Raw genomic sequence first — 113,337 nt, forward strand, 5'->3', positions numbered from 1 at the left:
CCGACTCCGCCCGCCGCGGCCACCTGATCAAGAACCACCAGGTGTTCATGGCCGTCGGCCACGACGAGTACTGGTCCGAGGAGCAGCGCGCCAACGTGGAGGCGGCCCGGGACGCGGGCGTGCACATGGCGTTCCTCACCGGCAACGAGATCTTCTGGAAGCACCGGTGGGAGAAGAGCATCGACCCCTCCCGGACCGACTGGCGCACCATCGCCTGCTACAAGGAGACCAAGGGCACCCAGAACGACGGCCAGAGCGACTGGACCGGCACCTGGCGCGACCCGCGCTACCCCGACCAGGACGGCGGCAGGCCGGAGAACGCGCTGCTGGGCAACATCTTCACGGTCAACGGCCGGCGCGAGGACGCGCTCAAGGTGCCCGCCGCCTACGGCAAGATGAGGCTCTGGCGGCACACGTCGTTGAAGGACCTGGCCGTCAACACCACCTACACCTTCCAGCCGGGCACGCTCGGCTACGAGTGGAACTCGGTGGAGGACAACGGCTTCCAGCCGCCCGGCGTGGCGCAGCTGTCCCGCACCACGGTGACCATGCCCGACGGCCCGTACGTGCTGCAGAACCACGGCGACCTCTACACACCGGACACCAAGACCCACGCCATCACCTACTACAAGCACCCGAGCGGGTCGCTGGTGTTCGGCGCGGGCACGGTGCAGTGGGCGTGGGGCGTGGACGACGAGCACGCGTTCCTCACCAACACGCCGACCTCCGACGTGCGGATGAAGCAGGCCACGGTCAACTTCCTGGCCGACATGGGCGTGCAGGCGACCACGTTGCAGGCCGGTCTGACGCAGGCGACCAAGAGCACCGACACCCAGGCGCCGACGGTCGCGTTCACCAGCGTGCCGCCGCTGTCGAGCGTGGGCGCCCCGTACACGTTCTCCGGCACGGTGACCGACGTCGGCGGCCAGGTCGGCGGTGTCGAGGTGTCCACCGACGGCGGCACCCGCTGGCACCCGGCGGTGTGGCAGGCCGGTCAGGCGGCGTGGAGCTACACCTACGCCCCGGGCAAGTCCGGCCCGGCGAGCCTGCGCGTGCGCGCCGTGGACGACTCGGCGAACCTGTCGACCCCGGTCGTGGCCACCCCTGGGGTCAACCCCCGCACCTGCCCGTGCGGCCTGTGGACCAACGCCGACACCCCGGACGTGCCCGACAGCGGTGACGCCTCGCCGCTGGAGCTGGGCGTCAAGTGGCGCGCGAACGGTGACGGCTACGTGCGCGGCGTGAGGTTCTACAAGGGGCCCGGCAACACCGGCACGCACACCGGCACGTTGTGGGACAAGTCGGGCATCGCCATCGCCACCGGCACGTTCACCAACGAGACCGCGGGCGGCTGGCAGACGCTGACCTTCGCCCAGCCCGTGCAGGTGTCCGCCGGCACCACGTACGTCGTGTCGTACTTCGCGCCCAACGGGCACTACTCCTACGACCTGGAGTACTTCTTCCAGCAGCCCCGCTACCTCGAACCGCTCACCGGCCTGAAGAACGGCGAGGACGGCCCGAACGGCCTGTTCCGGTTCGGCGGGCCCGGCTTCCCGACCCAGTCCCACTGGGGCAGCAACTACTGGGTGGACGTGGTGTGGGCGCCGGACCCCGGACCGGACCAGCGCGCGCCGCTGCTCGTGTCCACCACGCCGGTCAACGGCGAGGGCACCGTCGCGCTCACCCCGGTCGTCTCCGCCACCTACGACGAGGCCGTCGCCCCCGGCTCCGCCCAGTTCACCCTGACCGGCCCGAACGGCGCGGTGTCCGGCTCGTCGGCGCTGTCGAACGAGAACAAGACCGTCACCTTCACCCCGAGCCAGGCGCTCACCCCGAACACCGGGTACACGGCGGCGCTGCGCGTGTCGGACGCGGCGGGCAACCAGACCCCGCAGTCGACGTGGTCGTTCACCACCGGCGCGACCCGGCCCGCCACCTGCCCGTGCACGGTCTGGGACGACTTCGCCCGGCCCGCGGTGTACGCGGCGAACGACGCCACGCCGATCGAGGTGGGCACCAAGGTCCGCTTCAACGGCAAGGGCGAGGTCCTGGGCGTCCGGTTCTTCAAGGGCACCGGGAACACCGGCACGCACACCGGCTCGCTGTGGTCGTCCACCGGCCTGCTCCTGGCCACCGGCACGTTCACCAACGAGACCTCCAGCGGCTGGCAGAAGCTGACGTTCGCCTCACCGGTGGTCGTGCAGGCGAACACCACCTACGTCGTGTCCTACTACGCCCCGAACGGGCGTTACCCGGTGACCGGCGGCTACTTCGCGGGCCAGGGCGCGAATTACGCGGGCCTGCGCGCGCTCGCCGACGGCGTCGACGGCTCGAACGGCGTGTACCGCTACGGCGCCGGCGGCGGCTTCCCGACCTCGTCCTACAACGCGACGAACTACTGGGTCGACGTCGTCTACCGCAACGGCCTCAACGGCGACACCACCCCGCCGACGCTGACCAACCGCGCACCGGCCGTCGACGCGACGAACGTCGTCGCCACCAGCCCGGTGACCGCGACGTTCAGCGAGGCGGTCGACCCGGCCAGCGCGCAGATCTGGCTGACCGACCCGCGCGGCACGCAGCTGACCGGTTCGGTGTCGCTGTCCGGCGACCAGCGGACCGTCACCTGGACGCCGTCGGGCAAGCTCGTGCCCGGCACCCGCTACACCGCGAGCGCGCTGATCGCCGACGTCAACGGCAACCCGATGCCGAACCCGGTGACGTGGTCGTTCACCACCAGCGCGGACGTGATCTGCCCGTGCTCGCTGTTCAGCGCGGCGACCGTGCCCACGGTCACCTCGGCCCCCGACAGCGGCGCCTACGAGCTGGGCGTCCGGTTCACCCCGACCGCGGGCGGCCGGATCACCGGCGTGAAGTTCTACAAGGGCGTGGGCAACACCGGCACGCACACCGGCACGCTGTGGTCGCCGAGCGGCCAGCAGTTGGCGACCGGCACGTTCACCGGCGAGACCTCGGCCAGCTGGCAGACGTTGACCTTCGCCGCACCGGTGTTCGTGTCCGCGGGCCAGACCTACACCGCGTCCTACACCACGACCACCGGCCACTACTCGGTCGACGCGGGGTACTTCAACGGCTACTCGGTGAGCAGCGGGCCGCTGACCGCGCCGTCGGGCCTGGACGGCGGCAACGGCGTCTACCGCGGTGGCGCGGGCTTCCCGACGAACTCCTACGCGGGCGGCAACTACTGGGTCGACGTCGTCTACCTGCCCAACGAGGACAACACCCCGCCGGTCGTCAACGGGCGGACGCCGCTCGACGGCGCCGGTGAGGTGGCCCGCACCTCGCCGCTGACCGCGTCGTTCGACGAGCCGGTCGACCTCGGCACGGCCCAGTTCGCGCTCGCCGACTCCGGCGGCGCGAAGATCGCGGGCACGTTGTCGCTGTCGGCCAACCAGCAGCAGGTCACGTGGACGCCGGCGGCGCCGCTGGGCGGTGGCATGACCTACACCGCGAGCCTGCGCATCGCCGACGTCTACGGCAACGCGATGACCGCGCCCACGACGTGGTCGTTCACCACGACCACCGACGGGGACTGCCCGTGCTCGCTGTTCAGCCCGGCGACCGCGCCCACGGTGACGTCGGCCGACGACACCGGCTCCTACGAGCTCGGCGTCCGGTTCGTGCCGTCGGTGAACGGCTCCGTCACCGGGGTGAGGTTCTACAAGGGCGCGGGCAACACCGGCACGCACACCGGCACGTTGTGGGACGCGGCGGGCAATCCGCTGGCCACCGGCACGTTCACCGGCGAGACCGCCACCGGCTGGCAGACGCTGACGTTCGCCTCGCCGGTGACCGTGAGCGCCGGGACGAGCTACGTGGCGTCCTACCACGCGCCCAACGGCCGGTACTCCGTGGACACCGGGTACTTCATGGGCAACGCCGTGACCAGCCCGCCGCTGAGCGCCCCGGCCACCGCCGACGGCAGCCGCAACGGCGTCTACCGGTCCGGTCCGGGGTTCCCGGAGTCGTCCTACGCGGGCAGCAACTACTGGGTCGACGTCGTGTTCACCACCGGATGAGCGCGGCCGCCGGGATGACCGGACCCAGGCCACTGCTGCTGGTGGGTGGGGGCGGACTGGCCCGCGAGGTCCTCGCGGCCGTCCGCCTCACCCCGGAGCTGTGGCGACCGGTGGGCGCGCTGGACGACGACCCCTCGCGGCACGGCGCGGACCTCGACGGCCTGCCCGTGCTGGGCGGGACGGAGCTGGTGCACTCGACGGACGCGGCGGTCGTGGTGTGCGTGGCGAACGCGCACCGGCCGCGCGGCCGGCTCGGCCTCGTGGCCAGGCTCGGCCTGCCGGAGGACCGGTGGGCGACGGTGGTGCACCCGGCGGCCTCGGTGGCCGTCGGCGCGGTGGTGGGGCCGGGCACGGTCCTGCTGGCCGGTGCGGTGGTGACGACGCCGTTGCGCCTGGGTGCGCACGTCGTGGCCATGCCGCACGTGCTGATCACCCACGACGACGAGGTCGGCGACGGTGTCACGTTCGCCGGCCGGGCGTCGCTGGGCGGGTCGGTGCGGGTGGGGGAGGGCGCGTACCTCGGGCAGGGCAGTGCGGTCCGGGAAGGCGTGTCGATCGGGGCGGGCGCGGTGGTGGGCATGGGTTCGGTGGTGCTCAACGACGTTCCCGCGGGTGAGGTCTGGGCGGGCAACCCCGCCCGGCGACTGCGAGAGGGGAACGGTTCGTGATCGACATCCCGCTGGTGGACCTGCGTGCCCAGCACGAGCAGGTGGCCGACGAGGTCGCCGACGGCTGGGCGGAGGTGCTCAAGAACACCGCCTTCGTCGGCGGGCGGCAGGTCGCCGAGTTCGAGGCGGAGTTCGCCGCGTACCAGGAGGTGCCGCACTGCGTCGCGGTCGGCAACGGCACCGACGCCATCGAGTTGGCGTTGCGCGCCCTGGACGTCGGGCCGGGCGACGAGTGCGTGCTGCCCGCCAACACCTTCATCGCCACGGCGGGCGCCGTGGCGCGGACCGGTGCGACGCCGGTGCTGGTGGACTGCGTGGCCGAGACCGGGCTGATCGACGTGTCGCGGGTCGCGGAGGTCGTCACGCCGCGCACCAAGGCGTTGCTGCCGGTGCACCTGTACGGGCAGGCCGCGCCGGTGGAGGAGCTGCGGTCGTTCGGCGTGCCGATCGTCGAGGACGCGGCGCAGGCCCAGGGCGCCCGACGGCACGGCGTGGCCGTCGGCGGGCTCGGCGACATCGCCGCGACCAGCTTCTACCCGGGCAAGAACCTCGGCGCGTACGGCGACGGCGGTGCGGTGCTCACCACGTCCGAGGAGTTGGCCTCGGCGGTGCGGTTGCTGCGCGAGCACGGCTCGCCGCGCAAGTACGAGCACTCGGTGATCGGCTTCAACAGCCGGCTGGACACGGTGCAGGCCGTGGTGCTGTCGGCGAAGCTGCGGCGGCTGGAGCGGTGGAACGAGCTGCGCCGGGCGGCGGCGGACCGCTACTCGTCGCTGCTGGCCGACGTGCCGGGGGTGACGCCGCCGGTGGTGCTGGAGGGCAACGTGCCGGTGTGGCACCTGTACGTCGTGCGGGTGGCGTCGCGTGACCGCGTGCTGGCGTCGTTGCACGAGGCGGGGATCGGCGCGGGCATCCACTACCCGACCCCGGTGCACCTGACGGGCGCGTACGCGCACCTCGGCCACGTCCCGGGCGACTTCCCGGTCAGCGAGGCGGTGGCGGGGGAGATCCTGTCGTTGCCGCTGTTCCCGGAGATCGCCGTCGTGCAGCAGGAACGCGTGGTGGCGGCGCTGGCGGAGGCCGTGCGATGAGCGTCTACGTACACCCGAGCGGGTTGTGCGAGAGCACCGACGTGGGCTCCGGCACGCGCGTGTGGGCGTTCGCGCACGTGCTGCCGGGCGCGCGGGTCGGCCGGGACTGCAACATCTGCGACGGCGCGTTCGTGGAGAGCCGGGCGGTGCTGGGCGACCGGGTGACGGTGAAGAACGGCACGCTCGTGTTCGACGGCGTGGTGTGCGAGGACGAGGTGTTCCTCGGGCCGAACGTGTTGTTCACCAACGACCTGCGCCCCCGTGCCGCGATCAAGCGCACCGGTGACGCCCTGCTGTCCACCCTCGTCCGCCGCGGCGCGACCCTGGGTGCGGGCACGGTCGTCGTCTGCGGTGTCGAGATCGGCGAACACGCCTTCGCCGCCGCCGGCTCGGTGATCACCAAGAACGTCCCGGCGCACGCGTTCGTCGCCGGAAACCCGGCCACCCACAAGGGCTGGGTCTGCACGTGCGGCCAACGCCTGGACGCGGGCCTCATCTGCCCCGACTGCCACACCGCCTACACCGAAACCGACAAGGGCCTAACCCCCACCCTCTAACCCCCAGCACCGCGCGTGTCCTACGCCCAGAACGCGCGTGTCCTACGTTCAGAACGCGTGAGTCGTACCTCCAGAACGCGCGTGTCCTACGTTCAGGACCCCCGAGTTCAACGCTCAGAACACGCGACCTGCGGTTTCACGCCTCCTGGGGCGCCGGTTCGGCCGCCACGCGCCGGCGCTCCTCCTTGGCCACCCGCAGCAACGCCCCCGACGCGCCGATCATGGTGAACACCAGCCCGGTCGCCACGCCGAACCCCAGCAGGTCGAACGTGACCGACGCGATCCCACCCGACACCACGGCCGCCACCAGCGCGCTCGCCAGGCTCCGCAACTGCTCGTCCTTGCTGATCACCCGCACCCGGATCGCCGCGAACGCCGCCGCCAGGAACATCCCGATCAACGCGAACAGCCCCAGGTAACCGTTCTCGATCAATGTCAGCAGGAACTGGTTGTCCAGGATCGTGTACTTCGTCGGCAGGTACGTGCCGAAACCCCGCCCCAGCAACGGGTTCAGGTCGATCTGCTCCCAAGCCGCCTCGTAGTCCGCCGTACGGGCCTTCACGCTCGGGTCGTCCTCGATGTTGGAGAACATCCCGCGCAACGTCCCGAACAGCCCCGGCACCACCACGCTCGCACCGAGGAACGACCCACCGCCCACCACCGCCGTGGCGATCTTGCGCGGCCGCGGCAACGTGATGATCATGATCACCGCGCCCACCGCCATGCACAGCAGCGCCGTCCGCGACAACGACAGCAACGCGCCCAGCCCGACCAGCGCCAGGCACACGAACCAGCGCACGTGCGGCGTGCCGTCGTCCCGGGCCTTGAACACGTAGTGCACGCCCAGCGGCACGGCCATCGCGCACACCAGGCCGAATTCGATCGGGTGGTTCGTGGTCCCCGTCGGCCGGCGGAAGATCGACCGGGCCTCCATCGCCGAGTACCCGTTGTCCTGCACGCGCAGCCCCGGCAGCGACACGTACGACGCCAGGTCGACACCCAGCCCGAACTGCACCAGCCCCACGAACGCGATCACCGCCGCACAGGCCAGCAGCAGCTTGAGCACCCGGTCCAGCCGCTCCTTCGTGCGCACGGCGTCGCACACGAACACCGCGACCGCGATCATCGACGTGATCCGGATGATGCTGCTGTCGGCCACGGTCAGCTCGTCGCTGGGCAGCCACCGCCGGGTCGCCACGCCGTAGGTCGCCAGCTGCGACGCCAGGTACAGCGCGACGGCCGTGCGCACGAGGTTGCGCCCCTTGCCCATGCCGACGTTGTCGACCATCTGCCCGGACACCCACAGCACGCCCAGCAGCAACGCCACCACCAGCGCGGGCGGCAGCGTCATCGGCACGAACGACAGCACCAGCCGGGCCGGGATGATCAGCAGCGCCAGCAGGAACAGGCTCACCAGCGTGGCGCCGTCCGCCCGCCGCCGCACGGGTTGCTCCGGCAGGAACCGCTCGGCCACGGTCAGGGTTTGTCTTCGCTGGTCGGCCACGCGGGCGTGCCCGGCTTGCCGACGTTGCGCGGACCCGGCGCGGCGATCTTCACCGTCTGCTCGCTGGCCGTCGGCTGCGGGCGGCGGGCCGGCGGGCCGGGAGGTCGGCGGGACGCGCCGTTGAGCGGCGGCACGGGCGGCTTCGCGCCAGGCGAGCCCGGAGGAACCGGGGCGGCAGGACCGGCAGGAGCGGTAGGACCGGCCGTGGCGGCCCGAGCGGCCGGCGGAGGCGTCCTGGAGGCGTCCTCGGGCTCGGCGTCCCCGTCCTTGCCCTCACGCGACTCACGGCGGCGGCGCAGGTGGTTCAGGACGCTGTCGCCGCCGAACGTGGCCGCCGTCGTCAACAACATCAACAGCACGAACGCCGCGCCCGCGTACCGGACCTTGCCGCCGATCTGGGCCTCCGCCGTGGTCGGGTTCACGATCACCTGCGAGGTGATGAACGTCGACTCGGGCGCCTTCAGCGCGACCTGCTGCTTGTCCAGCTCCTTGGCGGCGAACTCCATCACGGTGGTGACCAACCGCTCGGCCGATTCCGGCGAGCTGCCGTCGGCGGTGACGAACAGGAACGGTCCGCTCATGCCGCCACCGGCCGCGGTGAAGTTGTCCGTCGCGTCCTTGCCCAGGCCCAGCGAGTCCTTGCGGGTCTTCGGGTCGGCCAGGATCTGCGCCAGGATCTGCGCGGTGGTCGTCAGGCTGCCGTCGAACGCCAGCAGCGGGTTCACCCGCACCGCGTCCTCCGGCGACAGCTTCTCCGAGAACGTGCCGCCCGCCGCCGGCGACGTGAGCACCATGACACCGGAGGACTGGTAGCGCGTCGGGATGGACAGGAACACACCGGCGGCCACGGCGACAGCCGTGATCGCCGCGGGCAGGGCGATGTACCACCGCCTGCGCAGCGTTCGCACGGCGCCCCAGAAGTCCATCCGCTCCCCGATCCACGTTTACCCTGCGTGCGGGCGCGCAGGGTGTTGTTACTCTGAAATCGGCCGACTCGCGCCTAGTCGTTACAGGTGGTGATGGACTTGGGCTACCGGCGCGTGGTGTTCGCCGTCGCGGCCATCGTACTGGTCGTCGGCGGCGCGGTGGCGTATGTGACGTCGGTCGTGCGCGACGCCTCACCCGTGCCGGTGGCCTCGGTCGACGGCGACCTGATGTTCGTGGCCCTGGCCGACGGGCGCGGCCGGGTCGAGCAGGTGCGCCTGGCCGATCCCGCCGCCCGCGGCGCGACGCCGTTGACGTGCCGGCGGGTGTACCGGGCCGGTGGCACGACGGTGTGCCTGACGCTGGCCGGACCCGGCCCGACGTTCGCCGCCGAGGTGTCGCGGGACGGCGCCGTGACGCGGACCGTGCCGCTGCCGGGCGTGCCGAGCCGGGCGAAGGTGTCGGCCTCGGGGCAGGTGGTCACGTGGACGTCGTTCGTGACCGGCGACTCGTACGCGGTGCCCGGCGGGTTCTCCACCCGCACGGGGTTCCTGGACCTGCGCACCGGCGAGGTGGTGGAGTCCCTGGAGGGCTTCACGGCGGTGGTCGACGGTCAGCCGCACACCGCGCAGGACGTCAACTACTGGGGCCTGACCGTGGCCGCGGACGACCGCACGTTCTACGCGACCCTGGCCTCGGGCGGCTACACCTGGCTGGTCAAGGGCGACCTGGTGGACCGTCGCCTGGAGTCGTTGCGGCGTGACGCCGAGTGCCCGTCCCTGTCACCGGACGGCACGAAGGTCGCCTACAAGAAGCGCATCGGCCGGCTCGGCCCGTGGGAGCTGGCGGTGCTCGACCTGAAGACCGGTGTGGAGCGCAGGTTGCCCGGCACGGCGGGGGTGGACGACCAGGCCACCTGGCTGGACGACGACCGGCTCGCGTTCGCCGCCGTGCCGAAGGACGCCAAGCTCGCCTCGATCCACGTTGTGCCCGCCAACGGCTCGGCCGACGCGGTGCTCCTGATCTCCGACGCCTCCTCGCCGTCCCCCATCTGATCTTCGGTCGAGGCGCATGATCTTCGGCTAACGCCGCTCCGCGACACCACGATCTCCTTGTGTCACAACGAGAACGTGGTGCATCGGAGGCTGAAGTTGTTATTCCTGGCGAGAAGTGAATACCTCTCCGCAAGAATCGTATTACCCGACAAGGGATGCGGGCACGTCGACCCTTCGGGCGCGGCTCCGCTCCGATGACCAACGCGCCGACCCCGTCCTCACCGCCGACCTCGACCACGACCCCGCCACCCCCGGTCCGGCTGCCGTCCCTCACCGGCCTGCGCTTCCCGGCCGCGTTCGTGGTCTTCGGCTTCCACCTGCACGCGGGCGGGATGTTCGACGGCACCGGGGCGGAGGGCGTGCTGGAGGCGCTGTTCGGGCAGGGGGCGACCGGTGTCGGCTTCTTCTTCCTGCTGTCCGGGTTCGTGCTCACCTGGTCCGCGCGGGAAGGCGTCCCCGCGGGCGTCGCACGCAGGCGTCGGGCGGCCAGGATCCTCCCGAACCACGTGGTGGTCTGGGTCGTCGCCTTCGCCGGTCTGGCCCTGACCGGCGGTGTGTCCGTGGTCGCGGGCGTGGTGGGGCTGTTCCTGCTCCAGGCCTGGGTGCCGGTGCAGTCGATCTACTTCGGCGTGAACACGCCGTCGTGGTCGCTGTCGTGCGAGGCGGCCTTCTACGCGGCGTTCTCGTGGCTGCTGGCGCTGGTGGACCGGGTGCCGCGACGACATCTCCGGGCGGCCGCGGCCGTCCTCATGGCCGCGGTGGTCCTCGTCCCGGTGGTCGCCCTGCCGCTGCCGAGCGCGCTGGAGTACTGGTTCGTCTACGTCTTCCCGGTGACCCGTGCGCTGGAGTTCGTGCTGGGCATGGTGCTGGCGCGGATCGTGCGCGCGGGCCTGTGGGTGCGGCTGCGCCTGTGGCAGGCGGGGGTGTTGGCGGTGATCGGCTACGTCGCCTCCGGCTACCTGCCGGGCACGTTCGGCTACGTCGCCGGCACGGTGGTCCCGCTGGCGCTGCTCATCCCGGCCGTCGCGGTCGCCGACATCACCGGCACGCGGTCGCCGTGGCGCGGCCGCACGGCGGTGTTCCTCGGCGAGATCTCGTTCGCCTTCTACCTGGTGCACCAGGTGGTCATCCGGGTCGTGGAGGCCCGGCTGGGCCCGCACGAGGTGGACCTGGCCGGGGCGGTCGGGCTCTCGGTCGCCCTGCTCGGCGCCTCGGTGGGGCTGGCGTGGCTGCTGCACCGGCTCGTCGAACGGCCGGCGCAGCGACGCCTGCTGGGATCGCGGCCGGTCAGGCCGACAGCTCCCGCCTGAGCACCTTCTCCAGCTCGTGTCCGGCCGCGTCCCACGACCGGCCGGACACGCCGGCGGACGCCGCCCTGGCCACCGCGTCGAAGTCCGGCAGCGTGACCACGTCGGACAACGCGCGGGCCAGGTCGTGCGGTGTCGCCGGGGCGTACCGGACGTGGTCGTTGTCCAGCACGACCCGGTTGTGCACGGCGTCGTTGACGACCGGCACGCAACCGGCGGCCAACATCTCGTGCGGCACCAGCGAGACGTTCGTCATCGACAGCGTGAGGCCCGCGTAGCACCGGTTGTAGATGTCGTTGAGCCGGTCGGGGGTCACCAGGCCGTGGTCGACGTGCCGGGGGCCCAGCGAGCCGATCTTCTCCCCGTACGTGTGGATCGCGATGTCCGGATGCCGTTCGGCGAAGAGCTCCAACGCCAGCAACCCGATCTCGATCGCCCGCCGGGGCGCGAGCCTGCGCGCGTAGAACACCACGCCGTCCCGCCGCACGCCCTCGCGCAGGTGGTAGCGGTCGGTGTCGCAGCCGAAGTCGAAGGAGTCGGCCGCCATCCCCATCTCGGCCCGCACCTTCTCGGCCAGGAACCGGCCGGCGGTGAAGCCGTGCATCCCCATCCGGTAGGTGTTCTCCGCCAGCGCCGACAGCCCGCCGACCGGGAAGAACCACGGCTCGTAGTCCTGCACCAGGTAGAACCGCTTCCCCGCGCACGGGTCGTTGAACACCGGGTACGCCGTCATCCACGCGGTGGCGAACACCGCGTGCGCGTCGGCCATCCCATCCCGCACGTCGTGCACCGACCCGCGAAAGCCGGGGTACGCCGACCGGATCACCGGCTCGTGGTCCGCCGCACGGCTGCCGTACACGTCGTACAGGTACAGCCGGCACGTGTGGCCGAGCGACTCCAGGTGCTCGATCAGCCGGAACATCGTGGTGTGCCCGCCCGAGCCCGGTGCCGGCGGCGTGCTGACCCAGTTGACGGTGAGCCGCCCGTCGACGGGCACGGGCGGCACGACGACCGGCCGCGGCACGCCGATGTCCGCCGCCCGCACGTCCTCCAGGCGCACCGGGAACACCTCGGCGTCCGCACCGAACCGCCGTGCCGCCCGGCCGAGCGCACGGGCGCCGACCTGTCGCACACCCTGTTCGCGCACGATGCGCGTGACCTGGTGCGCCCGCCGCCGCAACTGCCGCACGACCCTCACGCGCCACTCCTCCGCAACAGTCCCAGCACCTCGTGGCGCAGGGGGAACACCACGGCCGCGTACGCCAGCGACGCCAACGCACCACCGACCAGCAGCCGCACCAAGGCGCCGTCGAGCCACCACTGCACGCCCGACGCCACCACGACCATCACCACACCGCCGAGCACGGGCCGTGCGACGGCCGCACCCAGCGCCCGCGCCCGCAGCCCGTAGGGCCGGAACGCGATCAGGTACGCGGGCACGATCACCACCAGCACCACCACGCTCTGCGCCAGCGCCACACCCCGGATGCCGTCCAGGTGCGCGCCCAGCGCCAGCAGCGGCACGAGCGCGGCCAGCCACACCAGGTGGATCACCAGGATGGCCCGCGACCGCCCGGCGCTGGCCAGGTAGTCGTACCCCAGCTCCAACGCCACCCGCAGCGCGCCCAGCAGCACCAGCAGCGCCAGCGCCTGCGCGGACGGAGCCCACCGCTCGCCGTAGACCGTGCGCACCAACGGGTCGGCCAACGCCGCCAGCAGCACGCACGCGGGCACGGTCACCAGCGCGAGCAGCCGCAACGCGCGCGCGAACGTTCGCGCGAACAGCTCCGGATCATCCCTGACCTGCGAGAACGCGGCCAGCGACACGCTGCGAACCGGCTGCGAGAACGCGCCGACCGGCCAGTTCGCCAGGTTGAACGCGAGCAGGTAGAAGCCCAGCGGCACCGTGCCCAGCACGCTGCCGACGATGATGTAGTCGACGTTGAGCACCCCGAACACCAGCAGGCTCGCGCCCGCCAGCGGCAGCCCGAACGCCAGCAGCCCCCGTGCCTCGGCCGCGTCGAACCCCGGCCGGTAGCGCTGCTTGGTGTAGGTGAACATCACCACGGCGGCGACCAGGTTGGTGGCGATCCGCGACCACGCCAGGCTCCACGCGCCGAAGCCCATCAGCGCCAGCACGACCACCACGGCGGTGCCGATGACGAACGCGGAGGTGTCCGCGACGAACTTGTGGTCCTGCCGGAACTCCCGTTGCAGCAACGCCCCCGGCACCGCCGACGCGCCCGCGATCACCAGCGAGAGCGACATCAGCTGGATCACGCCCGTCGCCTGCGGTGTGCCCATCGCCTCGGCGAACCACGGCGCGCCGAGCACGCACACCAGCGCCAACAGGGCGCCGGACGCGATCGACAGCGTGGTCACCGTGGGCGCGAGCTCCTCGACCGGCCGTTCGGTGCGCACCAGGGCGACGCTCACGCCCATCTCGCTGATGCTCATCACGATGTTGAGCACCACCAGCGCGACCGCGAACACGCCGAACTGCTCGGGCGCGATGAGCCGGGCGAGCAGGACGCCCACGCCGACCTGGCTGAACCGCTGCACCAGGCTGTTGATCGCGCTCCACCGGATCGCCGAGGTGACCTTGCGCCGCAGCTCCGGCCGCTCGGCCTCCGCCGGTGCGACCTGTGTCGCCCCGGTCCCCGGCGGCTCCACGTCGGCGGTCACTGGCCGCGCCACTTCCAGACCTGCTTGCCCACCAGGCCGGCGCCGCGCTTGACCAGGTGGCTGCCCACGAAAAGCTGCGTGCGGCTGCACACCCTCGGGCCCAACGCCCGCCGCCGCCGCAACGCCCGGTGCTCGGGCAGTCGCTCGGCGTCCGGGAACACCCGCCGGGCGAACGCCTCCAGCTCGTCCACCGGGATCTCGTCCAGCTTGTCCCGGTCGTAGGCGCGCACCGCCCGCCACAACGCGTCCTTGGCGATCGACCGGTTGGCCAGCGACCGCAGCCGCGCCGGCAGGTCGGGGTGTTCGGCGAAGAACCGCTCGAACACCGCCTGCCGCTGCTCCAGGTCGGCGAACAGCGAGGAGAACTGCGTGCGCATCATGCTCTGCTGGTGCACCCGGTAGTACGCCGCCGGCTTGCCGCGCACGTAGCCGATGTCGGACACCGCGGCGATGCGCATCCACATCTCCAGGTCGCCCGCGTGCGGCAGGTCCGGCCGGTAGCCACCGACCTGCTGCTGCACCGACGTGCGCACCACGGCCTCGGGCGAGGACAGCACGTTCTGCCCGGTGCGGCAGCGCGCCTCGATCCAGTCGACCCCGGACCACACCGTGCGGCCGGCCGGGGGAGTGATCACGGACGGCAGGTCGCCCTGGCCTGTCGTCTGGTCGCCGACCCCGTCGGCGGTGTAATAAACGACACGTCCGTACACCATGCCGACGTTCGGGTTCGCCTCGAACACCTCGGCGGCACGGGCCAGCGCACCCGGCGCCAGGAGGTCGTCGGCGGACAGCAGCACGGTGTAGTCGGCCTTGGCCCACTCCAGCAGGCCCTCGTTGTAGGTGGCGATGTGGCCCTGGTTGACCTCGTGCCGGCGGCCCTCGACCCGCGGGTCCCGCACGAGCTCGGCCATGACCTCGGGCGTCTCGTCGCTCGACGTGTCGTCGATGATCAGCACCCGCACGTCCACGCCGGGCTGGTCGAGCACGCTCTTCACGCATGCACGCAGGAACCGCGCGTAGTTGTAGCAGGGGATGACGACGTCGACCGTTGGTCGTGCCGGGGGCTCAGTCACGCTCTACTCATCGTGTTCGACTGCGGATCGTTAACGGCGCGGCCCCGATCCCGATGTACGGGACACGAGGGGAAGGGGTTCCATGGACCACGTCGTGCTGACGCGTTTCAACCTGCCGTCCGTCGGCGCGGAGAGCGTCGTGCGGGCGCGGGAGGGGTGGTTGACCGAACGCGTCGGGTTGTTCGAGCGGTACTGCCTGCCGTCGGTGGCGGCGCAGACCTCCTCGAACTTCCGGTGGCTCATCTACTTCGACCCGGAGAGCCCGCAGTGGCTCAAGGACCGCATCGAGGCCCACGGCGACGCCTACACCCCGCTCTTCCGCACGCAGGTCGGCCGTGAGGAGCTGGTCGAGGACATCTCCCAGCTCTTCCCGGTCAAGGGCGACGAGCTGATCACCACCAACCTCGACAACGACGACGGCCTGGCCGCCGACTTCGTGGCCCGGCTGCAAGCCGACCGCACCACCGGCCGCCGCACCGCCCTCTACCTGGCGAACGGGCTGGTCAAGAGCCCGGCGGGGTTGTTCTCCCACCACGACCGCGACAACGCGTTCGCCTCGATGCGGGAGAGCTGGGACGCGCCGGTGACCTGCTGGGCCGACTGGCACAACCGGCTGCACCGGCACGCCGAGGTGGTGTCGCTGGGCGGGGCGCCCGGCTGGTTGCAGGTGGTGCACGGCGGGAACGTGAGCAACCGCACTCGCGGCAGGCTGGTCGCGCCCGCGCCGTACCGGCGGCTGTTCGGCGCCGCGCTGGACGACGTGCCGGAGCCCGCCGGTGGCGTGCTGGTCCGCGACCGGTTCGTCGGTCGGCCCCTGCGGTCGGCCCGTGACGGCGCCCGGTACCTGGCCAAGACGACGGCGTTGCGCCTGCTCGGCCCGGGTGGCTTCGAGAAGGCGAAGCAGGTGCTGGCCGCGCGCGGGCGGGTTCGGGCGCCGAGGTGAACAGGACCGCGGTGGCGGTGGTGCTCGGCCTCGCCCTGACCGCGTGCACGGCCGGGGCGCCGCGGCCGGACCCGCCGGCCGTTCCCGCGGCCGCGCCCGCCGGTCCGTCCGTCGACTACTACAAGAGGTGGGCCAACGGACCGAACCCCACCGGCGACCCGAACGTGTTCCCGATCACGGTGTGGATGCAGGACCCGTCCGGCATCGAGAACGGCGAGAAGCTCGGCCGGGCGTTCCCGAAGATCGGCATCGACGTCGGCATCGGGCTGTGGGAGGACGAGTGGTGGTACCTGCGGCAGGAAGGCCTGCACGAGACCGACTGGCGGGTGTACGTGGACGGCACGCGCGTCGACGCCGTCCTGGCCGACACCGCGCACGCCCGCAACTACGTCGGCTACCTGATCGCGGACGAGCCGGACATGACCAAGGTCTACGGCGACGTGTTCCACCCGGACATGCAGCCGTCGGCGATCCTGGAGGCCGCCGACGCGGTGCGCGCGAAGGACCCGTCACGGCCGACGTACCTCAACTTCAGCCCGTGGATGGGCACGCCGACCGGCGAGGTCGGCTACGGCTACATCGAGAAGTCGTACGAAGAGGACATGCGCACGTACTGCTCGGCCGCGGACATCGCGTCGGCCGACTACTACGGCTGGACGCACCCCGACCGCAACCACACCGTCGGCGCGTACAGCTACGGCCAGGTGATCGACACCATGCGCAAGTGGTGCGGCCCGGACAAGCCGCTGTACGGCTTCGTGGAGACCGGGCACCCGCACGACCGCGGTGAGATCATCCAGCCCGACCAGCTCGAATCGGCGGTGTGGAACACCGTCCTGCACGGCGCGACCGGCATCAACTACTTCGCGCACAGCTTCTACACCGACGGCACCGGCGAGTACTCCAGCGTGCTGACCCGACCGGAGATCACCGCGCGGGTGGCCGCGGTCAACGCGCGGCTGAAGTCGCTGGCGCCGGTGCTCAACGCGCCCAACGCGCCGGGCGTCACGGCGCGCGCCGACAACGGCATCCCGGTGTCGGCGTTGTCCAAGGAGGTGGGTGGCGCGCGGTGGGTGCTGGCGCAGACCGACGGCACCAAGGAGCACCCGCGCAGCCGCGCCGCTCGTGTCACCGTGGACGTGCCGGTGTCGTCGGGCACCGCCACGGTGGTGGACGAGGACCGGACCGTGCCGATCGTGGACGGCCGGATCGTGGACGACTTCGGTCCGTACCAGGTCCACGTGTACCGGTTCTGATCGGCTAACGGGGCAGCCCCCGGCCGCGATTGGGGCAGTGCGGGACCCCAATCGACGGAGGCCGACAGTGCTGCTGCCCAGACAGATCCGCAAGGTGCCCGCCACGTGCGGCGCGATCGCTTTGGGAGCAGCCCTGCTGCTCGTGCCGCCGGGGACGGCGACCGCCCAGGGCCCGGTGCGCGTGCTCGGCTACGTCGCCAACAACGGCGGCGGGGTGTCGGTGCTGGACACCGCCACGAACGCGGTCACCACCACGCTCATCGACTCCACGGGCGACTCGCCCTACGGCGTCGGTGTCGCGTTCGACGGCACGCGCGGGTACGTGACGAACGTCCGCGACGACACGTTGACCGTCATCGACACGCCGACCAACACCGTGGACGCGGCGGTGCCGGTCGGCGACGGACCCGCCGGTGTCGTGGTCTCGCCGTCCGGTGGTCACGTGTACGTGTCGAACTACCTGGCCGGCACGGTGTCCGTGGTCGACGCGGCGACGTTGGCGACCACCGAGACCATCCCGGTCGGGCCGAACGCGGACGGCATCGCGATCACGCCGAACGGCAAGCGCCTGTACGTGGCGCACGACGTCGCGGGGCCGGGCACCGTGTCCGTGGTGGACACCGCGACGAACACCGAGATCGCCGAGATCCCGACCGGCTACACCCCGACCGCGCTGGCCGTGACGCCGAACGGCGCCAAGGTGGTCGTGGTCAACAAGCTCTCGAACAACGTGGCCGTGATCGACACCGCGACGGACGCCGTGCTCGGCACGATCCCGGTGAGCTTCATCCCGCACGGCGTGGCGATCTCGCCGGACGGCAAGCGCGCGTTCGTGACCAACAGCGAGGGCCACAGCCTGTCGGTCGTGGACATCGACGCGTTGGCGCCGGTGGCGCAGATCCCCGTGGGCAGCAGGCCGATCAGCGTGGCGTTGACCCCGGACGGCGCGAAGGCGTACGTGACGAACTTCAACAGCGGAACGGTGTCCGTCGTCGACACCGCCGGCCTGTCGGTCGTGGGCACGGTCCCGGTGGGCGTGAACCCGGTGGGCATCGCGGTCCACGCCGTCCCGCCGGCGTCGACCAAGCTCACGGCGGGGTACGCGCAGCTCCAGTTGCGCCTGCTCGGTTTCGCCGCGCGCGGGCTGGACGCCACGCTGGTCGAGTCGCACACGGGCAAGCCGGTGGCGGGCAAGCTGATCGCGTTCCGCACGATCAAGGGCCACCCGCTGTGCACGGCCACCACGGACTCGCTGGGCAAGGCGCGGTGCGACGCGAACGTTCCGCTGCTGGTGGGCCTCGCGACGTTGCTCCAGGGCTACACGGCCGCCTACGCGGGCGACCTGACCCACGGCCGTTCGGTCGCGCACGGTTCGACCGGTCTGCTCTAGGCGTGCTCTAGGAGGTCGGGCCGGCCCCTTCGCGGGGGCCGGCCCGCCTGCCGAGCCACCAGGCGACCACGACCGCGACCAGCAGCGAGCCGATCGCCGCCCACACGGCCGTGCCGAAGGCCGCGAACTGGAGCAGGAAGCCGAACGCCACCGACGACACCAGCCGGGTCAGCGCCTGTCCCGTCTGGACCACCGCCAGACCGGACGCCCGCAACGACTCCGGGACCAGGGCGCTCACCCGGGCGGACAGCACGCCGTCCGTGGCGGCGTAGAACAGGCCGTGCAGCAACAAGGCCGCGCCGACCCCGGAGTAACCGGTGCCGGGGGCGAGCAGCAGCGCGTACACCGCGAGCAGCAGCACGTGCCCGCCGAGGAACACCGGCCACCGGCCGATCCGGTCCGCGAGCCGTCCCAGGGGCGCGGCGGCCACGAGGAACACCAACGCCGTGCCCAACGGCAACAGCGGCAGCAGGTGCGGGGGCGCGTCCGTCGCCTTCTGCACCAGGATGAACACGAAGGCGTCCGACAACGTCGCCAGGCCCAGCACGGCCGACGCCAGCGCCAGCCGCCGGTACCCGGCCTCCCGCAGCAACGCCAACCCGGCCCGCACCGACGGGCGCGGTCCGGCGAGCGCCGGGCGCGGGTTCTCCCGCACGAACGCCACCAGCACGATCAGCCCCACCGCGGCGAAGCACGCGCTGACCACGAACACCGGACCCGCCACCGTGCCGATGGTGTACAGCAGCAGGAACGTCACCAGCGGCCCGAGCAACGCGCCCACCGTGTCCATGCTGCGGTGCAGCCCGAACGCCGCGCCCAACCGGTCCGGCGGCGTGGCCAACGAGATCAGCGCGTCGCGCGGCGCGGTGCGCAGGCCCTTGCCCGCGCGGTCCGCGGCCATGGTCGCGCCGATGCCGAACGCCGACGGGCCGACGAGCGGGAAGATGAGCTTCGTCACCGCCGACAGCCCGTAACCGACCGCGGCGACCGCCTTGTGCCGGTGCGTGCGGTCCGAGACGTGCCCGCCGACGAGCCGCAGCACGGCCGTCGCACCCGTGTAGAGACCGTCCAGCACGCCGAACTGCGCGTAGCTCATGTTGAGCGTGAACAGCAGGTACACCGGCATGAACGCGGTGACCATCTCGGCCGAGACGTCGGTCAGCAGGCTCACCGCGCCCAGTGCCACCACCGTGCCGGGAACCCTGCCCTTGACCCGCTCGCTGGGCCGGACGGACGCAACGTACATGCACCCGATATCGGTCACGTGCGGTGACCGTTACCGGCGTCGGGCCCGGTCGTAACGGGGACGATCCCGAACCCGATGACGCGGGTATGCCGGAGATCCCGCAGACCCGCGTCCGCGTGGGCGCCGTCGACGTGTGGTCCGTCCGCGAATCCGGCGTCGCCGACCACGTCGCCGGAGCGTGGCGACGGGCCGAGGGCGGCGCGATCGTCACGGCCAACGTGGACATCGTGCGCGCCGCGACCCGCCGTCCCGAACTGGCCGCGTTGATCGCCGAGTCCGAACTGGTCGTCGCCGACGGCATGCCGGTGGTCTGGGCGGGCAGGCTCGCGGGCGTCCCGGTGCCCGAACGCGTGACCGGGTCGTCACTGGTGTTCACCCTGGCCGAGGCCGCCGCCCGGGAGGGCCGCTCGATCTACCTGCTCGGCGGTGACCCGGGCGTGCCGGAGAAGGCCGCCGACGTGCTGTGCGCCAAGTACCCCGGGTTGCGCGTCGCGGGCACGGACTCGCCGCCGTTCGGGTTCGACACCTCCGCCGAGGCCACCGCGGCGGCCGCGGCCAAGGTCGTGCGGGCCGAGCCGGACCTGGTCCTGGTCGGCCTGGGCTTCCCCAAGCAGGAACACCTCATCCGGCTCCTGCGCGCGGAGCTGCCGCGGGCCTGGTTCCTGGGCTGCGGCGCGGGCATCCCGATGGCCGCGGGCGAGTTCCGGCGCGCCTCGGGCGTGGTGCAGAAGCTGGGCGCGGAGTGGCTGCACCGCCTTGCGCTCGAACCCCGCCGCCTGGCCAAGCGCTACCTGCGCGACGACCTGCCGTTCGCGTTCCGCCTGCTCGGGGGCGCGCTGCGCACCCGCTTCCGCCGCTCGACCGCCGGCGACGTCGGCAACCGGATCGGGGAGTAGAAGTGCCGCTTGCCGTCGTCGTCGTGACCTACCACAGCGCCGAGGTGGTGGCGGACTGCCTCAACTCGGTCGCCGTCGCGCTGAAGTCCATTCCGGACAGTCGAGTCGTGGTCGTGGACAACGCTTCCACCGACGACACCCTGGCGATCGTCGCACGGGTCGCGCCGCACGCCCAGGTCGTGGCGCGCGCCGCCAACGACGGTTTCGGGGCGGGCGTCAACGCCGGGTTCGCCGCCGCGCCCGACTGCGACGTGCTGGTGCTCAACCCGGACGTGCGGCTCCACCGGGACGCCGTCACGCTGCTGCGCGCCGCCTTGGCGTTGCCCGGCACCGGTATCGCGGTGCCCCGCTTGGCCGGCGCCGACGGCGCGCCGCAGCCGTCCCTGCGGCGCGCGCCGAACCCGTTGCGCGCGTTGGGCGAGGCGATCCTGGGCGGCCCGCGGGCGGGCCGGTCCGAAGCGCTCGGCGAGCTGGTGGTCGACCCCATCCGGTACGAGACGGCGGGCACCGCGGACTGGGCGACCGGCGCGGCGTGGCTGATCTCCCGCGAGGCGCGCGAGGCGACCGGCGTGCTGGAGGAGCGGTACTTCCTGTACTCGGAGGAGACCGAGTACATGTTGCGCGCGGGCAAGCGCGGTTACGCCGTCCGCTACGAGCCGCGGGCGCGTGCCGTGCACATCGGTGGCGAGCAGTCGACGTCACCGGTGCTGTGGTCGATGGCCACCACGAACCGGGTGCGGATGGTCCGCGAGCGCCACGGCCGCCTGGCCGCGTTCGCGATGTGGTGGCCCGTGCTGCTCAACGAGCTGCTCCGCGTGCCGCGCGGCGCCAAGCACCGCAAGGCCGTCGGCGACCTGCTGCGCTGGCGGCGGTGGCCGCAACGCCCCGGCGCGGGCGCCGAACCCGGCTGGGTGTGCTTCTCCGCGCAGGACTGGTGGTACCACAACCGGGCGCACTCGGACTTCCAGCTGATGCGGTCGATGTCGGCGCACCGCCGGGTGCTGGTGGTCAACAGCATCGGCATGCGGATGCCCACCCGCGGCAACAGCACGCACGTGTCCCGGCGCATCCTGCGCAAGCTGCGCAGCGTGGCCAAGTTCGTGCGCAGGCCGATGCCCGAGTTCTACGTGATGTCGCCGCTGCCGCTGCCGTTCTACGGCTCGCCGCTGCTGCGCAAGGTCAACGCGGTCCTGGTCCGCTCCCAGGTGCGCCTGGTGGCGCGGTTGCTGGGCCTGCGCGCGCCGGTGATCATGGTGACCATCCCCACCGCGTGGGACGTGGTGGCCCCGATGCGCCGGCGCGGCCTGGTGTTCAACCGCTCGGACCGGCACTCGGACTTCCCCGAGGCCGACCGCGCGTCCATCGAGGCGTTGGAGAACCAGCTCCTGGCCAACGCCGACCACGTGGTGTACGTGAGCCACGCGCTGATGGACGAGGAGCGGCCGCGGACCGGCGCCCGGGCCCACTTCCTCGACCACGGCGTGGACGTCGACCACTTCACCGCGCGGCCGGAGCACGAGTGGCCGGACGACGTGCGCGCGATCCCCGGCCCGCGCATCGGCTTCTTCGGGGCCTTGGACGACTTCGTGGTCGACTTCGACCTGCTGGAACGCGTCGCCGCCGAGCTGCCGCAGGCGTCGCTGGTGCTGATCGGCGACGCGACGCACCCCATGGAGCGGTTCGACAAGTACCCGAACGTGCACTGGCTGGGCTTCCGCCCGTACTCCACCATCCCGGCCTACGGTTCGGCGTTCGACGTGGCGATCATGCCGTGGCAGGACAACGACTGGATCAAGCGGTCGAACCCGATCAAGCTGAAGGAGTACCTGGCGCTGGGCCTCCCGGTGGTCAGCACGGACTTCGCCGAGCTGGCCTCCTACACCGACCGCGTCCGCGCCACCCGCACCCACGCGGCTTTCGTCGACGCCGTCCGCGCCACCCTCACCGCCGGCCCCCTGCTCCCACCGGCCGCCCTCCGCGCCTCCGTCCAACCCCACTCCTGGCACGCCCGCGCCCACACCCTCCGAACCCTCCTCACCCCCTAACCCCCGCGTGTCCCACCTCCACCCCGCGAGAGTCCTACCTCCACCCCGCGAGAGTCCTACGTTCAGAACGCCCGTGTCCTACGTTCAGAACGCCCGTGTCCTACGTTCAGAACGCGCGTGTCCTACGTTCAGGACCCCCGAATTCAACGCTCAGGACGCCGCGACCGGTCCTGAGGCACCCTCGACTGCGCGACCACGCCCGAGGTTGCGTCGTTGTGGCCTGCGCCGCGAACCTCGCCGTCTTGCCCAAGCGGGGTAGCCGGCGCATCTAGGGTGGGTGTCGTGCAGCCACTGCCCCCGAACGCCCCGCCGCGGATCGGCGACTACACGCTGCTCGCCGCCCTCGGTCGCGGCGCGATGGGGTCGGTCTACCTGGCCCGTTCACGCGGCGGGCGACCGATCGCGGTCAAGGTCTCGCGGGCCGAGCTGGCCGACAACCCGGAGTTCCGCGAACGCTTCCGCCGCGAGGTCGAGATGGCCCGCGCGGTCGGCGGCTTCTGGACCGCCACCGTGGTCGACGCCGACCCGGACGCCGAACGGCCGTGGATGGCCACCGAGTACATCCCCGGCCCCAGCCTCCAGCAGGCCGTCCAGGACCACGGACCACTGCCGGAACGCGCGGTGCGCCGCCTCGCCGGCGGCCTGGCCGAAGCGCTGGTCGCGATCCACGGCGCCGGCCTCGTGCACCGCGACCTCAAGCCGTCGAACGTGCTGCTGGCCGACGACGGCCCCCGCGTCATCGACTTCGGCATCGCCCGCGCCCTGGAGCACTCCGCGCTCACCGAAGCGGGCATCGTGTTCGGCACCCCCGGCTACCTGTCACCCGAGCAGGTGGTCGGCCAGAAGATCACCACCCAGAGTGACGTGTTCGCGCTCGGTTCCGTACTGGTCTACGCCGCCACCGGCGGTGGGCCGTTCGGCGAGGGCGCCACGTCCGCGCTGGTCTACCGCGTGGTCCACCAGGAACCGGACCTCACCCGCGTCCCGCCGAGCCTGGTGCCGCTGATCGTCCCGTGCCTGGTCCGCGAGCCCGCGAACCGCCCGACGCCCGCACGCCTGCTGGAGCTGATCGGCCCGCCGTCCGCCGAACCGTCCTGGCTGCCGGCCCGCGTCCGCACCATGGTCGAGCAACGGCACACCGAGCTGAGCAAGCTGCCCGCCAAGCCGCCGACCAGGGTGATGGTGGACGACCCACCGCCCAAACCGCCGACCCTCGTCGGCCCCCCGCCCACCAACTTCCCGCCGCCCACCAACGCCCCCACGCCCACGAACGTCCCGGCACCGATCAACAAGCCCGCGCCCGTCCGGATCGACCCCGAGCGCAAGGAGGTCCGCGCCACCGGCCTGCGGTTCAAGACCTCCCGCGCCGTCGGCCTGAGCTGGGCCGGCGCGAACGTGCTGGCCGCCATCGTGACCGGCTCGATCGCCGACCCGGCCGCGGGCGCGCCGGCGGCCGTGCGGCTGGCCGCCTTCATCGCGTTCCTGGCGTTCGCGGTGGCCGCGATCCGGCTCTTGGTCGGCGTCGCGCGCGCCCCGCTCACCCTCGACGTCGGCCCCGACGGCATCACGCTGTCCAACGGCGCCGAGTCGCGCCGCCTCCCGTGGTACGCGATTGCGCGCGTCAAGGTGGAGGCCCACCACGCCCGCCCGTGGCTGGTGGTCTGGCTGGTCGGCGCCGCCAAGACACCCGACACCCTGGGACGCGGCAGCTTCACCCAGCACAAGGGCGGTCTGCGCGTCTACCCGATCTCGCACGAGCGCTACCGCAAGCGCCGCGACCGGGACGTGGTGGAGCTGCGGTCCGCGCTGGCCTGGTACGGCTCCGCCGCCTACGACCCCCGGTAGGGCGGATCAGCGACCGCTGAACGTCGCCTTGCCCGGCCCGTCGGCCAGGAACGACCGCACCGCGCCGCGCAGGTCCTCGGTGTCGAACAGCTCGGCCGCGATCGCGGTGATGTGCTCGTCCGCCTCGGCCACGCCGCCGCTCTCGAAGTGCGCCAGCACCCGCTTGGTCGCCGCGTGCGCCAACGTGGGCCCGGTCGCCAACCCGTGCGTGAACTCCAGCGCCGCGTCGTCGAAGCCCTCGTCCGGCAGCACCCGGTTCACCACGCCCCACCGTTCCAGCGTGGCCGCGTCGTAGCGCTCCCCGGTCATCACGAACTCCTTGGCCCGCCCCACGCCCGCCCGGGCGGCCAACCGTTGCGTGCCGCCCATGGTCGGGGTCAGCCCGACGACCTTCTCCACCAAGCCGAACGTGGCCCGCCGCGCGGCCAGGACGATGTCGCACGCCATCGCGACCTCGAACGCCCAGGTCAGGCACAGCCCGTGCGCGGCGAAGACGGTCGGGAACGGCAGCGCGGCCACCCGTTCCGGCAGCTCCAGCATCTGGTCGAACAGGGCCTTGGCCTGCGCGGACGTCTTCTGCGCGGCGAACAGCCCCACGTCGACGCCGCCGCTGACGACCTTGCCCTCGAAGCGGATCAGCAACGCCCGCGCGGGCCGTTCCTCCAGGTCCTCGACCGCCGCCTCCAGCAGGTCCTGCAACTCGGCGGTGTACAGGTTCAACGGCGGCGCGTCGACGGTGAGCACGGCGAGCCCGAACGCGTCCCGCTCGAGGCGGAGGAGTTGCGCTGCCACGGGCGTGGACTTTACACGCGTCCGGAATGCCGAAAACCACGTGGCCAAATGGCCCAATGCGACCCGGCAGTCGGTTCTCCGCAGGCGGCCGTGACGGCGACGTGCGAGGATGTGTCGGGTTACGCGGAGGTGTCCGCGAAACGGCGGAACCGACGAGGAAGATCGTCATCGCGGCCCACGGGCGGGGACACGGCTCCGCGCTCGGGTGGGAACGGCCGCCGTCTCGATTGGCGCTGCGGCCATTCGCCTCGGCACCCGTACTGACCTGGCCGAAGTACGAGCGCCACGGGCCCGGGACGGCTACCGTGAAGGTGTCCGCGTTCACCGACGACCGCTGTGCGGACCACTGCTGCGAAAAGCGGCTATGAGGGTCATTGGGTTCCCATATCACCGTTGTGATGTGTCTCACTTGACACTGAATAAACGTCACAGTTGAGTATGTGGCGAAAGTCGGCCGCGGAATGAAATGGGGATCAGTCCAGTGGCTTTCGCCGTTGAGTTGACATTTCGTGATGCGCGCCAGGTGCGGAGATCCATTCATCTCGCACACCGGGAATATTGGCGTCCGCTCGCCGAGCAGGGTGTGCTCGTCGGAACCGGCCCCTGGGCCGACGGTTCCGGCGTGTTACTCATCGTGCAGGTGCCCGACGACGCCGCCGCCCGGGACCTGGTGCGCGGTGATCCGTACGTGCGATCGCAGTCGATCGCAGAGGTGCGCATACGCCAGTGGCACGTGCTGCTGGGTGTGCCGGAAGGTGAGCGCGTGCCGGGCATCGTCCGGCCACGCGATGGGCAGAGCGCCGAAGCGCGCTCGCGCGAGCCGTTGACGCCGCACGAGCACCGGATCGCGCTGATGATGTTGGAGGGCATGACGAACCGGCAGATCGCCGAGCACTTCTCGGTGTCGACCCGGGCCGTCGAACTCCACATCACCCGCATCTACCGCAAGCTCGACATCGGCCGGCGGGCCCAGCTCGCCGCGGCGATGCCGTGGGGTCAGCGGTCGTACCTCTAGGCCACACGTACCGGTCGGGCGTACTGCGAAGACCGGCGGAGCACTCCGCCGGTCCTCGTGGCGGTCACGGCCTCGGGTGGCACCCTTGGGCGCCAAGTGCCGAATCGTTCGGCGAGAACCCTCCGTGTGTCGTGATCGGGTTATAGGGCTGTTCAGGTGGCGAACGTGGCCGGGCGGGTACGGATCCGCGGGCCGAAAGTTCACCGACCGTGCGGTATGTCACATGATTAGGCAATACGGGTGACTTCTGTCAATACTCCTTACCGATCGGTAACGTGAGCGGTGGGAGTCCCCGTTGGTGCGCAACTTCGTCGTCGGATCCGCTGTGCTCGCACTGCTGGCCGCCGGGTGCGGCACCGAGGAGCAGGCGCCGATCAAGGCCGGTCCCGGCGTCACCGGCGACACCATCTCGCTGGGCGTGCTCACCGACATGACGGGGCCGTTCTCGGCCACGTCGCTCATCCGGATCAAGGGCTACGAGCTGTTCCTGAGCCAGCTCAACGAGCGCGGCGGGATCTGCGGGCGCAAGGTCGAGCTCAAGCAGGCCGACCACGGCTACGACGTCGACCGGGCGTTGCAGGCCTACTTCGAGCTGGAACCACAGGTGCTCGGGTTCATGGACGTCACCGGCACGCCGATGACCGAGGCCATCGAGCCGGACCTGATGCAGACCCGCGCCATCGCCGCGCCCGCGTCCTGGTCGGCGAGCCTGCTCGGCAACCCGCACATGATGATCGTCGGCACCACCTACGACCTCGACGTGATCAACGGGCTGGACCACCTGAAGCGGTCGGGCGCGATCCGTGAGGGCGACACCATCGGGCACGTCCACGTCGACAGCGACTACGGCCGCAACGCCCTCGAAGGCAGCACGTTCGCCGCCGAGAAGTGGGGCATGCGGCTCGTCGCCAAGGCCGTGTCGGAGACCGCCGACGTGACCGCGCAGGTGGGTGAGCTGCGTGCGGCGGGCGCGAAGGCGGTGTTCCTGAGCACGTCGCCGCAGCAGACCGCGACCGCCGTGGCCACCGCCGAGCGGCTCGGCTGGGACGTGCCGTTCCTGGTCAACGCGGCGGGTTACGACCCGTTGATCCTGGAGTCGCCCGCGGCGGCGGCCGTGGTGAAGCGGGTGCAGGTGGTGTCGCCGATCGCGCCGTTCGCCACGGACCTGCCGGGGCCGCGCGCGGTGGCCGAGGCGTTCACGCGCAAGTACCCGGACCTGGAGCCGACGGGTTCGGTCGACCACGGTTACGTGATCGGCGTGGCGTTCGCGGCGATCCTGGAGAAGGCGTGCGCCGAGCGTGACCTGACCCGTGACGGCGTGCTGCGGGCGTTCCAGGACACCAACATGGTCGACACGAACAGCCTCACCGGTCAGCTGCGGTTCTCGCTCGTAGGACGGCCGTCGGCGACGCAGTCCTACATCGCGAAGCCGGACCCGGGGACACCCGGCGGGTTGGCCGTGGTCGCCAACCTGTTCGAGTCCGAGCTGGTCAAGCTGAAGGGCACCCGGGCGAAGTAACCCTGGCGGGTTGTTTCCACCGGTCCGCCCGGGGAATCCGAGGCGCATGATCGAGGTGCGCTGGGCGGTGCCCACGTCGGTGGAGCGGGTGTTCGCGGTGCTGGCCGACGGCTGGTCCTACGCGGGCTGGGTGGTGGGCGCGGCGCACATCCGCGAGGTCGACGCGGGGTGGCCGGGTACCGGCACGCGGGTCCACCACAGCGTCGGCGCGTGGCCGTTGGCGGTGAAGGACGTGACCAAGGTGCTGGACGTCGACCCACCCCGGATGCTGGAACTCGAAGCGCGCATGTGGCCGCTGGGCGCCGCCAGGATCCGCTTCGAGCTGAAGCCCACGTCCGACGGCTGCGAGATCACCATGCTGGAACAGGCCGTCAAGGGTCCCCTCTCCCTGCTCCCCGAGCAGGCCCAGACCCTCTTCCTGACCCCTCGCAACCGCGAATCCCTCCGCCGCCTGGCCGACCAAGCCACCCGCAAACCCAACCCCTAACCCGCGAGAGTCCTACCTTCAACCCGCGAGAGTCCTACCTTCAAGCCGCGAGAGTCCTACGTTCAGGACCCCTGAATTCAACGCTCACGCCGCGCCTGCCGGTGCCGGGAGCGGGTGCCGCCCCTCCTGAGCGTTGAACTCGGGTGTCGTGAACGTAGGACTCTCGCGCCCTGAGCGTTGGACTCTCGCGGTTAGTAGAGGGTGCGGTGGAGGGTGCGGAGGAGGAGGTGGTAGGCGTCGCCGGTCAGGGCGTTGCGGGACAGGGCGGCGCGGGCGGCGTTGGCGCCGGCGGCGCCGTGCACGCCGCCACCAGGGTGGGCCGACGCCGAGGTCAGGTAGAGGCGGTCGATCGGGGTGTCGGCACGGCCCAGTCCGGGGGTGGGGCGGAAGACCAGCTGCTGGTGGATGGCGGCCGTGCCGGAGTTGATCGAACCGCCGACCAGGCTCGGGTTGCGGGCCTCCAGGTCGGCCGGGCCGTGGACCACGCGGGCACGGATCAGGTCGCGGAACCCCGGCGCGTGCTGCTCGACCAGCTGCTCGATCCGGTCGGCACGGCGGCGCAAGCGGTCGGGGGACCACCGCTCACCCCGCGGCACGTGCGTGTACGCCCAAGCGGTCTCCGTGCCCGCCGGTGACCGGGTCGGGTCGGTCGTCGTCATCTGCCCCATGATCACGAACGGCGTGCGCGGCACCCGGCCGCACGCGATCTCCGTGCTGGACATGGCCAACCCGTTGAAGTCCCCTCCCAAGTGGACGGTCCCCGCACCGCGCGCCGAAGCCGCCGTCCACGGCACGGCCCCGTTCAACGCCCAGTCCACCTTGATCGTCGCGTCGTCCCACTCGAACGACGCCAGGTCCGACACCAACCGCGCCGGCAGGTGCTCCTCCCCGACCAACCCGAGGTACAACGCCGGCGCGGGCACGTCCGCCAGCACCGCCTTCCGCGCCCGCACGTACCCACCGGCCGCGTCACGCACCCCCAACGCGCGCCCACCGGCCACCACCACCCCCGACACCGGCCGGCCGCACTCCACCACACCACCCAGCCGCCGCACCAACGCCTGCGTCAACGCACCGGCACCACCCTCCGGCACCGGGTAGCCCACGTCCTGCCCGAGCATCGACAGCAACCACCCGAACGCCGCCCCACCCGCCTGGTCCGGCCCCAGGTCGGTGTGCATCGCGTTGCCCGCCAACAACAACGGCGCGCCCTCACCCGAGAACCGCTCGTCCCCGAACGCCCGCACCGACTGCACGAACGACCGCGCGAACCGCAACACCTCGCCCGCCCCCAGCGCACCGAGCAACCCGGCACCGGCCCGCACCGGCGGGAACGGCCGCATCAACGCCTCGATCAACTCCGACCGGACCCGCTGCCACCGCGCGAACTCCGCCCGCCACGCGTCGCCGTCACCCGCGCCGAACGCCTCCACCGACGCGGCGGTCCGGTCCACGTCCTGCGACAGCACCGCGGCCCGGTCGTCCGGGAACACGTGCGCCAGCACCTCCGGCGCCCGCCGCCACCGCAACCCGTGCCGGGCCAGGTCCAACCCGGCGATCACCGGCGACGCCGCACCCAGCGGGTAGAACGCGCTGAACAGGTCGTGCCGGAACCCGGGCTCGGTCAACTCGGCCGTGCGCACCGCGCCGCCGGGCTCGTCGGCGGCCTCCAGCACCAGCACGTCCCACCCGGCGTCGGCCAGCAGGTTCGCCGCCACCAACCCGTTGGGCCCCGATCCGATGACCACCGCGTCCACGACATCGCTCAACGCACGTCTCCCTGGCTCTGATGCACCGGCCTACCCGAACCCAACCCGCGCCACCGCCCCGCACCACGCGGCGCGAGCGGACCCCACGTGCCGCGTCCTTCCGCGACAGCCGCCACGAACGCCGTCAACGCCTCCCGCGGCTCGTGCACCGGCGACCACCCCAACGCCCGCAGCCGCGTGCAGTCCACAAGGGACGCCTGATCGGCCAACCGCAACCAACCGGGGTGCACGGGCTGCAACCCGAGCCGCCACGTCGGCCAGGCCGCCGCGCGCACCACCGCCAACGGGACCGGCACGCGGAACCCGCCGAACACCGCCGCCAACTCGCGCGCGCTCAACGGCGGGTCCGCGGCGACGTTGAACGGACCGAGCGCACCCCGCGCCAAAATCAACTGGATCGCCCGTGCCACGTCGTGCGCGTGCACGACCTGCGCCCGCAGCCCGGGCCACAACGGCACCGGCAGCCACCGCCGACCCAGCACCGCGGGCGGGATCAACGGGCTGAGCACCCACCGTTCCAGCTCCGCGCCCGCGTCCGGCTGCACGATCGCGCAAGGCCGCACCACCGACACCCCGCGACGCCCGAGCAGCACGCGTTCCAGCTCGGCCTTCTGGGCGCTGTAGGCGCTGCCCGGCACCCCGCCGCACGGCCAGTCCTCGGTCACCGGCCGGGACGCCGGCGTGTACGCCGCGACCGACGACGCGACCACGACGTGCCGCACGCCCGCACGTTCCGCCGCACGCAGCACGTGCGCGCTACCGGTGATGTTGGTGCGCCGCATGTCGGGTTCACCCGGCGTGGGCTGTATCGCCCACGCCAGGTGCACCACCGCGTCCGCCCCGGCGAACGCCCTGCTCAACACCACTTCGGCGGCCGGCGCACCGAGGTCGCAACTCACCCACCCGGGTGAACCGACCGGTATCCGCCGCGCGACGCCGACCACCGAGTCGCCCGCGTCGGCGAGCACCCGGCGCAGGGCCGTCCCAACGTTGCCGCTGGCACCCGTGACGACGACCCTCATGGCCAGCCGGGTACCCCTATCGGCCGCCGCCAAGCCCCGCGCGCCGCAGCGCCTCGGCCATCGCGCCGTTCGCCGGCGGGCGCTCCTGCTGACGAGGCTTCCCGCCGCCACCACCGCCACCGCGCTGCCCGCCGCGTTGACCCCCACCGCGCCTGCCGTCGTCGCCCCGGCCGTCGCGCTGCTGCTCACGGGGCGGCTTGCGACCCGGCTCGTCCTCCAGCCGCAGCGTCAACCCGATCCGCTTGCGCGGGATGTCGACCTCCAGCACCTTCACCCGCACCACGTCACCGGACTTCACCACGTCCCGCGGGTCCTTGACGTAGGTGTTGGACAGCGCCGAGATGTGCACCAGGCCGTCCTGGTGCACGCCGATGTCCACGAACGCGCCGAACGCGGCCACGTTGGTCACCACGCCCTCCAGCACCATGCCGGGCTTGAGGTCGGCGATCTTCTCCACCCCGTCGGCGAACGTGGCGGTCTTGAACGCCGGTCGCGGGTCGCGGCCGGGCTTCTCCAGCTCGCGCAGGATGTCGGTCACGGTCGGCAGGCCGAAGGTGTCGTCCACGAAGTCCTGCGGCCGCAGCGACTTCAGCACCGCGGTGTTGCCGATCAGCTGCTCCGAGCCCGCGCGCTCCTGCATCCGGCGCACCACCGGGTAGGCCTCGGGGTGCACGGCCGAGCCGTCCAGCGGGTCGTCGCCGTTGGGGATGCGCAGGAAGCCCGCGCACTGCTCGAACGCCTTCGGGCCCAGCCGCGCCACGTCCTTCAACGCACGCCGCGAGCGGAACGGGCCGTTGCCGTCACGGTGCAGCACGATGTTCTCGGCCAGGCCCGCGGTGATGCCCGAGACCCGGGTCAGCAGCGGCACGGACGCGGTGTTCAGGTCGACGCCGACCGCGTTCACGCAGTCCTCGACCACCGCGTCCAACGACTTCGACAGCTTCGCCTCGGACAGGTCGTGCTGGTACTGGCCGACGCCGATCGACTTCGGGTCGATCTTCACCAGCTCGGCCAGCGGGTCCTGCAACCGGCGGGCGATGGACACCGCGCCGCGCAGCGACACGTCCATCCCGGGCAGCTCGGCCGAGGCGAACGCGGACGCCGAGTACACCGACGCGCCCGCCTCCGACACCACGGCCTTGGTCAGCTTCAGCTCGGGGTGCCGCTTGAGCAGGTCGACGGCCAGCTTGTCGGTCTCCCGCGACGCGGTGCCGTTGCCGATCGCGATCAGCTCGACGGAGTGCTTGGCCGCCAGCACGGCCAGCTTGGCGATCGACTCGTCCCACCGGTTCGCGGGCACGTGCGGGTAGATCACGTCGGTGTCGACGACCTTGCCGGTCGCGTCCACCACGGCCACCTTCACCCCGGTCCGGAACCCGGGGTCCAGGCCCATCGTGGCGCGCGTGCCCGCGGGCGCGGCCAGCAGCAGGTCGCGCAGGTTCGACGCGAACACCTTCACGGCCTCGTCCTCGGCGAACGCCCGCAGCCGCGACCGCAGGTCGATGCCCAGGTGCACCAGGATCCGGGTCCGCCACGCCCAGCGGACGGTGTCGCCCAGCCACCGGTCGGCCGGTCGGCCCTGGTCGTCCACGCCGAACCGGGACGCGATGCGCGCCTCGTAGCCGGTGGGCTCGTCCTCGTCGGCCGGGTCGAACTGGAGGTCGAGCACCTCTTCCTTCTCACCGCGCAGCAGCGCGAGGATGCGGTGCGAGGGCAGCTTGGTGAACGGCTCGGAGAAGTCGAAGTAGTCGGAGAACTTCGCCCCGTCCTCCTCCTTGCCCTCCCTGACCTTGGACGCGACCCGCCCCTGGGTCCACATGCGCTCGCGCAGCTCACCGATGAGGTCGCCGTCCTCGCCGAACCGCTCGACCAGGATCGCCCGCGCGCCCTGCAACGCGGCGGCGACGTCGGCGACCTCCTCGGTCACGAACGCCTTCGCCACCTCCTGCGGGTCCTGCGTCGGGTCGTCCAGCAGGCCGTCGGCGAGCGGTTCGAGGCCCTGCTCGCGCGCGATCTGCGCCTTGGTCCGCCGCTTCGGCTTGTAGGGCAGGTACAGGTCCTCCAGCCGGGCCTTGGAGTCGGCGGCCAGGATCGAGGCCTCCAGCGCCTCGTCCAGCTTGCCCTGCGACCGGATGGATTCGAGCACAGCCGCCCGGCGTTCCTCCAACTCGCGCAGGTAGCCCAGCCGCTCCTCCAGGGTGCGGAGCTGGGTGTCGTCGAGCGCGCCGGTCGCTTCCTTGCGGTAGCGGGCGATGAAGGGAACGGTGGAACCACCGTCGAGCAGGTCGACGGCGGCGCTGACCTGCCCGGCCCGCACCCCGAGCTCGTCGGCGATCCTCTGGTGAATGGCTGTGGTCACAGCGAGCCATTGTGCCCTGCCCGCCGAGCCACGTTCGGGCACCCCGACCCCGGCGAGCCCGGTCCGACGCCACGGGGGCGCGGCGGGCTCGCCGCCGTTCGCGGTCACGGCACCAGCGTGGTGAGCACCGCGACGTCCGACTCGTCGTGCGGCAGGTACTTGACCCGGACCACCATGCCGCGCTGCACCTGCGGGATCGCCGCCGGGGGCAGCTTCTTGTCCTGCGTCACGTCGAACGTGGTGCCGCCCGGGCGGGTCACGCGCAGGCTCAGGCGCAACGCCGACCGGCCGTCGGGGAGCTGTCCGACCGGGATCATGTCCAGCACGATGGCACTGGCGTCCACGCCCTGCTCGGCGATGCGCAGCTGGTGCGGGGTCATGAAACCCTTGGCCACCTGCACGCGATCGAGGGCGGCTTGCAGCTCGTGCGGCGGGGCGTCGGTGGCCAGCACCGCGCGGCCGTCCGGCAGGTAGCGGACCGGCAGGACCGCGCCCGGTTGCACGACGGACAGCTCGGTGATGTCCACGACCTGCCGCGCGGTGGCCGGGAACGTGCGGCCGTCCGCGGTGTCGACCTGCAGCCGGATGTCCAGTTGCGGCTGGTCGTTGACGCTCAGACCGGTCCGCGCGACACCGACGACCGTGCCCATGCCGATCGGGGCGCCCCGGAACGCCTTGGGCACGCCGCCGGTGAGCGCGGCCAGGCCACCGCCGAAGACCTTGTCCAGCGAGAACAGGGTCGGCACGACGAACAGCAGGAGGATCGGGCCGACCAGCCATCCGTTCAGCCAGTCGAGGGCGTCGTCGCCCGCCAGCCCGCCCGCGAGCCAGGCGGCGGTGAGGGCGAGTCCGGCGGTGAGGCCGAGCCAGGTGATCACCTTCATGGTGTTGTCCTTTCGAGGGGAGGGTTCGAGCGGGACGGTCAGCGGTGGGAACCGAAGAAGTCGGCCAGGCCGACGTCGAGGGGCACGACCCGGCCGTCACCGCGGGCCGCGGCGAGCAACTCGCCCGCCGCGACCGCCGTGACGCCGTCGGGCCCGACGAGGGCCCGTTCGACCCGGGAGTCGACCGCCAACGTGGCGGTGACCTGCCCTGTGGCCAGCGAGACCAGGCTCAACGCGACGCCGGGGTCGTTCACCGAGCGCTGGTGCTCGACCAGCACGTGCCCGGTGGCGGCGGCGACCGCGGTCACGCCGTCGACCACCAGCCGGGCGCCCTGGAACGCGGTCGTGCCCACCGGGATCTCCCGGCCGTCGGCCGTGACCCGGACCAGCACGCCGCCCGGCGCGCCACCCGGCGCCTGCCGCAGCACGACTCGCTCGGTCCCGGCGTTCAAGGTGGCCTCGACACCGGTCGCGCTGGTCGGGGCGCCGGGGCCGCGCTGGACCGAGAGCCGATCGGACCAGGTCGCGGCGGTCTGCCGGTCGACCGGCGTGGCCACCACCTCGTCCAGCCCGACCGCCAACACCCCTCCGGTGGCGGTCATGGCCATCACGCGGCGGTTGTCCGGGTCGTAGGCGTAGGCGGTCCGCACCGAGGCGAACGCGTTGCCGAGGCCCTGGACCCCCGCTCCCTCGGCGACCACGGCCCCGTCGGCCAGCGCGACCACGACGAGCCCCGAGTCGGTGGCCAGGTAGGCGTAGTGCTGACCGGCGGCCAGCACCGACGCCTCCCAGAGCAGCCCTTCGGCCAGGTGCGTGTCCCACAGCACCTCGCCGGTGGCCGGGTCGGTGGCCGCGAGCCGCACCTGGAACAGGTCCTGCGTCATCATCTGGAACATGCCGCGCACGCCGTGCCGCGAGTAGGGCGCCAGCACCACGTCCCGCCCGTCGATCTCGGCGAACGCGAACCCGGCCTGCACCTCGACCTCCGGCTCCGGCGAGACCGCGTAGGACCCGCCGAAGATCAGCAGGGCGATCAGGACCGGTGGGAAGAGCAACAGCGGCAGGAGGCGACGGCGAGGAGTCGGAGTCTCGTAGGGCGGCAACGGCGAGTACTGCGACGGTGTCTGGTACATCGGTTCCCCCGTTCGGTGGTGATGGGAGGAGCTTCGGCCGCAAACCTCGCCTACCGGTCCCAGGAACCGGGTGCGCGAGTCCGCCACCAGCGGTGATCCGGTTCGTCTAGGCTCGGGCCGGTGAGCACCGCCCGAGCCGCCGCGGCGACGCTTCCGCGCGGCTCGCTGGTCGCGCGGGCGTGGGCCGGGCTGGGTGACGCGGTCGCGCCGCTGAGCAACCCGGCGGGTCGCCCGCTGACCCGCACGGTGAAGCTGATCCTCGACCCGCTCGTCCTGCGACCCGTGCTCAACCCGGAGTTCGCCGCGGGCGCGGTCGCCGCCGAGCACGCCGACGCCCTGGTGTCCCGCATCGCCGACGCCGGTCCGGTGCTGGCCGCGACCGCGAGCTGGTTCGTGGTGCTGAAGAAGGAACGCCGGCGCCGGTGGATCACCGACGGCAACCCGCAGGACCTCTACTTCCAACGCTGCTTCGAGTTGGCGACGGCGCACGGCGAACCCGGCCCGGACGCCGCCGACGTCGCCGCGGCCGTGCTGGAGGAGGTCCACGAGCGGGAAGGGCCGACCGTCGCCGCGCTGCGCGACCACCTGACCGACCCGGTCAACGCGGGTGAGCTGACCGAGTTGCTGGAGGTGACGTGGGCCGCTGCCCGGCCGTTCGCACCCGCCTCGTCCGCTGCCGCCTCGTCCGCGCCGACGGCGACCGCCCGGTTCCTGGCCACCTGTGCCGTCACGCCCGACCGCGATCTGTTCCACGCGCTGGTCACGGGCCTGGCCGGCACCGCGGGCGCGACCGACCACGATCGGCCGGGCGTGGCGCTGGCCCAAGGGCTGACCGCGCGTGACGTGCCCGCACGACCTGAGCTCGGGCGTGCCGCGTCGAAGGCGAACCTGCCCAGGCCGTTCGACCGGTCGATCCTGGAACGCCTGTTCGCGCCCCTGACCAACGCGTTCCAGCGGGCCGGGCTGGCGGACGTGCCTACGTTGGTGCGCCGGGAGATCACCCGCTCGGCCGAGCCGTGGCAGCTCGCCGACGAGGAGAGCCGCTTGGTCCTGGTCATGGGCCGCGACGCGTCGGCCGACCTCGCCGGCGCGTCCGCGGGTCAGCCGGGTTCCGCCGCGGCCAGGTTGCGGTCGAGGTGGGAACGCGAGGCGTACGTGCACCGCGTGCTCAGGATGTCGACGGCCGTGCCGCCGGAGGTGCGCGCGGACGTGCGCGGCGTGCGCGAGGCGTACCTGAGGCGGCTGTGGGTCCGCCTGCACGGTCGCGAGCTGCGCCGCGAGACCGTGACGTTCGACCAGGTCTGGGACGTGCTGGACGGCGTGCTGCGGTCGGTGATCCTGGACCAGCGCGACCGGTTGCGCTCGGTGCTGGAGCGGGAGGCGGTGGCATGAGGGTGGCGCGCGGTACCGACATCGTCGTCGGCGACTGGCCCACGTCGCCCGAGGTGGCGGCCCTGCTTGAGTGCTCGGGTGCCCTGCTCGCGTGGGACGTCCTGGCCGACGACGCCCTGCCCGCCGCACGTGTGCACGACCCGGAACGTGCGTCCGAGTGGCTCTGGGAGGTGTACGGCGAGGCGGCGGACGGGATCCTCGGCGGTGCCGCGGAGGTGGAGGTGCCCGGTCCCGGTGATGGGCGGGTCCGCGACGCGTGCCGTCGGGCGGCACAGCTGAACTGGGCGGAGGCGTGGTGGCCCGCGTCGGTGACGGCGGGCGTGCCGCCACTGGACCCCGTTCTGCTGCACGCGGAACTCGTCGTCGCCTTGTCCACTGTGGAGCACTTGCTGGACGATCCGGACGGGGTCGAGCGGGCGCTGCGGTCGGCCGTGTCCCTCGACGTGCCGACGTCCGATCCCGACGTGGGCGCGTTGGCCGAGCAGGTCATCGCGCTGGCCGAGGACTACGGAGTGGCGTTGGCGCCGGCCGAGGTGCCGAGCCGGGCCGGGTTCGCCCTGGCCGCCGGGGGCGTCGGCCCCGGCGGCACGACGGCCCTGACCGGCACGTCCACAGTGGACTGGACGTTGGTGCCGCACGGTGCGGTGGACGCCGCCGCGCCCGCCAGGTGGGCCGTCGTGCGGCGGCGGGGGAGCACGGTGCTGGAGGTTTCCGTCGTCCCCGGCCCGAGGCCCGGCGCCCGGTTGGCGGCCCGGTTCGACCTGGTCGAGGTGGCGCTGGACGGTGTCGACGAGGCGGGCTGGATCACCGGGTCCACGCCGGTGTCGGCGGCGGTGCTGCTGCTGCCACCGCAGCGGCGCGTGCTGACGGTGTACGCACCGGACTTCGCCGACCCGGCCGCACTCGACCCGACCGCACCCGACCCGGGCGCCGAACCGCGTCGTGCCGCGATCATCTCCTACGCCCGGTCCAGGACCACCTCGCCGGCCGCGACCCTCACCGAGCGGAGGGCGCGGTGAGCGACTGGTCGGAGCTGAACGACGAAGGCGTCCGGCTCGCCGGCTCCGGTGACGTGGTCGGCGCGCGGGCGGCGCTCGAAGCGGCACTCGCCGCGTCGTCCCCGGACGACCGGGCGCGGGTCCTGGTGAACCTGGCGCACGTGGTCGACCTGTCGGGTGAACGGCAGCACGCCGCGGACCTGCTGACCGAGGCGATCGCGACGGTGACGGGGCCGCTCAAGGCCGTGGCCATCGCGTCCCGCGCGGACCTGCTGCCGTGGCTGGACCGGTGGGACGAGGCGTGGCGGGACGTCGAGGCGGCGCTGGCGGAGGCCGAGCCCGCGCAGCAGGTGGTGCTCCGCAACACCCGTGTCGGGCTGCTGATGATGGCGGGCCGCCTCGCGGAGGCGGAGGCGGAAGCCGCCGATGCGGTCGGCCTGGCCGCGCGGCACGCGCCGGAGTACCTGGAGAACCTGTACACCAACCTGGCGCTCCTCGCCGACGAGGCCGGCGACGAGCGGCGTGCGGCGATGTACCGGGTGCTGTCCGACAATCCGGGCGGGCAACCGCTCGGCCCCCGATGGCGGCGGTTCGTGGAACTGAACGCCGAGGGCGCGGTGCTGCTGGCGGCAGGCGACAGAACCGCCGCCAAGGCGGCCTTCGAAGCCGCCTACCGTGAAACCCTCACCCGAACCGAGCCTGCTCTGCCCGCCCGACCAGAGTCCGACGAGGACGACGTGGAGGCTCTGGTGTGCCGCGCCGGCGCCGCGGGCAACCTCGCGGGAGTCGCCGACCACCCCCAGGACGCCGCGCGCTGGAGCACCGAAGCGATCGAGGCGGCAAGGGCCGCGTCGGCGGTCGTCGGTGACGCCCACGGCTCGGCTGCGGTCCTGGTGAACGCGTTGGTGTCCCGTGCCGCGGCGCACCACTCGCAGACGCGGCTGCCCGAAGCGCTGGCGGACCTGGACGAGGCCATCGGCATCGTGACGGCGGCCGAGGGCGGCGAGTCGTCCGAGGCCACCGTCCGCGCCACCCGCGCCCGCGTGCTCGCCACCGGCGGGTGGTTCGCCGAGGCGGTCGACGAAGCGCGGATCGCCCTGGACCTCGCCTACTCGGCCGCGCCCGAGCTGGCCGCGTCCGTCCACCTCACCGCGGCCGAGATCACCAGCGCGACCGGCGACCTGCCCGGCGCCACCGAACACCTCGCCCTGGCCCGCGACCTCAGCGCGGCCACCGGTGACGTCGCAGGCGTTGCGACCGCCCTGCTCAGCTCCGCACGCCTGGCCTACCTGGCCTCGGACGGCGACCGCGCCGACGCGCTGTACGACGAAGCGGAAGCCCTGCTCGCCGACGACCCCCGCCGCCTTGCGGCGTGCCTGCACGGTCGTGCGGCCGTCGCCGTCCTGCGCGGCCGACCACGAGAAGCCCTCGCGTTGTCGGACCGCGCCCTCACACTGCTCGAAACGGCGTCCCCGCTGGAAACGTTGGCGTTGCACCAGGTGCGCGGATCAGCCTTGGAGTCGGCCCAGGACTTCGTCGCGGCCGAGTCCTGCTACGCCGAGGCGGCCGAGGTGTGCGAGTCAGCCGGGCTGTGGCACGTCGCGCTGGGCATGGCGTGGTGGCGCGCGGACGCCCTGGTGCGCAGGGCCGCGGCGGTGACCGGCGACGAACGCCACCAGCTCAGCCGCAGGGCGCTGGACCTCGCGCTACCCGCCGCACTGGCGTCGGAAGCCGTGCGGCAGCGGTTCGCGCACGGCCCCCTGCGGGAACGCTGGGTTGCCCTGGCCTGCGCACCCGCCACCCGCTCGGCGTTCCTCGCCATCCGGGCGGTGCAGGACACGAACCTGGCCGCCGAGTACGTCGACCACATCGCGGGCGCGGTGTCGTTGCACGCCGAAGGCGCCATCCCCATCGCACTGGAACGCGGTGAGCTGGTGATGTTGCCCCAGCCCCAGCCCCAGCCCCAGCCCGCCGCGGACCACCTGCCCCACGCCGCCGTCGGCCTCGCCACGGGCACCGACCCCGCCTTCCCCGTCACCGGCTTCGAGCTGCCACCGAGGGTCCGGGTCGACCCGACCGAGCGAACCGCGCTGGACGCCTGGATCGACCTGGCCGAGCAGCGCTACGGCTTCCCGGTGCGATCGGAACGGGCGGTGGCGTCGTGGTGACCGTGCAGCTCAAACTCGTGGACGCGGGCGACCTCTACGTGTCGTGGCGGTGGGAGCACGAACCAGCCGAACCGCGCGTCGTGGTCGTGCCGCGCGAACTCGTGCAGGGCACGCTGGACGAGTGGGCCGCCGCCGTGCCGTCGCCGTTGCCGGGGGAGACCTCCGACGAGGCCCTGCGACGCTCGCTCACCCACGGCCCACTGGTCGACCACGAACGTGAACTGGACCTGGCGACCCGGATGGCACGGGCGCTGATCCCGCACCGGCTGGCCGTCGAGCTGAACTCCTTCCTCACCCGGGGCCTCCGCCCGCACCTGCGCGTGCAGCCGTCCCCGTCGACCGCCCTGGTGCCCTGGGAAGCGCTGCGGATCGACGAACGCCGACGCGCGGTGCACGACACCACCATCTCCGTGCTGCCACCCGCCACGGTCGGCAACGCCGAAACCCGCCACGTGACCCCGTTCGATCCACAAGGGACGGTCGTCGGCGTGCTGGACCCCGTCGTGCCGGGGTTCGCCGACAACTCCGGCCTGGGTTCCGTCCTGGGCCACCCCACCCCGGAACTGGCCGCGCTCGGCGGTGGCGTGCGCCGCGACGACATCGACCGCGACCACCTCGAACGAGCCCTGGCGACCGCCTCGCGCCTGCTGTACGTCGGCCACGTCACCACCGGCGACCACGGGCTGGACGCACGCCTGCACCTGTCCTGCACCGCCGGCACCACGGGCCGGGCCGCACCGCTCGGCGCGCACCGGCCCCTGACCGCCGCCGACATCGTGCTGGGCCACCGGCCGGGTCCGGTGCGCCCGTGGCGGATACCCGCCCGGGTGGCCCTGGTGGCGTGCGAGAGCGGCGGCGACGTCCGGTTCGCGGAACCGTCCGGGCTGGTCACGGCCATGGTGCACGGCGGCGCGGAGCACGTGACGGCGACGAGGTGGACGCTGCCGACCGACGAGGGGTTGCGCCGACTGGTCCCCGGCTTCCCGCCGACCCCCGTCCTCGCACCCACCGTGCTGGCCATCGACGCCGCCCACCGCGCCGACGACCCGGTGACCGCGCTCAACGACTGGCAACGCGCCGCCGCCGGCCGGTGGGAGGACACGGGCGACCCGACCTGCTCGCCGCTGGTGTGGGCCGCGTTCACCACCACCTGGGCGCCACCTCGCCGTCGGGTCGGGAACCGGGCGTCGGGCGGCTCATGACGTCGTCGAGCAAACGGGGGTGTGGACGTGGCCGTGCCGGAGGACCAAGCGTCGAGGGATGAGGCGCTGTACGCCAGGGTGCAGGAGCTGGAGGACCGCGTCGAGCAGCTGAGCGGCCTGCTGGGCAGGCTCGCCGACGACAGGGGGCGGTACGCGCGGCCGCACGAGCACGGGATCGGCCTGCCCCGCCACCGGGCCGCGCTGGACACCGTCTACCAGGCCACCACGTTCGGTTACGTGGCCGTGTACTTCGTCACCGGGCGCACGGCACGGGTGCGGCTGCTCGTCGGGCCGGAGAGCCCGCCCACCACGAGCGTCGGCTACGTCAGCTCCTACGGCTACGTGGGAGGCGTCGTGCGCCCCGGCGAGTTCTGGATGGCCGCCACTCACAAGCCGGGCATGAAAACCGGTTACGAGTGCGTCTTCACGCCCATGTCCTGAGAGGGGCCGGACGGGACCCGCGCTCCATCGGCCGGGACGTCGCGGCGGAGCAGCGTGTCCGATGGGAGGACGAGTTTCCCCGCCGCCCGGAGGGGAACGTCCTGGTGAACGTCCGAGCGCACGACCGCGAGGCCGTGCCGAGCTGTCCTCTCCGCCACGACGAGGCCTTGGCGCCCGACCCGTTCATGACCCGGATGCGGGGCGAGGCGCCGGTCGTCAAGGTCCGCCTGCCGTACGGGGAGGGCGAGGCCTGGCTCGTGACGCGCCACGACGAGGTCCGGGCGGTCACCTCGGACCGGAGGTTCAGCCGGGCCGCGCTGATCGGGCGGGACTTCCCGCGCATCACCCCGGCGCCCACCGCCCAGCGCGAGGCGATCAACCTGATGGACCCGCCCGCGCTCAACCGGGTCCGCCGGCTGGTCGCCAAGGCGTTCACCACACCGCAGGTCGAGGCGCTGCGACCGTGGGCGCGGCGGACCGCGGACACCCTGCTCGACAGGCGTGGTGACGACCTGGCGCGGGTGGCCACCGGATCGGGGGTGCCCGTGTGAGCGGCGGAGGTGTGCGACGCTGCACCCATGCGTTGCGGGATCGTGCTTCCGTTCTTCGACGCGCCGGACGTCGCGTCGTGCGCGTCGTTGGCCGAGGAGTGCGGCTGGGACGGTGTGTTCCTCGCCGAGGCCGTGTGGGGCGTGGACGCCTGGGTCGCGCTGACCGCGGCGGCGATGCGCACCTCGTCGTTGCGGCTGGGGACGATGCTGACGCCGCTGGCCCGGTTCAAGCCGTGGGACGTGGCGTCCAAGGTGGCGACGCTGGACCGGCTGTCCGGCGGGCGGGTGCAGCTGTCGGTCGGGCTCGGCGCGCTGCACCCGGGGTGGACGGCGTTCGAGCGCGAGACCAGCCGGGCCGAACGGGCGCTGCTGCTCGACGAAGGGCTCGCGGTGTACGACGGGCTGATGCGCGGCCAGCCGTTCTCGTTCTCCGGCCGGCGCTACGACGTGCGGGAAACCGACTTCTTCCCACCGCCGCCGCCCGTGCAGCGGCCCCGGGTGCCGGTGTGGGTGGTGGGCGCGCTCGGACGTCCGGTCTCGATGCGGCGGGCGGTGGCCTGGGACGGGCTGCTGCCCAACGTGATCGACGGTGGTGAGGCGCGCGGGGTGGCGGACCCGGCGGAGCTGGCGGTGGTGGTGGCGCAGGCGCGGGAGGCCCGCACGTCGCTCGGGCTGCCGTGGGAGACCTACGACGTGGTCGCCGAGGGCAAGGCGACCGACGTGGGGGAGTGGGCCGACGCGGGCGCGACCTGGTGGATCGAGTCGGACTGGGAGACCACCGTCGACGCCATGCGCGACCGGATCGCCGCCGGGCCGCCGTCGAGCCGCCGTCGGGACGGGATCGAGGACCCCGGTCCGGGCGGCCGCTCCGCCGCGACATACTGACCGGTATGACCACACTCGACCACTGGGGCGGGACGAGCCGGTACGTCGACCTGGACGGCCCGGTGCACTACGTCGACTTCGGCGGCGACGGGCCGCCGGTGGTGCTCGTGCACGGCTTGGGCGGGTCGCACCTGAACTGGTGCCTGCTCGCGCCGCACCTGGTCGACCGGCACCGCGTGCTGGCCGTCGACCTGGCCGGGTTCGGGCTCACCCACCCGGAGGGGCGCACCACCACGGTGCCCGCCAACGCCCGGCTGCTGGAGCGGTTCCTGGCCGAGGTCGTCGGCGAGCCGGTCGTGCTCGTCGGCAACTCCATGGGCGCGATGATCTCGATCCTGCACACCGCGCGCCGCCCGTCGACCGTGACGGCGCTGGCCCTGCTCGACCCGGCCCTGCCGCTGCCGTTCGGCGTCCGGCTGGACCCGCAGGTGACGGCGGCGTTCGCGATGTACGCCATCCCGGGGCTGGGGCAGTGGTTCCTGGCGAAGTCGCGGGCCGGGGTGTCGACGCGCCGCCAGGTCAAGCGGGTGTTGAACCTGGTCTGCGCCAACCCGAAGCTGGTGCCGGAGGAGATGGTCCTCGCGTCGATGTCGCTGCTGGAGCAGCGCGCGGAGGTGCCCGGCCTGGACGAGGCGTTCCTGGCCGCCGCGCGTTCGGTGGTGTGGACGGGCGCGACCAGCCGGCGGTACTACACGGCGATGAGCAGGGTGCGCGTGCCGGTGTACCTGATGGCGGGGGAGAAGGACCGCTTGGTGCCCGTGGCGTCGGCCCGTGAGGCGGCCCGCCGCAACCCGTCGTGGCGGTTCGAGGTCCTGGAGGGCGTCGGCCACGTGCCGCAGCTGGAGGTGCCGCAGGTGGTGGCCGAGCGGATCAAGGACTGGTTGCCCGGGTGACGAAGCCCCGCCACGCGGAACGGGGGAAGGACAGCGCCGGCCCGGTGGGGTTCTTGGAGTCGCGGACGTCGATCGCATCGGGCACGAACCGGACCTCGACGCAAGCCGGGTTCTCCGCGCTGCGACTGGACTTGAACCAACCGGTGCGGTTGATCGGGTTCACTCGATCTCCTTGCCGATCTGCTCGATCAGGTCGCGCGACTGGACCCGGTCGAGCGCGTAGTCCATGGCCTGGCCGTGAGCCAGACTGTACTCGCGGATCCGCATGGGTTGATCGATCAGATCGGTGGTCGACACGGTCTCCTGCCACACCAGGTCGGGCAGCCTGCTGCTGGCGAAGCCGAGGATGTAGAAGGTCGATCCGCCGATGGCGTTGTGGTAGTCGGCGCTGAACGGCACGATCCGCACGTCGAGCGTGTCCGGGCGCCGGTCGATCTCGGCCGCCAGGTGCCGCAGCTGTGCCGCCATGACCTCCCGGCCGCCGACCATCTGGCGCAGGCCCGACTCGGTGATCACCGTGGTGAGCCGGATCGGGTCGTCGCCCGCGAGTCGCTCCTGGCGCTTCATCCTGACCTCGACCCGGCGGTTGGCCTCCGCGAGCCGGATGCTCGGCGCGCCACCGTTCATGATGGCCATGGCGTAGTCCTCGGTCTGGAGCAGGCTGGTGATCATGCCCGCGCTGTAGGCGCGGATGCTCTCCGCGCCCGCCTCGAAGCCGAAGTAGCGCAACACCTCGGCGCTGAACATCGCCGAGTACGAACTCCACCACGCGCGCTTGGCCGCCACCTCGCGCAGTTCCTGCAACTCCTCGACCTCGGCCTCGTCGAAGTCCAGCACGGCGGCGAGCTCGGCCAGCTTGCGGGCGTTGATCTTGAGCTTCCCGCTCTCGACGCCCGAGATGTAGGACTGGCTGGTGCCGATCGCCTGTCCGGCCGACACCGCCGTGATGTCCATGAGCTCGCGGCGTTCGCGCAGGCGCAGGCCCAGTTCCCAGCCTGACACGGATGGCGACAAGGTCATGATTCATCACCCGATCGGGTTGTGCTAGTTGCTAATATTACCACTTCTCGGCACGATCATAGCAGAGGGCGGAGAAGGGGAGGCTGGGACATGAGCCGGGCGCAGGTGCACCTGTGGGCGCAGGTGCCGAGTGACGTGTGGATCAACTACGAGGTGGAGCCGGGAGGAGGTGCGGTGGTGTTCAAGATCGGTCAGGACGTGGAGCTGTACGTCGATCCACGGGCGTTGACCAAGATCAGCGAGGCGGCGGCGGAGGCGGTCGAGTTGGCGGGTGCGGTGGCGGCCGACCGCCTCAGCTCGCGGTCGCCGTGACCAGTTCGTCGAACCCCGCGCGGATCCCGTCGGCGAGCACTTGGACGTCCGGCACGCCGTCGAAGTCCGCGTTGATGCCGAAGGTGATCTGGTCGAGGTAGGAGAAGATGCCGACGCTGATCCGCATGGTGCTGGCGATCGGCACGTACGGGTAGATCTCGGACAGCCGCCTGCCCAGCATGAACAACGGGATGCGGGGACCGGGGACGTTCGTCGTGACGGTCTGCAGCAGTTGCTGCGGAAACCTCATGGCGGTGCGCGAACCCAGCGCCAGCAGGGTGGGTGCGGCGAAGTTCGACAGGTTCGTGAGCACGTCCGCGCCCGCCGCGTGACGGCTGCTCTTGAGGTCGTCCATCTGAGCCCGGATCGACGCCAGTCGTTCCAACGGGTCCGACTCACTGACAGGGAGGTTCACCAGGACAGCGCTGACCCGGTTGTTCAGCACGCCGCGTTCGGCGGCCGACCGCATCGACACCGGCACCATGCTGCGCACCACCTGACCGTCGGCCAGGTCGTCGCGCTTGGCGAGCAGGTCGCGGAAACCGCGCGTCACCGCCGCGAGGATGACGTCGTTCACCGTGCCACCGGTGACCCGGCGAACGTTCTTGATCTCGGCGAGGTCCGCCCTGGCCCACACCCACCGCCGGTGCGGCCCGATCGGCCCGTTCAAGGTCTTCGGCGTGCCGGCGGCGAGCCGGCGGGCGGTCGTCGGCAGGCTGCCCAGCACGGCTCGGCCGAAGTCGACCACCTCCGAACCGCTGCGCAACCGCCTGGCCAACGCCGGGAACTTGGCCAGGTGCGTGATCGGCGTCAACACCGCGTCGCGCACACCGTCCACGACCAGGTCCAAGGTCGACGGGTTGACGTCGGGCTGCCACCGCACCGGCTCGGGCAGTGGCGCGTCCTCACGCCAGTCCAGCAGCACCTGCATGAGGTCACTGCCCGCGACCCCGTCGATCAGGCAGTGGTGGACCTTGGAGATGATCGCCCACCGACCGTCCTCCAGACCCTCCACCAACCAGACCTCCCACAGCGGCTTGGCGAGGTCGAGGCGTTGCGCGAAGAGCCGTCCGGCGAGGTTGCGGAGCTGGTCGTCCGCACCCGGCGACGGCACGGCGGTGTGTCGGACGTGGTACAGGATCTGGAAGTGCTCGTCGTCCACCCACACCGGGCGGCCGACGTGCAGCGGGAGCGCCTTCACCCGCTGTCGGTAACGCGGCACGTTGCCGAGCTTGGCCGCGAACAGCCGCACCACGTCCCCGTACGACGGCGCCGGACCCTCGAACACCAGGACCGACCCGACGTGCATGGGCACGTTCTCGTCCTCGATGAAGAAGAAACCCGCGTCCATGGCGCTCATCCGGTCCATCGCCCGACCGTAGGCCCGTGCCGTCCCGGCGGTCCAGAGCAGCCGCTGCGCAAGAACCGAGACCTGCCGGTACTGGCGGAATCAACCGCCACGAAACATCATGGTTACTCGGGGTCGCGCTCGACGCGGAGCGGGGGAGGGGCCATGTCAGCACTGCCGCACGTCCCACCGGATCACCCTGACCTGCACGAAGTGCCGGTGCCCGAGCCGGGGCCCGCGCCCGGCCTGCTCTGGTACCTGACCGAGCCGACCCGGGCCGCGGTGGGCATCGGCCACTTCGCGGCCACCCGGTCGCTGCTGCGCGCCGCACCGAGCGGCGACGGCCACACCGTCCTCGTGCTGCCGGGCCTCGGCGCGAACGACGGCTCGACCGCCACGCTGCGCAGGTTCCTCACGAGCCTGGGCTACGACGTGCACGGCTGGGGCCTGGGGCTGAACATCGGTCCGTCGGTCGAGGTCGTGCGCGGGATGCGGGAGTTGCTGCGGGAGCTGACCGTCGGCGGCAAGGTGAGCATCGTCGGCTGGTCGCTGGGCGGCATCTTCGGCCGCGAACTCGCCCGCGAGCACCCCGGCATGGTGCGCCAGGTGATCACGCTGGGCAGCCCGTACGCGATGACCGACCTGCGGCAGACCAGGGTGAACCCGGTGTACCGCCTGCTGGCCAGGTTCTACGTCTCGGGCGCGGACATGCCGCCGCCCGAGCACACCCGGCCGCCGTTCCCCGTGCCGTCGACGTCGGTGTACTCGAAGTCGGACGGCATCGTGGCGTGGCAGACGTGCATCTCCACGCCCGCCGCGCGGTGCGAGAACGTCGCGGTCGCCTCCAGCCACCTCGGCTACGGCCACAACGCCACCGTCCTGTGGGTGATCGCCGACCGCCTCTCCCAACGCCGCAACCGCTGGCACCCGTTCACCCCACCACCGGGCATGGCCCGCATGTTCCCCGAGTCCTGACCACCCGACCGCCCCGGATCCCGCACGCCCGAATCTCGCCGGCCTCCGACGTCCGTCCGGTCTAGGGTTCGGTGAGTGTGGGACCAGCTGGAACACGCCTACGGCTTGGCGACCGACGTGCCGGACCTGTTGGCGCAGGTCCGCGATCCGGTGGCCGCGCCGGCCGCGATCGGCGAGCTGAACGCCAACGTCTACCACAACGGTGAAGCCGTGTACTCGGCCGCGCCCGCACTCCTGCCCGCCCTGCTCGACCTGGCCGAAGACCCGACCATCACGGTCCGCACGGCGGTCGTCGACACCGTCGGCGACCTCGCCCACACCGCCCGGACCGCCGAACCGCACGCCGTGCACGAGGCGTGGCCACCGGCGTGGGCCGCGGCCGTGCCACGTTTGCTGCGCCTGCTCGGCGACTCGGACGTGGAAGTCCGGCGGATGGTCACGTTCCCGCTGGCGCAGGCACGAGGGCACGACGTGTGGCCACACCTGCGCGACAGGTTCGCCGTCGAACCCGACCTCCCGGCCCGGCTGGGCCTGGTCGTCGCCACCGCACACCACGCCGACCCCGCCGCCCGCTCCTGGCTGACCGGCCTGCTGCCCGACCCGACCGTTCGGCTGGCCGCGGCAGCCGGGCTGTGGCGCTTGGGGATCGCGACGGACGCGCGCTCGTTGCTGGACGGCTTCGCCGACGTGAGCGGCTGGGCGGACACCTGGTGCGTGGGCAGCCCACGCCCGTCGGCTGTCGTGTGGTGGCTCAACCGGGAACTGGGCGACGACCGAGCTACCCGCCGAACGCTCGTCGCCGGCCTGCTGGACCACCCGGACCCGGACATCCGCGCCGGCGCCCTCTGGTCCTCGCCCCCACTCCTCGATGCTGACCTCCTACCCCTGATCGCCGACCGCCTGCCCGACGAGGAACCGGAAAACCGCCGCCTGGCCGCATCCCTGCTCGCCTCCACCCAAACCCCGCCCGCCGGCACCCCCACCGACCCCACCCCGCCCGCCGTCACCTACGACCTCGGCCCGTTCGCCGACGACCTGGCCCTCGCCGCACGGGACGTCTACCTGCCCGCCGCCGACGCCGCGCTGACCGCACTCGCCCTGCTGGGTGACGTTCGCGCCGTGGAACCGTTGCGGCAACGGCTGTCCGGTCCTCGCCTCGGCCTGACCGCGCAACCGCGAACGCGCCCGTGGTCACCACCGCCCCTGGACGAAGTCCTCACCGCGATGCGCGACCACGCCGACGCCCTCCTCCCCGCCGTGCGCGCCCGCCTCGACACCACCTCCGACCAGCTGGAACGCGCCGCCTTCCACCGCATCCTCAACTCCTGGCAAGCCTCCACCCAGCACCCCCACCCCCACTGACGCCTCGACCATCCTCAGTGGACCGGTCTCGGCTCCGACCGGCGAAACGCGGACTGCGGTGTCCCGAACCTTCCTCCACCACAACGGGCTCGTCACCGGAAACGATCACCTGATTCACCCCTTGTGTTGACCACCTCTTCACCCCAGGGTTCAGCGCGGCCCGTTGGCTCCGACGGGCAACCCTGACGGAGGTGGAGCATGTCCCCTGCACGCAAGATCGTCGCGTCCCTGTTCGCGGCCGTCACGCTCTCGACGTTCCTCACGACCCCCGCGCACGCGGCGACCGACGCCGAACTCGCCTACTACTGGGCGCCGGTGCACTACCAGGACACCGACTCGTCCGATTACGACGCCGACTACCTGTCCACTGTGGACTTCGACGGCGAGTGGAACACGCTGGACAACTGGGAGGCCCAGGACGACTCGCTGGCCAGGCTCACCGGTGCCGCGTACTACTCGGTCGTGGAGACCTCGACCCACTGGTTCCTGGTCTACAGCTTCTACCACCCGCGCGACTGGGAGGACTTCGCCGACCCGTTCGAGCAGTTCACCCATGAGAATGACATGGAAGGCCTGCTGGCGACCGTCCGCAAGGACGGCTCGACCTACGGCAAGCTCGAAGCCGTGGTGACGGTGGCGCACAGCGACTTCTACTCGTACGTCCCGGCCGGCAGCACGTTCACGTCCGGGCGCGAGGGTGTCGACGGCACGTTGCGGCTCCAGGGCACCCGGCCGACCACGCGCCAGGAGGCCAAGGGGCACGGCCTGTACGCGTGGAACGGCGCGGAGTTCCCGGGCGGCGACGGCGTGGTGTACGTGCCGAGCGCGACCGGCGAGGTGCCGTCGGGCGGGAACGACCGCTCGGTCGGCTACCGGCTCGTGGACACCTTCGCCGCCGGCGGCCTGTGGGCGCAGCGCAACAGCTCGACGACGTTCGCGAGCTGGGGCACGTTCCGCGGTGACAACGGCAAGGACAACTCGGCGAACACCGCCTGGGGCTGGGACGACGGCAACGACGGCAGCGACCTCCAGCGCGGCATGCTCGCCACCGACCCCGCCTACCTGGTCTCGGTCTACTTCGCCAACCGCGGCACGTTCAGCCTGACCTACACCCGCAACGCCTACCGCTAACCCACCCGAGAGTCCAACCCCCACCCCGCGCGAGTCCTACGTTCGCGTCACGCGTGTCCTACGTTCAGAACACCCGAGTTCAACGTTCAGAACAAGATCGACTGTTCTGAGCGTTGAACTCGGGGTACGCGAACGTAGGACACGCGTGTTCCGAACGTAGGACTCTCGCGTTCTGAACGTAGGACACGCGCGTTCTGAACGTAGGACACGCGCGTTCTGGAGGTAGGACTCGCGCGGGCTGGAGGTAGGACTCTCGCGATGGTGGGGTGGGACACGCGGGGGTGAGGGGTGGGATGTGCGGATGAAGGTTGGGTGTTGGCGGTTTAGGGTGGGTGGGTGAGTGCGCGGGTGGTGGGGGTGTCGGTGGCCCGAGCGGTGACCGAGGTGTTGGCGCCGTGGGTGTTGGTGCTGGGGTTGCCGTTGCTGGTGGCGTGGCGGGCGACCGGGAACGTCGCGGAGAGCCTGCTGTGGGGCGCGGTCGTCGGGTTGACCGGGTCGGTGATCCCGATGGCGGTGGTCGTGCGCGGCGCGCGGCAGGGGCGGTGGGACGGCCACCACGTCACCAACCGCGAGGGACGGCTGGTGCCGCTGCTGGTGTGCGTGGCCTCGCTCGGCCTCGGCATCGCCGCACTGGTGCTGGGCGCCGCGCCGCGGGCGATGGTGGCGTTGGCGCTGTCGATGTTCCTCAGCCTCCTGCTGTGCCTTGCCGTGACGTTCGCCCTGCCCGTGAACGGCGCCCGCGGCTGGAAGGTCTCCTTCCACGCGGCCGTGGCGGCCGGCGCGGTGGCGATCCTCACCATCACCTACGGCCCCTGGGTCCTGCTCGCCGCACCGCTGGTCGCGCTCGTGGCCTGGTCACGCGTCGTGCTCGGCGATCACACGAAAGCGCAGGTCGTCGTGGGCACGACCTGCGGCGCGGCGGTGGGCGGCACGGCCTTCTGGCTGCTCACCTCATCGTGAGGGCGCTCACCCCCGGCAACGACCGGCCAAGCCTTACCCTCCGGTGATGACGCTGAGGCTCGACACCGCAGGCCCGGTGGCGACGTTGACCATCGACCGCCCGGCCAAGCGCAACGCGATGAGCTACGACATGTGGTCCGCGCTGCCCGGCCTGCTGGCCGAGGTGCGCGACGACGACGCGGTGCGCGTGCTCGTGGTCCGCGGTGGCGAGCACTTCTCGGCGGGCGCGGACATCAGCGAGTTCTCCACCCTGCGCAAGGGCGCGGACGGCGCGGCCCGGTACGGCGAGGCCGTGCACGGCGGCGAACGCGCCATCGCCACCCTCGGCAAGCCCACCATCGCCGCCATCACCGGCTTCTGCATCGGCGGCGGCTGCGAGATCGCGCTGGCCTGCGACCTGAGGGTGGCGGCGGCCGACGCCCGGTTCGGCATCACGCCCGCCAAGCTCGGCATCGTCTACAACCTCACGTCCACCAAGCAGTTGGTCGACGTGGTCGGCCCGGCGTGGGCCAAGCAGATCCTGTTCAGCGGCGAGATCATCGACGCGGCCACCGCGCTGCGCATCGGCCTGGTCAACGAGGTGCACCCGGCGGACGCGCTGGCAGCCCGGGTCAAGCAGCTGTCGGAGACCATCGCCGCCCGCGCGCAGGTCAGCGTCCGGGGTGCGAAGCAGATCGTCAACCGGATCACCGAGGGGCAGCACGACGAGGACGACGCCGTGCGCGCGCTGTACGACGAGGCCGTGCACAGCCCCGAGTACGCGGAGGGCGTGGCGGCGTTCTTGGAGAAGCGGACCCCGAGGTTCTGAACGCCGGCCCGTGGGTATCTCGACCCCATGGACGAACACCCGATCGAAGGCGACCCGAACGACCCGGATCAGCACATCAACCCCGACCCGCCGCACTCGCCGGGCACCCCAGAGCCGCCCGACCTCGACGTGGACCCGGAGCAGTTCCTCGACGAGGGCGAGCGGCGCGGGAAGCAGGACGAGCCGCCGTCCTAGACCGGCAGGTCCAGGAGGGCGGCTCGCCCGGGGGAACGACGGACTGCTCGGAGTACGGCGGCGTCAGTCGCCGTCGTACTTGTTCGTGTCGCCGGGCCACTCGCCGGTGAGCTTGTCGTAACCGGCCGCGCCGCCGCGGTCGATCGCGGCCTTCACCACGCCGAAGATCGCGCCCTGGACGGACGCCGCCAGCAGCACCTCACCCCAGCTCCGGTCCTTCTGGGTGGGCGTGGGTGCTTCCTTCGTGCCGGTGATCAGCTTCCACACCTGGCCGAACAACGCGCTGGCGGCGAGACCGCCGAGCACGCCGAACAGCATGCCGAGCGGGCGGTACAGGAGCTTGTTCACGTTCACCGCCCCCTCCGCAGGAGCTTCCACAGCACCAGCACGGCCGCCGCGGCACCGGCCCAGACCGCGGCCGGGTGCTTGCGCGCCTGCCGAACGCCCTGCTCGACGCGCTGCTGCACGGGCGGCGGCAACGACCCGACGACCTGCGTGGCCTTCGTGCCGACCTGCTCCGCGACCTCGCTCGCCTTGTGCCCGACCTGCTCGGCCACCTCACCGGCCTTGTGGCCGACCTGCGTCGCCGCCTCGCTCGCCTTGTGGCTCACCTGGGTCGCGACCTCGCTCGCCTTCTGGCCGACCTGGGACGCCGCGGCACCGGCCCTCTCGCCGATCACGGCTGCCTTCTCACCGACCGCCGCACCGGCCGCGCCGACCGCCGCGCCCGCCTTGCCGACCTGCTCGCCCGCCTTGTCCGCGGTCTTGTCGGCGGCCTGGCTCACCTTGGCGGTGGTCTTGCCGGCCGCCGCCGCCACCGCCGCGTTGGCCCGCGTAGCGGTCTCCTTCACCTGTTCCACTCCTTCGTGCGCCTTGTTCTTCACGCGCCCGGGCACGTCCGTCTTGTGCACCAGCGCTTCCACCGTGTCACCGAGCTCGCGCCGGGTCTGCTCGACATCGGCGCGCAGCTCGTCCGGATCCTGCGGAACGTTCTTGCCGCTCATCGGTGTGCCCTCTCGCTCACGGTGGCGATGTCCTGCTTGACACCCGCAATGGCCTCTTCCGGCACCGGTGGGGTGCCGCGTTCGATCTGCTTGCGGCCGACCAGCGCGAGCACGCCCGCGATGATGAACACGGCCACCGCGACGACGAACGCCGCGATCCACGCCGGCATGGCGGTGGCCAGCAGCAGCACCAGCCCCGCGAGCACCGTCATCAGGCCGAACCAGGCCAGCACGCCCGCACCGCCGAGCAGTCCGGCGCCCGTGCCGACGCGCTTGCCCTTCGAGCGCATCTCGGCGACGGCCAACCGCATCTCGTCCCGGGCCAGCCTGGTCACCTGTTCGGACAACCTGTTCACCAGCTCCGCGGTGGACGGTTCGCGCTCGGCGCCGCGGTCCGTGATCCGATCGGCGCTGCGGTCCGTGACCCGATCGGCGTTCCGATCAGCCGCGCGGGTGGCGGCGACGTGACTCATGGCCGTCTCCTCTCTCCACTCGCCCTCCGACTACCCGAAAACCCGTGGGTGTACGCACGGTGTTCGGGGGAAACCCGTCGCCCATGGCGCACGCACCGGAGGCACCCACCCAACTGCCGAAGCGCTCCTGGTGGGGCGTGCTCAAGCGGACGGTCAAGGAGTTCGGCGACGACAACCTCACCGACTGGGCGGCCGCCCTCACCTACTACGCGGTGCTGTCGCTGTTCCCCGGCCTGCTGCTGCTGACCGCGCTGCTGGGGCTGCTCGGTCCGGACGCGACCAAGTCCATTGTGGACAGCCTGGACGCGCTCGGCCCCGGCGAGGCGAAGGACACCATCGCGGGCGCGCTGGAGAACCTGCAGAAGTCGCAGGCCAGCGGGCTGCTCGCGATCGTCGGCCTGGTCACCGCGCTCTGGTCGGCCTCGGGGTACGTGGGCGCGTTCATGCGCGCGGCCAACTCGATCTACGACGTCGAGGAGGGTCGACCGTTCTGGAAGGTCATCCCGCTGCGGTTGGGCCTGACGGTCGGCGTGGTCGTGCTGCTGGCGCTGACCGCGCTGGGTGTGACGCTCACCGGAGGGGTGGCCGAGTGGCTGGGCGAGGTGCTCGGGCTCGGCTCGACGTTCGTCACCGTCTGGGACGTCGCCAAGTGGCCGGTGCTGTTCGTGCTCGCGAGCCTGGCGATCGGGCTGCTGTTCTGGGCGTCGCCGAACGTGCGGCAGCCGAGCTTCCTGTGGATCACGCCGGGCGGGCTGCTGACCGTGGTCGTGTGGGTCGCCGCGTCGCTGGGCTTCGCGTTCTACGTGGCGAACTTCGGGTCCTACAACAAGACCTACGGCTCACTGGCCGGTGTGATCATCTTCCTGGTGTGGCTGTGGATCTCGAACCTGGCCCTGCTGCTCGGCGCGGAACTGGACGCGGAGCTGGAGCGGGGCAGGCGGATCGAGGCCGGGCAGCCCGAGGGGCGGGACCCGGTGGCCCCGCCCCGCGACACGGCGGCGATGGACTGACCCCGGCCCGGCGGGGGTCAGGCCTGCTGCTCGGAGACCTGCTTGCGCACCTCGTCCATGTCGACCTTGCGGGCCTGCTCGATCAGGTCCTCCAGCGCCGACTCCGGCAGTGCGCCCGGCTGCGCGTAGAGCACGACGCCGTCGCGCACGATCATCAGGGTCGGGATCGACCGGATCTGGAACGCCGCGGCCAACTGCTGCTGCGCCTCGGTGTCGACCTTGCCGAACACGATGTCGTCGTGCTTCTCGGCGGACTTCTCGTAGGTCGGCGCGAACTGGTGGCACGGACCGCACCAGTCCGCCCAGAAGTCGACCAGGACCATCTCGGAGCCGCCGACAACCTCGTCGAAGTTCTCCGCGGTCAGCTCCACGGTGGCCATAGGTCCTCCTCGCTGTGGACATGGGGTCGCGCCCCCTTGTACCCCGACCAACGATCGCCGCGCGCCGACAATTCCCCGCGACCCTCCTTCAACGGCGTGTGGACGTCTTCAACAGAACGTTGTAGCTTTCGGTTCACCCGAAAGCAGGAGGTGTCCCGTGCGCAGGACCGCAGCCCTCGTCCTGTCCCTGTTCGCGCTGGTGGCGTGCGGTTCACCGGGCGAGGACCCACCGGCCGGTCCCGCCGACGACCTGCCGTCGACCGCGGCCATCGTGGAGGCGGTCACCAAGGACGACGCCCTGGCCGCGACCCTGCCGGCCGCCGTCACCCGGGCGGGCAAGTTGCGGGTCGGCTCGAACATCCAGAACCCGCCGAACAACTTCTACGCCGCCGACGGCAAGACCCCGGTCGGCTCCGAGGTCGACCTGGTCAAGGCGGTCGCGGCGAAGCTCGGGCTGACCGTCGAGCACCAGGACATGGCGTTCGGCTCGCTCATCACGAGCCTGCAGGCCGGCCGGATCGACGTGACCATGGCCGCGATGAACGACACCCCGGAACGGCAGCAGGCGATCGACTTCGTCGACTACTTCACCTCCGGCATCACGATCATGGTGCAGAAGGGCAACCCGGCGGGCATCAAGAGCCCCGACGACCTCTGCGGCAAGTCCGTCGCGGTGAACCTGGGCTCCAGCCAGGAGACCTACGCGAAGCAGTTCCAGTGCCTGTCCGGCCAGCCGATCGGGGTGACCGCCACCGACAGCGACACGCAGAACCAGAACCAGCTGCGCACGGGCCGGGTGGCGGCGATCCTCAACGACCTGCCCACCGCCGTCTACGTGGCCAAGACCGCCGGTGACGGCGAGTTCTTCGAGGTCGTGGACCTGGCCCCGATCAACGGCGGCCCGTACGGCATCGGCGTCAACAAGAGCACCCCGGAGCTGACTGCGGCGCTGCGGAACGCGTTGCAGGCGCTGATCGACGACGGCACCTACGGCAAGCTCCTCGAAGCCTGGGACGTCGAGCAGGGCGCGGTGACCAAGGCGACCGTCAATGGCCAGTGACCGCTCGCCGGTGGCCGGTGAGGCGTCAGCGCCTGGTGGTCGACAGCCAGTGGCCGGGGACACCGAAGATTCGGTCGTCGTCCCGCTGAGGCACTGGGGGCGGTGGGTCGGGGGCGCACTGATCCTGGTGGTCCTGGGCGCGCTGGGCTGGGCGCTGGCCGGCGCGAAGATCGACTATGCCGCCGTGCCCGGGTTCTTCACCCACGACATCATGCTGCGCGGCCTGGTCAACACGGTCGTGCTCGCGTTGGCGGCGCAGGCGGGCGCGATCGTGCTCGGCGTGCTGATCGCGCTGCTGCGCCGCTCGGCCAACCCGGTCGCCCGCTGGTTCGCCGCCGGGTACGTGTGGCTGTTCCGCGGCCTGCCGGTGCTGCTGCAGATCCTGCTGTGGTTCAACCTGGCGCTGGTGTTCGAGAACATCTCCATCCCGGGGCTGTTCGAGGAGAAGACCAACGTGCTGGTGACCGCGTTCGTCGCGGCGCTGCTCGGGTTGGGGCTCAACGAGAGCGCGTACATGGCCGAGATCGTGCGGGCCGGGCTGAACAGCGTGGACCACGGCCAGGTCGAGGCCGCCAAGGCCATCGGCATGTCGCCCGCGACCACGTTGCGCCGGGTCGTGCTGCCGCAGGCCATGCGGGTGATCATCCCGCCGACCGGCAACAACTTCGTCAACATGCTCAAGGGCACGTCCATGGCGTCGGTCATCGGGTTCCTGGAGCTGATCCACGCGGCCAACAACATCGCCTCGCGCAACCTGCAGATCATGGAGACGCTGCTGGCCGCCGCCGCGTGGTACATGGTCGTGGTCAGCGTCGCGAGCGTCGGTCAGCACTTCCTGGAGCGCTACTACGGCAAGGGGGTGGCCCGATGACGCTCGTGCGGGCGGTGGGCGTGCGCAAGTTGTTCGGGTCGGTCGAGGTGTTGCGCGGCGTGGACCTCACCGTGGACGCCGGTCAGGTGGTGTGCCTGCTGGGGCCGTCGGGTGCGGGCAAGTCGACGTTCCTGCGCTGCGTGAACCACCTGGAGACGATCGACGCCGGCCGGATCTGGGTCGACGGCCAGGCCGTGGGGTTCACCTCGCGCGGCGGGAAGCTGTTCGAGCTGCGCGAACGGGAGGTGGCGCGGCAACGGCGCGGCATCGGCATGGTGTTCCAGCGGTTCAACCTGTTCCCGCACCGCACGGCGGTGGAGAACGTCGCCGAAGGCCCGGTGCACGTGCTGCGGACCCCGCGGAAGGCGGCGCTGGCGGAGGCACGGGCGTTGCTGGACCGGGTGGGGTTGGCGGACAAGGCGGGCTCGTACCCGCACCAGCTCTCCGGCGGGCAGCAGCAACGGGTGGCGATCGCGCGGGCGCTGGCGATGCGGCCCAGGCTCATGCTGTTCGACGAGCCGACCTCGGCGCTGGACCCGGAGCTGGTCGGCGAGGTGCTGGACGTGATGGTGGACCTCGCCCGCGAGGGCATGACGATGGTCGTGGTCACGCACGAGGTCGGGTTCGCCCGGCAGGTGGCCGACTCGGTGGTGTTCATGGTGGACGGCGCGGTGGTCGAGGCCGGGCCGCCGGAGCAGGTGCTGGACAATCCGCGGCAGCAACGCACGCAGCAGTTCCTCGCGAAGGTGCTCTAGGTGGTCATGCGCATCCCGTCGTCCTACCTCGTCCAGTTCCACGAGCCCGAGGGGTACCTGGACTTCGCCCGGTTCGGGCCGCCGTCCTTCGCGGTGGTCGACGCCTCGACGCGGCTCATGGAGGCGGCGGTGTCGGCCGGGCCGTCCACGGTGGACGACCTGATGCGGCAGGAGCTGCGGGCCAAGGCGGCGGTCGCCCGGCTGTGCCGCGGTGACACCGACCACGTGACGCTGCTGCCGAACACCAGCACCGGCCTGTTCCAGGCGGCGTTGGGCGTGACCGGGGAGGTGCTGGTGTCGTCGGGGGAGTTCCCGGCCAACACCTACCCGTGGGCGCGGTCGCCGTCGGTCGACGTGTCGTGGTTGCCGGCCGGTCCGGTGACGGCCGACGTGGTGCGGGCGGCGTTGACGCCGGAGACGGTGGCGCTCTCGGTGAGCGCGGTCGACTTCCGCACCGGGTACCGGGCGGACCTGGCGGCGTTGCGCGAGGTGGTCGGCGACCGGCTGCTGGTCGTGGACGGCATCCAGGGCTTCGGTGTGGTGGACGAGCCGTGGGAGGTGGCCGACGTGCTGGTGGTCGGCGGCCAGAAGTGGTTGCGGGCGGGCTGGTCGACCGGGTTCATGGTGCTGTCGGACCGGGCGCTGGGTCGGTTGGACCCGGTGCTGTCGGGGTGGACGGGCGCCGAGGACCCGGGGTTGTTCGACCACGACATCCACCCGGTCGGGGAGGGTGCGGCGGGCTGGTCGATCACCAACCTGAGCCCGATCGCGTCGGGTGCGTTGGCGACGGCGTTGGAACTGGTCGAGCTGGCCGGGGTCGAGGCCGTGCAGGCCCGGGTCGCGGCACGATCCGACGAGTTGGCCGACGTGATCCGCGCGGCCGGCGGGGAGATCGTCTCGGCGTTGGACCGTCGCGCGGGCATCCTCGCGTTCACGTTGCCCGATCGCTCGCCGTCGGTGGTCGGCGCGGCGTTGGTGGAGGCTGGGGTGACGGCGACCGTGCGGCCGGAGCACGTCCGCATTTCGCCGCACGCTTCCACCACGGATGGGACGGTTGCGCGGTTCGCGGACGCGTTGAAGGAGGTCCGCAAGCCGGTCGCCGTCGCGGCTCCCCAGCCGGCGCCGGTGGTGACGTCCGAGGTGCTCGCGGCGCTCGTGCCGACCGTGAACAGCCTGGCGGCGGCGTTGGGGTCAGGTACCGAGGTGGTGTTGCACGATCTCGGCGCGCTGCCGAACTCGATCATCGCGATCGCGGGTGACCTCACCGGCCGGAAGGTCGGCGGTCCGATGACCGACTTGCTGCTCGGCTTGGTCCGGCGGGGCACCACCCAGGACCTGGCCGGTTACGAGACCTACGCGCCGGACGGTCGGGTGATCCACTCGTCCACCGTGTTCCTGCGTGATGCCGAGGGTGTGGCGGTCGGTTGCTTGTGCGTGAACAGCGATCCCGGCCCCGACCGCCGTCCGGGCGCAGTGGCGGGGTCGGCGGTCGAGACGTTCCCCGGTGATGTCGACACCCTGCAACGGTTGCTGGTCGAACGCGCGGTGACCGCGGTCGGTGTCCCGGTGGAGTTGATGAAGAAGTCCCACAAGTCCCAGGTGGTGCGGGTGTTGGACGAGGCGGGCCTGTTCCTCATCCGCGACTCGGTCGACTACCTCGCGGGCGTGCTCGGCGTGACCCGGTACACGATCTACAACTACCTCAACGAGATCAGGGCCTGAACCGCATCCGGGTCGCGATCGTCGCTCTCGCGCTCGAACGCACCGGGCCGACAACGGTCGATTGGAATTCGACTAGCCCGATCAACTCGGCAATCTGCACCGAATGGAGGTCCGCCATACACGGGCGACTTCAGATCTTCGTACGTCCGGGTGACGCCCGTCAGGATTTACTTGCCCCGTAGTGGGATGGGCGTGCAGTATCTGCGATGCACTTGTTTCGTATTACTTCCAGGAGGGGAGATCATGTGAGATCGGAGGAAAGTGGCCACTCGGGCCGAAGACAATTCATCAGGACAGCCGGCGTGCTCGGCGTCGGGGCTGGAATCGGGCTGACGGCACCGTCGGCGGCCGGCGCCGCGGAGGTCAATCCTCTCAGCGTGGACAACGTGGGTGGTGCGACCATCCTGAACCCGGGTGGTACGGCGTCCTGGTGGTTCGACCGGGGCGGGGCGGACTTCCACGTCCAGCTCGCCGGTCCGAACATCCTGCCGCCCTTGAACGGCGCCAAGCACACGTTCTTCAACTTCGGCAAGGCGATATTCAGCAGCGGTTACGTGCAGTACTACGTGGTCATCCGCAACGATGGAACGGCCGCCGCGACGCACAACCTGGAAGCCGGTGGGGTCACATGATCATGACGATCGTCACCCAGGACGGCAAGCTCCAGGCTGCGGCGGTCGGCGACGTCCGTCCGCCTGACCAGTCAAAACCGGTCAACCTCGGCCGCCTCCGAGGTGGTCTGATGGCCGGGCCCGGCCAGATCATCCAGGTCGTCGAGGTACCCGACACCTTCTCCGCCCTCTTCGGCAACCCCGCTGAACTCACCACCCGTCTCACCGGGATTCTCGCCGAGCGCGGGTTGCTGTAGGCCGCTCCAAGAAGCAACGTGGCGTTCCCGTCGAGGTCGACGTCTCTTTGACGACCCATGCCGAATGCTGTCGGAACAGCGGCTCTGAACGGGTGTCGAGACCGTCGCAGAACGCCGATCGGACACGGCGGGGCCCGCAGGGGTGAATAGCGCCCGTCAGGGCGGTTCCGCCGGCCGTCCGGCAAGTTTCGATGGTCTTCCCTTTTGGAATCGTCCGAGTGTGATACCGGCGACGCGGGTCGGGGAGGCGAGGGGAATTCCCTCGCCTCCCCGGCTGCATTCCTGCGCGGTGGTCCGGTCCCTGGTCCGCTGCTTTCACGGGGGATTTGCGTGGCACCCGGTCCGGGTCCGGCACGGATGGGAATCGGTCTGCTCACCCCCGTACGTCGTGACCGAAAACCCGATCCTGGCGCACTCGCGCGAACCCGGCCCACGGCATTCGCGGCCTGCTCAAGGTGTTGGAATGGCGGAGCGGCGGGTGCTCGCCGGCGGCAGAGGTCGGTCGCCTTCGTGCACGGCCTCGTAGGCGGTGTCGCGGGCGGTGTTGGCTTCGTGGTCGGTGAGGGTTCGGGTGGGGTGGCGGAGGATCAGGCGCAGGAGGACGTTCTTCTGGTGTGGTTGTGCGCCGAGGCGGGTGACGGCGGTTGGTGGCAGGTCGGAGATGGGGGTCTCGCTGAGGACGGTGACTTGCTCCGCGAGGTCGCCGATGGCGGCGCGGACTTGGTCGCCGATGGTTTCCGAGTCGGCGGTCCGCGCTACCGCTACGGAGATGTCGCGGGTGATCGGTGGGTGCTTGGACACCGGGCGGTAGGGGGTGAGGTCGAGCATCTGGGCGGCTACGCGGGGGTCGTCGGAGGACAGCAGGCGGATGTCGGGGATGCCCTTGTGCAGCATCAGGAGGCGGTCCAGGCCCATGCCCAGGGCCAGGCCGTGCACGGTGTCGGGCAGCCAGGCCCGGCGCAGGACGTGGCGGGCGGCCAGGCCGCACTCGGCGACCTCCAGCCACTCGCCGTCCACCAGGACGTCCACCTGCCGGCCTTCGGTGGTGTACGGGTGGGTCGCGGGGGTCGTGCGGTACGGCAGGCCTGGTGCGGAGGCGGTGATCACGGTGTCGATCAACTCGTCCAAGTCGGCCCGGTGGTGGGAGATCCGCCACAGGTCGAGCTGGTGCGGCGTGCCCGAGTGCACCCGGTCCACCGCGTCGCGGCGGTACACCATCCCGACGCACGCGAGCACGACGTCGTCCCAGTCGTCCTGGGTACCGAGCAGCCGCAACGCGGGCGGCACCATGGCTGTCGTGTGGCTGCGCAACATGCGATCACCGCTGGTGTAACGCGTGTAACGGGCGTCGCGGGTGATGGCGTCGGGTGGGTAGCCCAACGCGGTGTAGTTGTCGTCCACCGACACCTCCGGGTGGTCGCGCAGCACGCGCGGCTCACCCGGGAGGGCGGCGAGGATGCGGTCGAGCAGCAGTTGCACGGCGTGCGGCCCGTACGCGGGGTCGCTGAGGTCACGAGGCATCGCGGGTGGTCCCTTCGAACGGTGGTGGACGTCGGCTGGAGGTGTCCCCCTAGCCGGTCCGCCACCGGGACCGCGTGAACTAGCGCACGCCGCAGGCCCCGGCGACCGGGTTTCCCGGCCGGGGGCGGCTAAATCGGCGCGTCACGTTTTCCACCCTAGCCGGTGCGTGCCGCATGATGCACGCATGTTGTCGAGCAAGGGCGAGGACTTCCGCGCGTTCTGGACCGAACGCCACCTGTGCACGCTGACCACGATCCGCCCGGACGGCACGCCGCACGTCGTGCCGGTCGGCGTCACGCTGGACGTGGCGACGGCCACCGCCCGGGTGATCACGTCGCGGAATTCGCACAAGGTCCGCCAGATCCTCGCCGCGGGCGAGCGGGGCGCACCCGCGGCCGTGTGCCAAGTGGACGGACGTCGTTGGTCGACGCTGGAGGGACGCGCCGTGGTCCGCCAGGAGCCGGAGGTGGTCGAGGACGCCGTGCGGCGCTACGCCGACCGCTACCGCACGCCCCGGCCCAACCCGGAACGCGTGGTGATCGAGATCGCCGTCACCCGCGTGCTGGGGACGGTGTGAACGTCACCGTCGTCGGCATCGGCGCCGACGGCTGGGACAGCCTGCCGCCCGCCTCGCGGCACGAGCTCGCGGCCTGCGATGTGCTGATGGGCAGCACCCGGCAGCTCGACCTGGTCCCGGGCGCCTTCGAACGGGTGCCGTGGCCGTCACCGCTGGTGCCGGCCCTGCCCGGCCTGCTGGCGCGGTACGAGGGCCGCCGGGTCGGGGTGCTGGCCAGCGGCGACCCCCTGTTCCACGGCATCGGCACCACCCTGGTGAAGCTGCTGGGCGCCGAGCGGGTCCGGGTGGTGCCGCACCCGTCGTCGGCGTCCCTGGCGTGCGCGCGGTTGGGGTGGGCGTTGGACGACGTGGACGTGGTGAGCCTGGTCGGCAAGCCCGCCGCGCTCGTCGTGCCGCACCTGCATCCCGGCCGGCGCCTGCTGGTGCTCGGTGGCGACCCCCGTGAGGTCGCCCTGCTGGCTCCGGACGCGCGGCTGACCGTGCTGGAGCAGCTCGGCGGGCCGGGGGAGCGGGTCCACCACGCGCTGGAGGACGCGGACCCGTTGCACGTGCTCGCGGTGGAGTGCGGTGCGGGCGGCGCGTCGTTGACGCCCGGTCGGCCGGACGAGTCCTACGAGCACGACGGGCAGTTGACCAAGCGGGAGGTGCGCGCGGTGACGTTGGCGCTGCTCGCCCCGCGTCCCGGTGAGCTGCTGTGGGACGTCGGCGCGGGCGCGGGCAGCGTCGCCGTCGAGTGGTGCCGCACCCACCCGCGCTGCCGGGCGATCGCCGTCGAGCGGCACCCGGAGCGCGCCGCGCGCATCTCGCGCAACGCGACGGCGCTGGGCGTGCCGGGCATCGAGGTCGTCGTCGGCTCGTCGCCCGGCGCGCTCGACCTGGAGGCGCCCGACGCGGTGTTCATCGGTGGCGGCCTCACCGTCGACGGCGTGGTCGAGCGCTGCTGGGACGCCCTGAAGCCCGGCGGGCGGCTGGTGGCCAACGCCGTCACGCTGGAGTCGGAGGCCGTGCTGACGCGGTGGCACGGCAGGCTGGGCGGCGACCTGAGCCGGATCGAGGTGAGCCGGGCGACCGCGATCGGCGGGTTCACCGGCTGGCGACCGCAGATGCCCGTGACCACGTGGGCAGTCGCCAAACAGAGCGGTGCGGAGGAGAACGCGTGACCGTCCACTTCATCGGCGCCGGACCCGGCGCGCCCGACCTGCTGACCCTGCGGGCGGCGCGGCTCATCGCCGAGTCACCGGTCTGCCTGTACGCGGGCGCGCTGGTGCCGGTCGAGGTCCTCGAACACTGCCCGCCGGGCGTCCGCCTGGTGGACACCGCGAACCTGGACCTGGACGAGATCACGACCGAGCTCGCCACCGCGCACGCGGCCGGGCGGCAGGTGGCGCGGCTGCACTCGGGCGACCCGTCGGTGTTCAGCGCGATGGCGGAGCAGATGCGCCGGCTGGACGCGCTGGGCATCCCGTACGACGTGACGCCGGGTGTGCCCGCCTTCGCCGCCGCCGCGGCCGCGCTGAACCGCGAGCTGACCGTTCCGGGGGTGGGGCAGACGGTCATCCTGACCCGCACGGCGGCCCGCGCCACGCCCATGCCGCCGGGGGAGGACCTGGCGACCCTGGGGCGTTCCGGGGCCACCCTGGTGCTGCACCTGGCCGTGCAGCGGATCGCGGAGGTGGTCGCGGACCTGCTGCCGGACTACGGCGCGGACTGCCCGGTCGCGGTGGTCGCCCGCGCGAGCCGTGACGACGAGTTGGTGCTGCGCGGCACCCTCGCCGACATCGCCGACCAGGTGCAGGTCGCAGGCGTGAAGCGGACCGCCGTCATCGTGGTGGGCAAGGTCCTGGCCGCCGAGGGCTTCCCGGACAGCCACCTCTACTCGACCACCCGCAGCCGCTCGTGACGGTGTCAGGCCCGGCCGACGACGGTGCCCGCGCGGTCGATCACGATCACGTCCACGGTGACGGGAGCGCCGCGCAGCACGTCGTCCGCGGTCGCCTTGGCGCGGACGGCCACCAGGTCGCCCAGCGGCACGCCGGCCGCCTGGCACACCTGCAAGGCACCCAGTGCGGTGTTGGCCTCGGTGATCGCCGACGCCACGGCGGGGTCGTCCACCAGGGACGCCAGGAAACCCAGGTCGACCTGCGAACGTCCGGAGTGCAGGTCCAGGTGCCCGTCGGCGAGCTTGGACAGCTTGCCGATCCCGCCCGCGACGGTCAGCCGGGGCACGGGGTGGCGGCGCAGGTACTTCAGCACGGCCCCGGCGAAGTCGCCCATGTCCAGCAACGCGTCCTCGGGCAGCCCGTGCACCGCCGCCGCGACCTTCTCCGACGTGCTCCCGGTGCACCCGGCCACGTGCCGGTAGCCCTGCGCACGCGCCACGTCGATCCCGCGCCGGATGCTGTCGATCCACGCCGAGCACGAGTACGGCACCACGATCCCCGTCGTGCCGAGGATCGACAGCCCGCCCAGGATCCCCAACCGGGGGTTCCAGGTCTTGCGGGCCAACTCCGCGCCGTGCTCGACCGAGATCGACACGACCACGTCGCCGCTGCCGCCGTGCTCAGCGGCGACCCGCGCGATGTGCTCACGCATCATCTGCCGCGGCACGGGGTTGATCGCGGGTTCGCCCACCTGCAGCGGCAGACCGGGTTTGGTCACCGTGCCGACGCCGGGACCGGCCTCGAACACCACCCCGCTGCCCGGCGCACCGTGCCGGACGGTGGACCCGACCAACGCGCCGTGCGTGACGTCAGGGTCGTCGCCCGCGTCCTTCACGATCGCGGCGAACGCCCGGTCCTCCGACAGCGATTCACGGGCCAGCGCGAACGACGGTGTCTGACCCTTCGGCAGCACGATCCGCACCGGGTCGGGGAACTCACCGGTGAGCAGCGCCGTGTACGCCGCCGTGGTGGCGGCGGTGGCGCAGGCACCGGTGGTCCAGCCGAAGCGCAGGTTCGTGCTCACGACGACAGGATGCAACAGCCGTGAAGACCGTGCTGGTACTGGGTGGCACGGGCGAGGCGCGCGAACTGGCCGCCGCGCTCACCGGCCTCCGGGTGATCTCGTCGCTGGCCGGCCGGGTGGCCGAGCCGAAGCTGCCCGAGGGCGAGGTCCGCATCGGCGGGTTCGGCGGCGCGGAGGGGCTCGTGGCCTACCTCAGAGCCGAGCACGTCGACGCGGTCGTGGACGCCACGCACCCGTTCGCCGACCGCATCACCGCGAACGCCCTCGCCGCCACCACCGCGACCGGCACCCCGTTCCTCGTCCTGCGCCGTCCCGGCTGGCCACCCGAGGAAACCTGGCGGTACGTGGACACCGTCGCGGAAGCCGCCGAACTCGTGGCCGGGCGCCGGGCGTTCATCACCACCGGACGCCGCGAACTGGCCGCGTTCACCGGCGGTGTCGCGCGCACGGTCGACCCGCCCGATCCGCCGAACCCCCGGCTGGAACTCCTGCTCGACCGGGGGCCGTACACAGTGGATGGTGAACTCGCGCTGCTGCGGGAACACCGGATCGAAGTGCTCGTCACCAAGGACAGCGGTGGCCCGATGACGGCGGCGAAGCTGACCGCCGCACGTCACCTCGGCCTCCCGGTCGTGGTCGTGCGCCGACCACCGCCGCCGGACGCGCCGCTGGTGGAGACGGTGGCCGAGGCGGTCGACTGGCTCACCCGGGGTAGCGGCGCGGGGTGAACACGGTGCCGCGCGCACTGACGGTGGTCTGGGACGAGCCGACCAGCAGCAGGCACCGCATGTCCACGGCGGACGCGTCCAGGTCGGCCAACCGCACCACCCGGACGGACTCCTCCGGCCCGCCGACATCACGCCCGACGACCACCGGCGTGTCCGGGGAGCGGTGGCGCAGCAGCAGGTCACGCGCCTTGTCCACCTGCCACGTGCGGCTGCGCGAGGCCGGGTTGTAGATCGCCAGCACCAGATCGGCCGCGGCCGCCGCCGCCAACCGCTCCTCGATCACCTCCCACGGCTTGAGCCGGTCCGACAGCGACACCACGCAGTAGTCGTGCCCCAACGGCGCGCCGACCCGGCTGGCCACCGCGTGCGCGGCGGTCAACCCCGGCAGCACCCGCACCGGCACGTCCGCGAACTGCTCCTCGGTCGCCACCTCCAGCACCGCGCTGGCCATCGCGAACACGCCCGGGTCGCCGGACGACACCACCGCGACCCGCCGCCCGCGCTTGGCCAGGTCCAGCGCGAACGCGGCCCGTTCCGCCTCGACCTTGTTGTCCGAGGCGTGCCGCCGCTGCCGCGGGTTGACCGGCACCCGGTTCAGGTAGGTCACGTACCCCACCAGGTCGTCCGCCTCCGCCAAGGCCCGACGGGCCTGCGGCGTCAACCACTCCGGCCCGGCCGGACCGAGACCGACCACCACGACCCGGCCCTCGCCGTCCGAACGCGCGGGAGCGGGCTTGCTCGGCAACAACGCCAACGAGAAGTACGGCACGCCGTCGGCGTCCACTTCGGACAGCGGCGCGGTCCGCTGCGCCCCGGTCGTGGCCCGCTCCACGTACCAGGCCTCGTCCAACCGCCCCGCCCGCGCCAGCGCCTCGCGCACCTGCGGGAACGTCCGGCCCAACTTCATGATCGCCACGGGGTCGCCGCCGGCCAGGTGCTCCACCAGCGCGTCCGCGGACAACGTGCCCGGCAGCACGGTCAGCACCTCGTCGCGCTCCACCAGCGGTCGCCCGATCACCGCCGCGCCCGCGCTCACCGACGTCACCCCGGGCACGACCTCGGCCTCGTACCGGTGCGCCAACCGCTTGTGCAGGTGCATGTAGGAGCCGTAGAAGAACGGGTCGCCCGCCGCCAGCACCACGACCGTGCGGCCCGCGTCCAGGTGCGCGGCCAAGCGTGCCGCGCACTCCTCGTAGAACGCGTCGATCTCGCCCTGGTAGTCGTCGGAGTCCTCGGTCGTGACGGGGTAGACCAGCTGCTCCTCGACCTGACCGTCCCGCAGGTACGGCGCGGCGATCCGGCGCGCCACGCTCCGCCCGTGCCGCGCGCTGTGGAACACGACCACGTCCGCCTCGCCGATCAGCCGCGCCGCCTTGACGGTCACCAGCTCCGGGTCGCCCGGACCCACCCCGACCCCGTACAGCTTGCCCGTCATTCTTCCTCACTCGCGATCGCGTTGAGCGCCGCCGCGGTCATGGCGCTGCCGCCCCGACGACCGCGCACGACCAGGTACTCCAGCCCCAAGTCGTTGTCCGCCAACGCATCCTTGGACTCGGCCGCGCCGATGAACCCGACGGGCACGCCGAGCACGGCCGCCGGCCGGGGCGCGCCGGCCGCGATCATGTCCAGCAGGTGGAACAACGCGGTCGGCGCGTTGCCGATGGCCACCACCGCGCCGTCCAGCCGGTCGCGCCACAGCTCCAACGCCGCCGCGCTGCGCGTGTTGCCCAGCTCCGCCGCCAACCCCGGCACGCGCGGGTCGCCCAACGTGCACACGACCTCGTTGTCGGCGGGCAGCCGACGGCGCGTGACCCCCGCCGCGACCATCTGCGCGTCGCAGAGGATCGGCGCCCCCGCCAGCAGCGCGGCCCGCGCGTCACGCACCACGTGCGGCGAGAAGTCGACGTCCGGGACCAGGTCGACCATCCCGCAGGCGTGGATCATCCGCACCACCACCCGGGACACGTCGGACGGGAACCGCGCCAGGTCTGCCTCGGCGCGGATGGTGGCGAAGGAACGGCGGTAGATCTCCGCGCCGTCCTTGACGTAGCTGGTCACCTGATCTCCTCGTACCCGTCGCCGGTCGCGACGAACTCCACCACGTCACCCGCCGGCCGACCGCACCGGCGGGCGCAACCGGACCAGTGCGCGCGACCCGGCGCGGTCCGGGTGTCGACCCACCGGGTGGCGTCGGCCCGCACGTCGGCCAACGACTTCGCGCACCCCGGCCGCCCGGTGCACGCGCTCACCCCGTGCCACCGCGAGTCCGGCGACGTGAACAGGCCGCTGGTATCGCTCCCGGCGGGCAGCACCACGCTCCGCCACGGCGTGAGCCGCACCGGCACGCCGGCGAGCAGCCGCGCGTCCCAACGCCCCAACGGCACGCCCGCCACGATCACCGAACCGTGCACGCCCGGTGCGACGGGCATCACAGTCGGCTCGACCCGGGCGTCACCCGGAACGCCCAGCGCCTCGGTGATCTTCCGCACACCGCCGTCCACTTCGGACAGCCGCCAGGCGTCGCCGCGGATCTCGCCGAACAGGCGTGCGGCGGTCACCACGGCGTCCACTGGATCGGTCACGCGGAGCCCGCAATCCCGTCCTGCCAGGAACAACGCGTCGCCGACGAGCCCGATGTCGCCCGACAGGCCGCTCACCGCGCCACCCACCGTGACCAGGAAACGCCCTGGCAGGGACGCCAGCCCGGGCACCGCGCGCAACGCCGCGTCGATCGCGTCGACCAACGCCTGGTTGTCCTCCAACGGCGCGGCGACGATGTTGCGCATCCGCTCGTGGGTCAGCGAGGGCAGCAGGCCGACGTCGCGCAGCCGGGCGCCCAGCTCGTGCTCCGCCCCTGGCGCCAAGCCCCTGATCTGCACGTTCGCCCGCGAGGTCAGCTCCAGGAACCCGTCACCGAGTTCGAGGGCGGCGGTCCGCAGCACGTCGACCTGCGCCGCGCTCACCGTGCCACCGGGCACCCGGACCCGGGCCAACCCGCCGTCGGCGGCCCGGTGCACGTCGACGGCGCCGGGGCAGGCGTCCGGGTGGGTTCGGCCTGCCGACGTGTTGGCCGTCGCGGAGGGCGCATGGGGTGCCGTGGGCATGGACTGGATGCTAACTGCCGTTAGGGTGACCTCCGAACGGCGAAGCAGCAGGAGGAAGCCGGTGTGAATCCGGCGCGGTCCCGCCACTGTGACCGGGCACGTCCCGGGAGTCAGGAACTCCGCTCGCCGTCCCCCACGACCGGGGCGAGGACCCCCGAGGGATGGAGCCCGCACGTGATCCTGCTGTTGTCGACCTCCGACACGGACCTGCTGTCCGCCCGTGCCAGTGGCGCGGACTACCGCCTGGCCAACCCGGCCCGCACCGCCGCGGACGACCTCACGGCGCTGGTGGAGGGCGTCGACCTGGTGGTCGTGCGCATCCTCGGCGGTCGCCGGATGTGGGAGGAGGGCCTCGACCGGTTGCTCGCCTCGGGTCTGCCGGTGGTGGTGCTGGGCGGTGAGCAGAACCCCGACGCGCCGCTGATGGAGCTGTCGACCGTGCCGGGCGGTGTGTGCGCGGAGGCGCACGCGTACCTGGCGCACGGCGGCGCGGCGAACCTCCTCCAGCTGCACCACTTCCTGTCCGACACCGTGCTGCTCACCGGTCACGGCTTCGCGCCGCCCGAGCCGACGCCCACCTGGGGCCTGCTGGAGCGGGAGCAGGCAGGCGAAGGGCCGACCATCGCGGTCCTGTACTACCGGGCCCACCACGTGGCCGGCAACACGGCGTTCGTGCACGCGTTGTGCGACGCGATCGTGGCCAAGGGCGGCCGCCCGCTGCCGGTCTACTGCGCCTCGCTGCGCGCGGCGGACCCGGAACTGCTGGCCGAACTCGGCCGGGCGGACGCGCTGGTGGTCACCGTGCTGGCGGCGGGCGGCACCAAGCCCGCCACCGCGGCCGCCGGTGGCGACGACGACGCGTGGGACGTGGGCGCGCTGGCGGCCCTGGACGTCCCGATCCTCCAGGCCCTGTGCCTGACCGGCAGCCGTGCCGCGTGGGACGAGAACGACGACGGACTGTCCCCTTTGGACACCGCGACCCAGGTGGCGATCCCGGAGTTCGACGGCCGGATCATCACCGTGCCGTTCTCGTTCAAGGAGGTCGACGAGGACGGCCTCACCGTCTACGTCGCCGACGAGGAGCGGGCCTCGCGGGTCGCGGGCATCGCGGTCCGCCACGGCAGGCTGCGGCACATCCCGCCGGCCGAACGACGGATCGCGGTGATGCTCTCGGCGTACCCGACCAAGCACTCCCGCATCGGCAACGCGGTCGGGCTGGACACGCCGGCCAGCGTGGTCCGGTTGCTCACCGCGATGGAGGGCCACGGCTACGACATCGGCGACGAGCTGCCCGGGGTGGCGGACCTCGACGGCGACGCGTTGATCCACGCCCTCATCGCGGCCGGCGGCCAGGACGCCGACTGGTTGACCGAGGAGCAGCTCCAGGGCAACCCGGTCCGGCTCCCCGCCGCCCGCTATCGGGAGTGGTACGCGACGCTCCCGGCGGACACCCGGCGGGAGATGGAGCAGCACTGGGGCGAAGCTCCCGGTGAGCTGTTCGTGGACCGGTCGAAGGACTCCGACGGCGAGATCGTCCTGGCCGCCCTGCGCTCGGGCAACGTCGTGGTCATGGTCCAGCCGCCGCGCGGCTTCGGCGAGAACCCGATCGCCATCTACCACGACCCCGACCTGCCGCCCAGCCACCACTACCTGGCCGCCTACCGCTGGCTGGAGGACGAGTTCGGCGCCGACGCCGTGGTGCACGTCGGCAAGCACGGCAACCTGGAGTGGCTGCCCGGCAAGACCGTCGGCATGTCGGCGGGCTGCGGCCCGGACGCCGCCCTGGGCGACCTGCCGCTGATCTACCCGTTCCTGGTCAACGACCCGGGCGAGGGCACCCAGGCCAAGCGGCGGGCGCACGCCACCCTGGTTGACCACCTGGTGCCGCCGATGGCCAGGGCCGACAGCTACGGCGACATCGCCCGGCTGGAGCAGCTGCTGGACGAGCACGGCAACATCGCCGCCATGGACCCGGCCAAGCTGCCGGCCATCCGGGCGCAGATCTGGACCCTCATCCAGGCCGCGAAGCTCGACCACGACCTCGGCTTGGACGACCGGCCGCACGACGCCGAGTTCGACGAGCTGATCCTGCACGTCGACGGCTGGTTGTGCGAGGTCAAGGACGTCCAGATCCGCGACGGCCTGCACGTCCTGGGCGCGGCGCCCACCGGCGAGACCAGGGTCAACCTCGTGCTGTCGATCCTGCAGGCCAAGCAGATGTGGGCGGGCCAGGTCGCGGCGCTGCCCGGCCTGCGCGAGGCGCTCGGCCTGGCGGAAAGCGCCAACGACCGGACCGCCACCGACCGCGTCGAACACCAGGCCCGCGCGCTCGTCCAAGCCATGGAAGACGCCAATTGGGATGTGAACGCGGCCCGGACCCTCACCGACGTCGAGGACGTCGCGCGGGTCCTGGAGTTCGCCGCGCTGGAGGTCGTGCCCCGGCTGGCGCGCACCACGGACGAGCTGACCAACGTCCTGCACGCCCTCGACGGCGGCTACGTCCCGGCCGGTCCGAGCGGCTCGCCGCTGCGCGGCCTGGTCAACGTGCTGCCGACGGGCCGCAACTTCTACTCGGTCGACCCCAAGGCGGTGCCGTCCCGGCTGGCCTGGGAGACCGGCCAGGCCATGGCCGACTCGCTGCTGGAGCGCTACCGGTCGGAGACGGGGGAGTGGCCGCCGTCGGTCGGCCTGTCGGTCTGGGGCACCAGCGCCATGCGCACGGCCGGTGACGACGTCGCCGAGGTGCTCGCCCTGCTGGGCGTGCGGCCCCGGTGGGACGACCAGTCCCGGCGGGTCGTCGGTCTTGAGGTGATCCCCCTCGCCGAGCTGAACCGCCCCCGAATCGACGTCACGGTGCGCATCAGCGGCTTCTTCCGCGACGCATTCCCGCACGTGGTGGCACTGCTCGATGACGCGGTGCGACTAGTGGCGAACCTGGACGAGTCGGCCGCGGACAACTACGTCCGCGCGCACGCCCAAGCCGATCTCGCGCAGCACAACGACCCGCGAAGGTCGACAATGCGCATCTTCGGTAGCAAACCGGGCGCATACGGCGCCGGCCTGCTGCCGCTCATCGACAGCCGGAACTGGCGGGACGACGCCGATCTTGCCGAGGTGTACGCGGTGTGGGGCGGCTACGCCTACGGCCGTGAACTCGACGGGGTCGAAGCGCGGCCGGCCATGGAGAGCGCCTACAAGCGCATCGCGGTCGCGGCGAAGAACATCGACACCCGCGAACACGACATCGCCGATTCCGACGACTACTTCCAGTACCACGGCGGAATGATCGCCACCGTCCGCGCGCTGACCGGTAAAGCGCCCGCCGCTTATGTCGGCGACAGCACGCGACCCGACGCGGTGCGGACCAGAACCCTGCACGAGGAGACGAACCGGATCTTCCGCGCCCGAGTGGTGAACCCGCGGTGGTTGGCCGCAATGCGCAAGCACGGTTATAAGGGCGCGTTCGAACTCGCCGCGACGGTGGATTACCTGTTCGGCTACGACGCCACCACCGGTGTGGTCGCGGACTGGATGTACGAGCAGCTCGCGGCCAGCTACGTGCTGGACCCGGTGAACCGCGAGTTCCTGGCGCGGTCGAACCCGTGGGCGCTGCACGGCATCTCCGAACGGCTCCTGGAGGCGGCGAACCGGGGTATGTGGGAGCACCCGGAGCCGGCGACGCTGGAAGCGCTCCAGGCGGCGTACCTGGAATCCGAAGGCGATCTCGAAGACGGCCGTTGAGCCGGAAATAGGGGTACCCCTAAATTCCGACGTCCCGTTGTCGGCGGATGAGGGCGCCGTCGACAACGGGTATCACTTCCCGGTCCTGAATGGACGCCCGGCCGCGCGCCGGCGGGTCGACCGCGGTGAGTCGACCCGCCCTCGCGCGCCACCCGGCGGGCCGACTCGCGCCACCGACCGCACGACTCGGCGTGCCCCGGCGCGCGACTCGCGCGGCAGTGGTGGGCGACTACCGCGCACATCCGGTGCAGACTGGTGGCGGGTGAGTGGGGGACACGACTGGTGAATTCTTCCGGGCCATCGGCCCGGGGATGAACCGAGCGTGTCCGACCGGTCTACGAACAGTGCCTGAACGGACCACCGGACACGCCGCTAGCAGAATCGGTCCAGCAAGGCAAACGTCGCAACGTCGGTAACAGCGCGGACACGGGAGCTTGACACAACTCCGTGGCGCGAACCACACTCCCCCAAAACCTGGGAGCGCTCCCAGAACGTTCACCGCCGATCAACTGAGGAGTTCTCGTGCGCTACCGTCGAGCAGGCTTGGCCAAAGTCCTGGCCTGCACCGCAGTGCTTGCCACAGTCGCCACGGCCTGTGGCTCGGGAGGGTCGGGTACCTCGCCCGACGGCAAGGTCGAGCTCACCATCGCGACCTTCAACGAGTTCGGCTACGAGGAACTCCTCAAGGAGTACGAGGCCGCGAACCCGAACGTCAAGGTCACGCAGCGCAAGACCGGCCAGGGTGCCCCGCACCACCAGAACCTGTTCACCAAGCTGGGCGCCGGCTCCGGCCTGGCCGACGTCGAGGCCGTCGAAGAGGGCTTCCTGAGCCAGGTCATGGCCAAGTCGGGCCAGTTCGAGGACCTCAAGGAGATCGGCCCGAAGGACGTCCGCGAGGACCGCTGGCTGCAGTGGAAGGTCGACGCGGTCACCACCAAGGACAACAAGCTCATCGGCTACGGCACCGACATCGGCCCGCTGGCCATGTGCTACCGCAAGGACATGCTCGCGGCCGCGAACCTGCCGTCCGACCCCGAGGGCGTCAAGGCCCTGTTCGCGACCTGGGACTCGTACTTCGAGGCCGGTGACAAGTACGTCAAGGCGACCGGCAAGCCGTGGTTCGACTCGGCCGCGCAGATCTTCAACCCGATGCACAACCAGGCCGAGACCGGCTACTTCGACCGCGACGACAAGCTCGTGATCGAGACCAACGACGACAAGAAGATCTTCGACCAGGTCACCGCCGCGGTCGCGGGCGGCCAGTCGGCCAAGCTCGCCGCCTGGAGCCCGGAGTGGGAGACCGGCTTCAAGGAGTCGGCGTTCGCCACCAAGACCTGCCCGTCCTGGATGCTGGGTGTCATCGAGGGCAACGCGGGCCCCGACCACAAGGGCAAGTGGGCCGTCACCGCGGCCTTCCCCGGCGGCGGCGGCAACTGGGGCGGCTCGTACCTGACCGTCCCGAAGCAGGGCAAGAACAAGGCCGAGGCCGCCAAGCTGGCCGCGTGGCTGACCGCGCCGGAGCAGCAGATCAAGGCGTTCAAGGCCAAGGGCACGTTCCCGAGCCAGACCCAGGCCCTGATCTCGCCCGAGCTGCTGAACCAGACCAGCGAGTACTTCGGCGGCGAGAAGGTCGGCCTGCTGTTCGCCGAGCAGGCCAACAAGGTCGCGGCCGCCCAGTACAAGGGCCCGCAGGACGGTGAGATCCAGGACAACGTCGTTTCCCCGGCGCTGACCTCGGTCGAGCAGGGCACCTCGCCTGAGGACGCGTGGAAGCAGGTCGTCGAGGGAGCCAAGAAGGCTGCCAAGTAATGACGACCGAGCTCACGGTCACGCGCGGGCGGGGCGCCGAGCCCCGCCCGCCGCGGCGCGACGACAACGATGACATCGGTCCGGGCAAGTTGAGCTGGCGTTACCGGCTCACCCGCCTGGACGTGAAGTTCTCGCCGTACGTGTACATCGCCCCGTTCTTCATCCTGTTCGCCGTGGTGGGCCTGTTCCCGCTGCTCTACACCGCCTACATCTCCCTGTTCGAGTGGGAGCTGGGCGCGGACGAGCAGCCGTTCGTCGGCATCGAGAACTACACCGCGCTGTTGGCCGACTCGCAGTTCTGGAACGCGATGGTCAACACGTTCAGCATCTTCGCGATCTCCACGATCCCGCAGCTCATCATCGCGGTGCTGCTGGCCGTGCTGCTCAACACCGCGCTGCGCGGGCGGACCGGCTGGCGGATGGGCGTGCTGCTGCCCTACGTGGCCAGCCTCGTCGCCCTGACCATCATCTTCGGCGACCTGTTCGGCGTGCAGTACGGCACCGTGAACAACATCCTGGAGCTGTTCGGCATCGACCGGATCGACTGGCAGGCCGACCGCTGGTGGAGCCACGTCGCCATCGCCACCATGGTCAACTGGCGCTGGACGGGCTACAACGCCCTGATCGTGCTGGCCGCCATGCAGGCCATCCCGCGCGACGTCTACGAGGCGGCCTGGGTCGACGGCGCGAGCAAGGTGCGCCAGTTCACCAGCATCACGCTGCCGATGCTGCGCCCCACCCTGATCTTCGTGGTCGTCACGTCGACCATCGGCGGTCTGCAGATCTTCACCGAGCCGTTGCTCTTCGCGCCCTCGGCGGGCGCCAACGGCGGCGCGACCCACCAGTACCAGACGGTCGTGCTCTACATGTACCAAGCCGGCTTCCAGAGCCAGGACCTCGGCTACGCCTCGGCGATGGCGTGGGTCCTGTTCCTGGTCATCATCGCGATCGCGGGGATCAACTTCCTGCTCACCCGCAGGCTCGCGTCCAGTGGGGAGGCGTGATGGCGACCATCACCGACCGGCCGACCGTCACCGGGCCCAAGCCGGCCAAGCGGCGGGGCTCGAAGAGGATCTCGCTCGCCGACCGGCGGCCCGGCTTCGTCGTCTACGGCATCCTGATCGCGTTCATCCTGGGCTCGGCGTTCCCGTTCTACTGGTCGTTCCTGGTGGCCAGCCACGACGACCAGAAGTTCACCGCCGACGCACCCCTGCTGCCCGGCGGGAACTTCTTCCACAACGCGGGCCGCGTGCTCGACACGATCCCGTTCTGGAAGGCGCTGGGCAACAGCATCCTGGTCTCCGGCACGGTCACCCTGTCGGTGGTGGTGCTGTCGACCCTGGCCGGGTTCGCCTTCGCCAAGCTGCGGTTCAAGGGCCGGGGACCGCTGATGGTCTTCGTGGTCGCCACGCTCGCCGTGCCCACGCAGCTCGGCATCATCCCGCTCTACATGGCGATGGCGGAGTACGGCTGGTCCGGCACCCTCGGTGCGGTCATCATCCCCAACCTGGTGACCGCGTTCGGCGTGTTCTGGATGCGCCAGTACATCGCCGACGCCGTGCCGGACGAGCTGATCGAGGCAGCCCGCATGGACGGGTGCAGCATGATCCGCACGTTCTGGCACGTGTGCCTGCCCGCGGTGCGCCCGGCCGCCGCCATGCTCGGCATCTTCACGTTCATGATGTCGTGGAACGACTTCCTCTGGCCGTTGATCGTGCTCAACGCCGACAACCCGACGATGCAGGTCGCCCTGGAGAAGTTGCAGAGCGGCTACTACGTCGACAACTCGCTCGTGCTCGCCGGGACCACCATGGCCACGGTCCCGATTCTGATCGTCTTCCTCGTACTCGGTCGGCAGATCGTCGCCGGGATCATGCAGGGTGCTGTGAAGGGGTAGCTGTGGAGTCGATTTCCTTTCCCGAGGGATTCGTGTGGGGCGCCGCGACAGCGGCGTTCCAGATCGAAGGCGCGACCACCGCGGACGGTCGCACCGCGTCCATCTGGGACACGTTCTGCAAGGTCCCCGGCGCGGTGGTGGGCGGCGACACGGGAGACCCCGCCGCCGACCACTACTACCGGGTCGACGAAGACGTCCAGCTCATGGTCGACCTCGGGCTGCAGGCCTACCGGTTCTCCACGGCGTGGCCGCGCATCCGCCCGGACGGTGGTCCGGTCAACCAGGCCGGCCTGGACTTCTACTCCCGGCTGGTCGACAAGCTGCTCGAGAACAACATCGCCCCGTGGCTGACCCTCTACCACTGGGACCTCCCGCAGACCCTGGAGGACGAGGGCGGCTGGGCCAACCGCGACACCGCGTACCGCTTCGCGGAGTACGCCGAGTCGGTCGTCGGCGCGCTCGGCGACCGGGTGGACAACTGGACCACGCTCAACGAGCCGTGGTGCTCGTCGCTGCTGAGCTACGCCGCCGGCGTGCACGCGCCCGGCCGCCAGGAGCCGGAGGCCGCCGTCGCGGCCGTGCACCACCTGCTGCTGGCCCACGGCCTGGCCACCGCGGCGATCCGGGAGCAGGCGCCGAACGCCAAGATCGGCATCACGCTCAACATGTACCCGATCATCCCGGCGGACCCGGAGGACCCGGCCGACGTCGACGCCGCCCGCCGGCTCGACGGCCTGCAGAACCGGATCTTCCTGGACCCGCTGTTCAAGGGCGAGTACCCGGCGGACATCGTGGAGGACCTGGAGCCGTACGGCTTCTCGAAGCACATCCGCGAGAACGACCTGGAGATCATCTCCGCGCCGCTGGACCAGCTGGGCGTGAACTACTACGCCGAGCACTTCGTCAGCGGCACGCCGGAGCCCGCCGCGGCCGACTCCTCGGAGCAGGTCCAGACCAACGGCCGTCGCCCGACCGGGTCACCGTGGGTCGGCGCGGAGCACGTCTCGTTCCCCAGCCGCGGCCTGCCCCGCACCGACATGGACTGGGAGGTGCAGCCGGACGGTCTGTACAAGGTGCTCATGCGCGTGCACCAGGACTACCCCAGCATCCCGATGTACGTCACCGAGAACGGCGCGGCCTACCGCGACTCGATCAGCGACGACGGCTCGATCAACGACCCGGAGCGGCTCGGTTACATCGAGTCGCACCTCAGGGCGGCGCATGAGGCGATCGAGGCTGGTGTGGACCTGCGCGGTTACTTCGCGTGGTCGCTCATGGACAACTTCGAATGGGCCGAGGGTTACGCCAAGCGGTTCGGGATCGTGCATGTCGACTACGAGACCCAGGTGCGGACGCCTAAGATGAGCGCCATGTGGTACTCGCAGGTTGCCCGTGGCAACGCTCTCGCGGCGACGGTCGCTCCGTGACAGATGCCGTTGACCCGCCCAAGGCGCGACGACCCAACACCCGGCTCGAGGAGGTCGCTCGTGCAGCCGGTGTGTCGAAGTCGACCGTCTCCCGGGTGATCAACGGCGAGCCGTACGTCAGTTCGAGAGCCCGCGAGGCCGTGCACCAGGCCATCGGGAAGCTCGGGTACAGCCCCAACCAGGCGGCTCGGACGCTCGCGGGCAGCCGGGCCAACTGCATCGCGATGGTCGTGTCCGAGCAGGGCAGCCGGGTGCTGAACGACCCGTTCTTCGCGGGTGTGCTGCGCGGCGTGCACGCCGAGCTCGCGGGCAAGCGGGTCCAGCTCGTGCTCATGATGAGCAAGGAGGGTGACGAGCAGGACCTCGTCAACTACCTATGCGGCGGCCACGTGGACGGCGTGCTGGTGATCAGCCTGCACGGCCAGGACCCGCTGCCCCGCACGCTCGCCGACGCGGGCCTGCCGACCGTGGTCTGCGGCAGGCCGCTCGGCGCGGGCGGAGTGCCCTATGTGGACTCGGACAACTTCAACGGCGCCATGGAGGCGGCGCGCTACCTGGTCTCGCAGGGCCACAAGCGCATCGCCACCATCGCCGGTCCCCGGGACATGGCGGTCGGCATGGACCGCCTCTCGGGCTGGAAGCGCGGGCTCAGCCAGGCCCGGGCCGACACCGACCTGGTCGCATACGGGGACTTCACCCCGGAGAGCGGCGCCGCGGCCATGGCCGACCTGCTCAAGCGGGCGCCGGACCTGGACGCGGTGTTCGTCGGCGCGGACATCATGGCGCTGGGCGCGTTGCAGACCCTGCACGCGCACGGCAAGCGGGTGCCCGAGGACGTGGCCGTGGTCGGGTTCGACGACCTGATGATCGCCTCCACGGCGGTGCCGCCGCTGACCACGATCCGGCAGGACGTGGAGCAGCTGGGGCGCACGATGACGTGGCGGCTGATGGCGGAGCTGGCCGGCGAGGAGAACCTGCCGCCGTTCCTGCTCCTGCCGACCTCGATGGTCACCCGTTCGAGCGCCTGACGCCGAACGTCGGAACACCTGCCGCGACCCGGGCCCAGACCCGGGTCGCGGCGTTTTCGAATCGATTCGAAGTCCGCGTTCGACCGGTTGGGCGCCTGCCGTCGATCACTCAGCGCACTTCACTCGGATGGCCTAAGCGCGCACCCTTGCCGTCGACCGATCCGGCCGGCTACGGTCCAATCCAGCTATCTGGGAGCGCTCCCAGAGTCTGACGATCCCCCCAAGAGCCCGGGGGGAGGCGGATCCCTCTCGCCCACCGCCTCCTCCCACCCCAGCGCAAAGGAGCGCAGCACGATGGCTCGACGCACGGGAGTGCAGCCGTGAAGCGGCTCTTCGCGTTGCTCACCGCGGCCGTGGCCGCGCTCGGCGTCGTGCTGGTGACCGCCGCCGCCGACCCCGCGACGTCCACCGCCGCCGCGGCCGTGCCCGCCCAGTCGTACAACTGGCGCAACGTGGAGATCCAGGGCGGCGGGTTCGTGCCGGGCATCGTGTTCAGCCCGGCCGAGCGGAACCTGATCTACGCGCGCACCGACATCGGCGGCGCCTACCGGTGGGACCAGGCGACCGGCCGCTGGATCCCGCTGCTGGACTGGGTCGGCTGGGACGAGTGGGGCTACAACGGCGTGGCGAGCATCGCGCCGGACCCCAAAGACGCGGACAAGGTGTACGCCGCCGTCGGCATGTACACCAACAGCTGGGACCCGAACAACGGCGCGATCCTGCGTTCGTCCGACCGGGGCAAGACGTGGCAGCGGACCGTGCTGCCGTTCAAGGTCGGCGGCAACATGCCCGGTCGCGGCATGGGCGAGCGGCTGTCGGTCGACCCGAACGACGGCCGGGTGCTGTACTTCGGCGCGCCCAGCGGCAAGGGCCTGTGGCGCAGCACCGACAGCGGCGCCACGTGGGCGCAGGTGGCGAGCTTCCCCAACCCGGGCAACTACGTCGCCGACCCCAACGACACCAACGGCTACGCCAACGACATCCAGGGCGTGGTCTGGGTGACCTACGACCCGCGGTCCTCGACGGCCGGCAGCGCCACCAAGACGATCTACGTCGGCGTCGCCGACAAGGAGAACACCGTCTACCGCAGCACGGACGCGGGCGCGACGTGGACCCGGCTGGCCGGCCAGCCGACCGGCTACATCGCGCACAAGGGCGTGCTGGACACCGCGGGCGGCTTCCTCTACCTGGCCACCAGCGACACCGGCGGCCCGTACGACGGCGGCAAGGGCGACGTCTGGAAGTACGACACCGCCACCGGCGCGTGGACGCGGATCAGCCCGGTCCCGTCCAGCAGCGCGGACAACCACTTCGGCTACAGCGGCCTGACCGTCGACCGGAAGAACCCGAACACGCTGATGGTCGCCACCCAGATCTCCTGGTGGCCGGACATCGTCATCTTCCGCAGCACCGACGGCGGCGCGACGTGGACGCGGGCTTGGGACTTCACCAGCTACCCCGACCGCAGCTTCCGCTACACCATGGACATCCGGACCTCGCCGTGGCTGAGCTGGGGCGCGAACCCGCAGCCGCCGGAGGTCAGCCCGAAGCTGGGCTGGATGGTGGAGTCGATGGAGATCGACCCGTTCGACTCCAACCGGATGATGTACGGCACCGGCGCGACCATCTACGGCACCACGGACCTGCTCAAGTGGGACAACGGCGGCCAGATCACGCTCAAGCCGACCGCGGCGGGCCTGGAGGAGACCGCGGTGCTCGACCTGATCAGCCCGTCCCAGGGCGTGTCGCTGATCAGCGGCCTCGGTGACATCGGCGGGTTCCGGCACACGAGCCTGACCACGGCGCCGTCGATGATGTTCCTGCAACCCAACTTCACCACGACCACCAGCCTCGACTACGCCGAGGGGAACCCGACGGTCGTCGTGCGCTCCGGCAACGTCGACGGCTCGCCGCACGTGGCCTTCTCCACCGACGGCGGCGGCCAGTGGTTCGCGGGCACCGAGCCCGGAGGGGTGACCGGCGGCGGCACGGTCGCCGCGGCCGCCGACGGCGGCCGGTTCGTGTGGAGCCCGGCCGGCGCGGCGGTGCACTACTCGGTGGGCTTCGGCAACTCGTGGACGCCGTCGGCCGGCATCCCGGCGGGTGCCGTGGTCGAGTCCGACCGGGTCGACCCGAAGAAGTTCTACGGCCTGGCGAACGACACCGTGTACGTCAGCACCGACGGCGGCGCGACGTTCACCGCGGGTGCCACCGCGGCCGTGAGCAAGCTGCACGCGGTGCCCTCGCGCGGCGGCCACCTCTGGCTGGTCGGCGAGGGCGGGCTGTTCCGCTCGACCGACTCCGGCAAGACGGTCACGCCCGTCGACGGGGTGACCTCGGGGATCAACATCGGCTTCGGCAAGCCCGCGCCGAACAAGACCTACCCGTCGCTCTACGCGGTGCTGACCATCGACGGCAAGACCGGCGTCTACCGGTCCGACGACGAGGAAGGCCGGGGCTGGGTCCGCATCAACGACGACGCCCACCAGTACGGGAACATGGGCGAGGCCATCACCGGCGACCCGAACGTCCACGGCCGGGTCTACCTGGGCACCAACGGCCGGGGCATCCTCGTCGCGGACCCGACCGGTGGTCCCACCAGCAGCAACACCCACCCCACGGACTCGTCGTCCAGCACCACGACGACGACCACCACCACGACTACCACCGGCACGACCACGAGGACCACCGTCACCGACGAGCCGCCACCCGGCTGCTCGGTGCGGTACCAGGTCGTCAGCCAGTGGGGAGGTGGCTTCACCGGCTCGGTGAGGATCACCAACACGGGTACCAGCCCGCTCAACGGCTGGAACCTGCGCTGGTCGTTCGCGAACGGCCAGCGGATCACCAACAGTTGGAACGGCAAGGCGTCGCAGAGCGGCGCCGCCGTCTCGGTGACCAACGAGGGCTGGAACGGGACCATCGCGGCGCGTGGCTCGGTGGACTTCGGATTCCAGGCGAGCTGGCAGGGCAGCAACGTCTCACCCACCGGCTTCACGCTGAACGGTAGGTCCTGTTCCTCGGTCTGAGGACGATTTATCGCAGCCCTCGTTTGGCCTGGCGGCGCAGCTGCATTATCCGGGCTGCGCCGACCAGGGCCACCAGGATCGCGCCCGCGATCGCGGCGAACAGCAGCGCCACGCCCAGCGGCAGCGTGCCCGCCACGCCGAGGAAGTGGATCGTGGCGTCGGTCAGGTTCTGCAGGATGAACACCAGCAGCACGATCAGCACGACGATCGACGCCAGCACGGCCACCCACGTGCCGCTGATCCTGGTCGGCCTGAGCTTCGCCGGCTGCCCGGTGGTGCGGTCCCGCGTGCCGGGTGGCGGGACCGTCGGCACCGGCTCGACGGTGCCCGGCCCGTTCCCGGGCCCGCCCACCGCCGACGGGGCGTCCGGGATCGGGCTCGTGGGCAGGGCTTCCGTGCGGTCGTCGTCCCGCGGCGTCGTCACGGCGTGATTATCGACCTGCCGGCGCCCGCCCGCCAATCAGCTGCGCCGATCGGCCGCGCCGACCGACCGGGGCAGGCAACCGGGCCGATCAGCCGCACGGGCGGTTGTACTCCAGCGCGCCGACGTACTGCTGCCACTCCTCGCGGGTGATGTGGGTCTCGACGTCGTCGCACATCTCGCGCACCGCCGTGTCGAAGTCGAACTCCCAGGACCGCGTCGTGCCGTTCGACCTGGTCGTGACCACCTCGGTCGGGTGGTCGCCGAACCCCACCGCGTAGACGCCCTCGGTGAGCCCGTTGATCCGGCCGCGCTCCTCGGGCGGCCGCCGCAGGTCGGACACGTCCCACAGCGCCACCTTGTCCTGGACGCCGACGCTGGCCAGCGCGGTGCGGTCGCGGCGGAAGCCCAGCGCCTGGACCGCTCCCCGGTGCGCCTTCACCGACGAGAGCTCGTCCGGCGCCGACGGGTCGGTCAGGTCGTACAGCCGGATCTCGCCCGTCCCGGTGCCCAGCGCCAACAGGCGCTCGTCGTGCGACAGGGCGACGGCGGTGATGTTGAACGCGGTGTCCAACGCGGTGATCCGCTCCGGGCGCTCCGGGTCGGACACGTCCCACAGCCGGACCACGCCCAGCACGTCGTAGGTCGCGACGAGCTGCCCGTCCGGGCTGTAGACGATCCCGACGAGCGGCCGGGAGTGGCCGGGCAGGATCGAGGCCTGGACCGGGTTGGCCGGGTCCGACCAGTCCCAGACCGCGACCACCTCGGAGTCGGACGCGGTGACCAGGGTGCGGGCTCGGGCCGGGTCGAACGCCAGCCGCGCCACCGGGAAGTCGAAGGTGTGCACGACCTCGGCGGTCACGTCCGTGACGTCCCAGACCTTGCCCAGCCTGTCCACCACCGTGGTGGCGAATGCCCGGCCGTCACCGTTCACCGCGACCGACGTCACGGTCTCGACGGCCGGTCCGATCACGCGGGTGTTCGTCTGCGTCTCGCCGTCCGGCCGACGTCCCTGCGCGGACGCGAACGCCGCGCGGACGGCCGTGTCCGGCTCATCCGACGCGTTCGCGCTGAGCACGCCGTTGCGCGTCTCGTCGTTCGGGTTGAGCTTGTGGGCGACGATGGCGAGCTGGTTGGCCAGCGGCACGTCGCTGCTGCGCAGGCCTTGCGACTGGTTGGCCACGTACCAGGCCGCGGCCGACGTGGCCTCCTTTTCCGCGTTGATCGCGAGCACCACTGCGGTGCTGGCGAGCACCAGCAGCACGGCCAGCAGCGCCACGAGTTGCCGCAGCCTGCGGGTGCGCCGATGCGCGAGCAGCCGTTCGTGATCGCGGGCCTGGAGGCTCTCGGCCAGGAAGTCGCGCTCCTGGGCGCTGGTGCGCACGCCGTCGCGCTGCGTCCACTCGACCGCGGTGTCCAGCCGCGTCCCCCGGTACAGCGCGTCGGGGTCGCGGCCGAGCGAGTTCCAGGTCGCCGCGGCCTCGGTGAGCTGCCGCATGGTGCGCAACCCGTCGCGGTCCTCGGCGAGCCAGCCGCGCAGCCGCGGCCAGGAGCGGATCAGCGCCTCGTGCGCGATCTCCACGCTGTCGCGGTCCAGGGTGAGCAGCCGGGCGTGCGCCAGCCGGTCGAGCACCACGTCCACGTCCACGTCGTGGTCGAGCTCGGCGCGCGGCAGCCGCCGCTTGGTGTCCTCGGTGCCGTCGCCGAGCGCGGTCAGCCGCAGGAACACCTGCCGCGCCAACACCCGCTGGTGCCGCTCCAGTGACGTGTAGGTGCGTTCGGCGGTCTGCGCGATGGCGTGCTGGATGCCGCCCGCGGCCTCGTAGCCCGCCAGCGTCAACGTGGTGCCGCGCCGCCGCCGCCAGGTCTCCAGCAGCGCGTGCGACACCAGTGGCAGCACGCCCGGCTGACCGGTGGCGTCCGCGACGAGCCGGGACACCAGCGCCGTCTCGACCGTGCACGACGCCTTCACCGCGGGCTGCATGATCACCTGGCGCAGCTCCTCGGGACCCATCGGCCCGAGCAGCAGCTGCCCGTCGGTCAGCGCCTCCACCAGTGCCGGGTGCTGCGCGCAGTGCCCGTAGAAGTCGGCCCGCACGCCGATCACGACCCGGCAGCGGGCGGTCAGCAGCGCGTCGACGTAGGCGGTGCGCTGGTCGACGTCCTGCCACAGCGTGAAGACCTCTTCGAACTGGTCCACGATCAGCAGGTCCGCGTCCAGGTCCGGTTCGGCGGTCTCGCTGGGCGAGGTGACCACGGCCCGCCCGGTCACCCGCGGCACCAGGCCCGCGCGCAGCAGCGACGACTTGCCCGCGCCGGACGCGCCGAACACCGCGACGAACCGGCGGTGCGCGATGCGCTGCTCCAGGTCGTCCAGCAGGTGGTCGCGGCCGAAGAACCACTCGGCGTCCTCGGTGCCGTAGGCGGCCAGGCCCGCGTACGGCGGGTGGCGGCCCTCGTCGGAGTCGGGGTCCGGGCTGGGCAGCACCTCGGCGGCGACCTGCCGCCACCGGTCCTCCCACTCGGTGACGTCGCCCTCGCAGGCGCGCACGTAGGCCAGCGTCACGGCGAGCGTGGGCAGCTTGCGCCCGCCCGCCGCGTCCGACAACGTCGTCGCCGAGTAGTGGGCGCGCGCGCCCAACTGCCGATAGCTGTAGCCGCCCGCCTTGTCCCGCAACGACCGCAGGTCGGCGGCGAACTTGAGCAGCAGGCTGTCACCGACGTCCAACGGGCGCTCTCCACGCGGCACCGGTTCACCCCCTGGCAGTTCTCTCGACAATTGTCCGCAGCGACAAACGTGCCGTCCAGGCTGTCAGACGAGCGCTCGCCGCGTGCCCGCTTCCGGCGCGTGCATTCGGGTGAACAGGTCCGGCGCACTTCGCCAGTGTGTTCGCGTTGCTCGCGGCGGGCGGGCACGACGAGCCGATTCGCCTGATCACGAACCTCCAGCGGACCCGGCACCCCGGAGCGCTAGGCTCGACGGGGTGCCACGCCTGATCGTGTTGAACGGCCCTCCCGGGTGCGGCAAGTCGACCATCGCGCGTCGTTACGCGGACGACCACCCGCCGACGTTGGCGTTGGACGTCGACCGCGTGCGCGACCTGGTCGCCGGTGACCTCGGTGAGGCCGGTCGCCTGGCGCGCGACATCGCCATCGCCGCCGCCCGCGTGCACCTGACCTCGGGCCACGACGTGGTCGTGCCCCAGTTCCTCGGCCGTCCGGAGTTCCTGGACCGCCTGGCCGACCTGGCCGCCGAGCTGGGTGCGACCTACCACGAGGTCGTGCTGATCGACTCGCGGGAGAACGCGATCCGCCGCTTCACCGAGCGTGCCACCGTCCAGGCCACCCCGGCGGAGCTCTCGACCATGTACGACAACCTGCAAACGATCATCGCCACCCGCTCGCCCCACCTGATCCCCTCGGTAGAGGGTGACCCGGCTCACACCTACCGCACTCTCCTGGCCGTCCTGAACGTAGAACTCGGGGTACCTGAACGTAGGACTCGCGCGACCTGAACGTAGGACTCTCGCGCGTGTCCTACGTTCGGAACGCGCGTGTCCTACGGTCAGGTCGCGCGAGTTGAACGCTCAGGTCAGGGCGGTGGTTACGTACGGGTCGGGGTCGGCCAGGATCGCGCGGACGGCGGTGGTCGCGGCGCCGCGGACGGCCGCCTCGGCGCCCAGCGACGACGCCACCACCCGGACGGGTGACCACTCGGCGCTGACCACGCGGCGGTCCAACTCGGCGTGCAGGGGTTCCTGGAGCCACGGTTCCAGGCGTGCGTAGGTGCCGCCGAGGACGACCGTCGGCAGGTCCAGCAGGTTGACCGCGCCGGACAGCGCGACGCCCAGCCACCGGGCCGCCGAACGCACCGCCGCCGTGGCCGTGCGGTCGCCCGCGGCCAGCCCCGCGAGCAGCTCGTCCACCCCCGAGACCCCCGCCGCGCGCACGATCTCGTCCTGCCCGGCCAACCGCTCCAGGCACCCCCGCGACCCGCAGGCGCACCGCGGCCCGCGCGGGTCCACCGACAGGTGCCCGATCTCGCCGCCGAACCCGGACACGCCCTCGAACAGCGCGCCGCCGACCACGATGCCCGCGCCGATGCCGATCTCACCGGAGATGTGCAGGAAGTCCGCCGCCACGTCCCCGTGCCACAGCTCGGCCAACGCGGCCAGGTTCGCCTCGTTGCCCACCAGCACCGGCACGTCCAACGCCATCCGCCGGGTCAGCTCGCCCCGCACGTCCACCTCGCGCCAGCCCAGGTTCGGCGCGACCCGCAGCGACCCGCCCGCCACCTCCACCAGGCCCGGCACGGCCACGCCGACCCCGCCGATCGGCACGTCCTGCTTCGCCGCCGTCCGCACCGCCGTCGCCACCTTGGCCAGCACGCGGGCGGGGGAGGAGGAGCGGTTGTCGCTGGGCCGCAGCCACCGCGCCCGCACCCGACCGGTCAGGTCGACCAGGCACGTGGCCAGGTAGTCGACCCCGATCTCCACGCCGAGCCCGTGCGGCCCGGTCGGTGACAGGTGCAGCGCGGTGCCCCGCCGCCCGGGTCCGGACCGGGCCTGCGCCTCGCCCTCGGCGACGAGGTCGGCGCCGATCATCCGGTCGACCAGGCTGGACACGGTCGCCTTGGTCAGCCCCGTGCGCGCGGCCACGGCGGCCCGTGACGAGCCGGGCGCCTCGGCGATGGCGTCGAGCACCAGGGCGGAGTTGTGCCGTCGCACGGTGTGCTGGCTCGCGGGCTGCGGTCTGGACACCACTGGATCCTAGCGGCTGAGTGCGATAAGTTCAGGCATCAAACTTATTGGAGGTGCCCTCGTGGACAATTTCAGCTTCGGCCTGTGGACGGTCGGCTGGCCGGGACGCGACCCGTTCGGCGACGCGACCCGCCCCGCGCTGGACGCGCCGCTGGCGGTGCGCAAGCTCTCCGAGCTCGGTGCCTGGGGCATCACGTTCCACGACGACGACCTGTTCCCCTTCGGCGCGAGCACGGCCGAGGTGGACAAGCGCGTCGCCGCGTTCCGCGCGGCGCTGGACGAGACCGGCATGGTCGTGCCGATGGTGACCACCAACCTGTTCACCCACCCGGTGTTCAAGGACGGCGGCTTCACCAGCAACGACCGCTCGGTGCGCCGGTTCGCCCTGCGGAAGGTGCTGCGCAACCTGGAGCTGGCGGCCGAGCTCGGCGCGAAGACCATCGTGATGTGGGGTGGTCGCGAAGGCTCCGAGGTCGACGCGGGCAAGCCCGTGCACGCCGCCCTCGACCGCTACCGCGAGGCCGTCGACACGGTCGCGCAGTACTCGGTCGACCAGGGCTACGGCTTCCGCTTCGCCCTGGAGCCCAAGCCGAACGAGCCGCGCGGCGACATCCTGCTGCCCACGATCGGCCACGCGCTGGCGTTCATCTCGACGCTGGAGCACCACGAGCTGGTCGGCGTGAACCCCGAGGTCGGCCACGAGCAGATGGCGGGCCTCAACTTCGTGCACGGCATCGGCCAGGCGCTGTGGCAGGGCAAGCTCTTCCACATCGACCTCAACGGCCAGAAGGGCCCGCGCTACGACCAGGACTTCGTGTTCGGCCAGGGCGACCTGCTGTCCGCGTTCTTCCTGGTCGACCTGCTGGAGAACGGCGGCTACGACGGCCCGCGGCACTTCGACTACAAGCCGTTGCGCACCGAGGACCTCGACGGCGTGTGGGAGAGCGCGGCGGCCAACATGCGCACCTACAAGCTGCTGCGCGAGCGGGCGGCGGCGTTCCGCGCCGACCCCGAGGTGCAGGAGGCGATGAAGTACAGCGGCGTGTACGAGCTGGCCGAGCCGACGCTGGACGAGGGTGAGTCGATCGCGGACTTCCTGAAGGGCGAGGACTTCGACCCGGCCACCGCCGCCGAGCGCGGCTTCGGGTTCGTGCGCCTGGCGCAGCTGGCGACCGAGCACCTGTTGGGCGCGCGCTGATGGCGCTCGTCGCGGGCGTCGACTCGTCCACCCAGTCCTGCAAGGTGGTGGTGCGCGACGCGGACACCGGCGCCCTTGTGCGGCAAGGGCGTGCGGCGCACCCGACGGGCACCGAGGTGCATCCCGCCGCGTGGTGGGACGCGCTCCAGACGGCCATCGCGGACGCGGGCGGCCTGGACGACGTGGCCGCCGTGTCGGTGGCCGCGCAGCAGCACGGCATGGTGACGCTGGACTCCGCCGGCGAGGTGGTGCGGCCGGCGCTGCTGTGGAACGACACCCGTTCCGCGGCCGCGGCGGCCGACCTCACCACGGAGCTCGGCGGTCCGGACCGGTGGGCCGAGGCGATCGGCAGCGTCCCGGTCGCCTCGCTCACCGTGACCAAGCTGCGGTGGCTGGCGGCCAACGAGCCGGAGTCGGCGGCTCGCACGGCGGCCGTGTGCCTGCCGCACGACTGGTTGACGTGGAAGCTGTCGGGCAGCACGTCGTTGGACGCGCTGACCACCGACCGCAGCGACGCCAGCGGCACGGGCTACTGGTCGCCGTCCACCGAGGACTACCGGCCGGACCTGCTGGAACTGGCGCTGGGCAAGGTCGTCGCGGTGCCGCGGGTGCTCGGTCCGGCGGAACTGGCCGCAGGGCGGTTCGGCGCGGGCGCGGGCGACAACGCGGCGGCGGCGCTGGGCGTGCAGGCGCAACCGGGTGACGTGGTCGTGTCCATCGGCACGTCCGGCACGGCGTTCGCGCGGTGGCCGAACCCGGTCGCCGACGGCACCGGCATCGTCAACGGCTTCGCCGACGCGGAGGGCGGCCACCTGCCGCTCGTGTGCACCCTCAACGCGTCACGGGTGCTCAGCTCGACGTCGTCCGTGCTCGGGGTCGACCTGGCCGACCTGTCGGACCTGGCCCTGAGCGCTCCCGCGGGCGCCGACGGGCTGGTGCTCGTGCCGTACCTGGAGGGGGAGCGCACGCCGAACAAGCCCGACTCCACCGGCGCGTTGCACGGCCTGCGGCTGGACACCATGACCCCGGCGCACCTGGCGCGTGCCGCGGTCGAGGGCCTGCTGTGCAGCCTGGCCGACGCGATCGACGCGTTGGCCGCGCTGGGCATGCCGGTGTCGCGGGTGCTGCTGATCGGCGGCGGGGCGCGGATGCCCGCCGTGCAGCGGCTCGCCCCCGCGGTGTTCGGCTGCCCGGTCGTCGTGCCGTCGCCGAGCGAGTACGTGGCCGACGGCGCCGCCCGGCAGGCGGCGTGGGCGGTCGGCGGTGCGGACGCGCCGCCGCACTGGTCGGAGCTGGCGTCGACCTCGGTCGAAGCCGACCCGACCCCGTGGGTCCGGGAGCGCTACGCCTCCGCGCGTGAGCTGACGGTCGACCGCTGACCGCGGCACAAGACCGAAAGGGGGTACCTCCGGCCGCGGGGGTGCCCCCTTTCGCTACGGCGCGTCTGCGAGCACTTCCTCGATCACGTCCCGCGCACCGTCGTGCCCGTCGGCGAGCACGATCAGGGCCTTCCACAGCGCCCACCCGCGCGCCCGCGCCCACGTGGCCTCGTCCAACTCGACCGCCTCGCGGAAAGCCCGCCTGCTCTCACCGGAGAACATCGTCCACGCGATCACGAGGTCGCACGCCGGGTCGCCGACCCCGGACGTGCCGAAGTCGATCACCGCGGTCAACTTCCCGCCGTCGACCAGCAGGTTCCCGTGCGCGATGTCACCGTGGAACCACACCGGCGGCCCGGCCCAGTCCGGTGCGCGCAGCGCGTCGTCCCACACGGCCGCCGCTCGACCGGTGTCGACGCGCCCTTCCAACGCGACGAGCGCGCGCCGCGTCCCGTCGTCGTAGTGGCCCGGCGACGCGCCCCGGTAGAAGCTGTGCGCGCCCGCCCGCGGTCCGTCCGACGCGTCGACGCGGTGCAGCGCGCGGATGAAGTCGGCGATCGACACCGCGAACGCCGCCATGTCCTCGATGCGGTCCGGTGACGCGGTCCGGCCCTCCAGCCAGCGCCGGACCGACCAGTGGAACGGGTAGCCCTCGCCCGGCACGCCCAGGGCCAGCGGCACGGGCACCGGGACGGGCAACGACGGTGCCAGGACCGGCAGCCACCGGTGCTCCTTGGCCACGGCGGGCGCGTAGCCCTCGGCGGTCGGCAGCCGCACCGTCAGGTCGTCACCGAGGCGGTACGTGCGGTTGTCCCACCCGTCGACCTCGACCGGCGTCACCGGCAGGTCGGCCCAGCGCGGGAACTGGCTCGCGAGCAGCCGCCTCACCAGCCCGGCGTCGATGCCGGCGCGACCGTCGCGGTGCGGGATGTCGACCATGACCCGAGCCTGGCGACCTCCCCGCGCCGGCGGCAACGCATTTTCAAGCGTGCGACAGCGCGAACGCGCTCAGGAAACCCGCCACCGTCACCAGACCGACCAGCAGGTGGGCGTCGTCGAACGCCTCGGGGATCATCGTGTCGGCGACCATCGACAGGATCGCGCCGCCCGCGAACGCGGTGATCGCGGCCAACCACTGGGGTGGGGCGTCGGCCAGCAGGCCGTACCCGGCCATCGCCGCCAGGCCGCTGACCACCGCGATCCCCGTCCACAGGCCGAACACGTACCGCCGCGACCGGCCGGCTCGGCGCATCCCGGCGGCCGACGACAGGCCCTCCGGCACGTTGCTGACGAACACCGCCGCGACGGTCACCGCGCTCACCCCGCCGCCACCGAGCAGGCTCGCCCCGATCACCACCGACTCGGGGATGCCGTCCAGCAGGGCGCCGACCGCGATCGCCGAGCCCGACCCGCTCTGCTCGGACTCCGACGGCTGCAACCCGCCCGACCGCTTGCGGTGCCGCGCGCCGCGCTTGGCCAACGCCACGTTCGCCGCCGTGTAGACCAGCGCGCCGAGCGCGGCGCCGGCCGCCGTCGGCAGCAGACCGCCCGACTCGTGCGCCTCCTCGATCAGGTCGAACGACACCGCCGACATCAGCACGCCGCTGCCGAACCCCATCACCGCCGCCACCACACCGCGCGGCACCCGCGCCAAGTAACCGGCGAGCGCGCCCACCAGCAGCGCGGACCCGGCCAGCAAGCCCCACCCGGCCGCCTGCCACACATCGACCTCCCCGTGTCGCACCCGGCCCGCGCGGGTACCCGACCGCCATGAGGATCGTCGTCACCGGCGCCACCGGCAATCTGGGTACCGCGCTGCTGCGCCGTCTCGCCGACGAGCCCGACATCACCGCGCACGGCGTCTCGCGCCGCCCGCCCCGGGCCGAACCGCCCTACGACATCCCGTGGAGCACGGTCGACCTCAGCCGCGAGGGCGCGGAGGAACCGCTCGCCGAGGTCTTCCGGGACGCCGACGCGGTCGTGCACCTGGCGTGGCGCATCCAGCCAGGGCACGACGAGCGCGCCCTGTACCGGACCAACGTGGCTGGCAGCGACCGCGTGTTCACGGCCGCGGTCGCCGCCGGTGTCCCACACCTGGTGCACATGTCGTCGGTCGGCGCGTACTCGCCGGCGGCGAAGGACCACACCGTGGACGAGAGCTGGCCCACCGACGGCCTGTCCACCTCGTACTACAGCCGGCACAAGGCGGCCGTGGAGCACCTGTTGCACCAGGTCGAACGCGATCACCCGGGCCTCGCGGTCACCCGCGTGCGTCCCGGCCTGGTCCTGCAACCCGACGCCGCCGCCGAGATCAAGCGGTACTTCCTCGGCCCGCTGGTGCCGCACGCGTTGTTCAAGGTGAAGCTGCCGGTCCTGCCGCTGCCGCGCACGATGGTGCTCCAGTTCGTGCACGCCGACGACGTGGCCGACGCCCTGGCGAAGATCCTCACCACCAGGGCCGAGGGCGCGTTCAACCTGGTCTCCGAACCCGTCGTGACGCCGCAGGTGCTGGCTGAGGTGATGGGCGCGCGGCACGTGCCGATCCCACCGGCGGTCCTGCGCACCGCCGCGCGGATCAGCTGGCACCTGCGCCTGCAACCCACCTCGCACGGCTGGGTCGACCTGGCCCTCACCGCGCCGCTGCTGGACGCGACCAAGGCGTTCACCCGGCTCGGCTGGGCGCCGCGGCACAACGCCCGCGACACCCTGAAGCTGCTCCTGGACGGGCTCGGCCGCAAGGAGGGCCTCCAACCGAGCCCGCCGCTCAAACCCTGACGCCGGTCGAGGTCGGCGAACGCGTGGTCAGTCGAGCAGCCCGGCGGCCCGAACCGCCTCGTACAACTCCTGGGCCCGGTCGGTGAACGCGGTCGCGCCCTCCGGGCCCCGGTCCAGCGAGAGGGTCACCTCGTGGGCACCCGCCTTCGCGGCCTGCGACAGGTCGTCCAGCACCTGGTCGAGGCTGCCCTGGAACGGCATCCGGTCGGGCCCGGCCGGGGTGGGGGACAGGTAGACGATCGCGGCCAGGACGAGGCGCAGCCCGGCCGGGTCGCGGCCCTCGGCCTCGGTCAGCTCGGTGACCCGGCGCCAGCCGGCGGCCAGCACCTCCCCGGTGACGCCCACCGGGATCCAGCCGTCACCCTTGCGGGCCACCCGGCGGAAGGCGGCCTCCGAGGCGCCGCCGAACAACACCGGGATCCGGTCGACCGGCTTCGGGTTCACCGCGGCGTTGGCGATCGTGATGGTGCTGTTCTCGTAGTTGACCGGGTTCGGGCCCCACAGGGCGCGCAGCGAGTCGGTCAGCTCGTCCAGGGTCCGGCCCCGCGTGGTGAAGTCGACGCCGGTGGCCCGGTACTCGTCGCTCGACCAGCCGGCGCCGAGACCGGCCATCACCCGTCCGCCGCCGGTGGCGACGTCGAGCGTGGCCAGCGCGCGGGCCAGGTGCAGCCCGCCGCGCAGCGGTCCGACCAGCAGACCCGTGCCCAGGCTGACGCGGTCGGTGTGCGCGGCGGCCAGGGTCAGCACGGTCAACGGATCCGCGCAGTACTCGTAGTAGGGATCCCACGGCAGGCCCGGCAGGCCGTACATGCCGTCGGCGGGCTCCTGCGGGAACAGCACTCGCTCGTAGGCCCACAGGCTGTGGTAGCCGATCTCCTCGGCACGTCGTGCCTGGGCGGCGACGTCGCGGGCGTGCCCGGTGTCGGCCCGCTGGGTGAGTTGCAACCCGAGTTTCATGAGGCTCCGTGTTCGTCGCGCGGTCTGGGGCGAGCAGCGATGCCGCATGGCGCCCGGCCGGGGTGGCCCCGTGGCCCCGGCGCCCGGTCCGGATGGCCCTGCGGCCCCACTGTGGTGCGGGGCGGTCGGTGGCGCTTCTTCCGGATTGCCGTGCGACCTCGCTCGGGGTCGACGTTCGGGTCAGGCGTGGCGGAGGAGGTCGGCCGCCCGCTCGCCGATCATGATCGAGGTCAGGTTCGTGTTCGCCCGCACGTGCGAAGGCATGATCGACGCGTCGGCCACGTGCAGCCCGTCGACCCCGTGCACCGCGCCGTACTGGTCCACGACGGTCATCGGGTCGGTGCTCGGCCCCATCTTGGCGGTGCCCACCGGGTGGTACGTGCTGTCCACGGTCTGCCGCGCGTACTCGCGCAAGGAGTCCTCCGAGTCCAGCGTGGAGTCGTCGATCAGCACGAACTTGTCGCCGAGCGCGCGGATCGCGGGCGAGTTCGCCAGCTCCCACGCCGTGCGCACGCCGTCGACGAACGTGCGGTAGTCGCGTTCGTCGGACAGGTAGTCGAGGTCGATCATCGGCGCCTCGTGCGGGTCGACCGAGGTCAGGGTCAGCCTGCCCCGCGCGTGCGGTCGCTGGTCGACCACCATCACGCCGAAGATGCGGTCGCCGCCCGCGAGCTGCCGCAGGTCGGGGAACTGCTGGGTGAGGTCGAAGCCGTTGACCATGTAGTAGTGCATGTCGTTGGGCTCGTCGGAGCCCTTCGCGGTGGCGCGCAGCACGGTCTGCCCCACGGGCTCGCCGAAGTTCTCCGCGCCCGGCTTCGGCGTCATGAACACGCCCGTGCGCGGGTGGTCGTTGAGGCCCGCGCCGACGCCGGGCAGGTCCGACACCACCGGCAGGCCGAGCCGCCGCAGGTCGTCGGCCGGTCCGATGCCCGAGCGCAGCAGCACGGTGGGCGTGCCGATGGTGCCGGCGGCGAGGATGACGCGGCGGGCGGTCACCTCACGGCTGGTCCCGTCCTCCACCAGTTCCACGCCGCACGCCAGGCCGTCGCGGATGAGCACCCGCTTGACCAGCGTGGTCGGGATGATCGTCAGGTTGTCCCGACCGCGCGTGGCGGGCAGGTAGCCCATCGTCGTGGACACCCGGACCGTCGGGTCGCGCCTGTTGGACGGCATCGCGCCCACGCCGGTGGCATCCGGGTGGTTCTGGTCGTCCACCCAGGGAAAGCCGTGTTCCAGGCAGGCGTCGATGAAATGGCGTTGGGCCGGTGTCATCTCCTCGATCGGGAAGCGCCGGATCGGGATCGGACCGCCCTTGCCGTGGAACTCGTCGGTGAAGTCCAGATCATCTTCCATGATGCGGTAGAACGGCAGGACTTTCTCCCAGGACCACTCCGGGTTGCCGAGTTCGGCCCACTCGTCGAAATCGGCTGGAATACCGCGCAACGCCACCGTGCCGCCCACCGCGGACGACCCGCCGACCACGCGTCCGCGGGGGAACCGGATGTCCCTCCCGTCGACGGCCCGCGCGGAGAAGTGCCAGTCGTGCCGGGACATCGACATGAAGTTCCCGGCCAGCAGGTCGGTGGGCATGTCGGACACGGTGGGGTAGTAGGGACCCGCCTCGATGAGCGCCACCCGTCGCGCCGGGTCCTCGGTGAGCCGGGCGGCGAGCGGCACACCTGCCGCGCCGGCCCCGACGATGATGTCATCGAAATCTAACAATCGGGACATCGGAGAATCGCCTCCAAATGAGATGGACTCTTGGTGTGGCGGCCTGTCGGTAAGGGGGTTCGCGGCCGCTCGGTGATTTCGGATCGGGCAGCCAGAAGCTAACGCGAGCGATGGTCACGTCGTTTCTTTCGAATTGCCCTATTTGTCAACACGAACTATTCGCGGCGATTCGAGAATAGTCTCGTCGAGGGGGAATGGTCAGGCGGACGATCTTGCCCTAGGCTGCTGGTTGCATGGTGCAATCCAGTAGGGTCGGCGGCACGGCGCCGTGCGGGGAACCGGGGGTGGGTGGTGGTCGGTGTCGGCGAACTGCTGACCGAGGAGCGCGGTCGGACGGTGAGCCGCCGGGTGGTGTCCATCGAGGGTGGCGCGGTGAAGGTCGAGGTCACGTTCGAGGCGCGGGGCGTCTACGGCGGCATCGCGTACGCCGACATCGGCACGTACTGGTCGGTTGCCCAGCCCGGCGGCACGCTCTACAGCGAGTGGCTCGGCGGCATGAAGACCGATCACGGCGCGGGCCTGGCGACGTGGCGCGGCTTCGGCGCGGGGCGGCTCGGCGAGCGGGACGTGCGTGCCTACCGCGGTTCCGTCATCACCGAGAACGCCACCGGTGAGCTGGCCGGCCTTGCCGGTGTGCTGGCAGTTTTTGAATTCTCCATCGACGACAACGGCGACGTGGTGCGCCGAACTTGGGAGTTGAGCTGACGTGGAATTGTCGAGCGGAGCCGGGCTGAGCGGTCTGGTGCTGGGCAGCACCGACCCGAAGCGACTGGGCGCGTGGTACCAGGCCGCTTTCGCCCCTGAGGCGGACCTCGCCGACTCGGTGCTGTGGCTGGAGCAGGGTGTCCTGGTCTTCGAGGAGCGCGACGACGTCGCCGAGCAGGCCGCCGAACCGGGCCGGGTGATCATCAACATCCAGGTGTCCGACCTGGCCGCCCTGGTGGCGCACCTGGACGGCCTGGGCGACGTGACCTGGATCCGTCCGGTCGAGGAGATCCAGATCGGCCTCATCGCCACGGTCAAGGACGTCGACGGCAACTTCGTGAACGTCTGGCAGCCCAAGGGCTAGCTCCGGCGGTCCGGCTCGACGGCCGGCTCGGCGTGGGCGACCGCGGTTAGAAGAGGTTCGCCCACCCCATCACCTGCGCCACGACGAAAGCCAGGGTCAGCAGGGTGATGATCAGCACCGCCACCAGCGTGATGATCGGGCCGCGCCGCGACGGCATGGGCTGCGGGTGGGACAGGCCGGAGGTCTGGCCGGAGTCGGGCGGCGTCTCGCCGGGCGCGACGCCGCCACCGGGCTCCAGACCGGGCGTGTGAGCCGGGTCCGGGTCGGGCGGTGTGGCAGTCATGCCGACAGGACTACCCCGTGCCGACGACACTATCCGCGTCCGTGTGAACACCCAGCCGTACGGGTAGTCACCACGCATGAGCGGTGTCCAAGACGACTTGCTGCGCACGTTGACCAAGGTCGCCAAAGCCCTGCGCGCGCAGGAGATCCCGTTCGCCCTCGCGGGCGGGTGCGCGGTGTACGCCAGAGGTGGGCCCGCGACGGAACACGACGTCGACCTCCTGGTGCGGGAAGAGGACGCGAGCGCCGCGGTGAGCGCGCTCGTCGCGGCCGGCATGCGCGCCGCCACACCACCCGAGGACTGGCTGCTGAAGGTCTACGACGGCGATTCGCTGGTCGACCTGCTGTTCCGGCCCAACGAGGTCCCGGTGACCGACGAGACGCTGGCGCGCGCCGAGGAGTTGCAGGTCGGCTCCGTGGTGCTGCCGGTGATGCCCGCCACCGAGGTGATGATCGGCAAGCTGCTGGTGCTGGACGGGCACCGTTGCGACTTCAGCGAACTGCTGCCGTTCGCCCGCGCCCTGCGCGAGCAGATCCACTGGGACAAGGTGCGGGAAGCGACCAAGCACTCGCCGTACGCCGAGGCGTTCCTGGTGCTCGTCGAACGCCTCGACCTCCTGCCCACTCCGATGACCAGGAGCGCGTGATGACCGCAGAGCAATACCTCTCCGCCCGGCTGCGCCAGGCGTTGGCCGAGGACCCGCGGACCACCGAACTGGGCGTCCGGGTCACCGTGCGCGGTGACCACGTGCTGCTGTCCGGTGACGTGGCCAGTCCGGAGCGCCGCGCCGAGCTGGAAGCGGTGATCCACGACGTGGCGCCGGAGTTGACCGTGCTCGACGACGTGAAGGTGGTGCCGTCCGACGCCCCGGTCGGCCGAGAGGAGCTTCGATGATCCGCATCGCCGCGGTCGGTGACGTGCACCTGGGCGAGGACGCGCGCGGGCGGATGCGGCCCGCGCTGGACCAGCTCGGTGACTGCGCCGACGTGTTGCTGCTGGCGGGCGACCTGACCCGGCACGGCACGGTGTCCGAGGCGCGGGTGGTGGCCGACGAGTTCGGCGGGCTGCCCGTGCCGGTGATCGCCGTGCTGGGCAACCACGACCACCACGACGACAAACCGGACGAGGTCACCGCCGTGCTGCGCGACGCGGGCCTCACCGTGCTGGAGGGCGAGGCCACCACGATCGACGTGAACGGCCACACGCTGGGCGTCGCGGGCGTGAAGGGCTTCGGCGGCGGGTTCGCGGGCAAGTGCGGCAGCGCGTTCGGCGAACCGGAGATGAAGGCGTTCATCCGGCACACCACGGTGATCGCCGACTCCCTGGGCGCCGCCCTGGGCAGCCTGGACGCCGACGTGAAGGTGGCGTTGACGCACTACGCGCCGGTGCCGGACACGTTGCGCGGCGAGCCGCCGGAGATCTACCCGTTCCTGGGCTCCTACCTGCTCGGCGAGGCCATCGACGCCAACCGCACGACCCTGGCCGTGCACGGGCACGCGCACTTCGGCAACGAGCACGGCATGACACCCGGTGGGGTGCGGGTGCGCAACGTCGCACAACCGGTCATCCGATCGGCATACACCGTCTACTGCGTGGAACCCGCCGTAGCGGAGGTGTAGCGGCATGGAGGAACCCAGGTCCGGAGGCCCGTCCGTGGTGTGGGCGGGTCCGCCCGACGCACCGGCCGTCGTCGTGCTCGACCCGGCCGGTGTCGGCAGGCACGGTGACCTGCCCGGCACGTGGCGCCCGTTGACCGAGCACCTGCAGGTCATGTGGTGCCGGTTGCCCGCCGCGGACGAGCCCTGGCACGAGGTGGACGAGGTGCTGTCCGAGTTCGCCGACCGGGCCGTGCCCGTGCACCTGGTGGCGGGCGCGGCGGCCGGGGCGGAGGTGGGCGAGCTGATCCGGCGGCACCAGGACCTGATCAACTCGGCCCAGACCTTCGCCGCCCCGGTGCCGCTCGGGCACCCGGAGGTGGTGCTGGAGGTGCTGCGCGAGCTGCTGGACCGGGACGTCGACCCGCGCGCCGGCCGGACCGGCGCGGAGCCCGCGAACGGCAAGAGCGAGCCCGGTTCGCTGCTCGGCGATGCAGCCTCGGCGCTGCGGCAGTCGGTGAACCGGTTGTTCGACCGGTTGAAGGACGGCTAGCGGCCGGACGAACGAGCGAGAGGCCCGTGGACCGCTCGGTCCACGGGCCTCTCGCTCACCTCGACACCTCGCCGATCCGGCTCGCCGGTCCGCGGCGGAAAGCTCGCCCGACGCTCTCGCCACTGCGGCTGCGGAAGCCGCGCACGGGCGTTCTTGCTACTGCGGCTGCCGGAAGTACCGCACCCGGACAGCGGAAGGCCCCGCGGGCCGGAGCTCGCGGGGCCTTCCGTGTCACTGCTGTCGACTCACCTGCCGTCGACTCGAACTGCTGCCGACTCAGCTGCCGTCGACCGGCGGTCGGGGTCGGGGAATCGGAGGTTGTAACGCACTCCGCCTCCCCGGTTCCCGCACCGCCAGTGCGCTCATCGCAGCGGGTCACCCGGCCGTCCGGCGTCGGGCAGGTCGTGGCGCGTCTCGCCGGCCTGCGGCGGACGGCTCACGTCACCGCGCCACGCGCCGGTCTCCAGGCCGCGGCCCTCGATGAACTCCTTGAACCGCTCCAGGTCACCGGACACGCGGTGGCCGACCAGACCCGTCGCCGCACCGGCCTTCTCGGTCAGCGTCTGCGGGTCGAACTCCATCTGCACGTGCACCCGCGTCCGGTGGTCGTCGAGGCGGTGGAACGTCACCACACCGCCCTGCGGCGGACCGTCGACGGTGTGCCACGCCACCCGCTCGTCCGGGTGCTGCTCGGTGATCTCGGCGTCGAACTCCCTGGTCACTCCGGCGATCTTGGTAACCCAGTGGGTCCTGGTGGGAGTCACCTGGGTGATGCGCTCGACGCCCTCCATGAACTGCGGGAACGACTCGAACTGCGTCCACTGGTTGTACGCGGTCGTGACCGGGACCTCGACGTCCACGGACTTCTCGATCGTCGTCACTGCAACAACCTCTCCTCGGGAATCGAGTTCGACACCTGGTTACCCACCAACACGGGTCTCACACACATGCCGACCCACTCCGGAGTGACGGTGAGTAGCGCTTTGCCGAGAAGTGTTTGCTTCGGTTCCCACCGGCTAACTCTCCTCTGTGGACCAGCCCCCCGACGCGGTTCTCTTCGACCGCGACGGCACGCTCATCAGGGACGTGCCCTACAACGGCGACCCGGACCGGGTGGAGCCGATGCCCGGCGCGCACGACGTCCTGCGCGTCCTGCGCGCCAACGGAGTGCGCACGGGCGTCGTCAGCAACCAGTCCGGCATCGGTCGCGGTCTGCTCACGCGTGCCCAGGTGGACGCGGTGAACGCTCGGGTGGAAGAACTGCTCGGCCCGTTCGGCACGTGGCAGGTGTGCCCGCACGGCCCCGACGACGGCTGCGCGTGCCGCAAACCCGCGCCCGCCATGATCTTCGCGGCCTGTGAAGCGCTTCAGGCCCGTCCCGAGCGCACCTTCTTCATCGGCGACATCGAGGCGGACGTGGCGGCGGCGCTCGCCGCCGGCGCCATCCCGATCCTCGTGCCCACCCCGCAGACGCTACCCGACGAGGTCGACCGAGCGCCCCGCACCGCGCCCGATCTCCGGTCCGCATTGGCGATGGTCCTATGAGGACACTCGTGGCCAGGCTCGACAACGACGGCGACGTGCTGCTCGCCGGTCCGGCGATCCGTGCCGCCGCGCACGCGGGTGAAGTCGTGCTGCTGTGCGGTCATTCCGGTGCGCAGGCGGCGGCGCTGCTGCCCGGCGTGCAGCGGGTCGTGCGGTGGGACTGCCCGTGGATCGCCAACCCGGCGCCCGAGGTGCGCACCCCGGACATCGAGGGGATGGTCGCCCTGCTCAAGGGGATCCGAGCCGACGTGGCGCTGGTCCTGACCTCGTTCCACCAGAGCCCGCTGCCGCTGGCGCTGCTGCTGAAGCTGGCCGGTGTGCCGAAGGTGGTCGCCCGCTCCACGGACTACCCCGGTTCGCTGCTGGACGTCCGGCTGCGCGACGACCCGGACGTCCCGGAGGCGGAACGCGCGCTGGAGGTCGCCCGGGCCGCCGGGTTCGAGCTGCCGCCGGGCGACGACGGCCGGCTGGCGATCACCACGCCCCCCGAGCCGGCCGAGATCGGGCCGTACGTGGTCGTGCACCCGGGAGCCTCGGTGCCCGCACGCGCGTGGTCGCCGGACCGGTGCGCCGAGGCCGTGGTGGCGCTCACCGAGGCCGGGCACCGCGTCCTGGTCACGGGCGGGCCGAACGAGGCGGAGCTGACCAGGCACGTGGCGGGCGCGCACGGCGTCGACCTGGGCGGCCGCACGACGTTCGCCGAACTGGCCGGGCTGCTGGCCCGAGCGGACGCGGTCGTGGTCGGCAACACGGGGCCGGCGCACCTCGCCGCCGCGGTCGGCACGCCGGTCGTCTCCTTGTTCTCTCCCGTCGTGCCCGCCCGCCGGTGGGCGCCGTACGGGCCGCACGTGGTGCTGGGCGACCAGGACGCGCCGTGCCGCGACTCGCGCGCCCGCGAGTGCCCGGTGCCCGGCCACCCGTGCCTTGACCGGGTGACGCCAGACCAGGTCGTCACCGCCGTGGCCGAACTCGTGGGGGTGAGGACGTGAAGATCCTGCTGTGGCACGTGCACGGGTCGTGGACGAACGCGTTCGTCCGGGGAGGGCACGAGTACCTGATCCCCGGCCCCCCACAGGGGATCGGGCTCGCCGGGCGCGACTGGCCGGCCGCCCGCGAGGTCGTCGTGTCCGAAGTGGACGCCGACATCGCGGTGCTGCAACGGCCGGCCGAGGTCGGCCTGGTGCCCGCCGGGATCCCGCTGGTGTACCTGGAGCACAACACGCCGAAGTTCCCGAACCAGGCGCACCCGCTCAAGGACTGGCCGGGCACGATCGTGCACGTCACCCACTTCAACGACCTGATGTGGGACTGCGGGACCGCGCGCACCGTCGTCATCGAACACGGCGTCGTGGACCCGGGTGCCCTGTACACGGGCGAGCTGCCGCGCGCGGCCGTCGTCGTCAACGACCCGGTGCGGCGCGGCCGGGCGGTGGGCACCGACCTGCTGCCGAGGTTCGCCGAGGCCGCGCCGTTGGACGTGTACGGCATGAAGACCACCAAGCTGGGCGAGATGGGGCGCGGTGACCACGACCTGGTCTCGCTGCACCGGGAACTGGCCCTGCGGCGGCTCTACCTGCACACCGTGCGGTGGACGTCGCTGGGGCTGTCGCTGATCGAGGCGATGCACCTGGGGATGCCCGTGGTGGCGTTGGCGTGCACGGAGGTGGTGCGCGCGGTGCCGCCGGAGGCGGGCGTGGTGTCCACCGACGTGGACGAACTGGTGCGGGCCGTGGCCGAGTTGGTCGCGGACCCGGCGCTGGCCAAGCAGAAGGGGAAGCAGGCCAGGGAGTTCGCCCTGGCCAGGTACGGACTCGACGCCTTCCTGCGGAGTTGGGACCGGTTGCTGACAGGAGTGAGCGGATGAGGATCGCGATGGTGTCCGAGCACGCCAGTCCGTTGGCCGCCCTGGGCGGTGTCGACGCGGGCGGGCAGAACGTGCACGTCGCCGCCCTGTCGGCGGCGCTCGCCGCGCACGGCCACGAGGTGGCGGTCTACACCCGTCGCGACGACCCGGACCTGCCGGAGCGGGTGCGCACCGAGCAGGGCTACGACGTCGTGCACGTGACCGCCGGTCCGGCTCGCGCCGTGCCGAAGGACGACCTGCTGCCGTACATGGGCGAGTTCGCCCGGTTCCTGGAGCAGCAGTGGTACGACGAACGGCCCGACGTCGTGCACGCCCACTTCTGGATGTCCGGCCTGGCCTCGGTGCTCGCCGCGCGCAAGGTCGGTGTGCCCGTGGTGCAGACCTACCACGCCCTCGGCACGGTGAAGCGCCGCCACCAGGGCGCGGAGGACACCAGCCCGGCCGAGCGGATCGCGATCGAGCGGATGATCGGACGTGAGGCCGACCGGATCGCCGCGACCTGTGACGACGAGGTGACCGAGCTGATGCGCATGGGCGTGCTGCGGTCGCGGATCTCGGTCGTGCCGTGCGGGGTGGACCCGGCGCGGTTCCAGCCCGAGGGTCCGGCCGAGCACCGCCGCTACCCGCACCGCATCGTCTCGGTCGGCAGGCTGGTGCCCCGCAAGGGTTTCCAGGACCTGATCACCGCCCTGCGGTCGATGCCGGAGACCGAGCTGGTCATCGCGGGCGGCCCGGTCGACGTCGAGTCGGACCCGGAGGCCCGGCGGCTGGCCGCGCACGCGGCACGCGTCGGTGTGCAGGACCGGCTGTGGCTGGCCGGGCAGGTGTCGCGGGACGCGATGCCTGCGTTGCTGCGATCGGCCGACGTGGTGGCGTGCGTGCCCTGGTACGAGCCGTTCGGCATCGTGCCGCTGGAGGCCATGGCCTGCGGGGTGCCGGTGGTGGCCAGCGCGGTCGGCGGCTTGACCGACACCGTGGTCGACGGCGTCACCGGCGTGCTCGTGCCGCCGCGGGAACCGGCCGCGCTGGCCCGCGCGCTGCACTCGCTGCTGGCCGACGGGGCCAGGCGGGAGGCCTGCGGCCTGGCGGGCCTGGACCGGGTGAGCGTCCGCTACACCTGGGACCGGATCGCCGAGGACACCCAACGCGTCTACGAACGGGTCACGGTCGGGCAGGCCGTGGCTGTGGGAGGCACCAGATGAGCGTCGAGACGCACCTGAACGGGCTGGCCCAGTCGCTGGCCGGGCTGCGCGCCCAGGCGCCGCGGCTGACGCGCTGGGGCGGTGTGCTGGCCCGCAGGCTCGCCGACGGCGGCCGGCTGCTGGCGGCGGGCAACGGCGGTTCGGCCGCCGAGGCGCAGCACCTGACCGCCGAACTGGTCGGCCGGTTCCGCGACGACCGGCGGCCGTTCTCCGCGATCGCGCTGTGCGCGGAGTCGTCCAGCGTCACCGCGATCGGCAACGACTACGGCTACGACCAGGTGTTCGCCCGCCAGGTCACCGCGCACGCCCGACCGCAGGACGTGGTGCTGCTGCTGTCCACCAGCGGGCGCAGCCCGAACCTGATCGAGGCGGCGAAGGCGGCCCGGCAGGCGGGCGCGCACGTGTGGGCCATGACCGGCCCGGCCCCGAACCCGCTGGCGGAGGCGGTGGACGAGGTGCTGGCGCTACCGGGTGAGCCCGCGAACGTGCAGGAAGCACAACTCGTCGCCGTGCACGCCCTGTGCGCGGCCTTCGAAATGGCGCTGCCCGCGGCGGAGCGGAGGGTGTCGTGAAGTTGGTCGTCGTGGGCGACTCGTTGCTCGACGTGGACGTGCTGGGCACCGCCGAACGCCTGTGCCCGGACGCGCCCGCACCGGTCCTGGACGTGCGGGAAGAACGCGCCAGACCCGGTGGCGCGGGCCTGGCCGCCGCGTTGGCCGCCGCCGACGGCGTCGACGTCACGCTGGTCAGCGCCGTGGCCGAGGACGAGGACGGGCAGCGGCTGCGGGAGGAGCTGGCGCGGGTGCCGTCCGTGCTGGGGCCGTCGCCCACGCCGACACCGGTCAAGACCCGGTTGCGCTGCGGCGACCACTCGATCGCCCGGCTCGACCGCGGCGGCGGGCCCGGCACGCCGGAGGCGACCGACGAGATGCTCGACGCGGTGCTGACGGCCGACTGCGTGCTGGTCTCCGACTACGGGCGCGGGCTGGTGCGCGACGAACGGCTGCGCGGCGTGCTCGCCCGCCGCCCGGTGGTGTGGGACCCGCACCCGCGCGGCCCGGACCCGGTGCCCGGTGCCCGCCTGGTCACGCCGAACGCGGCCGAGGCCAGGACGTTCAGCGGGCACGACGACCCGGTGGACGCGCTGGAAGCGCTGCGCGCCCGGTGGCGGGCGAGGGCGGTCGTGGTGACGCTCGGCGCCGACGGCGCGCTGCTGCACGGCGGCGGCACGCCGGTCGCCGTGCCCGCGCCCCGCGTGCCCGTGATCGACCCGTGCGGGGCGGGGGACCGGTTCGCCACGACCGTCGCGGTCCGGCTGATGAGCGGCGCGGCGATGGACGACGCGGTCGCCGACGGCGTCACCTCGGCGGCCGAGTTCCTGCGGTGCGGCGGCGCGTCCGGGTTCCGGCCCGTCGACCGGTTGTCCACCGTGGACGCGGTGCGGGCGCGTGGCGGCGTGGTCGTCGCCACCGGGGGCTGCTTCGACCTGCTGCACGCGGGCCACGTCCGCACCCTGCGCGCCGCCCGGTCGCTGGGCGACTGCCTGGTGGTGTGCCTGAACTCCGACGCGTCGGTGCGCCGGCTCAAGGGCCCGGACCGGCCGGTCACCCGGGAGCAGGACCGGGTCGAGGTGCTCCGCGCGCTGGGCTGCGTGGACGACGTGGTGGTGTTCGAGGACGACACGCCGGAACGCGCGCTGGCCGCCCTGCGCCCGGACGTGTGGGTCAAGGGCGGCGACTACACCGTGGATTCGTTGCCGGAGGCGGACCTCGTGCGGGGCTGGGGCGGGCGGACCGTCGTCGTGCCCTACCACCGGGGCCGTTCGACCACCGAGATGCTGTCGAGGAGGGGCTGATGCTCGGTCAGGTGTTGGTGACCGGAGGGGCGTCCGGACTGGGCGCGGCCGTGGTCAAGGCGGTGCACGACCTGGGCGGGCGACCGCTGGTGCTGGACAAGGCCGCCCCGGCGGCCCCCGAGGTGGCCGACTTCGAGTCGGTCGACCTGTCCGACACCAGGGCGGCCGAACGCGCGGTGCGGGCCATCGCCGAGCGCAACGGCGGCCTGCGGGCGGTGGTGACGGCGGCCGGCACGGACGCGTGCGGCCGGCTGGACGAGGTGTCCGGTGAGGACTGGGACCGGGTGGTGATGGTGAACCTGCTCGGCACCGCGGCGGTGGTGCGGGCGGCGTTGCCCCTGCTGGCCGGCGGCCGGGTGGTGACTATCGCGTCGACCCTCGGGCTGCGCGCGGTCAGCGACGCCACCGCGTACTGCGCCTCGAAGTTCGGCGTGGTCGGCTTCACCAGGGCGTTGGCGGCCGAGACCGCCGGTCGGGTGGGCGTGACGCTGGTGATCCCCGGCGGCATGCGCACCCACTTCTTCGACGACCGGGCCGAGCAGTACCGGCCGCCGGACGACAGCAAGCTGAACCCGCCCGAGCGGGTCGCCGACGCGATCGTGTTCGCGTTGCGCCAGCCCGAGGGGTGTGAAGTTCGCGAACTCGTGGTCGCGCACGCCGAGGAGGGTTCGTGGCCGTAGCCTCGCGGCGGGACCCCGGCGACGCTGAACCACTTCGGACTGTCGTACTTCACCCGAAAACGATGATTGGGCAGGCCGATGGCTGGGTATGCGGTGGCGGTGAGTCAGGCTGAGGAGTCACACCAACGGAGATTGGCCCGCAACCTCAACGAGTTGTTGCAGGAGTTGCGGGTCGCGCAGGCCGGTGTGCAGATCCTGTTCGGCTTCCTGCTGTCGATCGCGTTCACCGAGCGCTACGCGTCCGCCGACGCCTACGTCCGCGGCACCCATCTGATCACCATCCTGTTCGCCGCGTGCGCCGTGGCGTTGCTGACCGCGCCCGCGGCCTGGCACCGGCTGCTGTTCCGCCGCGGCAGGCGGGAGGACGTGATCGAGGTGGCGAACCGCTTCGCGATCGCCGGCATGGCGTTCCTGGCGGTGGCCATGGTCGGCACCGTGCTGCTGCTGGGCGAGGTCATCGTCGGCGGCTGGGTGGCCATCGCGCTCGGCGGGTTCGCGCTGGTGCTGTTCGGCACGCTGTGGTTCGCGTGGCCCTGGCACGAGCGCAGTCGGGACACCATCGCGGAGGACGACGAGGCCGAGGAAGACCGCATCGAGTGACCCCGGCGCCCCGCCGGGCCGGTCAGCCGGACTCGTCGGTCGAGTCGTGCGGGGTACCCACCGGCTTGGACTGCGACGAACCGCGCTGGCGCAGGTACACGCTCAACACCACGATCGAACCGATGGCCAGGAACTCCGACTGCCAGTTCTGCAGCGACCGGTTCCAGAAGTCGGCCGAGAGCACGTAGTCCCACCAGCTCACCGGGTCCTGGAAGGTGTTCAACCGGTCGTTGTTGTACGTGCTGCGGCCGGCGATCGACTGGGTCAGCCACGAGCCGAGGAACAACCCGAGCATCACCAGCCCGAGCGAGTTCGAGTACAGCGCCGTGCGCCAGCCGCCCGCCTTCGCCCACGGCGGCGACTGCTCCTTCGCGTGCGCGCCGAGCAGCTGTTCCCGGTCCGACTCGGACCCGATCCGGTCCGGGGTCTTGGACTCGGTCGACCCCTTCTGCACCAGCCACACGGTGGCGAAGATGAACAGGAAGAACTGGAGGTACTCCGACTGCCAGTTCTCGGCCACGTCCACCGCGAAGTCCGACGACGTCACGTACTGCCAGAAGCCGATCGGGTCACCGCCGTCGGTGAGCCGCCGGTCGTTGAGGTCGGCGTTGCCCGCGAAGGCCTGACCCACCAGCGTGGCCAGGAACAGCAGGCCGAACGCGAGCCCCAACCCGTTGTCCCGCAGGAACCTCTTCACATCCCCACCAGCCCGATGACGCTGAAGAAGACCAACAGCCCCACCACACCCAGCAGATAGGCGTAGAACATCCCGCGTTGCGTCACGGCCCGCCCACCTCGCACCTGTACGGCCGGTCGCCCTGGGCTGTGCAGCCGGCGCCGGCCACCCGCCACCCCGAGGACAACTCCCGCAGGAACAGCACGTCCTCCGAGGTGCGGGCCAGGGCCGCGTCGCCCCAGACCTCGACCGCCTCGACGGATCCGCCGGGCAGGTCGAGCGACGAGCACTCCACGTCCTCGCGCGCGCGTTCGGTCAGCAGCTCGCACGCCCGGTCGCCCGCACCGGAGCCGACCGCCGCGGTGAACTCCTCGGCCGTGCGCCCGACCAGGTCACCTGAGCCCGAACCACACCCACCCAGCGCCAACACCACCGGCAACGCCGCGGCGCAGAACCACCGGAAGCGGATCATGGCTGGACCCTGACCGCTCACGGGCGCAGCAGCACCTTGACCGCGTTGTCCTGCTTGCGCTGGAAGATCTCGTACGCGTGCGGTGCCTGGTCCAGGGGCATGTGGTGGGTGGCGAACGAGTCCACGCCGAGAGGGTCGTCGTCGGTCAGCAGCGGCAGGATCTCGGGCACCCAGCGCCACACGTTGGCCTGGCCCATGCGCAGCTGCACCTGCTTGTCGAACAGGGTCAGCATCGGCATCGGGTCGGCCATGCCGCCGTACACGCCGGACACCGAGATGGTGCCGCCGCGGCGCACGATGTCGATCGCCAGCCGCAGGGCGTGCAGCCGGTCCACGCCCGCGGTCTGCATGAACCGGGCCGCGATGGCGTCCGGCAGCAGGCCGACGGCCTGGTGGGCGAGCTTCGCGACCGGCGCGCCGTGCGCCTCCATGCCGACGGCGTCGATTACGGCCTCCGGGCCGCGCCCGCCGGTGAGCTCGCGGATGTGGTCGACCAGGTGGCTGTCCCGCACGTTCAGCACGGTCACGCCGTGGCCGCGGGCCCGCGCCATGCGCTCGGGCACCAGGTCGACCCCGATGACCGTCTCGACGCCGCGGTGCTGCGCGATGCGGGTCGCCATGTCGCCGATCGGACCGAGCCCGAGCACGACCAGGCTGTCCCGCGTGCCCGCGTACTCCACCGCCTGCCACGCCGTGGGCAGCACGTCGGACAGGTACACGAACCGGTCGTCCGGCGGCCCGTCGGGCACCTTGATCGGCATCGTGTTGCCGAACGGCACCCGCAGGTACTCCGCCTGCCCGCCGGGCACCTGCCCGTACAGCTTGGTGTACCCGAACAGCGCCGCGCCCGACCCGTGCTCGCGCACCTGGGTCGTCTCGCACTGCGACTGGAGGCCGCGCTCGCACATGAAGCACGTGCCGCAGGAGATGTTGAACGGCACCACGACCCGGTCACCCGGTTTGACCGCGGTGACCTCGGCGCCGACCTCCTCGACCACGCCCATCGGCTCGTGCCCGAGGACGTCGCCCTCGTCGATGAACGGCCCCATCACCTCGTACAGGTGCAGGTCGGAGCCGCACACCCCGGTGGACGTGATGCGGACGACGATGTCGGTCGGCTCCTTGAGGATCGGGTCCGGCACGGTGTCCACGCGCACGTCCCGCTTGCCGTGCCAGGTGACGGCCTTCATCCGGGTACTCCTCCCACTGCCGCGGTCGACTGCCCGGAGCGTTCCCGGCCTGGCGTGTGGCAAACACCGCGCCGGGTACCCGCAGGCAATGAACGCACCACTACCCCAGGACCGGGCCGGGGCGCCGATGCGCGCGGTCGTGACCGGGTCGGACTCCGGCATCGGCAGGGCCATCGCGGTTGCCCTCGCGGGTGGCGGGGTCGATGTCGGGATCACGTTCCACTCCGATGCCGACGGTGCCGAGGAGACCGCCCGGGAGGTCCGTGGCCAGGGTGTTCAGGCGGCTGTGCGGCAGTTGGACCTGACCGACCTGCCCACGGCGGCCGCGGTGGTGGATGAGTTGGCCGATGAGCTGGGCGGCATCGACGTGCTGGTGAACTGCGCGGGCACCGGCACCGCGCAGAAGGCCATGGACATGGACTTCGACACCTGGCGCGGTGTGCTGTCGGTCGACCTCGACGGCGCGTTCCTGTGCTCGCAGCGCGCCGCCAAGCACATGATCGCGGCGGGTCGCGGCGGTCGGATCATCAACATCACCTCGGTGCACGAGCACCAGCCGCGGGTGGGTGCGGCGCCGTACTGCGCGGCGAAGGCCGGGTTGGGCGCGTTGACGAAGGTGTTGGCGCTGGAGCTGGCCGAGCACGCGATCACGGTCAACTCGGTCGCGCCGGGCGAGATCTCCACCCCGATGACGGGTCAGGAGGACGTGGACCCGCGCACGGAGCCGCGGCCCGGCGTGCCGCTGGGACGTCCCGGCCACGCGAGCGAGGTCGCCGCGGTGGTGGCGTTCCTGGCCACGCCGGCGGCCGGGTACGTGACCGGCGCGTCGTTCGTCGTGGACGGCGGCATGACGTTGATGGGCCCGCAGGCGAGCCGGCTGCTCACCGACCGCAAGTGGTTGGAGCCCTAGCCGGATCGGCCCGGACGGATCAGCCCCGGGCGGACCGGGTGGCCCGGCGCGTCGCGGCCGCGGCCACCGCGAGGGCCACCAGCCGGAGAAGGTTGCCGCGGTGCCAGGTGCGCATCAGCCGTCGCCGCTCGTCGTCGCCCAAGGGCTCGTCGTCGCGCAACAACCGCAGGTTCACCGCCTTGACCAGGTAACCCGTGAGGCCCGCGGCGACCAGCGTGCCGACCGCCGACGTGGCGACCGCACGCCGGTCGCCGCCGTTGCGCCAGCTCTCGACCAGCGTTGCCCCGGTGGCCACCACCGTCACGGGCGCTGCCGGCGCGTAGTAGCGCAACGGGCTGCCGGGACCGAGCAGCCGCGGTTGGCGGTGCGGTCGGGCGTCGGCGAGGAGCCCCGGCACGTCCACCACGGCCTCGTAGAGGTTGCCGGAGAACCAGTGAGCGTGGCCGAGTCGGGCCAGCGCGGCCCACGGCAACCGGAATCCCATGTGTCGATCTTAGGGATCCCCGGACGGGCGCCGGCCGTTTCCTGAGGTGATTCCAAGGTTCGCTGAAAGTTGCCCTGAACCGGGCTTGGTCTGCTGGTCCCAGGCGCGCCGGACCGACCGGCGCACCGGACAGAACGAGGGATGCCCATGCGGATCCGGACCAGGGTCATCGCCGCCGTCCTGGCGGCGGGAACGCTGACGGCGCTGGCGGCGAGCACGTCGCCCGCGCTGGCGAACCCGACCACGTCGGTGGTCGAGGACAAGGCGAACAACGAGAAGCCCGCCGAGGTGCGGCCGGACGCGGGGAAGCCCGGCAACGGGAAGCCGGCCAAGGTGCGGCCGGACGCGGGGAAGCCGGGCCAGGAGAAGCCGGGCAAGGGAGAGGGGGCGCCCGAGGAGGCGGTCAAGCTGTTGGCGGCCCGGCTCGGCATCACCGTCGACCGCTCCCGGCAGGTGTTCCGCGACCTGGAGAAGGTCAAGGCACGGGGTGAGGACATCGTGCGGGACCGCGCGTTCGTCGCCATCGCCGAAGGACTCGGCCTGACGCCCGAACGGCTCCTGGAGGTCCTGCGCGAGGTCAAGCGGACCCTCGGCGAGCAGCAGCCCAAGCCCACGAAGTGACCGGTTCTCCCGAGCGGCCCGGATCGGGTGTCACCCGGTCCGGGCCGCGGCCCGTGAGTGGCCCGGACGTCGTCACCCATACTGGTGGCGTGCGGGTCCTGGTGGTCGACGACGACGAAGCTGTCCGCCTCTCGCTGGCCCACGCGCTGCGCCGGGACGGCTACCAGGTCTCGGTCGCCGCGGACGGCCCGCAGGCCCTGGACGAGCTCGGCCGGGTCCGGCCCGAGGTGATCGTGCTCGACGTGCTGCTGCCCGAGCCCAACGGCCTGGAGATCTGCCGCAGGCTGCGCCGCCGGGGCGACCGCACGCCGATCCTCATGCTGACCGCGCGCGACCTGGTGGAGGACCGCGTCGCCGGGCTCGACGCGGGCGCCGACGACTACCTGGTCAAGCCGTTCGCGCTGGACGAGCTGCGCGCCCGGCTGCGTGCCCTGCTGCGGCGCACCGGTGTGGACAGCGAGGTGTTGCGGTTCGCCGACGTGGAGATGGACACGACCACCCACCGCGTGCACCGGGGTGGCCGGCCGATCGAGCTGACCCGCACCGAGCACGCGCTGCTGGAGCTGTTCCTGCGCAACCCGGACCGCGTGCTGAGCCGGGTGCTGATCTTCGAGTCGGTCTGGGGCTACGACTTCGGGCCCGCGTCCAACGCGCTGTGGGTCTACATCAGCTACCTGCGCGGGAAGCTGGAGGCGGCCGGTGAACCGCGGCTGATCCAGACCGTGCGCGGACTGGGGTACGTGCTGCGGGAGCGGCCATGACGCTGCGCACCAGGGTGGGGCTCGCCGGCGGCGCGGTGGTGCTGGTGGCCCTGGCCATCGCCTCGGTGGTGGTCTACTCGTCCGTGCGGCCGGACCTGCACCGGCAGCTGGACGACTCGCTGACCAAGGCAGTCGAGAACAGCCCGACCGTCGCCGCCCAGCTCAAGCAGAAGGTCGAGGCCTCCGGGCAGCCCAAGCTCGCCGACACCCCGGTCGACCTGGGCAGCACGCTGGTCCAGTTCATCCCCGCGCCGGTGCGCCCCGGTCCGAACCGGGCCTTCATCGACGTGACCAAGCGGGACGCGAACGTCGCCATGGGGCAGGAACGGGCCTACTTCCAGGACGTCACCCACGACGGCGTCGCCTACCGGGTGTACACCGCGCCGATGCCGGGGGCGCGCGGCGGCGGCGCCACGCTGGTCCGGGCCGCCCGGCCGCTGGACGACGCGGCCGGCCTGCTGACCGGGTTGGCGGCGCTGCTGGCCGCCCTCACCGTGATCGGCGGGCTGGTGGCCGCGCTGGCCGCCCGGCTGGTGGCGCGCCGGGTGCTGCGGCCGGTGCGCGTGCTGACCGACGCCGTCGAGCACGTGACCGCCACGAAGGACCTGAGCGCGCGCGTCGACCTGACCGGACGCGACGAGATCGGCCGCCTGGGCCGGTCGTTCGCCGCCATGATGACCGCGCTGGACGCCTCCGTGCACGCCCAGCGCCGGCTGGTCGCCGACGCGTCGCACGAGCTGCGCACCCCGCTGACCAGCCTGACCACGAACCTCGAACTGCTCGCCGAGGACGACGGCCTGCGCGACCCGGAGGCGCCGGCGCTGGTGCGCGCGGCGATCGGGCAGGCGGGCGAGCTGCGGTCGCTGGTCAACGACCTGATCGACCTCGCCCGGTACGGCGAGGGCACCGCGCGGGCCGAGGACACCCGGCTGGACCTGGTCGCCGAACGGGTGGTCGCCAAGGCGGGGGCGCGGGCCGCCGCGCCGCGGTTCGAGTCGGCGTTGTCGCCCTGCCTGGTGCACGTCGACCCGGACGCGATCGAGCGGGCCGTCGCCAACCTGGTGGACAACGCGGTGAAGTGGAGTCCGCCGGGCGGCCGGGTGCTGGTCGTGGTGGCCGACGGGGAGCTGACGATCACCGACGAGGGCCCCGGCATCCCGCCGGCCGACGTGCCCTTCGTGTTCGACCGCTTCTACCGGTCGGCGCAGGCGCGATCGATGCCCGGCTCCGGGCTCGGCCTGGCCATCGTGCGCCGGGTGGTGGAGACGCACGGCGGCGAGGTGGCCGCCGAACCCCTCGCCCGCGGCGTCCGGATGCGGCTGCGGCTGCCGGTGTCCCGCGACTGACCGCACGGTCCCCGCCGGCTGCGGCCGCCGGTGGCCATGAACTGACCGCGCGGTCCCCGCCGGGGGACCGCGCGGTCGGGACCGTGCCGCTAGGACCGGGCCTTGGCGGTCTTGCGGTTGTTCGCCTTGTCGATCGCCTGCACCAGCTCCTGCTTGGTCATGGTCGACCGGCCGGGCACGTCCAGCCTCTTGGCCAGGTCGTACAGGTGTTGCTTGCTCGCGTTGGCGTCCACGCCGCCCGCCGTCTTGCCCCGCTTGGGCGTGCTGCGCGCGGCCTGCTTGTCGGACGGGCCCTT

The 113,337-nt window shown here is 72.0% G+C and carries 108 protein-coding genes and 1 riboswitch (2 of these 109 running past the window's edge); of the genes, 70 read left to right on the forward strand and 38 right to left on the reverse strand.

The genetic code is table 11. The annotated features are described in order from the left end of the window. The 4 genes in view from ACYVLT_RS14835 to ACYVLT_RS14850 are tightly spaced (each overlapping or abutting the next) and all read left to right on the forward strand, a layout consistent with a single transcriptional unit that may run on beyond the window. Positions 1–4,040, forward strand: partial view of a DUF4082 domain-containing protein gene (locus ACYVLT_RS14835; protein ID WP_461120752.1) — the 3' portion only. It extends 802 nt beyond the left edge of the window; the window shows 4,040 of its 4,842 coding nt (coding positions 803–4,842); its start codon lies beyond the left edge, outside the window; its stop codon occupies positions 4,038–4,040. Next, positions 4,037–4,708, forward strand: a complete 672-nt coding sequence (locus ACYVLT_RS14840; protein ID WP_461120753.1) for a NeuD/PglB/VioB family sugar acetyltransferase — start codon at positions 4,037–4,039, stop codon at positions 4,706–4,708. The genes ACYVLT_RS14835 and ACYVLT_RS14840 overlap by 4 nt, the downstream gene beginning before the upstream one ends. Further along, positions 4,705–5,799 (forward strand): DegT/DnrJ/EryC1/StrS family aminotransferase, encoded by a 1,095-nt coding sequence (locus tag ACYVLT_RS14845; protein ID WP_461120754.1) that lies wholly within the window; start codon positions 4,705–4,707, stop codon positions 5,797–5,799. The genes ACYVLT_RS14840 and ACYVLT_RS14845 overlap by 4 nt, the downstream gene beginning before the upstream one ends. Continuing rightward, the gene (locus ACYVLT_RS14850; protein ID WP_461120755.1) at positions 5,796–6,356 is read left to right on the forward strand and encodes an acyltransferase; all 561 of its coding nucleotides are present in this window, start codon (positions 5,796–5,798) and stop codon (positions 6,354–6,356) included. The genes ACYVLT_RS14845 and ACYVLT_RS14850 overlap by 4 nt, the downstream gene beginning before the upstream one ends. 136 nt (positions 6,357–6,492) lie before the next feature. Here ACYVLT_RS14850 and ACYVLT_RS14855 read toward each other — a convergent pair whose 3' ends face one another. Continuing rightward, positions 6,493–7,830: an O-antigen ligase family protein gene (locus ACYVLT_RS14855; protein ID WP_461120756.1), complete on the reverse strand. Its 1,338-nt coding sequence runs from the start codon at positions 7,828–7,830 to the stop codon at positions 6,493–6,495. 2 nt (positions 7,831–7,832) lie between these two features. Next, the gene (locus ACYVLT_RS14860) at positions 7,833–8,786 is read right to left on the reverse strand and encodes a hypothetical protein (RefSeq protein ID WP_461120757.1); all 954 of its coding nucleotides are present in this window, start codon (positions 8,784–8,786) and stop codon (positions 7,833–7,835) included. Between the two features lie 93 nt (positions 8,787–8,879). Between ACYVLT_RS14860 and ACYVLT_RS14865 the strand changes: the two genes are divergently transcribed. Both ACYVLT_RS14865 and ACYVLT_RS14870 read left to right on the forward strand, forming a co-directional pair. Then, a complete protein-coding gene (locus ACYVLT_RS14865; RefSeq protein ID WP_461120758.1) occupies positions 8,880–9,839 on the forward strand; it encodes a TolB family protein in 960 nt (319 codons plus the stop codon). Positions 9,840–10,033: 194 nt separating this feature from the next. Continuing rightward, positions 10,034–11,149: an acyltransferase family protein gene (locus ACYVLT_RS14870; RefSeq protein WP_461120759.1), complete on the forward strand. Its 1,116-nt coding sequence runs from the start codon at positions 10,034–10,036 to the stop codon at positions 11,147–11,149. Here ACYVLT_RS14870 and ACYVLT_RS14875 read toward each other — a convergent pair. Genes ACYVLT_RS14875 through ACYVLT_RS14885 form a run of 3 tightly spaced genes read right to left on the reverse strand, consistent with a single transcriptional unit; the run spans position 11,127 to position 14,904 of the window. Next, on the reverse strand, positions 11,127–12,344 hold the full coding sequence (locus ACYVLT_RS14875) for a rhamnosyltransferase WsaF family glycosyltransferase (protein ID WP_461120760.1): 1,218 nt from the start codon (positions 12,342–12,344) through the stop codon (positions 11,127–11,129). The genes ACYVLT_RS14870 and ACYVLT_RS14875 overlap by 23 nt on opposite strands. Beyond that, positions 12,341–13,843: a lipopolysaccharide biosynthesis protein gene (locus ACYVLT_RS14880; RefSeq protein ID WP_461120761.1), complete on the reverse strand. Its 1,503-nt coding sequence runs from the start codon at positions 13,841–13,843 to the stop codon at positions 12,341–12,343. Before ACYVLT_RS14880 ends, ACYVLT_RS14875 begins: the two co-directional genes overlap by 4 nt. Then, the gene (locus ACYVLT_RS14885; protein ID WP_461120762.1) at positions 13,828–14,904 is read right to left on the reverse strand and encodes a glycosyltransferase family 2 protein; all 1,077 of its coding nucleotides are present in this window, start codon (positions 14,902–14,904) and stop codon (positions 13,828–13,830) included. Before ACYVLT_RS14885 ends, ACYVLT_RS14880 begins: the two co-directional genes overlap by 16 nt. Positions 14,905–14,998: 94 nt before the next feature. On the opposite strand from ACYVLT_RS14885, the gene ACYVLT_RS14890 reads away from it, so the two are divergent. The 3 genes from ACYVLT_RS14890 to ACYVLT_RS14900 all read left to right on the forward strand — a co-directional run bounded on the left by ACYVLT_RS14890 (position 14,999) and on the right by ACYVLT_RS14900 (position 18,493). Further along, positions 14,999–15,847, forward strand: coding sequence for a glycosyltransferase (locus ACYVLT_RS14890; RefSeq protein ID WP_461120763.1), 849 nt, complete (start codon positions 14,999–15,001; stop codon positions 15,845–15,847). Then, on the forward strand, positions 15,844–17,103 hold the full coding sequence (locus tag ACYVLT_RS14895; RefSeq protein WP_461120764.1) for a hypothetical protein: 1,260 nt from the start codon (positions 15,844–15,846) through the stop codon (positions 17,101–17,103). Before ACYVLT_RS14890 ends, ACYVLT_RS14895 begins: the two co-directional genes overlap by 4 nt. A 67-nt stretch (positions 17,104–17,170) precedes the next feature. Further along, positions 17,171–18,493, forward strand: coding sequence for a YVTN family beta-propeller repeat protein (locus ACYVLT_RS14900; protein WP_461120765.1), 1,323 nt, complete (start codon positions 17,171–17,173; stop codon positions 18,491–18,493). Positions 18,494–18,500: 7 nt separating this feature from the next. On the opposite strand, the gene ACYVLT_RS14905 is transcribed toward ACYVLT_RS14900, so the two are convergent. Further along, on the reverse strand, positions 18,501–19,739 hold the full coding sequence (locus tag ACYVLT_RS14905; protein ID WP_461120766.1) for an MFS transporter: 1,239 nt from the start codon (positions 19,737–19,739) through the stop codon (positions 18,501–18,503). Between the two features lie 86 nt (positions 19,740–19,825). On the opposite strand from ACYVLT_RS14905, the gene ACYVLT_RS14910 reads away from it, so the two are divergent. From ACYVLT_RS14910 to ACYVLT_RS14920, 3 genes are all read left to right on the forward strand, one after another. After that, positions 19,826–20,635, forward strand: a complete 810-nt coding sequence (locus tag ACYVLT_RS14910; protein ID WP_461120767.1) for a WecB/TagA/CpsF family glycosyltransferase — start codon at positions 19,826–19,828, stop codon at positions 20,633–20,635. A gap of 2 nt (positions 20,636–20,637) precedes the next feature. After that, the gene (locus ACYVLT_RS14915; RefSeq protein WP_461120768.1) at positions 20,638–22,680 is read left to right on the forward strand and encodes a glycosyltransferase; all 2,043 of its coding nucleotides are present in this window, start codon (positions 20,638–20,640) and stop codon (positions 22,678–22,680) included. A gap of 282 nt (positions 22,681–22,962) precedes the next feature. Then, on the forward strand, positions 22,963–24,525 hold the full coding sequence (locus ACYVLT_RS14920) for a serine/threonine-protein kinase (protein ID WP_461120769.1): 1,563 nt from the start codon (positions 22,963–22,965) through the stop codon (positions 24,523–24,525). A gap of 6 nt (positions 24,526–24,531) precedes the next feature. Here ACYVLT_RS14920 and ACYVLT_RS14925 read toward each other — a convergent pair whose 3' ends face one another. Next, the gene (locus ACYVLT_RS14925; RefSeq protein WP_461120770.1) at positions 24,532–25,317 is read right to left on the reverse strand and encodes an enoyl-CoA hydratase/isomerase family protein; all 786 of its coding nucleotides are present in this window, start codon (positions 25,315–25,317) and stop codon (positions 24,532–24,534) included. 481 nt (positions 25,318–25,798) lie between these two features. Between ACYVLT_RS14925 and ACYVLT_RS14930 the strand changes: the two genes are divergently transcribed. From ACYVLT_RS14930 to ACYVLT_RS14940, 3 genes are all read left to right on the forward strand, one after another. Next, entirely contained in the window at positions 25,799–26,332 is a 534-nt protein-coding gene (locus tag ACYVLT_RS14930; RefSeq protein ID WP_236594835.1) for a LuxR C-terminal-related transcriptional regulator, read from the forward strand. Between the two features lie 298 nt (positions 26,333–26,630). After that, positions 26,631–27,851, forward strand: a complete 1,221-nt coding sequence (locus ACYVLT_RS14935; protein WP_461121125.1) for an ABC transporter substrate-binding protein — start codon at positions 26,631–26,633, stop codon at positions 27,849–27,851. 46 nt (positions 27,852–27,897) lie between these two features. Beyond that, positions 27,898–28,338, forward strand: coding sequence for an SRPBCC family protein (locus ACYVLT_RS14940; RefSeq protein ID WP_461120771.1), 441 nt, complete (start codon positions 27,898–27,900; stop codon positions 28,336–28,338). A 191-nt stretch (positions 28,339–28,529) separates the two neighbouring features. Here the strand turns inward: ACYVLT_RS14940 and ACYVLT_RS14945 are convergent, their stop codons facing one another. From ACYVLT_RS14945 to ACYVLT_RS14965, 5 genes are all read right to left on the reverse strand, one after another. After that, positions 28,530–30,107, reverse strand: a complete 1,578-nt coding sequence (locus ACYVLT_RS14945) for a phytoene desaturase family protein (RefSeq protein WP_461120772.1) — start codon at positions 30,105–30,107, stop codon at positions 28,530–28,532. Then, on the reverse strand, positions 30,104–31,129 hold the full coding sequence (locus tag ACYVLT_RS14950) for an NAD-dependent epimerase/dehydratase family protein (RefSeq protein WP_461120773.1): 1,026 nt from the start codon (positions 31,127–31,129) through the stop codon (positions 30,104–30,106). The genes ACYVLT_RS14945 and ACYVLT_RS14950 overlap by 4 nt, the downstream gene beginning before the upstream one ends. A gap of 16 nt (positions 31,130–31,145) precedes the next feature. Beyond that, positions 31,146–33,488 (reverse strand): Tex family protein, encoded by a 2,343-nt coding sequence (locus ACYVLT_RS14955; RefSeq protein WP_461120774.1) that lies wholly within the window; start codon positions 33,486–33,488, stop codon positions 31,146–31,148. 104 nt (positions 33,489–33,592) lie between these two features. Beyond that, the gene (locus ACYVLT_RS14960; RefSeq protein ID WP_461120775.1) at positions 33,593–34,372 is read right to left on the reverse strand and encodes a hypothetical protein; all 780 of its coding nucleotides are present in this window, start codon (positions 34,370–34,372) and stop codon (positions 33,593–33,595) included. A 38-nt stretch (positions 34,373–34,410) separates the two neighbouring features. Continuing rightward, on the reverse strand, positions 34,411–35,505 hold the full coding sequence (locus ACYVLT_RS14965; RefSeq protein WP_461120776.1) for a PA2928 family protein: 1,095 nt from the start codon (positions 35,503–35,505) through the stop codon (positions 34,411–34,413). A 120-nt stretch (positions 35,506–35,625) separates the two neighbouring features. Here ACYVLT_RS14965 and ACYVLT_RS14970 point away from each other — a divergent pair, with 120 nt between their 5' ends. The 8 genes from ACYVLT_RS14970 to ACYVLT_RS15005 all read left to right on the forward strand — a co-directional run bounded on the left by ACYVLT_RS14970 (position 35,626) and on the right by ACYVLT_RS15005 (position 44,035). Continuing rightward, a complete protein-coding gene (locus ACYVLT_RS14970; RefSeq protein WP_461120777.1) occupies positions 35,626–36,897 on the forward strand; it encodes an alginate export family protein in 1,272 nt (423 codons plus the stop codon). Continuing rightward, positions 36,894–37,916, forward strand: coding sequence for a hypothetical protein (locus ACYVLT_RS14975; RefSeq protein WP_461120778.1), 1,023 nt, complete (start codon positions 36,894–36,896; stop codon positions 37,914–37,916). The genes ACYVLT_RS14970 and ACYVLT_RS14975 overlap by 4 nt, the downstream gene beginning before the upstream one ends. Beyond that, positions 37,913–40,063 (forward strand): hypothetical protein, encoded by a 2,151-nt coding sequence (locus ACYVLT_RS14980; protein ID WP_461120779.1) that lies wholly within the window; start codon positions 37,913–37,915, stop codon positions 40,061–40,063. The genes ACYVLT_RS14975 and ACYVLT_RS14980 overlap by 4 nt, the downstream gene beginning before the upstream one ends. Further along, the gene (locus ACYVLT_RS14985; protein WP_461120780.1) at positions 40,057–41,265 is read left to right on the forward strand and encodes a CHAT domain-containing protein; all 1,209 of its coding nucleotides are present in this window, start codon (positions 40,057–40,059) and stop codon (positions 41,263–41,265) included. Before ACYVLT_RS14980 ends, ACYVLT_RS14985 begins: the two co-directional genes overlap by 7 nt. A gap of 27 nt (positions 41,266–41,292) precedes the next feature. Continuing rightward, on the forward strand, positions 41,293–41,706 hold the full coding sequence (locus tag ACYVLT_RS14990) for a hypothetical protein (protein ID WP_461120781.1): 414 nt from the start codon (positions 41,293–41,295) through the stop codon (positions 41,704–41,706). A gap of 104 nt (positions 41,707–41,810) precedes the next feature. After that, positions 41,811–42,257, forward strand: a complete 447-nt coding sequence (locus tag ACYVLT_RS14995) for a hypothetical protein (protein WP_461120782.1) — start codon at positions 41,811–41,813, stop codon at positions 42,255–42,257. A 27-nt stretch (positions 42,258–42,284) separates the two neighbouring features. Then, positions 42,285–43,142 (forward strand): LLM class flavin-dependent oxidoreductase, encoded by an 858-nt coding sequence (locus tag ACYVLT_RS15000; RefSeq protein ID WP_461120783.1) that lies wholly within the window; start codon positions 42,285–42,287, stop codon positions 43,140–43,142. Between the two features lie 5 nt (positions 43,143–43,147). Next, entirely contained in the window at positions 43,148–44,035 is an 888-nt protein-coding gene (locus tag ACYVLT_RS15005) for an alpha/beta fold hydrolase (RefSeq protein WP_461120784.1), read from the forward strand. On the opposite strand, the gene ACYVLT_RS15010 is transcribed toward ACYVLT_RS15005, so the two are convergent. Both ACYVLT_RS15010 and ACYVLT_RS15015 read right to left on the reverse strand, forming a co-directional pair. Next, positions 44,013–44,198 carry a DUF397 domain-containing protein gene (locus ACYVLT_RS15010; RefSeq protein WP_461120785.1) on the reverse strand — a complete coding sequence of 62 codons (186 nt, stop codon included), beginning with the start codon at positions 44,196–44,198 and terminating at the stop codon, positions 44,013–44,015. The genes ACYVLT_RS15005 and ACYVLT_RS15010 overlap by 23 nt on opposite strands. Beyond that, complete coding sequence (locus ACYVLT_RS15015; RefSeq protein ID WP_461120786.1) at positions 44,195–45,055, reverse strand: helix-turn-helix domain-containing protein; 861 nt, start codon at positions 45,053–45,055, stop codon at positions 44,195–44,197. Before ACYVLT_RS15015 ends, ACYVLT_RS15010 begins: the two co-directional genes overlap by 4 nt. 90 nt (positions 45,056–45,145) lie before the next feature. Between ACYVLT_RS15015 and ACYVLT_RS15020 the strand changes: the two genes are divergently transcribed. Continuing rightward, the gene (locus ACYVLT_RS15020) at positions 45,146–45,367 is read left to right on the forward strand and encodes a hypothetical protein (protein WP_461120787.1); all 222 of its coding nucleotides are present in this window, start codon (positions 45,146–45,148) and stop codon (positions 45,365–45,367) included. On the opposite strand, the gene ACYVLT_RS15025 is transcribed toward ACYVLT_RS15020, so the two are convergent. Next, positions 45,348–46,736: a WS/DGAT/MGAT family O-acyltransferase gene (locus ACYVLT_RS15025; protein ID WP_461120788.1), complete on the reverse strand. Its 1,389-nt coding sequence runs from the start codon at positions 46,734–46,736 to the stop codon at positions 45,348–45,350. The two genes, ACYVLT_RS15020 and ACYVLT_RS15025, sit on opposite strands and share 20 nt — an antisense overlap. A 144-nt stretch (positions 46,737–46,880) precedes the next feature. On the opposite strand from ACYVLT_RS15025, the gene ACYVLT_RS15030 reads away from it, so the two are divergent. From ACYVLT_RS15030 to ACYVLT_RS15055, 6 genes are all read left to right on the forward strand, one after another. Further along, positions 46,881–47,690 (forward strand): lipase family alpha/beta hydrolase, encoded by an 810-nt coding sequence (locus ACYVLT_RS15030; RefSeq protein ID WP_461120789.1) that lies wholly within the window; start codon positions 46,881–46,883, stop codon positions 47,688–47,690. Between the two features lie 75 nt (positions 47,691–47,765). Next, a complete protein-coding gene (locus ACYVLT_RS15035) occupies positions 47,766–49,052 on the forward strand; it encodes a HEAT repeat domain-containing protein (protein WP_461120790.1) in 1,287 nt (428 codons plus the stop codon). A 198-nt stretch (positions 49,053–49,250) separates the two neighbouring features. Then, positions 49,251–50,183 (forward strand): hypothetical protein, encoded by a 933-nt coding sequence (locus ACYVLT_RS15040; protein WP_461120791.1) that lies wholly within the window; start codon positions 49,251–49,253, stop codon positions 50,181–50,183. 336 nt (positions 50,184–50,519) lie between these two features. Next, positions 50,520–51,143, forward strand: a complete 624-nt coding sequence (locus ACYVLT_RS15045) for a hypothetical protein (protein WP_461120792.1) — start codon at positions 50,520–50,522, stop codon at positions 51,141–51,143. Between the two features lie 46 nt (positions 51,144–51,189). Further along, positions 51,190–51,951 carry an enoyl-CoA hydratase/isomerase family protein gene (locus ACYVLT_RS15050; protein WP_461120793.1) on the forward strand — a complete coding sequence of 254 codons (762 nt, stop codon included), beginning with the start codon at positions 51,190–51,192 and terminating at the stop codon, positions 51,949–51,951. A 27-nt stretch (positions 51,952–51,978) separates the two neighbouring features. Beyond that, positions 51,979–52,146: a hypothetical protein gene (locus tag ACYVLT_RS15055; protein ID WP_461120794.1), complete on the forward strand. Its 168-nt coding sequence runs from the start codon at positions 51,979–51,981 to the stop codon at positions 52,144–52,146. 63 nt (positions 52,147–52,209) lie between these two features. On the opposite strand, the gene ACYVLT_RS15060 is transcribed toward ACYVLT_RS15055, so the two are convergent. The 3 genes from ACYVLT_RS15060 to ACYVLT_RS15070 are packed head-to-tail and all read right to left on the reverse strand — an operon-like array spanning position 52,210 to position 53,623. Continuing rightward, positions 52,210–52,494 carry a DUF4235 domain-containing protein gene (locus ACYVLT_RS15060; RefSeq protein WP_461121126.1) on the reverse strand — a complete coding sequence of 95 codons (285 nt, stop codon included), beginning with the start codon at positions 52,492–52,494 and terminating at the stop codon, positions 52,210–52,212. A gap of 2 nt (positions 52,495–52,496) precedes the next feature. Then, positions 52,497–53,150: a DUF3618 domain-containing protein gene (locus ACYVLT_RS15065; RefSeq protein ID WP_461120795.1), complete on the reverse strand. Its 654-nt coding sequence runs from the start codon at positions 53,148–53,150 to the stop codon at positions 52,497–52,499. Further along, positions 53,147–53,623 (reverse strand): phage holin family protein, encoded by a 477-nt coding sequence (locus ACYVLT_RS15070; RefSeq protein ID WP_461120796.1) that lies wholly within the window; start codon positions 53,621–53,623, stop codon positions 53,147–53,149. Before ACYVLT_RS15070 ends, ACYVLT_RS15065 begins: the two co-directional genes overlap by 4 nt. A gap of 83 nt (positions 53,624–53,706) precedes the next feature. Here ACYVLT_RS15070 and ACYVLT_RS15075 point away from each other — a divergent pair, with 83 nt between their 5' ends. Beyond that, positions 53,707–54,633, forward strand: a complete 927-nt coding sequence (locus ACYVLT_RS15075; protein ID WP_461120797.1) for a YihY/virulence factor BrkB family protein — start codon at positions 53,707–53,709, stop codon at positions 54,631–54,633. A 17-nt stretch (positions 54,634–54,650) separates the two neighbouring features. On the opposite strand, the gene trxA is transcribed toward ACYVLT_RS15075, so the two are convergent. Continuing rightward, the gene (trxA, locus tag ACYVLT_RS15080) at positions 54,651–55,013 is read right to left on the reverse strand and encodes a thioredoxin (RefSeq protein ID WP_360466486.1); all 363 of its coding nucleotides are present in this window, start codon (positions 55,011–55,013) and stop codon (positions 54,651–54,653) included. 157 nt (positions 55,014–55,170) lie between these two features. Here trxA and ACYVLT_RS15085 point away from each other — a divergent pair, with 157 nt between their 5' ends. The 6 genes from ACYVLT_RS15085 to ACYVLT_RS15110 all read left to right on the forward strand — a co-directional run bounded on the left by ACYVLT_RS15085 (position 55,171) and on the right by ACYVLT_RS15110 (position 60,289). After that, positions 55,171–56,073 (forward strand): ABC transporter substrate-binding protein, encoded by a 903-nt coding sequence (locus tag ACYVLT_RS15085; RefSeq protein ID WP_461120798.1) that lies wholly within the window; start codon positions 55,171–55,173, stop codon positions 56,071–56,073. After that, positions 56,063–56,944 carry an amino acid ABC transporter permease gene (locus ACYVLT_RS15090; protein ID WP_461120799.1) on the forward strand — a complete coding sequence of 294 codons (882 nt, stop codon included), beginning with the start codon at positions 56,063–56,065 and terminating at the stop codon, positions 56,942–56,944. The genes ACYVLT_RS15085 and ACYVLT_RS15090 overlap by 11 nt, the downstream gene beginning before the upstream one ends. After that, entirely contained in the window at positions 56,941–57,699 is a 759-nt protein-coding gene (locus ACYVLT_RS15095; protein ID WP_461120800.1) for an amino acid ABC transporter ATP-binding protein, read from the forward strand. The genes ACYVLT_RS15090 and ACYVLT_RS15095 overlap by 4 nt, the downstream gene beginning before the upstream one ends. A gap of 6 nt (positions 57,700–57,705) precedes the next feature. Beyond that, complete coding sequence (locus ACYVLT_RS15100; RefSeq protein ID WP_461121127.1) at positions 57,706–59,421, forward strand: aminotransferase class V-fold PLP-dependent enzyme; 1,716 nt, start codon at positions 57,706–57,708, stop codon at positions 59,419–59,421. A 302-nt stretch (positions 59,422–59,723) separates the two neighbouring features. Further along, positions 59,724–60,053: a hypothetical protein gene (locus tag ACYVLT_RS15105; protein ID WP_461120801.1), complete on the forward strand. Its 330-nt coding sequence runs from the start codon at positions 59,724–59,726 to the stop codon at positions 60,051–60,053. Beyond that, on the forward strand, positions 60,050–60,289 hold the full coding sequence (locus ACYVLT_RS15110; RefSeq protein WP_461120802.1) for a hypothetical protein: 240 nt from the start codon (positions 60,050–60,052) through the stop codon (positions 60,287–60,289). Before ACYVLT_RS15105 ends, ACYVLT_RS15110 begins: the two co-directional genes overlap by 4 nt. Positions 60,290–60,739: 450 nt before the next feature. Here the strand turns inward: ACYVLT_RS15110 and srmL are convergent, their stop codons facing one another. Beyond that, complete coding sequence (gene srmL / locus ACYVLT_RS15115) at positions 60,740–61,810, reverse strand: PheS-related mystery ligase SrmL (protein ID WP_461120803.1); 1,071 nt, start codon at positions 61,808–61,810, stop codon at positions 60,740–60,742. A gap of 184 nt (positions 61,811–61,994) precedes the next feature. Between srmL and ACYVLT_RS15120 the strand changes: the two genes are divergently transcribed. Genes ACYVLT_RS15120 through cobM form a run of 3 tightly spaced genes read left to right on the forward strand, consistent with a single transcriptional unit; the run spans position 61,995 to position 64,287 of the window. Further along, the gene (locus ACYVLT_RS15120) at positions 61,995–62,387 is read left to right on the forward strand and encodes a pyridoxamine 5'-phosphate oxidase family protein (protein ID WP_461120804.1); all 393 of its coding nucleotides are present in this window, start codon (positions 61,995–61,997) and stop codon (positions 62,385–62,387) included. Further along, positions 62,384–63,547, forward strand: coding sequence for a precorrin-6y C5,15-methyltransferase (decarboxylating) subunit CbiE (gene cbiE / locus ACYVLT_RS15125; protein WP_461120805.1), 1,164 nt, complete (start codon positions 62,384–62,386; stop codon positions 63,545–63,547). The genes ACYVLT_RS15120 and cbiE overlap by 4 nt, the downstream gene beginning before the upstream one ends. Continuing rightward, on the forward strand, positions 63,544–64,287 hold the full coding sequence (gene cobM, locus ACYVLT_RS15130; RefSeq protein WP_461120806.1) for a precorrin-4 C(11)-methyltransferase: 744 nt from the start codon (positions 63,544–63,546) through the stop codon (positions 64,285–64,287). The genes cbiE and cobM overlap by 4 nt, the downstream gene beginning before the upstream one ends. 5 nt (positions 64,288–64,292) lie before the next feature. On the opposite strand, the gene ACYVLT_RS15135 is transcribed toward cobM, so the two are convergent. Next, complete coding sequence (locus ACYVLT_RS15135) at positions 64,293–65,351, reverse strand: cobalt-precorrin-5B (C(1))-methyltransferase (protein WP_461120807.1); 1,059 nt, start codon at positions 65,349–65,351, stop codon at positions 64,293–64,295. Between the two features lie 20 nt (positions 65,352–65,371). On the opposite strand from ACYVLT_RS15135, the gene ACYVLT_RS15140 reads away from it, so the two are divergent. Then, positions 65,372–66,079, forward strand: a complete 708-nt coding sequence (locus ACYVLT_RS15140) for a cobalt-precorrin-6A reductase (protein WP_461120808.1) — start codon at positions 65,372–65,374, stop codon at positions 66,077–66,079. Here the strand turns inward: ACYVLT_RS15140 and ACYVLT_RS15145 are convergent. Genes ACYVLT_RS15145 through ACYVLT_RS15155 form a run of 3 tightly spaced genes read right to left on the reverse strand, consistent with a single transcriptional unit; the run spans position 66,054 to position 69,183 of the window. Then, positions 66,054–67,514, reverse strand: a complete 1,461-nt coding sequence (locus ACYVLT_RS15145) for a precorrin-2 C(20)-methyltransferase (RefSeq protein WP_461120809.1) — start codon at positions 67,512–67,514, stop codon at positions 66,054–66,056. The two genes, ACYVLT_RS15140 and ACYVLT_RS15145, sit on opposite strands and share 26 nt — an antisense overlap. Beyond that, entirely contained in the window at positions 67,511–68,137 is a 627-nt protein-coding gene (locus tag ACYVLT_RS15150) for a precorrin-8X methylmutase (RefSeq protein WP_461120810.1), read from the reverse strand. The genes ACYVLT_RS15145 and ACYVLT_RS15150 overlap by 4 nt, the downstream gene beginning before the upstream one ends. Next, positions 68,134–69,183, reverse strand: a complete 1,050-nt coding sequence (locus tag ACYVLT_RS15155; RefSeq protein ID WP_461120811.1) for a hypothetical protein — start codon at positions 69,181–69,183, stop codon at positions 68,134–68,136. Before ACYVLT_RS15155 ends, ACYVLT_RS15150 begins: the two co-directional genes overlap by 4 nt. A gap of 11 nt (positions 69,184–69,194) precedes the next feature. After that, positions 69,195–69,323: riboswitch (cobalamin riboswitch) on the forward strand. 34 nt (positions 69,324–69,357) lie between these two features. Here ACYVLT_RS15155 and cobN point away from each other — a divergent pair. From cobN to ACYVLT_RS15190, 7 genes are all read left to right on the forward strand, one after another. Continuing rightward, entirely contained in the window at positions 69,358–72,924 is a 3,567-nt protein-coding gene (gene cobN / locus ACYVLT_RS15160; RefSeq protein WP_461120812.1) for a cobaltochelatase subunit CobN, read from the forward strand. Between the two features lie 522 nt (positions 72,925–73,446). Then, positions 73,447–74,733 carry an ABC transporter substrate-binding protein gene (locus ACYVLT_RS15165; RefSeq protein ID WP_461120813.1) on the forward strand — a complete coding sequence of 429 codons (1,287 nt, stop codon included), beginning with the start codon at positions 73,447–73,449 and terminating at the stop codon, positions 74,731–74,733. Beyond that, on the forward strand, positions 74,733–75,737 hold the full coding sequence (locus ACYVLT_RS15170) for a carbohydrate ABC transporter permease (protein ID WP_461120814.1): 1,005 nt from the start codon (positions 74,733–74,735) through the stop codon (positions 75,735–75,737). Before ACYVLT_RS15165 ends, ACYVLT_RS15170 begins: the two co-directional genes overlap by 1 nt. Next, entirely contained in the window at positions 75,737–76,630 is an 894-nt protein-coding gene (locus tag ACYVLT_RS15175) for a carbohydrate ABC transporter permease (RefSeq protein ID WP_461120815.1), read from the forward strand. The genes ACYVLT_RS15170 and ACYVLT_RS15175 overlap by 1 nt, the downstream gene beginning before the upstream one ends. An 11-nt stretch (positions 76,631–76,641) precedes the next feature. After that, entirely contained in the window at positions 76,642–78,057 is a 1,416-nt protein-coding gene (locus ACYVLT_RS15180) for a GH1 family beta-glucosidase (RefSeq protein WP_461121128.1), read from the forward strand. Beyond that, positions 78,054–79,085, forward strand: coding sequence for a LacI family DNA-binding transcriptional regulator (locus tag ACYVLT_RS15185; RefSeq protein ID WP_360462574.1), 1,032 nt, complete (start codon positions 78,054–78,056; stop codon positions 79,083–79,085). The genes ACYVLT_RS15180 and ACYVLT_RS15185 overlap by 4 nt, the downstream gene beginning before the upstream one ends. A 320-nt stretch (positions 79,086–79,405) precedes the next feature. Next, entirely contained in the window at positions 79,406–82,114 is a 2,709-nt protein-coding gene (locus ACYVLT_RS15190) for a cellulose binding domain-containing protein (RefSeq protein WP_461120816.1), read from the forward strand. 7 nt (positions 82,115–82,121) lie between these two features. Here ACYVLT_RS15190 and ACYVLT_RS15195 read toward each other — a convergent pair whose 3' ends face one another. Next, on the reverse strand, positions 82,122–82,538 hold the full coding sequence (locus tag ACYVLT_RS15195) for a LapA family protein (RefSeq protein WP_461120817.1): 417 nt from the start codon (positions 82,536–82,538) through the stop codon (positions 82,122–82,124). Positions 82,539–82,626: 88 nt separating this feature from the next. Continuing rightward, positions 82,627–85,284, reverse strand: coding sequence for an nSTAND1 domain-containing NTPase (locus ACYVLT_RS15200; protein WP_461120818.1), 2,658 nt, complete (start codon positions 85,282–85,284; stop codon positions 82,627–82,629). Positions 85,285–85,519: 235 nt separating this feature from the next. On the opposite strand from ACYVLT_RS15200, the gene ACYVLT_RS15205 reads away from it, so the two are divergent. Further along, positions 85,520–86,050: an AAA family ATPase gene (locus ACYVLT_RS15205; protein WP_461120819.1), complete on the forward strand. Its 531-nt coding sequence runs from the start codon at positions 85,520–85,522 to the stop codon at positions 86,048–86,050. 72 nt (positions 86,051–86,122) lie between these two features. On the opposite strand, the gene ACYVLT_RS15210 is transcribed toward ACYVLT_RS15205, so the two are convergent. Beyond that, the gene (locus ACYVLT_RS15210; RefSeq protein WP_461120820.1) at positions 86,123–87,295 is read right to left on the reverse strand and encodes an ROK family protein; all 1,173 of its coding nucleotides are present in this window, start codon (positions 87,293–87,295) and stop codon (positions 86,123–86,125) included. 61 nt (positions 87,296–87,356) lie between these two features. Between ACYVLT_RS15210 and xylA the strand changes: the two genes are divergently transcribed. Both xylA and ACYVLT_RS15220 read left to right on the forward strand, forming a co-directional pair. Beyond that, positions 87,357–88,493, forward strand: a complete 1,137-nt coding sequence (xylA, locus tag ACYVLT_RS15215) for a xylose isomerase (RefSeq protein WP_461120821.1) — start codon at positions 87,357–87,359, stop codon at positions 88,491–88,493. Next, the gene (locus ACYVLT_RS15220; RefSeq protein WP_461120822.1) at positions 88,493–89,872 is read left to right on the forward strand and encodes a xylulokinase; all 1,380 of its coding nucleotides are present in this window, start codon (positions 88,493–88,495) and stop codon (positions 89,870–89,872) included. The genes xylA and ACYVLT_RS15220 overlap by 1 nt, the downstream gene beginning before the upstream one ends. A 54-nt stretch (positions 89,873–89,926) precedes the next feature. Here ACYVLT_RS15220 and ACYVLT_RS15225 read toward each other — a convergent pair whose 3' ends face one another. Continuing rightward, positions 89,927–90,811, reverse strand: coding sequence for an aminoglycoside phosphotransferase family protein (locus tag ACYVLT_RS15225; RefSeq protein ID WP_461120823.1), 885 nt, complete (start codon positions 90,809–90,811; stop codon positions 89,927–89,929). 43 nt (positions 90,812–90,854) lie between these two features. Beyond that, on the reverse strand, positions 90,855–91,595 hold the full coding sequence (locus ACYVLT_RS15230) for a ZIP family metal transporter (RefSeq protein WP_461120824.1): 741 nt from the start codon (positions 91,593–91,595) through the stop codon (positions 90,855–90,857). 47 nt (positions 91,596–91,642) lie between these two features. Here ACYVLT_RS15230 and ACYVLT_RS15235 point away from each other — a divergent pair, with 47 nt between their 5' ends. Beyond that, a complete protein-coding gene (locus ACYVLT_RS15235; protein ID WP_461120825.1) occupies positions 91,643–92,647 on the forward strand; it encodes an NAD-dependent epimerase/dehydratase family protein in 1,005 nt (334 codons plus the stop codon). Between the two features lie 27 nt (positions 92,648–92,674). Here the strand turns inward: ACYVLT_RS15235 and ACYVLT_RS15240 are convergent, their stop codons facing one another. Continuing rightward, positions 92,675–93,604, reverse strand: a complete 930-nt coding sequence (locus ACYVLT_RS15240; RefSeq protein WP_461120826.1) for an LLM class F420-dependent oxidoreductase — start codon at positions 93,602–93,604, stop codon at positions 92,675–92,677. Between the two features lie 180 nt (positions 93,605–93,784). Further along, positions 93,785–95,335, reverse strand: coding sequence for a GMC family oxidoreductase (locus tag ACYVLT_RS15245; RefSeq protein WP_461120827.1), 1,551 nt, complete (start codon positions 95,333–95,335; stop codon positions 93,785–93,787). 291 nt (positions 95,336–95,626) lie between these two features. Here ACYVLT_RS15245 and ACYVLT_RS15250 point away from each other — a divergent pair, with 291 nt between their 5' ends. Then, complete coding sequence (locus tag ACYVLT_RS15250; protein WP_461120828.1) at positions 95,627–96,040, forward strand: hypothetical protein; 414 nt, start codon at positions 95,627–95,629, stop codon at positions 96,038–96,040. 1 nt (position 96,041) lies between these two features. Then, positions 96,042–96,404 (forward strand): VOC family protein, encoded by a 363-nt coding sequence (locus ACYVLT_RS15255; protein ID WP_461120829.1) that lies wholly within the window; start codon positions 96,042–96,044, stop codon positions 96,402–96,404. Positions 96,405–96,450: 46 nt separating this feature from the next. Here ACYVLT_RS15255 and ACYVLT_RS15260 read toward each other — a convergent pair whose 3' ends face one another. Continuing rightward, complete coding sequence (locus ACYVLT_RS15260; protein WP_461120830.1) at positions 96,451–96,687, reverse strand: DUF6480 family protein; 237 nt, start codon at positions 96,685–96,687, stop codon at positions 96,451–96,453. Positions 96,688–96,763: 76 nt separating this feature from the next. Between ACYVLT_RS15260 and ACYVLT_RS15265 the strand changes: the two genes are divergently transcribed. The 4 genes from ACYVLT_RS15265 to ACYVLT_RS15280 are packed head-to-tail and all read left to right on the forward strand — an operon-like array spanning position 96,764 to position 98,835. Next, positions 96,764–97,333 carry a nucleotidyltransferase family protein gene (locus ACYVLT_RS15265; protein ID WP_461120831.1) on the forward strand — a complete coding sequence of 190 codons (570 nt, stop codon included), beginning with the start codon at positions 96,764–96,766 and terminating at the stop codon, positions 97,331–97,333. Beyond that, positions 97,333–97,581: a BON domain-containing protein gene (locus tag ACYVLT_RS15270; protein ID WP_461120832.1), complete on the forward strand. Its 249-nt coding sequence runs from the start codon at positions 97,333–97,335 to the stop codon at positions 97,579–97,581. The genes ACYVLT_RS15265 and ACYVLT_RS15270 overlap by 1 nt, the downstream gene beginning before the upstream one ends. Then, a complete protein-coding gene (locus ACYVLT_RS15275) occupies positions 97,578–98,306 on the forward strand; it encodes a metallophosphoesterase family protein (RefSeq protein ID WP_461120833.1) in 729 nt (242 codons plus the stop codon). The genes ACYVLT_RS15270 and ACYVLT_RS15275 overlap by 4 nt, the downstream gene beginning before the upstream one ends. 4 nt (positions 98,307–98,310) lie before the next feature. After that, positions 98,311–98,835 (forward strand): hypothetical protein, encoded by a 525-nt coding sequence (locus tag ACYVLT_RS15280; protein WP_461120834.1) that lies wholly within the window; start codon positions 98,311–98,313, stop codon positions 98,833–98,835. Positions 98,836–99,197: 362 nt separating this feature from the next. On the opposite strand, the gene ACYVLT_RS15285 is transcribed toward ACYVLT_RS15280, so the two are convergent. Then, entirely contained in the window at positions 99,198–99,716 is a 519-nt protein-coding gene (locus ACYVLT_RS15285; RefSeq protein WP_461120835.1) for an SRPBCC family protein, read from the reverse strand. Between the two features lie 148 nt (positions 99,717–99,864). Between ACYVLT_RS15285 and ACYVLT_RS15290 the strand changes: the two genes are divergently transcribed. The 8 genes from ACYVLT_RS15290 (at position 99,865) to ACYVLT_RS15325 (ending at position 106,581) form a co-directional block, all read left to right on the forward strand. After that, the gene (locus tag ACYVLT_RS15290) at positions 99,865–100,380 is read left to right on the forward strand and encodes a D-glycero-alpha-D-manno-heptose-1,7-bisphosphate 7-phosphatase (protein WP_461120836.1); all 516 of its coding nucleotides are present in this window, start codon (positions 99,865–99,867) and stop codon (positions 100,378–100,380) included. Continuing rightward, complete coding sequence (locus tag ACYVLT_RS15295) at positions 100,377–101,369, forward strand: glycosyltransferase family 9 protein (RefSeq protein WP_461120837.1); 993 nt, start codon at positions 100,377–100,379, stop codon at positions 101,367–101,369. Before ACYVLT_RS15290 ends, ACYVLT_RS15295 begins: the two co-directional genes overlap by 4 nt. Then, positions 101,366–102,244 (forward strand): glycosyltransferase, encoded by an 879-nt coding sequence (locus ACYVLT_RS15300; protein ID WP_461120838.1) that lies wholly within the window; start codon positions 101,366–101,368, stop codon positions 102,242–102,244. Before ACYVLT_RS15295 ends, ACYVLT_RS15300 begins: the two co-directional genes overlap by 4 nt. Then, on the forward strand, positions 102,241–103,446 hold the full coding sequence (locus ACYVLT_RS15305) for a glycosyltransferase (RefSeq protein ID WP_461120839.1): 1,206 nt from the start codon (positions 102,241–102,243) through the stop codon (positions 103,444–103,446). Before ACYVLT_RS15300 ends, ACYVLT_RS15305 begins: the two co-directional genes overlap by 4 nt. Next, positions 103,443–104,018, forward strand: coding sequence for a D-sedoheptulose-7-phosphate isomerase (locus ACYVLT_RS15310; protein ID WP_461120840.1), 576 nt, complete (start codon positions 103,443–103,445; stop codon positions 104,016–104,018). Before ACYVLT_RS15305 ends, ACYVLT_RS15310 begins: the two co-directional genes overlap by 4 nt. After that, entirely contained in the window at positions 104,015–105,301 is a 1,287-nt protein-coding gene (gene rfaE2, locus ACYVLT_RS15315; RefSeq protein WP_461120841.1) for a D-glycero-beta-D-manno-heptose 1-phosphate adenylyltransferase, read from the forward strand. The genes ACYVLT_RS15310 and rfaE2 overlap by 4 nt, the downstream gene beginning before the upstream one ends. After that, entirely contained in the window at positions 105,301–105,981 is a 681-nt protein-coding gene (locus ACYVLT_RS15320; RefSeq protein ID WP_461120842.1) for an SDR family oxidoreductase, read from the forward strand. The genes rfaE2 and ACYVLT_RS15320 overlap by 1 nt, the downstream gene beginning before the upstream one ends. A gap of 78 nt (positions 105,982–106,059) precedes the next feature. Continuing rightward, positions 106,060–106,581 carry a DUF6328 family protein gene (locus ACYVLT_RS15325; RefSeq protein WP_461120843.1) on the forward strand — a complete coding sequence of 174 codons (522 nt, stop codon included), beginning with the start codon at positions 106,060–106,062 and terminating at the stop codon, positions 106,579–106,581. Positions 106,582–106,603: 22 nt separating this feature from the next. Here ACYVLT_RS15325 and ACYVLT_RS15330 read toward each other — a convergent pair whose 3' ends face one another. From ACYVLT_RS15330 to ACYVLT_RS15340, 3 genes are all read right to left on the reverse strand, one after another. Continuing rightward, on the reverse strand, positions 106,604–107,278 hold the full coding sequence (locus ACYVLT_RS15330) for a DUF6766 family protein (protein WP_461120844.1): 675 nt from the start codon (positions 107,276–107,278) through the stop codon (positions 106,604–106,606). A gap of 82 nt (positions 107,279–107,360) precedes the next feature. Continuing rightward, positions 107,361–107,729, reverse strand: a complete 369-nt coding sequence (locus ACYVLT_RS15335) for a hypothetical protein (protein WP_461120845.1) — start codon at positions 107,727–107,729, stop codon at positions 107,361–107,363. Positions 107,730–107,746: 17 nt separating this feature from the next. Next, on the reverse strand, positions 107,747–108,919 hold the full coding sequence (locus tag ACYVLT_RS15340; protein ID WP_461120846.1) for a zinc-dependent alcohol dehydrogenase: 1,173 nt from the start codon (positions 108,917–108,919) through the stop codon (positions 107,747–107,749). 88 nt (positions 108,920–109,007) lie between these two features. On the opposite strand from ACYVLT_RS15340, the gene ACYVLT_RS15345 reads away from it, so the two are divergent. Next, the gene (locus ACYVLT_RS15345; RefSeq protein WP_461120847.1) at positions 109,008–109,829 is read left to right on the forward strand and encodes an SDR family oxidoreductase; all 822 of its coding nucleotides are present in this window, start codon (positions 109,008–109,010) and stop codon (positions 109,827–109,829) included. 19 nt (positions 109,830–109,848) lie between these two features. On the opposite strand, the gene ACYVLT_RS15350 is transcribed toward ACYVLT_RS15345, so the two are convergent. Beyond that, on the reverse strand, positions 109,849–110,313 hold the full coding sequence (locus tag ACYVLT_RS15350; RefSeq protein ID WP_461120848.1) for an anthrone oxygenase family protein: 465 nt from the start codon (positions 110,311–110,313) through the stop codon (positions 109,849–109,851). Between the two features lie 147 nt (positions 110,314–110,460). Here ACYVLT_RS15350 and ACYVLT_RS15355 point away from each other — a divergent pair, with 147 nt between their 5' ends. The 3 genes from ACYVLT_RS15355 to ACYVLT_RS15365 all read left to right on the forward strand — a co-directional run bounded on the left by ACYVLT_RS15355 (position 110,461) and on the right by ACYVLT_RS15365 (position 113,041). Continuing rightward, positions 110,461–110,934 (forward strand): hypothetical protein, encoded by a 474-nt coding sequence (locus tag ACYVLT_RS15355; RefSeq protein ID WP_461120849.1) that lies wholly within the window; start codon positions 110,461–110,463, stop codon positions 110,932–110,934. A gap of 89 nt (positions 110,935–111,023) precedes the next feature. Beyond that, positions 111,024–111,695, forward strand: coding sequence for a response regulator transcription factor (locus ACYVLT_RS15360; RefSeq protein ID WP_461120850.1), 672 nt, complete (start codon positions 111,024–111,026; stop codon positions 111,693–111,695). Beyond that, the gene (locus ACYVLT_RS15365; protein WP_461120851.1) at positions 111,692–113,041 is read left to right on the forward strand and encodes a sensor histidine kinase; all 1,350 of its coding nucleotides are present in this window, start codon (positions 111,692–111,694) and stop codon (positions 113,039–113,041) included. The genes ACYVLT_RS15360 and ACYVLT_RS15365 overlap by 4 nt, the downstream gene beginning before the upstream one ends. 89 nt (positions 113,042–113,130) lie before the next feature. Here the strand turns inward: ACYVLT_RS15365 and ACYVLT_RS15370 are convergent, their stop codons facing one another. Continuing rightward, positions 113,131–113,337, reverse strand: the 3' portion of a protein-coding gene (locus tag ACYVLT_RS15370; RefSeq protein ID WP_461120852.1) for a ChaB family protein. The gene runs 189 nt beyond the window's last position; 207 of the gene's 396 nt are visible here — the last part of the coding sequence; its start codon lies off the right edge, out of view — the gene reads right to left on this strand; the stop codon is at positions 113,131–113,133.

The organism is Saccharothrix stipae, assembly GCF_054781895.1.

Excerpts from the sequence above, each read along its gene's own strand:
- ACYVLT_RS14840 (WP_461120753.1), top strand. The coding sequence starts at position 4,037 with ATGAGCGCGGCCGCCGGGATGACCGGACCCAGGCCACTGCTGCTGGTG.
- ACYVLT_RS14850 (WP_461120755.1), top strand. The coding sequence starts at position 5,796 with ATGAGCGTCTACGTACACCCGAGCGGGTTGTGCGAGAGCACCGACGTG.
- ACYVLT_RS14860 (WP_461120757.1), bottom strand. The coding sequence starts at position 8,786 with ATGGACTTCTGGGGCGCCGTGCGAACGCTGCGCAGGCGGTGGTACATC.
- ACYVLT_RS14865 (WP_461120758.1), top strand. The coding sequence starts at position 8,880 with ATGGACTTGGGCTACCGGCGCGTGGTGTTCGCCGTCGCGGCCATCGTA.
- ACYVLT_RS14870 (WP_461120759.1), top strand. The coding sequence starts at position 10,034 with ATGACCAACGCGCCGACCCCGTCCTCACCGCCGACCTCGACCACGACC.
- ACYVLT_RS14905 (WP_461120766.1), bottom strand. The coding sequence starts at position 19,739 with ATGTACGTTGCGTCCGTCCGGCCCAGCGAGCGGGTCAAGGGCAGGGTT.
- ACYVLT_RS14910 (WP_461120767.1), top strand. The coding sequence starts at position 19,826 with ATGCCGGAGATCCCGCAGACCCGCGTCCGCGTGGGCGCCGTCGACGTG.
- ACYVLT_RS14940 (WP_461120771.1), top strand. The coding sequence starts at position 27,898 with ATGATCGAGGTGCGCTGGGCGGTGCCCACGTCGGTGGAGCGGGTGTTC.
- ACYVLT_RS14950 (WP_461120773.1), bottom strand. The coding sequence starts at position 31,129 with ATGAGGGTCGTCGTCACGGGTGCCAGCGGCAACGTTGGGACGGCCCTG.
- ACYVLT_RS14960 (WP_461120775.1), bottom strand. The coding sequence starts at position 34,372 with ATGAAGGTGATCACCTGGCTCGGCCTCACCGCCGGACTCGCCCTCACC.
- ACYVLT_RS14965 (WP_461120776.1), bottom strand. The coding sequence starts at position 35,505 with ATGTACCAGACACCGTCGCAGTACTCGCCGTTGCCGCCCTACGAGACT.
- ACYVLT_RS14975 (WP_461120778.1), top strand. The coding sequence starts at position 36,894 with ATGAGGGTGGCGCGCGGTACCGACATCGTCGTCGGCGACTGGCCCACG.
- ACYVLT_RS15000 (WP_461120783.1), top strand. The coding sequence starts at position 42,285 with ATGCGTTGCGGGATCGTGCTTCCGTTCTTCGACGCGCCGGACGTCGCG.
- ACYVLT_RS15005 (WP_461120784.1), top strand. The coding sequence starts at position 43,148 with ATGACCACACTCGACCACTGGGGCGGGACGAGCCGGTACGTCGACCTG.
- ACYVLT_RS15015 (WP_461120786.1), bottom strand. The coding sequence starts at position 45,055 with ATGACCTTGTCGCCATCCGTGTCAGGCTGGGAACTGGGCCTGCGCCTG.
- ACYVLT_RS15020 (WP_461120787.1), top strand. The coding sequence starts at position 45,146 with ATGAGCCGGGCGCAGGTGCACCTGTGGGCGCAGGTGCCGAGTGACGTG.
- ACYVLT_RS15025 (WP_461120788.1), bottom strand. The coding sequence starts at position 46,736 with ATGGACCGGATGAGCGCCATGGACGCGGGTTTCTTCTTCATCGAGGAC.
- ACYVLT_RS15030 (WP_461120789.1), top strand. The coding sequence starts at position 46,881 with ATGTCAGCACTGCCGCACGTCCCACCGGATCACCCTGACCTGCACGAA.
- ACYVLT_RS15040 (WP_461120791.1), top strand. The coding sequence starts at position 49,251 with ATGTCCCCTGCACGCAAGATCGTCGCGTCCCTGTTCGCGGCCGTCACG.
- ACYVLT_RS15050 (WP_461120793.1), top strand. The coding sequence starts at position 51,190 with ATGACGCTGAGGCTCGACACCGCAGGCCCGGTGGCGACGTTGACCATC.
- ACYVLT_RS15055 (WP_461120794.1), top strand. The coding sequence starts at position 51,979 with ATGGACGAACACCCGATCGAAGGCGACCCGAACGACCCGGATCAGCAC.
- ACYVLT_RS15065 (WP_461120795.1), bottom strand. The coding sequence starts at position 53,150 with ATGAGCGGCAAGAACGTTCCGCAGGATCCGGACGAGCTGCGCGCCGAT.
- ACYVLT_RS15070 (WP_461120796.1), bottom strand. The coding sequence starts at position 53,623 with ATGAGTCACGTCGCCGCCACCCGCGCGGCTGATCGGAACGCCGATCGG.
- ACYVLT_RS15075 (WP_461120797.1), top strand. The coding sequence starts at position 53,707 with ATGGCGCACGCACCGGAGGCACCCACCCAACTGCCGAAGCGCTCCTGG.
- trxA (WP_360466486.1), bottom strand. The coding sequence starts at position 55,013 with ATGGCCACCGTGGAGCTGACCGCGGAGAACTTCGACGAGGTTGTCGGC.
- ACYVLT_RS15090 (WP_461120799.1), top strand. The coding sequence starts at position 56,063 with ATGGCCAGTGACCGCTCGCCGGTGGCCGGTGAGGCGTCAGCGCCTGGT.
- ACYVLT_RS15095 (WP_461120800.1), top strand. The coding sequence starts at position 56,941 with ATGACGCTCGTGCGGGCGGTGGGCGTGCGCAAGTTGTTCGGGTCGGTC.
- ACYVLT_RS15100 (WP_461121127.1), top strand. The coding sequence starts at position 57,706 with ATGCGCATCCCGTCGTCCTACCTCGTCCAGTTCCACGAGCCCGAGGGG.
- ACYVLT_RS15110 (WP_461120802.1), top strand. The coding sequence starts at position 60,050 with ATGATCATGACGATCGTCACCCAGGACGGCAAGCTCCAGGCTGCGGCG.
- srmL (WP_461120803.1), bottom strand. The coding sequence starts at position 61,810 with ATGCCTCGTGACCTCAGCGACCCCGCGTACGGGCCGCACGCCGTGCAA.
- ACYVLT_RS15120 (WP_461120804.1), top strand. The coding sequence starts at position 61,995 with ATGTTGTCGAGCAAGGGCGAGGACTTCCGCGCGTTCTGGACCGAACGC.
- ACYVLT_RS15145 (WP_461120809.1), bottom strand. The coding sequence starts at position 67,514 with ATGACGGGCAAGCTGTACGGGGTCGGGGTGGGTCCGGGCGACCCGGAG.
- ACYVLT_RS15155 (WP_461120811.1), bottom strand. The coding sequence starts at position 69,183 with ATGCCCACGGCACCCCATGCGCCCTCCGCGACGGCCAACACGTCGGCA.
- ACYVLT_RS15170 (WP_461120814.1), top strand. The coding sequence starts at position 74,733 with ATGACGACCGAGCTCACGGTCACGCGCGGGCGGGGCGCCGAGCCCCGC.
- ACYVLT_RS15175 (WP_461120815.1), top strand. The coding sequence starts at position 75,737 with ATGGCGACCATCACCGACCGGCCGACCGTCACCGGGCCCAAGCCGGCC.
- ACYVLT_RS15220 (WP_461120822.1), top strand. The coding sequence starts at position 88,493 with ATGGCGCTCGTCGCGGGCGTCGACTCGTCCACCCAGTCCTGCAAGGTG.
- ACYVLT_RS15225 (WP_461120823.1), bottom strand. The coding sequence starts at position 90,811 with ATGGTCGACATCCCGCACCGCGACGGTCGCGCCGGCATCGACGCCGGG.
- ACYVLT_RS15235 (WP_461120825.1), top strand. The coding sequence starts at position 91,643 with ATGAGGATCGTCGTCACCGGCGCCACCGGCAATCTGGGTACCGCGCTG.
- ACYVLT_RS15240 (WP_461120826.1), bottom strand. The coding sequence starts at position 93,604 with ATGAAACTCGGGTTGCAACTCACCCAGCGGGCCGACACCGGGCACGCC.
- ACYVLT_RS15245 (WP_461120827.1), bottom strand. The coding sequence starts at position 95,335 with ATGTCCCGATTGTTAGATTTCGATGACATCATCGTCGGGGCCGGCGCG.
- ACYVLT_RS15260 (WP_461120830.1), bottom strand. The coding sequence starts at position 96,687 with ATGACTGCCACACCGCCCGACCCGGACCCGGCTCACACGCCCGGTCTG.
- ACYVLT_RS15265 (WP_461120831.1), top strand. The coding sequence starts at position 96,764 with ATGAGCGGTGTCCAAGACGACTTGCTGCGCACGTTGACCAAGGTCGCC.
- ACYVLT_RS15270 (WP_461120832.1), top strand. The coding sequence starts at position 97,333 with ATGACCGCAGAGCAATACCTCTCCGCCCGGCTGCGCCAGGCGTTGGCC.
- ACYVLT_RS15275 (WP_461120833.1), top strand. The coding sequence starts at position 97,578 with ATGATCCGCATCGCCGCGGTCGGTGACGTGCACCTGGGCGAGGACGCG.
- ACYVLT_RS15280 (WP_461120834.1), top strand. The coding sequence starts at position 98,311 with ATGGAGGAACCCAGGTCCGGAGGCCCGTCCGTGGTGTGGGCGGGTCCG.
- ACYVLT_RS15295 (WP_461120837.1), top strand. The coding sequence starts at position 100,377 with ATGAGGACACTCGTGGCCAGGCTCGACAACGACGGCGACGTGCTGCTC.
- ACYVLT_RS15305 (WP_461120839.1), top strand. The coding sequence starts at position 102,241 with ATGAGGATCGCGATGGTGTCCGAGCACGCCAGTCCGTTGGCCGCCCTG.
- ACYVLT_RS15310 (WP_461120840.1), top strand. The coding sequence starts at position 103,443 with ATGAGCGTCGAGACGCACCTGAACGGGCTGGCCCAGTCGCTGGCCGGG.
- ACYVLT_RS15320 (WP_461120842.1), top strand. The coding sequence starts at position 105,301 with ATGCTCGGTCAGGTGTTGGTGACCGGAGGGGCGTCCGGACTGGGCGCG.
- ACYVLT_RS15325 (WP_461120843.1), top strand. The coding sequence starts at position 106,060 with ATGGCTGGGTATGCGGTGGCGGTGAGTCAGGCTGAGGAGTCACACCAA.
- ACYVLT_RS15335 (WP_461120845.1), bottom strand. The coding sequence starts at position 107,729 with ATGATCCGCTTCCGGTGGTTCTGCGCCGCGGCGTTGCCGGTGGTGTTG.
- ACYVLT_RS15340 (WP_461120846.1), bottom strand. The coding sequence starts at position 108,919 with ATGAAGGCCGTCACCTGGCACGGCAAGCGGGACGTGCGCGTGGACACC.
- ACYVLT_RS15345 (WP_461120847.1), top strand. The coding sequence starts at position 109,008 with ATGAACGCACCACTACCCCAGGACCGGGCCGGGGCGCCGATGCGCGCG.
- ACYVLT_RS15350 (WP_461120848.1), bottom strand. The coding sequence starts at position 110,313 with ATGGGATTCCGGTTGCCGTGGGCCGCGCTGGCCCGACTCGGCCACGCT.
- ACYVLT_RS15355 (WP_461120849.1), top strand. The coding sequence starts at position 110,461 with ATGCGGATCCGGACCAGGGTCATCGCCGCCGTCCTGGCGGCGGGAACG.
- ACYVLT_RS15365 (WP_461120851.1), top strand. The coding sequence starts at position 111,692 with ATGACGCTGCGCACCAGGGTGGGGCTCGCCGGCGGCGCGGTGGTGCTG.